General features: G+C 69.3%; 84 protein-coding genes, 3 tRNA genes and 2 pseudogenes. 51 read left to right on the top strand and 38 right to left on the bottom strand.

Annotated elements, in window-relative coordinates; translation table 11 throughout:
* Together L6E10_RS04990 and L6E10_RS04985 are read left to right on the top strand one after the other, a co-directional pair.
* Positions 1-1,678, top strand: a 1,678-nt coding sequence (locus L6E10_RS04990; protein ID WP_236217216.1) for a DUF2339 domain-containing protein, incomplete at its 5' end; no start/stop codon positions are given.
* Between the two features lie 226 nt (positions 1,679-1,904).
* The gene (locus L6E10_RS04985; protein WP_236217214.1) at positions 1,905-2,879 is read left to right on the top strand and encodes a hypothetical protein; all 975 of its coding nucleotides are present in this window, start codon (positions 1,905-1,907) and stop codon (positions 2,877-2,879) included.
* Here the strand turns inward: L6E10_RS04985 and L6E10_RS04980 are convergent.
* Complete coding sequence (locus L6E10_RS04980; protein WP_236217212.1) at positions 2,810-4,933, bottom strand: MMPL family transporter; 2,124 nt, start codon at positions 4,931-4,933, stop codon at positions 2,810-2,812. The genes L6E10_RS04985 and L6E10_RS04980 overlap by 70 nt on opposite strands.
* Positions 4,934-5,047: 114 nt before the next feature.
* On the opposite strand from L6E10_RS04980, the gene L6E10_RS04975 reads away from it, so the two are divergent.
* Both L6E10_RS04975 and L6E10_RS04970 read left to right on the top strand, forming a co-directional pair.
* Positions 5,048-5,770 (top strand): TetR/AcrR family transcriptional regulator, encoded by a 723-nt coding sequence (locus tag L6E10_RS04975; RefSeq protein WP_236217210.1) that lies wholly within the window; start codon positions 5,048-5,050, stop codon positions 5,768-5,770.
* A gap of 36 nt (positions 5,771-5,806) precedes the next feature.
* Complete coding sequence (locus L6E10_RS04970; protein ID WP_236217208.1) at positions 5,807-6,532, top strand: hypothetical protein; 726 nt, start codon at positions 5,807-5,809, stop codon at positions 6,530-6,532.
* A 21-nt stretch (positions 6,533-6,553) separates the two neighbouring features.
* Here L6E10_RS04970 and leuS read toward each other — a convergent pair whose 3' ends face one another.
* Positions 6,554-9,331: a leucine--tRNA ligase gene (gene leuS / locus L6E10_RS04965; RefSeq protein ID WP_236217206.1), complete on the bottom strand. Its 2,778-nt coding sequence runs from the start codon at positions 9,329-9,331 to the stop codon at positions 6,554-6,556.
* 249 nt (positions 9,332-9,580) lie between these two features.
* Between leuS and L6E10_RS04960 the strand changes: the two genes are divergently transcribed.
* On the top strand, positions 9,581-9,985 hold the full coding sequence (locus L6E10_RS04960; RefSeq protein WP_236217204.1) for an SdpI family protein: 405 nt from the start codon (positions 9,581-9,583) through the stop codon (positions 9,983-9,985).
* A 29-nt stretch (positions 9,986-10,014) separates the two neighbouring features.
* Here L6E10_RS04960 and L6E10_RS04955 read toward each other — a convergent pair whose 3' ends face one another.
* Positions 10,015-10,587 (bottom strand): YqgE/AlgH family protein, encoded by a 573-nt coding sequence (locus L6E10_RS04955; RefSeq protein ID WP_236217202.1) that lies wholly within the window; start codon positions 10,585-10,587, stop codon positions 10,015-10,017.
* Between the two features lie 236 nt (positions 10,588-10,823).
* On the opposite strand from L6E10_RS04955, the gene L6E10_RS04950 reads away from it, so the two are divergent.
* Entirely contained in the window at positions 10,824-12,164 is a 1,341-nt protein-coding gene (locus tag L6E10_RS04950; protein WP_236217200.1) for an MFS transporter, read from the top strand.
* Here L6E10_RS04950 and L6E10_RS41145 read toward each other — a convergent pair.
* Both L6E10_RS41145 and L6E10_RS04945 read right to left on the bottom strand, forming a co-directional pair.
* Positions 12,093-12,347: a LuxR C-terminal-related transcriptional regulator gene (locus tag L6E10_RS41145; RefSeq protein WP_374235875.1), complete on the bottom strand. Its 255-nt coding sequence runs from the start codon at positions 12,345-12,347 to the stop codon at positions 12,093-12,095. The genes L6E10_RS04950 and L6E10_RS41145 overlap by 72 nt on opposite strands.
* Before the next feature lie 85 nt (positions 12,348-12,432).
* Positions 12,433-13,878, bottom strand: a complete 1,446-nt coding sequence (locus L6E10_RS04945) for a CCA tRNA nucleotidyltransferase (RefSeq protein ID WP_236217198.1) — start codon at positions 13,876-13,878, stop codon at positions 12,433-12,435.
* 42 nt (positions 13,879-13,920) lie between these two features.
* Here L6E10_RS04945 and L6E10_RS04940 point away from each other — a divergent pair, with 42 nt between their 5' ends.
* From L6E10_RS04940 to L6E10_RS04900, 9 genes are all read left to right on the top strand, one after another.
* Complete coding sequence (locus tag L6E10_RS04940) at positions 13,921-14,439, top strand: NUDIX hydrolase (RefSeq protein WP_236217196.1); 519 nt, start codon at positions 13,921-13,923, stop codon at positions 14,437-14,439.
* Entirely contained in the window at positions 14,436-16,736 is a 2,301-nt protein-coding gene (locus L6E10_RS04935) for a DUF6049 family protein (RefSeq protein ID WP_236217194.1), read from the top strand. The genes L6E10_RS04940 and L6E10_RS04935 overlap by 4 nt, the downstream gene beginning before the upstream one ends.
* Positions 16,733-18,382: a murein biosynthesis integral membrane protein MurJ gene (gene murJ / locus L6E10_RS04930; RefSeq protein WP_236217192.1), complete on the top strand. Its 1,650-nt coding sequence runs from the start codon at positions 16,733-16,735 to the stop codon at positions 18,380-18,382. The genes L6E10_RS04935 and murJ overlap by 4 nt, the downstream gene beginning before the upstream one ends.
* Positions 18,383-18,419: 37 nt before the next feature.
* The gene (locus tag L6E10_RS04925) at positions 18,420-19,937 is read left to right on the top strand and encodes a protein kinase family protein (protein WP_236217191.1); all 1,518 of its coding nucleotides are present in this window, start codon (positions 18,420-18,422) and stop codon (positions 19,935-19,937) included.
* Positions 19,938-20,004: 67 nt separating this feature from the next.
* Positions 20,005-20,622, top strand: coding sequence for an RNA polymerase sigma factor SigM (sigM, locus tag L6E10_RS04920; RefSeq protein WP_090101895.1), 618 nt, complete (start codon positions 20,005-20,007; stop codon positions 20,620-20,622).
* Positions 20,619-21,368 carry a hypothetical protein gene (locus L6E10_RS04915; RefSeq protein ID WP_236217189.1) on the top strand — a complete coding sequence of 250 codons (750 nt, stop codon included), beginning with the start codon at positions 20,619-20,621 and terminating at the stop codon, positions 21,366-21,368. Before sigM ends, L6E10_RS04915 begins: the two co-directional genes overlap by 4 nt.
* A 77-nt stretch (positions 21,369-21,445) precedes the next feature.
* Positions 21,446-22,426, top strand: a complete 981-nt coding sequence (gene trxB, locus L6E10_RS04910) for a thioredoxin-disulfide reductase (protein ID WP_236217187.1) — start codon at positions 21,446-21,448, stop codon at positions 22,424-22,426.
* A gap of 34 nt (positions 22,427-22,460) precedes the next feature.
* Positions 22,461-22,790: a thioredoxin gene (gene trxA / locus L6E10_RS04905; RefSeq protein ID WP_090101891.1), complete on the top strand. Its 330-nt coding sequence runs from the start codon at positions 22,461-22,463 to the stop codon at positions 22,788-22,790.
* 219 nt (positions 22,791-23,009) lie between these two features.
* Positions 23,010-24,149: an N-acetylmuramoyl-L-alanine amidase gene (locus L6E10_RS04900; protein WP_236217185.1), complete on the top strand. Its 1,140-nt coding sequence runs from the start codon at positions 23,010-23,012 to the stop codon at positions 24,147-24,149.
* Positions 24,150-24,201: 52 nt separating this feature from the next.
* Here L6E10_RS04900 and L6E10_RS04895 read toward each other — a convergent pair whose 3' ends face one another.
* Positions 24,202-24,834 (bottom strand): GNAT family N-acetyltransferase, encoded by a 633-nt coding sequence (locus tag L6E10_RS04895; protein ID WP_236217183.1) that lies wholly within the window; start codon positions 24,832-24,834, stop codon positions 24,202-24,204.
* A gap of 134 nt (positions 24,835-24,968) precedes the next feature.
* Between L6E10_RS04895 and L6E10_RS04890 the strand changes: the two genes are divergently transcribed.
* Entirely contained in the window at positions 24,969-26,285 is a 1,317-nt protein-coding gene (locus L6E10_RS04890; RefSeq protein WP_236217181.1) for a PLP-dependent aminotransferase family protein, read from the top strand.
* Between the two features lie 16 nt (positions 26,286-26,301).
* Entirely contained in the window at positions 26,302-27,246 is a 945-nt protein-coding gene (locus L6E10_RS04885) for a D-alanine--D-alanine ligase (RefSeq protein ID WP_236217179.1), read from the top strand.
* Between the two features lie 88 nt (positions 27,247-27,334).
* On the opposite strand, the gene L6E10_RS04880 is transcribed toward L6E10_RS04885, so the two are convergent.
* The 3 genes from L6E10_RS04880 to rsmG form a co-directional block, all read right to left on the bottom strand.
* Positions 27,335-28,306, bottom strand: coding sequence for a ParB/RepB/Spo0J family partition protein (locus L6E10_RS04880; protein WP_236217177.1), 972 nt, complete (start codon positions 28,304-28,306; stop codon positions 27,335-27,337).
* Positions 28,303-29,178 carry a ParA family protein gene (locus L6E10_RS04875; protein WP_236217175.1) on the bottom strand — a complete coding sequence of 292 codons (876 nt, stop codon included), beginning with the start codon at positions 29,176-29,178 and terminating at the stop codon, positions 28,303-28,305. Before L6E10_RS04875 ends, L6E10_RS04880 begins: the two co-directional genes overlap by 4 nt.
* A gap of 95 nt (positions 29,179-29,273) precedes the next feature.
* On the bottom strand, positions 29,274-29,921 hold the full coding sequence (rsmG, locus tag L6E10_RS04870; protein ID WP_236217228.1) for a 16S rRNA (guanine(527)-N(7))-methyltransferase RsmG: 648 nt from the start codon (positions 29,919-29,921) through the stop codon (positions 29,274-29,276).
* A 209-nt stretch (positions 29,922-30,130) separates the two neighbouring features.
* Here rsmG and L6E10_RS40185 point away from each other — a divergent pair, with 209 nt between their 5' ends.
* Complete coding sequence (locus tag L6E10_RS40185; RefSeq protein ID WP_275676099.1) at positions 30,131-30,580, top strand: hypothetical protein; 450 nt, start codon at positions 30,131-30,133, stop codon at positions 30,578-30,580.
* A 135-nt stretch (positions 30,581-30,715) separates the two neighbouring features.
* On the opposite strand, the gene L6E10_RS04860 is transcribed toward L6E10_RS40185, so the two are convergent.
* The 5 genes from L6E10_RS04860 to rpmH all read right to left on the bottom strand — a co-directional run bounded on the left by L6E10_RS04860 (position 30,716) and on the right by rpmH (position 33,123).
* Complete coding sequence (locus tag L6E10_RS04860) at positions 30,716-31,285, bottom strand: R3H domain-containing nucleic acid-binding protein (RefSeq protein ID WP_236217173.1); 570 nt, start codon at positions 31,283-31,285, stop codon at positions 30,716-30,718.
* A gap of 29 nt (positions 31,286-31,314) precedes the next feature.
* Complete coding sequence (gene yidC, locus L6E10_RS04855) at positions 31,315-32,352, bottom strand: membrane protein insertase YidC (RefSeq protein WP_236217171.1); 1,038 nt, start codon at positions 32,350-32,352, stop codon at positions 31,315-31,317.
* Positions 32,353-32,357: 5 nt separating this feature from the next.
* On the bottom strand, positions 32,358-32,615 hold the full coding sequence (yidD, locus tag L6E10_RS04850; protein WP_030480223.1) for a membrane protein insertion efficiency factor YidD: 258 nt from the start codon (positions 32,613-32,615) through the stop codon (positions 32,358-32,360).
* Complete coding sequence (gene rnpA, locus L6E10_RS04845; protein ID WP_374235882.1) at positions 32,612-32,905, bottom strand: ribonuclease P protein component; 294 nt, start codon at positions 32,903-32,905, stop codon at positions 32,612-32,614. Before rnpA ends, yidD begins: the two co-directional genes overlap by 4 nt.
* 74 nt (positions 32,906-32,979) lie before the next feature.
* On the bottom strand, positions 32,980-33,123 hold the full coding sequence (rpmH, locus tag L6E10_RS04840; protein ID WP_030465619.1) for a 50S ribosomal protein L34: 144 nt from the start codon (positions 33,121-33,123) through the stop codon (positions 32,980-32,982).
* A gap of 347 nt (positions 33,124-33,470) precedes the next feature.
* Here rpmH and dnaA point away from each other — a divergent pair, with 347 nt between their 5' ends.
* The 11 genes and pseudogenes from dnaA to L6E10_RS04785 all read left to right on the top strand — a co-directional run bounded on the left by dnaA (position 33,471) and on the right by L6E10_RS04785 (position 47,329).
* Positions 33,471-35,078 carry a chromosomal replication initiator protein DnaA gene (gene dnaA / locus L6E10_RS04835; protein WP_236217169.1) on the top strand — a complete coding sequence of 536 codons (1,608 nt, stop codon included), beginning with the start codon at positions 33,471-33,473 and terminating at the stop codon, positions 35,076-35,078.
* Between the two features lie 798 nt (positions 35,079-35,876).
* Entirely contained in the window at positions 35,877-37,001 is a 1,125-nt protein-coding gene (gene dnaN, locus L6E10_RS04830; RefSeq protein ID WP_236217167.1) for a DNA polymerase III subunit beta, read from the top strand.
* 43 nt (positions 37,002-37,044) lie between these two features.
* The gene (gnd, locus tag L6E10_RS04825; protein WP_308102663.1) at positions 37,045-37,959 is read left to right on the top strand and encodes a phosphogluconate dehydrogenase (NAD(+)-dependent, decarboxylating); all 915 of its coding nucleotides are present in this window, start codon (positions 37,045-37,047) and stop codon (positions 37,957-37,959) included.
* 3 nt (positions 37,960-37,962) lie between these two features.
* Positions 37,963-39,069, top strand: a complete 1,107-nt coding sequence (recF, locus tag L6E10_RS04820) for a DNA replication/repair protein RecF (RefSeq protein WP_236217165.1) — start codon at positions 37,963-37,965, stop codon at positions 39,067-39,069.
* 118 nt (positions 39,070-39,187) lie between these two features.
* Positions 39,188-39,721: a DciA family protein gene (locus tag L6E10_RS04815; RefSeq protein ID WP_236217163.1), complete on the top strand. Its 534-nt coding sequence runs from the start codon at positions 39,188-39,190 to the stop codon at positions 39,719-39,721.
* 227 nt (positions 39,722-39,948) lie between these two features.
* Positions 39,949-41,919 (top strand): DNA topoisomerase (ATP-hydrolyzing) subunit B, encoded by a 1,971-nt coding sequence (gene gyrB / locus L6E10_RS04810; RefSeq protein ID WP_236217161.1) that lies wholly within the window; start codon positions 39,949-39,951, stop codon positions 41,917-41,919.
* A gap of 54 nt (positions 41,920-41,973) precedes the next feature.
* The gene (gyrA, locus tag L6E10_RS04805) at positions 41,974-45,786 is read left to right on the top strand and encodes an intein-containing DNA gyrase subunit A (protein WP_236217159.1); all 3,813 of its coding nucleotides are present in this window, start codon (positions 41,974-41,976) and stop codon (positions 45,784-45,786) included.
* Positions 45,787-46,087: 301 nt separating this feature from the next.
* Positions 46,088-46,759 carry a DUF3566 domain-containing protein gene (locus L6E10_RS40675; RefSeq protein ID WP_236217224.1) on the top strand — a complete coding sequence of 224 codons (672 nt, stop codon included), beginning with the start codon at positions 46,088-46,090 and terminating at the stop codon, positions 46,757-46,759.
* Positions 46,760-46,833: 74 nt separating this feature from the next.
* Positions 46,834-46,907 (top strand) — tRNA-Ile (locus tag L6E10_RS04795).
* 184 nt (positions 46,908-47,091) lie between these two features.
* Positions 47,092-47,211: pseudogene (locus L6E10_RS04790) on the top strand (DLW-39 family protein); the annotation flags it as partial.
* Between the two features lie 45 nt (positions 47,212-47,256).
* A tRNA-Ala gene (locus tag L6E10_RS04785) sits at positions 47,257-47,329 on the top strand.
* Positions 47,330-47,391: 62 nt separating this feature from the next.
* Here L6E10_RS04785 and L6E10_RS04780 read toward each other — a convergent pair.
* Positions 47,392-47,787 carry a DoxX family protein gene (locus tag L6E10_RS04780; RefSeq protein ID WP_236217157.1) on the bottom strand — a complete coding sequence of 132 codons (396 nt, stop codon included), beginning with the start codon at positions 47,785-47,787 and terminating at the stop codon, positions 47,392-47,394.
* A 109-nt stretch (positions 47,788-47,896) separates the two neighbouring features.
* Here L6E10_RS04780 and L6E10_RS04775 point away from each other — a divergent pair, with 109 nt between their 5' ends.
* Complete coding sequence (locus L6E10_RS04775) at positions 47,897-48,430, top strand: DUF2020 domain-containing protein (RefSeq protein WP_236217222.1); 534 nt, start codon at positions 47,897-47,899, stop codon at positions 48,428-48,430.
* Positions 48,431-48,443: 13 nt separating this feature from the next.
* Here the strand turns inward: L6E10_RS04775 and L6E10_RS04770 are convergent, their stop codons facing one another.
* Complete coding sequence (locus tag L6E10_RS04770) at positions 48,444-49,010, bottom strand: hypothetical protein (RefSeq protein WP_236217155.1); 567 nt, start codon at positions 49,008-49,010, stop codon at positions 48,444-48,446.
* A gap of 94 nt (positions 49,011-49,104) precedes the next feature.
* Between L6E10_RS04770 and L6E10_RS04765 the strand changes: the two genes are divergently transcribed.
* Positions 49,105-49,653: a peptidylprolyl isomerase gene (locus L6E10_RS04765; RefSeq protein ID WP_090101867.1), complete on the top strand. Its 549-nt coding sequence runs from the start codon at positions 49,105-49,107 to the stop codon at positions 49,651-49,653.
* The gene (locus L6E10_RS40670) at positions 49,650-50,567 is read left to right on the top strand and encodes a rhomboid family intramembrane serine protease (protein WP_236217153.1); all 918 of its coding nucleotides are present in this window, start codon (positions 49,650-49,652) and stop codon (positions 50,565-50,567) included. The genes L6E10_RS04765 and L6E10_RS40670 overlap by 4 nt, the downstream gene beginning before the upstream one ends.
* 7 nt (positions 50,568-50,574) lie before the next feature.
* Here L6E10_RS40670 and L6E10_RS04755 read toward each other — a convergent pair whose 3' ends face one another.
* On the bottom strand, positions 50,575-50,970 hold the full coding sequence (locus L6E10_RS04755) for a PH domain-containing protein (protein WP_236217151.1): 396 nt from the start codon (positions 50,968-50,970) through the stop codon (positions 50,575-50,577).
* Between the two features lie 232 nt (positions 50,971-51,202).
* Positions 51,203-51,469 carry a cell division protein CrgA gene (gene crgA / locus L6E10_RS04750; RefSeq protein ID WP_090101865.1) on the bottom strand — a complete coding sequence of 89 codons (267 nt, stop codon included), beginning with the start codon at positions 51,467-51,469 and terminating at the stop codon, positions 51,203-51,205.
* Positions 51,470-51,679: 210 nt separating this feature from the next.
* On the opposite strand from crgA, the gene L6E10_RS04745 reads away from it, so the two are divergent.
* Together L6E10_RS04745 and L6E10_RS04740 are read left to right on the top strand one after the other, a co-directional pair.
* Entirely contained in the window at positions 51,680-52,828 is a 1,149-nt protein-coding gene (locus tag L6E10_RS04745; RefSeq protein ID WP_236217149.1) for a class E sortase, read from the top strand.
* Positions 52,828-52,983: a hypothetical protein gene (locus tag L6E10_RS04740; protein WP_167978244.1), complete on the top strand. Its 156-nt coding sequence runs from the start codon at positions 52,828-52,830 to the stop codon at positions 52,981-52,983. The genes L6E10_RS04745 and L6E10_RS04740 overlap by 1 nt, the downstream gene beginning before the upstream one ends.
* Before the next feature lie 91 nt (positions 52,984-53,074).
* On the opposite strand, the gene L6E10_RS04735 is transcribed toward L6E10_RS04740, so the two are convergent.
* Positions 53,075-54,418, bottom strand: coding sequence for an FAD-dependent oxidoreductase (locus L6E10_RS04735; protein WP_236217146.1), 1,344 nt, complete (start codon positions 54,416-54,418; stop codon positions 53,075-53,077).
* A gap of 77 nt (positions 54,419-54,495) precedes the next feature.
* Here L6E10_RS04735 and L6E10_RS04730 point away from each other — a divergent pair, with 77 nt between their 5' ends.
* On the top strand, positions 54,496-55,137 hold the full coding sequence (locus tag L6E10_RS04730) for an aminodeoxychorismate/anthranilate synthase component II (protein WP_236217144.1): 642 nt from the start codon (positions 54,496-54,498) through the stop codon (positions 55,135-55,137).
* Positions 55,138-55,189: 52 nt separating this feature from the next.
* Here the strand turns inward: L6E10_RS04730 and pknB are convergent, their stop codons facing one another.
* Genes pknB through L6E10_RS04695 form a run of 7 tightly spaced genes read right to left on the bottom strand, consistent with a single transcriptional unit; the run spans position 55,190 to position 64,838 of the window.
* Positions 55,190-57,193 (bottom strand): Stk1 family PASTA domain-containing Ser/Thr kinase, encoded by a 2,004-nt coding sequence (pknB, locus tag L6E10_RS04725; protein ID WP_236217142.1) that lies wholly within the window; start codon positions 57,191-57,193, stop codon positions 55,190-55,192.
* Between the two features lie 55 nt (positions 57,194-57,248).
* A complete protein-coding gene (locus tag L6E10_RS04720; protein WP_236217141.1) occupies positions 57,249-58,730 on the bottom strand; it encodes a serine/threonine-protein kinase in 1,482 nt (493 codons plus the stop codon).
* Positions 58,730-60,202 carry a penicillin-binding protein 2 gene (locus L6E10_RS04715; RefSeq protein ID WP_236217139.1) on the bottom strand — a complete coding sequence of 491 codons (1,473 nt, stop codon included), beginning with the start codon at positions 60,200-60,202 and terminating at the stop codon, positions 58,730-58,732. The genes L6E10_RS04720 and L6E10_RS04715 overlap by 1 nt, the downstream gene beginning before the upstream one ends.
* Complete coding sequence (locus L6E10_RS04710; RefSeq protein WP_236217137.1) at positions 60,199-61,671, bottom strand: FtsW/RodA/SpoVE family cell cycle protein; 1,473 nt, start codon at positions 61,669-61,671, stop codon at positions 60,199-60,201. Before L6E10_RS04710 ends, L6E10_RS04715 begins: the two co-directional genes overlap by 4 nt.
* 3 nt (positions 61,672-61,674) lie before the next feature.
* Positions 61,675-63,096: a PP2C family serine/threonine-protein phosphatase gene (locus L6E10_RS04705; RefSeq protein WP_236217135.1), complete on the bottom strand. Its 1,422-nt coding sequence runs from the start codon at positions 63,094-63,096 to the stop codon at positions 61,675-61,677.
* Positions 63,093-63,554 (bottom strand): FHA domain-containing protein, encoded by a 462-nt coding sequence (locus L6E10_RS04700; protein WP_030480247.1) that lies wholly within the window; start codon positions 63,552-63,554, stop codon positions 63,093-63,095. The genes L6E10_RS04705 and L6E10_RS04700 overlap by 4 nt, the downstream gene beginning before the upstream one ends.
* Before the next feature lie 51 nt (positions 63,555-63,605).
* Positions 63,606-64,838 carry a DUF3662 and FHA domain-containing protein gene (locus L6E10_RS04695; protein ID WP_236217133.1) on the bottom strand — a complete coding sequence of 411 codons (1,233 nt, stop codon included), beginning with the start codon at positions 64,836-64,838 and terminating at the stop codon, positions 63,606-63,608.
* 117 nt (positions 64,839-64,955) lie between these two features.
* On the opposite strand from L6E10_RS04695, the gene L6E10_RS04690 reads away from it, so the two are divergent.
* The 4 genes from L6E10_RS04690 (at position 64,956) to L6E10_RS04675 (ending at position 67,575) form a co-directional block, all read left to right on the top strand.
* Positions 64,956-65,038 (top strand) — tRNA-Leu (locus tag L6E10_RS04690).
* Positions 65,039-65,162: 124 nt separating this feature from the next.
* Positions 65,163-65,939: an NADP-dependent oxidoreductase gene (locus L6E10_RS04685; protein WP_236217131.1), complete on the top strand. Its 777-nt coding sequence runs from the start codon at positions 65,163-65,165 to the stop codon at positions 65,937-65,939.
* 315 nt (positions 65,940-66,254) lie between these two features.
* Complete coding sequence (locus tag L6E10_RS04680; RefSeq protein WP_236217129.1) at positions 66,255-66,872, top strand: hypothetical protein; 618 nt, start codon at positions 66,255-66,257, stop codon at positions 66,870-66,872.
* Between the two features lie 46 nt (positions 66,873-66,918).
* On the top strand, positions 66,919-67,575 hold the full coding sequence (locus tag L6E10_RS04675) for an NAD(P)H-binding protein (RefSeq protein WP_236217127.1): 657 nt from the start codon (positions 66,919-66,921) through the stop codon (positions 67,573-67,575).
* A gap of 476 nt (positions 67,576-68,051) precedes the next feature.
* On the opposite strand, the gene L6E10_RS04670 is transcribed toward L6E10_RS04675, so the two are convergent.
* The gene (locus L6E10_RS04670; protein ID WP_236217125.1) at positions 68,052-69,335 is read right to left on the bottom strand and encodes a D-arabinono-1,4-lactone oxidase; all 1,284 of its coding nucleotides are present in this window, start codon (positions 69,333-69,335) and stop codon (positions 68,052-68,054) included.
* 86 nt (positions 69,336-69,421) lie between these two features.
* Between L6E10_RS04670 and L6E10_RS04665 the strand changes: the two genes are divergently transcribed.
* The gene (locus L6E10_RS04665; protein WP_236217123.1) at positions 69,422-70,603 is read left to right on the top strand and encodes an amino acid deaminase/aldolase; all 1,182 of its coding nucleotides are present in this window, start codon (positions 69,422-69,424) and stop codon (positions 70,601-70,603) included.
* Here the strand turns inward: L6E10_RS04665 and L6E10_RS04660 are convergent.
* Entirely contained in the window at positions 70,600-71,244 is a 645-nt protein-coding gene (locus L6E10_RS04660) for a TetR family transcriptional regulator (RefSeq protein ID WP_374235842.1), read from the bottom strand. The genes L6E10_RS04665 and L6E10_RS04660 overlap by 4 nt on opposite strands.
* A gap of 82 nt (positions 71,245-71,326) precedes the next feature.
* On the opposite strand from L6E10_RS04660, the gene L6E10_RS04655 reads away from it, so the two are divergent.
* The 5 genes and pseudogenes from L6E10_RS04655 (at position 71,327) to L6E10_RS04635 (ending at position 75,856) form a co-directional block, all read left to right on the top strand.
* Positions 71,327-72,574 (top strand): GH1 family beta-glucosidase, encoded by a 1,248-nt coding sequence (locus tag L6E10_RS04655; protein ID WP_236217119.1) that lies wholly within the window; start codon positions 71,327-71,329, stop codon positions 72,572-72,574.
* A gap of 40 nt (positions 72,575-72,614) precedes the next feature.
* Entirely contained in the window at positions 72,615-73,775 is a 1,161-nt protein-coding gene (locus L6E10_RS04650; protein ID WP_236217220.1) for an MFS transporter, read from the top strand.
* Positions 73,775-74,554 (top strand): SDR family oxidoreductase, encoded by a 780-nt coding sequence (locus L6E10_RS04645; RefSeq protein ID WP_236217117.1) that lies wholly within the window; start codon positions 73,775-73,777, stop codon positions 74,552-74,554. The genes L6E10_RS04650 and L6E10_RS04645 overlap by 1 nt, the downstream gene beginning before the upstream one ends.
* A 41-nt stretch (positions 74,555-74,595) precedes the next feature.
* Positions 74,596-74,841, top strand: a complete 246-nt coding sequence (locus L6E10_RS04640) for a three-helix bundle dimerization domain-containing protein (RefSeq protein WP_236217115.1) — start codon at positions 74,596-74,598, stop codon at positions 74,839-74,841.
* A 107-nt stretch (positions 74,842-74,948) separates the two neighbouring features.
* Positions 74,949-75,856, top strand: a pseudogene (locus L6E10_RS04635) (IS5 family transposase).
* A gap of 291 nt (positions 75,857-76,147) precedes the next feature.
* On the opposite strand, the gene L6E10_RS04630 reads toward L6E10_RS04635, so the two are convergent.
* A complete protein-coding gene (locus tag L6E10_RS04630; RefSeq protein ID WP_030480258.1) occupies positions 76,148-76,507 on the bottom strand; it encodes a hypothetical protein in 360 nt (119 codons plus the stop codon).
* Positions 76,508-76,520: 13 nt separating this feature from the next.
* A complete protein-coding gene (locus L6E10_RS04625) occupies positions 76,521-76,811 on the bottom strand; it encodes a hypothetical protein (RefSeq protein ID WP_374235836.1) in 291 nt (96 codons plus the stop codon).
* Between the two features lie 191 nt (positions 76,812-77,002).
* On the opposite strand from L6E10_RS04625, the gene L6E10_RS04620 reads away from it, so the two are divergent.
* Positions 77,003-78,385, top strand: a complete 1,383-nt coding sequence (locus L6E10_RS04620; protein ID WP_236217113.1) for a helix-turn-helix transcriptional regulator — start codon at positions 77,003-77,005, stop codon at positions 78,383-78,385.
* Positions 78,386-78,534: 149 nt separating this feature from the next.
* Entirely contained in the window at positions 78,535-78,816 is a 282-nt protein-coding gene (locus tag L6E10_RS04615) for a hypothetical protein (RefSeq protein WP_090101956.1), read from the top strand.
* 90 nt (positions 78,817-78,906) lie between these two features.
* On the opposite strand, the gene L6E10_RS04610 is transcribed toward L6E10_RS04615, so the two are convergent.
* A complete protein-coding gene (locus L6E10_RS04610) occupies positions 78,907-79,626 on the bottom strand; it encodes an SDR family oxidoreductase (RefSeq protein WP_236217218.1) in 720 nt (239 codons plus the stop codon).
* A gap of 88 nt (positions 79,627-79,714) precedes the next feature.
* Between L6E10_RS04610 and L6E10_RS04605 the strand changes: the two genes are divergently transcribed.
* Positions 79,715-80,548, top strand: a complete 834-nt coding sequence (locus tag L6E10_RS04605) for a LysR family transcriptional regulator (RefSeq protein ID WP_236217111.1) — start codon at positions 79,715-79,717, stop codon at positions 80,546-80,548.
* Here L6E10_RS04605 and L6E10_RS04600 read toward each other — a convergent pair.
* Genes L6E10_RS04600 through L6E10_RS04585 form a run of 4 tightly spaced genes read right to left on the bottom strand, consistent with a single transcriptional unit; the run spans position 80,541 to position 83,385 of the window.
* On the bottom strand, positions 80,541-81,560 hold the full coding sequence (locus L6E10_RS04600; RefSeq protein ID WP_236217109.1) for a copper resistance D family protein: 1,020 nt from the start codon (positions 81,558-81,560) through the stop codon (positions 80,541-80,543). The two genes, L6E10_RS04605 and L6E10_RS04600, sit on opposite strands and share 8 nt — an antisense overlap.
* Positions 81,557-82,084: a copper resistance CopC family protein gene (locus L6E10_RS04595; RefSeq protein ID WP_236217107.1), complete on the bottom strand. Its 528-nt coding sequence runs from the start codon at positions 82,082-82,084 to the stop codon at positions 81,557-81,559. The genes L6E10_RS04600 and L6E10_RS04595 overlap by 4 nt, the downstream gene beginning before the upstream one ends.
* Complete coding sequence (locus tag L6E10_RS04590; RefSeq protein ID WP_236217105.1) at positions 82,081-82,818, bottom strand: YcnI family protein; 738 nt, start codon at positions 82,816-82,818, stop codon at positions 82,081-82,083. Before L6E10_RS04590 ends, L6E10_RS04595 begins: the two co-directional genes overlap by 4 nt.
* A gap of 51 nt (positions 82,819-82,869) precedes the next feature.
* Complete coding sequence (locus L6E10_RS04585; protein WP_236217103.1) at positions 82,870-83,385, bottom strand: hypothetical protein; 516 nt, start codon at positions 83,383-83,385, stop codon at positions 82,870-82,872.
* A gap of 59 nt (positions 83,386-83,444) precedes the next feature.
* On the opposite strand from L6E10_RS04585, the gene L6E10_RS04580 reads away from it, so the two are divergent.
* Positions 83,445-85,115, top strand: coding sequence for a BCCT family transporter (locus tag L6E10_RS04580; protein ID WP_236217101.1), 1,671 nt, complete (start codon positions 83,445-83,447; stop codon positions 85,113-85,115).
* On the opposite strand, the gene L6E10_RS04575 is transcribed toward L6E10_RS04580, so the two are convergent.
* On the bottom strand, positions 85,093-85,527 hold the full coding sequence (locus L6E10_RS04575) for a DUF6474 family protein (RefSeq protein WP_236217099.1): 435 nt from the start codon (positions 85,525-85,527) through the stop codon (positions 85,093-85,095). The two genes, L6E10_RS04580 and L6E10_RS04575, sit on opposite strands and share 23 nt — an antisense overlap.
* A gap of 83 nt (positions 85,528-85,610) precedes the next feature.
* On the opposite strand from L6E10_RS04575, the gene L6E10_RS04570 reads away from it, so the two are divergent.
* On the top strand, positions 85,611-87,254 hold the full coding sequence (locus L6E10_RS04570) for a TM0106 family RecB-like putative nuclease (RefSeq protein ID WP_236217097.1): 1,644 nt from the start codon (positions 85,611-85,613) through the stop codon (positions 87,252-87,254).
* Here L6E10_RS04570 and L6E10_RS04565 read toward each other — a convergent pair.
* Positions 87,251-88,009, bottom strand: coding sequence for an SDR family NAD(P)-dependent oxidoreductase (locus L6E10_RS04565; RefSeq protein ID WP_236217095.1), 759 nt, complete (start codon positions 88,007-88,009; stop codon positions 87,251-87,253). The genes L6E10_RS04570 and L6E10_RS04565 overlap by 4 nt on opposite strands.
* 335 nt (positions 88,010-88,344) lie before the next feature.
* Here L6E10_RS04565 and L6E10_RS04560 point away from each other — a divergent pair, with 335 nt between their 5' ends.
* Positions 88,345-90,126 carry a gamma-glutamyltransferase family protein gene (locus tag L6E10_RS04560; RefSeq protein ID WP_236217093.1) on the top strand — a complete coding sequence of 594 codons (1,782 nt, stop codon included), beginning with the start codon at positions 88,345-88,347 and terminating at the stop codon, positions 90,124-90,126.
* A gap of 85 nt (positions 90,127-90,211) precedes the next feature.
* On the opposite strand, the gene L6E10_RS04555 is transcribed toward L6E10_RS04560, so the two are convergent.
* Positions 90,212-90,544, bottom strand: coding sequence for a hypothetical protein (locus tag L6E10_RS04555; RefSeq protein ID WP_236217091.1), 333 nt, complete (start codon positions 90,542-90,544; stop codon positions 90,212-90,214).
* Positions 90,545-90,871 lie beyond the last annotated feature (327 nt).

Raw genomic sequence — 90,871 nt, 5'->3', positions numbered from 1 at the left:
GCTGCCGCCGCCTCCCGGCGCCCAGTTCCCGCCGCCCGGCCAGGCGCAGTGGCCGCACCCGCGGCAGCAGCCGTGGCCCACGCCGCCCCGCGAGACGCTGTTCGAGAAGCTCGGCAAGGACGGCGCCGGCGCGAAGCTGCTGGCCTGGGTCGGTGGCGCGATCACCGTGCTCGGCTTCGTCCTGCTGCTGGTCCTCGCGATCCAGCGCGGCTGGCTCGGCCCGATGCCGCGCGTCGTCGGCGGCGCCGTGCTCAGCGGCGCGCTCGTCGGCATCGGCGTGTGGCTGCACCGCAACCCCGCCAACCGCACCGGCGCGATGGCGCTCGCGTTCACCGGTTTCGCAGGTCTCTACCTGGACGTGATCGCCGCTACGAGCCTCTACGGCTACCTGCCCGACGGCGCGGGCCTGGTCGTCGGCCTGGGTGTCGCCGCGGCGGGTGTCGTGCTCGCGCTGCGCTGGAACTCGCAAGCGCTCGCCGTCACCGTCGTCGCAGCGTGCGCCCTGTGCTCGCCGATTTTGACCGAGGGCTTCTCGGTGCTGCTGGTCGCCTTCCTGCTGGTGCTGAAGCTGGCCAGCACGCCCGTGCAGATCCAGCGCAACTGGCCGGGGCTCGCGATCGCCGGCGGCTTCCCCCCGATCATCGCCTCGCTGCTCGCCACCGCGAACGCCATCCCGCGCTCCTACGAGTGGACCGTGGTCGGCGCCGCGGCGGCCACGACCGTCGTCGGCGTCCTGGTCGCGCTCCTCACGATCCGCAAGCGCCCGGACGACGTGGTCGCGATCTCGCTCGTCGCCGGTTCGCCGCTGGCCGCGATGTTCGCGGCGACCCTGCTGGCGGCCCCGGTCGACTCGGTGCTGGTCGGCGCCGTCGCCGCGGTGCTGCTGGCGATCTGGATGGTTCCGGACCTGCCGCGCGCGTTCACGACGGCGGCCGGTGCGACGGGCATGCTCGCGTTGTTCCAGACCACGGTGATCGCGCTCGACGGCAACGTCCGCACGGCGATCGTGCTGGCCGAGGCGGTGCTGCTGGCGTTCCTCGCGGCGCGGCTCGACCGGAAGTTCGCGCTGGTCGGCTCGATCGCGTTCGGCTTCGTCGGGTTCCTCATGACGATCGTGCAGGCCGTGCCGCTCACGTGGCTGGTCGAGGAGCCCCGCTTCTTCAACACCGTCGGGCAGGGCGAGTACGCGGCCGGCCTGCTCACCGCGCTGGTGCTCGGCGTGTTCGCGGCCGCCGTGCCGTGGGCCGCGCTGAAGATGCAGGTGCTGCGCGAGCCGGCGCGCCACCCGCTCCCGTGGGTCCTCGCCGGACTGGTGCTGCTCTACGGCGCGGCGGGTGCGGTGCTCTGCGCGGCGCTGCTCGTGTCGCCGGACGAGACGGGCTTCCTGTTCGGGCACTCGGTGGTCACGGTGTCCTGGACGATCGCCGCGCTGTTCTTGCTGGTCAAGGGCATCAACAACAAGGCGCTGCGGATCTCCGGCCTCATCCTCGTCGCCGCCGCTGTCGTGAAGCTGGTGCTGTTCGACCTCTCCGCGCTCGACGGGATCGCCCGCGTGCTGGCGTTCCTCGGCGCCGGTCTGGTCCTGCTCACCGCCGGTGCCCGTTACGCCAAACTGGTGGCTTCGGCGAGCAATCCTGGGTCATATGAATCCAAACCAGTGGGTCCGCACTCTTACTGAGTGACGACCGTGGCCCGCTCCGCCGTCGCGGGCCACGGTCGTACTACGTCCAGGGATAGATCCCCCTCGACCGAGTGACGCAAGTGGATCGAAAGCACCCGGAAGTGTTCCCATCGGCCGTATGGCAAAGCCACGCCTCGTGGCCGCGGTTCTAGCGCTCTCAGCGGCCTTCGCGGCGATGGGTGTTCACCAAGGGCACGAGTACACGACCACTTCCTCCGCATCGGTGGCACCGCTTGCATACGTGGTGGGCAGGACCGGTCTCGTGCAGGTCGTCGACACCCTCAGCGGTGCCGTTCTGGCGCAGGCCGACACCGGGGGCCGCGCGACGGGTCTCGCCGTGTCGCCAGACGGACGGCGCCTCTACGTGGTCAACGGCTGGACAGGGGCGATCACCGCGGTCGACCCGGTGACGGGACTGGTCCTCGACCGGATCTTCGCCCAGGTCCAGCTCTCGCACGCGGTGATGCGCCCGGACGGCGGGCGGCTGTACGTCTCGGGCAGCGGCGGTGTCGCGGTGGTGGACCCGGCGGACTTCCGGCTGGTCGCGGTGATCAAGGTGGGCGGGCAGCCGCAGGGCCTCGCCGCCCACCCGGACAACAAGGTCCTCTACGTCGCGAACTCGCAGGACGGCACGGTCGGCGTGGTCGACACGGCGACGGCGTCGCAGACGGCCGTGGTGCGGGTCGGCGGGCTGCCGCAGCACCTCGCGCTCTCCCCGGACGGCAGGCGCCTCTACGTGAGCAGCCTGCACCTCGGCGGCTCCACGCCCGGCACGCTGTCGGTGATCGACACGACCACGAACCGGGTCGTCGGCTCGGCGGCCGTCGGCAGGGGAGCGGGCAGCATCGCCGTCACCCCGGACGGCGCCACGGTGTACCTCACGCTGCCGAAGGAGCGCTCGGTCCTGGTGGTCGACGCGGCGAGCACGACCGTGCGCGAACGTTTGCCCATCGACTCGCCGAGCGTCGCCATCGCACCGGGTGACGCGCGGGTCTTCCTCGCGACCGGCACGACGGCGACGGTGCTGGACAGCACGAACGCGGTCCTGGCGACCTACTCGATGAGGCCGCGGGAGCTGGAGGCGAGGCCGCGCCGGTTCGACGCGGCCCTGGTCGCCGTCGCGCCCGCTCAGCCGACGGCGACGGGCTTGCGCACCTCGTCGTCGAGGTCGTCGTCCCGGTCCACCGGCTCGTCGTGAAGCGCGAGGCGTTCCTGGATCCGCTTGAGCGGGCCGGGTGACCACCACGCGGCGTTGCCGAGCAGCTTGAGCACGGCCGGCACGAGCAGCATCCGGACGACGGTGGCGTCGAGCGCCAGCGCGAGGATCATGCCGACGCCGACGAACCGCATCATCGCGACCTGCGAGAACGCGAACGCGCCGGTCACCACGATCAGCAGCAGCGCGGCCGAGGTGATCACGCGGCCGGTCTTGGCGAGGCCGGTCGTCACCGCCTCCTCGGTCGTCGCGCCCTGGCTGCGGGCCTCGACCATCCGGGAGAGCAGGAAGACCTCGTAGTCCGTCGACAGGCCGAACACGATGGCCGCCATCAGCACCACGATGCCGGACTCGAGCGGCCCCGGCGTGACGCCGAGCAGGCCGGCGCCGTGGCCGTTCTGGAACACCCAGACCAGCACGCCGAAGGTCGCCGACAGCGACAACGCGCTCATGACCACGGCCTTGACCGGCAGCACGACCGAACCGAACGCCAGGAACATCAAGATCAGCGTCGCGCCGACCAGCAGCGCGATCATCAGCGGCAGGCCGTCCGCGATGGCGTCGAGCGAGTCGCTGACCGTGGCGGTGTTGCCGCCGACCAGCACCTCGGCGCCGGCGGGCGGTTCCAGTGCCCGGACGTCCTCGAGCGCCTGCTTGGACTGCTCGCTCAGCGCGTCGCCCTCCAGCCCGGCGGACGCGGCCGTGACGCCCTTGTCCGAACCGGTCGGCTGGACGTCGCCGATGCCGGGGACGTCGGCCACCTCGCCGAGGAAGCCCTGCACCGCGGCCTGGTCGCCACCCTTGACGACGATCTTGAAGCCGGTGGCGGACAGCGCCGAGAAGTTCTGGTTGATGTTCTCGGTGGCCACGCGCACGGCGTTGCCCTCGGGCAGCACCTTCTCGGTGACCTGGCCGAACTGCACGTTCAGGAACGGCGAGCCGAGCGCGACGAGCACACCGATGATCGGCAGGGCGATCAGCACGGGACGCTTCATGACCGCGCCGCTGAGCTTGCGCCAGCCGCGTTCGCTCGGCTCCTTCTTGCGCCACGGCATGGCGAGCTTGTCGACCCGCTTGCCGAGGACGCCCAGCAGCGCGGGCAGCAACGTGATCGAGACCAGCGCCGCGATCGCGACCGAGGCCACGCCGCCGTACGCGAGGGACTTCAGGAAGCCGTGCGGGAAGAGCAGCAGCCCGGCCAGCGCGATGACCAGCAGCGTCGCGCTGAACACGACGGTGCGGCCGGCGGACGCGACCGTGCGGCCCACCGCCTGTTCGGTCGTGCGGCCCTGGGCGAGCTCTTCGCGGAACCGGCCGACCATGAACAGGCCGTAGTCGATCGCCATGCCCAGGCCGAGCAGCGACGCGACGTTGACCGCGAACGAGTTGACCTCGGCGAACAGCGCGATGCCGTGCAGCACGCCGAGCGCGCCCATGATCGCGAGACCACCGACGACGACCGGCAGGCTGGCCGCGACCAGACCGCCGAAGATGACCACGAGCAGGAGCAGGACCAGCGGCAGCGAGAACATCTCCGCGCGCGTCAGGTCCTCCTGCGACATGTCGTTGATGGCCTTCTGGGTCGGCACGAGCCCACCGACCTGCTGGGTGAAGCCGTCGATCGGGAGCTGCTTCTCGACGTCCTCGAACTGCTTGATCTGCTCGTTCGAGTCACCGCTGCTCAGCGTGATGGCGACCAGCGCCTGCCGCTTGTCGTCCGACGGCACCGGCCCGACGGTCTTGAGGACGTCGTCCTTCGGGAAACCGCTGATGTGGTCGGCGATCTTCTTGAGCTCGATCGGGTTCGCGAAATCGCCGCGATAAATGACGATCACATCACCGTTCTGCCGCCCGAACGCCTCCTCGGCTACCTTGTCGGCCCGCGCCGCCTCACTGGAAGGAGCCTCGTACCCACCCTGGCTGAGCTTGTCGAACACGCCGATGCCCCACACACCGCCGACGACCGCGAGCAGCACGGTCGCGATCAACACCACCCACCGGCGGCGATATGCGGTAGCGCCCCACTTCGCGAACATCGACGACGGCCTCCTGGGTTACCGTTCTGCGAATCCCGAGAAACTCTTGTAAACACCGTTCACCGAAAACCGTACGGGGCCGTGGACAGGGTCTACAACCCGATGGAGTGACATATGACCGAGGCCACTCGCCGAGAACGACTCCGCGCCGAGACCGAGCGTGAGATTCGGCAGGCGGCCCGCGCCCTATTGGTGGAGAGCGGCCGCGACGCGGTTACCCTGCGTGCGATTGCACGCAAACTCGGCATCACCGCCCCCGCGCTCTACCGCTACTACGACTCGCACGACGCACTGCTGCGTCAGCTCTGCGACGACATCTGCGCCGACATGGCCACGGCCCTCCACACGGACCTGGCAGCGGAGACGTCAGGGCAGGTCGGGTGCAAGGTGAGAACCGTCTGCCACGCCTTCCGCCGCTGGGCACTGGTCCACCCGCAGGAGTTCGCGCTGGTCTTCGCCTCCCCGCGCGACCCGCTGGGCGCCGACCAGTTCGGCTCGGTGTTCCTGCAGCTAGCCGGGCCGCTGATCGCGTCCAACCAGACGGCGGACCACGCGGAGGAGGAGGTACCCGCGGTGCTGCACGAGGACCTGGTGAGGTTCCAGCAGGTGCTGCGGGACGCGGTGGCCGAGCACGGCGTGACGCTGGCCGACGAGGTCCTGAACCTGGGCAAGATCTACCACGTCGTGCAGTCGTGGGTGCGGCTCTACGGGCACGTGGCGCTGGAGGTGTTCGGGCGGTTCCCGTTCGCGGTGAGCAACCCGGAGCCGATGTTCGACAGCATGCTCGACCAGATGTTGACGGACATCGGGTTCGAGGAGGACTCGGCGGTGCGCTGATGTAGCGCCGGCCGGGCGTTCGGCGACATACGACCCGTGGTCGACGCCAACAACTCCGCGGTTCCCGCCGAACTGCCCGCCGCTCCCGAAGAACCGGTCTCGTCGGGTGGCCCCGGCCAGGCAGTCCTCGACCTGCTGGACAAGGCCATCGGACTGCAGACACCGCTGGTGCGCAAGAACATCGCCCGCGCACGCCAGCGCAACCCGGAGGCCACCCCGGCGGAGGTCATCGGCACGCTGGAGAAGATGTACGTCAGTGCTCTGACCAGCTCGGGCGCCGCGGTCGGGGGAGCTGCGGCCGCGCCCGGCGTCGGCACCGGGATCTCGCTGGCGCTGTCAGCGGGTGAGGCGCTCTCCTCGCTCGAGCTGAGCGCCCTGTACGTTCTCTCGCTCGCCGAGATCCACGGAGTCCCGCTCGACGAGGTCGAACGCCGCCGGACCCTCGTGCTGGGAGTCCTGCTCGGCGAGTCGAGCTCCAAGACCATCGGCAAGGTCGCCGAGCGCACCGGTCAACACTGGGCCCGCCAGCTGGTCAGCGCGGTTCCCGCGAAGACGTTGACGCAGATCAACAAGGTCCTGGGCAGGAACTTCATCACCAAGTACGGCACCAAGCAGGGGATCGTCGTGCTCGGCAGGGCGGTCCCGTTCGGCATCGGCGCGCTGATCGGCGGCGCCGCCAACGCCACCATGGCCGCTCTCGCCGTCAAAACCGCCCGGCGTGCCTTCGGCCCGGCTCCGGAGGAGTGGCCGGCGCAGCCGTAGCCGCGCCGACCCCTCCCGGTGCTACAGAACGATGTTCACCAGGCGGCCGGGGACGACGATGACCTTGCGCGGTTCGCCGCCGGCGACCAGCTCGGCGATCTTGTCCTCGGCCAGTGCCGCGGCCTTGATCTCGTCCTGCGACGCGGACGCCGACACGACGACCCGCGAGCGGACCTTGCCGTTGACCTGGATCGGGTACTCGACGGTGTCCTCGACCAGGTACTTCTCGTCGGCGGCGGGGAACGGGCCGTGGGCCAGCGTGCCCTCGTTGCCCAGCTTCGCCCACAGCTCCTCGGCCACGTGCGGGGCCTGCGGGGCCAGCATCAGGACCAGGGGCTCGGCCAGCGCGCGGGGCGTGCCGCCGGGGTAGTGCTTGGTGACGTAGTTGTTCAGCTCGATCAGCTTCGCGCCCGCCGTGTTGTAGCGCAGGTTCGCGTAGTCGTCGTGCACGCCGGCGATCGTCTTGTGCAGCAGGCGCAGCGCTTCGACCGAGGGCTCTTCGGAGGTCACGCGCAGGGAGCCGTCGGTCTCGTCGACCAGGTTGCGCCACAGGCGCTGCAGGAAGCGTTGTGCGCCGACGACGTCCTTGGTGGCCCACGGGCGTGACACGTCCATGGGGCCCATGGACATCTCGTAGAACCGGAAGGTGTCGGCGCCGTACCGCTCGCACATCTCGTCGGGCGTGACGACGTTCTTCAGGCTCTTGCCCATCTTCCCGTACTCGCGGTGCACCACTTCGCCGTTGTACAGGTACTTGCCGTCCGCCTCGACGACCTCGTCTGCGGGCACGGGGGTGCCCCGGTCGTCGCGGTACGCGTACGCCTGGATGTAGCCCTGGTTGAACAGGCGGCGGTACGGCTCGTCGCCGGTCAGGTGGCCCAGGTCGAACAGGACCTTCTGCCAGAAGCGCGAGTACAGCAGGTGCAGGACGGCGTGCTCGACGCCACCGATGTACAGGTCGACGCCGCCGGGGTCGGTCGGGCCGTGCTCGGCCGTGCGCGGGCCCAGCCAGTACTTCTCGTTCTCCGGGTTGACGAACCGCTCGGTCTCGACCGGGTCGACGTAGCGCAGCTGGTACCAGCACGAACCCGCCCAGTTCGGCATGGTGTTCGTGTCGCGGCGGTAGGTCTTCGGGCCGTCGCCCAGGTCCAGCTCGACCGTCGTCCAGTCCGTGGCGCGCGACAGCGGCGGCGACGGCTCGGTGTCCGCGTCCTCCGGGTCGAAGGTGCGCGGCGAGTAGTCGTCGACGTCGGGCAGCTCGATCGGCAGCATCGACTCGGGCAGCGCGATCGCGGTGCCGTTCTCGTCGTAGACGACCGGGAACGGTTCGCCCCAGTAGCGCTGGCGGCTGAACAGCCAGTCGCGCAGCTTGAACTGGACGGTGCCGTGGCCGTGGCCGTTCTCCTCCAGCCACCCGATGATCGTCTTCTTGGCGTCGTCGATCGCCATGCCGTCCAGGAACCCGCTGTTGATGGCGGGCCCGTCACCGGTGTACGCCTCGCCCTCGAAGCCCTCGGACGGCTGCACGGTGCGGACGATGGGCAGGTCGAACTTCTTCGCGAAGTCCCAGTCGCGCTGGTCCTGGCCGGGGACGGCCATGATCGCGCCGGTGCCGTAGCCCATCAGCACGTAGTCGGCGATGTAGACGGGGATTTCCTTGCCGTTCACCGGGTTCGTGGCGTACGCCCCGATGAAGACGCCGGTCTTCTCCTTGTTCTCCTGACGGTCCAGTTCGGACTTCAGGGACGCTGCGCGCCGGTACGCGGCGATGTCTGCCACGCGATCGGGCGCCGCAATCTGGTCGACCAGTTCGTGTTCCGGTGCCAGGACCATGTAGGTCGCGCCGAACAGCGTGTCCGGCCGGGTCGTGAAGACCTCAATGTTCTCGCTTCCCACCGCAAATCGGACTCGGGCGCCGTGCGAGCGCCCGATCCAGTTGCGCTGCATGGCTTTGACCTTGTCGGGCCAGTCCAGCCGGTCCAGGTCGTCGATCAGCCGGTCCGAGTACGCGGTGATGCGCATCATCCACTGGCGCAGGTTCTTCCTGAACACGGGGAAGTTGCCACGTTCACTGCGACCGTCCGCGGTGACCTCTTCGTTCGCCAGCACAGTACCCAGTCCGGGACACCAGTTGACGGGCGCCTCCGACATGTAGGCCAGGCGGAAATCGCCCAAGATCCTTTGCTGGTCGGCAAAAGACAGCTCAGACCACGTGTGGCCGCCCGGGACGTCCCGCTCGCCAGACTCGAACTGCGAGATCAGCTCGGCGATCGGACGGGCGCGCTTCGCGTCCGCGTCGTACCAGGAGTTGAAGATCTGCAGGAAGATCCACTGGGTCCACTTGTAGTACTCGGGGTCGATCGTCGAGATGCGGCGGCGCTCGTCGTGGCCCAGCCCCAGCCTGCGGATCTGGCGCAGGTAGGTGTTGATGTTGTCTTCGGTGGTCTTGCGCGGGTGCTGGCCGGTCTGCACCGCGTACTGCTCGGCGGGCAGGCCGAACGCGTCGAAACCCATGGTGTGCAGCACGTTGCGGCCGTTCATGCGGTGGTACCGCGCGAACACGTCCGTGCCGATGAAGCCCAGCGGGTGGCCGACGTGCAGGCCGGCGCCGCTCGGGTAGGGGAACATGTCCTGCACGAACAGCTTGTCCGCGGGCACGTCACCCTGGAGCGCCCCGACGGGGTTGGGCGCGTGGTAGGTGCCGTGGTCCTCCCAGTACTGCTGCCACCGCTGCTCGATCTGGTTCGCCAGTTCGGCGGTGTAGCGGAAGGCGGGGATCTCCGCCGCGTCCGTGCTCATCTCAACGTCCCTCTCACATCGATCCTGCCCCTGACATGACGAAACCCCCCAGCCCAGACGGGCATGGAGGGTGGCCGCGCCGACCGTCTTCCGATCAGGTCGTCGCGGCTAGATAAGGAGCAGGCGGGCCGTGCTCATGCCGTCAACGGTATCAGCGCAGCGCAAGCACGATGAACCGGGCGGTGGCCTGAGGCACACCCGGGTGGGGTGAGGTCGTGGCGGACCCGGGCCCCGGCTTACCCTCAGGGGGTGAACATCGTGCTGTCGGTCGTCCTGGGTGTGCTCGGCGTCGCTCTCGGCGCGGTCGGTCTGCTGGGTCTGCAGGGCAAGCTGCGCCGCAACCGCTTCGTCGGCGTGCGCACGGCCGCCGCGCTGCGCGACGAGGAGACGTTCGCACTGGCCAACCGCGTCGCCGGCGTTCCCAACGTCGCCGCGGGCGTGGTGGCGATCGTGTCGGGTGCCATGGCGTTCGTCATGGCGGACCTGGCCATTACCGCCGGGGTCATCGGGCTGGTGGGTGCGCTCACGATCGCGTTCGCCGGCGGGATCGTCGGAAGCCGCGCGGCCGAGGCGCTGCCGGAGCCGGTCAAGCCCAAGGGCTGCGGTGGCTGCGCCTGCGGTGGCGGCGGTTGCTCGCCCCTGGCCGGGCTGTAGTCCCACGTTTCACGTGAATCAGTCCTGACTCAGTTCTCGCGGACGTCCTTCGGGTACGTCGACAGCAGTGCCAGCGGCATGCCCTGGCGGCGCAGCACGCGGCCCCACAGGTCGACGTTCGCGCCCACGAGCACGTCATCGGCCAGTCCGGTCACGACGATCCAGTCGCCGCGCTCGATCTCACCCTCGAGCTGCCCCTCGCCCCAGCCGCTGTAGCCCGCGAACACCCGCAGGCCGCGCACCAGCGGCATCAGGTCGTCCGGCTCGGCGTCGAGGTCGACCAGCGCCACCGGGCCCTGCACGGCGACCAGGCCCTCGACGGTGGCGGGGTCGGTGCCGGCCTTCAGGGCGGCGAGGCACAGCGCCGTCTTCTGCTCCACCGGTCCGCCGATGTAGATGCACCGCGGCTTCGTGACGTGCGAACCCCACGGCGGCAGCACGTCGTGCACAGCCACCTCGGACGGACGGTTCAGCACCACCCCGAGGGACCCCTCGGGGCGTTGATCGATGACGTAGACGACGGTGCGCTTGAAGTTCGGGTCGTTCAGGCTCGGAGCGGCAACCAACAGGGAGCCTGGCTCGACTTCGGCATCGGGACGCACGTCACCATGAAATCACTCGTGATCGCCGGAACAACTCAGGCCCGCGTCCCGTTAGACTGAGGTGTCGGATGTCTTTGTGTCCCCCGGGCTCAACAGACAACCGCCTTCGCGGAATACCGTTCGGCTGGAGCCGCGTAGTGCATCGCGCCGTGAGGCGACCTGGCATCCGATCCAGGGGAGCCGGACCGTGAGGTCCGGCTTTCGTGGTTTCACCCCAACGCGCATACAGTGCAAGTGTGACAACGCTTGCGGTGGATAAGCACCACTGGGGATCACGCCGGCTCCTCGGCATCCCCGCCTACCGCAGGCTCCTCGCCACCCGGCTCGCCTCGCAGTGGGGTGACGGGCTCTTCCAGGCCGGGCTCGCCGGTGCCGTGCTCTTCAACCCCGAGCGGCAGGCCGACCCCGCGGCGATCGCGGCCGGGTTCGCGGTGCTGCTGCTGCCGTACTCGCTGATCGGGCCCTTCACCGGGGCGCTGCTCGACAGGTGGGACCGCAAGAAGGTCATCGTCGTGGCCAACGTCACGAGGGCCGTGTTCGTGCTGCTCACGGCGGCGGCGGTCAGCGCGGGGCTGAGCGGCCTCCCCCTCTACGTCTCCGCGCTCGTGGTCATGGGCATAGGGCGGTTCGTCGGCTCCGGGCTGAGCGCCTCGTTGCCGCACGTCGTCGACGAGGACCACCTGGTCGAGGCGAACGCGCTGGCCACGACGGCCGGAGCGGTCATGGCCGTGATCGGCGCCGCCAGCGCCATCGGGTTCCGCACGCTGCTCGGCGCGGGGGACGGCGGTTCGGCGTGGACCACGAGCATCGCCGTGGCCGGGTTGCTGCTCAGCGCGTTCATCGCCAGCCGGTTCAAGGCGGGCGTGCTCGGGCCGGACGAGGTCGACGAGCCGCACAACGCGGTCACGGCCGTCGCCCGCGGTCTGCTGGACGGCGCGAAGGCGACCTGGCGCACGCCGAGCGTCACGGCCGGGCTGGCCGCGTTGCTCGCGCACCGGGCGGCGTTCGGCATCAGCCTCATGATCACGCTGCTGCTGATGCGCTACACCCTGGAAGACGTCGGCATCCTCAAGGCCGGCATCGGCGGGCTCGGCGAGGTCGCGGTGGCGGGCGGCGCCGGTGTGCTGCTCGCCGGGGTCCTGACCGACCGGATCGTCGACAGGTTCGGCGTCAAGCGCACGATCTGCGGCGCGTTGCTGCTCACGTCCGCCGCCCAGGTCGGGCTCGGGCTGCCGATGACGCTCGTGACCGTCCTGCTGGCCAGCTTCGTCATCATCTTCGCTGGTCAGGTCGTCAAGCTCTGCGTGGACACCGCGGTGCAGCACGACGTCGGCGACGAGGTGCGCGGGCGCGTGTTCGCGCTCTACGACACCCTCTTCAACATTGCGCAGGTCACCGCGGTGTCGATCACGGCGACGGTGGTCCCCCTGGACGGGCGCTCGCCCGCCCTCATCCTCGTCGCCGCTAGCCTCTACCTGGTCGGACTGGGCGCCTACCTGCTGCTGTCAGCGCGGAAACGGCAGGTGCAACATGCCGGCCTCGTGCGCGAAGACGACAGCAGCCACTCGATCGGGTAGACCGAGGCGCTGGAGGATGTCCGCGACCTCGTCCACCACCCTCTGCAGGCCGAGGCCGAGCACGCGTGCGATCTCGTGGTCGGCGTGACCCCGGGCGAGGCACCTCAGCACGGCCCGCTGGTCATCGGTCAGCACGTCCAGGTCATACACCGCCGGACCTGCGAAAAGTCCTCGTGAAGACATCTGCACCACCCCCATGCGCTCCCTGACGCACTACTCATGGTGCATCCCCGCGCTGACAGTTCGCTAACGCGGGGATTTCATCCGTTCACGATGAGTTACGGGTGGGAGGGGTGATCCCCTGCTCACGGGCCCAGTCGAGCAGGGCGGCCTCGGCTTCGTCGCGGTCCAGCGGCCCGCGGTCGAGGCGGAGCTCCTTGAGGTACTTCCACGCGGCACCGACCTCGCGGCCCGGCGGCAGGCCGAGCAGCTTCATGATCTCGTTGCCGTCGAGGTCCGGGCGCACGCGCGCGAGGTCCTCCTCGGCCGCGATGTGCGCGATTCGCTCTTCGAGAGAGTCGTACGTCCGGCGCAGCAGGTTCGCCTTGCGCTTGTTCCGCGTCGTGCAGTCGGCACGGACGAGCTTGTGCAACCGCGTCAGCAGGTCACCGGCGTCCGTGACGTACCGGCGCACCGCCGAGTCGGTCCACTCGCCGTTGCCGTAGCCGTGGAAGCGCAGGTGGAGGTAGACGAGCTTGGCGACGTCCTCGGTGATCTCCTTCGAGTACCGCAACGCCCGCAAACGCTTGCGGACCATCTTCGCGCCCACGACCTCGTGGTGGTGGAACGAGACGCCGCCGCCGGGCTCGAACCTGCGGGTCGGCGGCTTGCCGATGTCGTGCAGCAACGCGGCGATCCGCAGCACCAGATCGGGTGACTGATCATCATCTTCGAGATCGATCGCTTGCTCGAGGACAACCAGGGAGTGGTCGAAGACGTCCTTGTGCTGATGATGTTCGTCGATTTCCAGCTTCATGGCCGTGAGCTCGGGCAGCACGACGTCGGCCAGCCCGGTCTCGACCATGAGCTCGATGCCGCGGCGCGGGTAGGCGCCGCACAGGAGCTTCGAGAGCTCCACCTGCACGCGCTCCGGCGTGATGCGGGTGAGCTGGCCTGCCATCGACCGCATCGCCTCGACCACCCTCGGCGCCGCCGTGAAGCCGAGCTGGGAGACGAACCTGGCCGCGCGCAGCATGCGCAGCGGGTCGTCGCCGAACGACTCCTGCGGGGTCGCCGGCGTGTCCAGCACGCCGTCACGGGCCGCCTGGAGGCCACCGGTCGGGTCCACGAACTCGCGGGCCGCGATGTCGAACGCCATCGCGTTGACCGTGAAGTCGCGCCGGAGGAGGTCGCCGTCGATCGAGTCGCCGAACGTGACCTCGGGGTTGCGGGTCACGCCGTCGTAGACGTCCGCGCGGAACGTCGTGATCTCGATGATCTCGCCCTTCTTGGACGCCCCGACCGTGCCGAACGCGATGCCGGTGTCCCACTGCGCGTCCGCCCAGCCGCTCAGCAGCCGCTGGATCTCGGCCGGACGCGCGTCCGTGGTGAAGTCGAAGTCGTTCGTCGGGCGTTCCAGCACGGCGTCGCGCACACTTCCACCCACGAGGTAGAGGCGCTTGCCGCCGGCGGTGAACCGAGCGGCGAGCTCAGCGACGACTGGTGTGATGGTGGGCTGTTCCACCACCGCATTCTGCTGGAGCGATCGAGACACGGGAAACCAGCGTACTTAAGGTTCGTAAGTACGATCGGCCGTATGCCCTCGTCAGCAGCGCGATCCGGAGGAAGCCCCCAGCCGGGGCGCCGGAAGAGGCGACGGGGCAGGCGGCTCAGGACGGTCGACGAGACGTCGGCGGGTGGCCTGGTGCTCGACGGCGAGCAGCGGGCCGCGGTGATCGGCAGACTTGACCGGCGGGGCCGGTTGCTGTGGTCTTTGCCCAAAGGTCACATCGAGGCCGGTGAGACCGCGGAGCAGACCGCGGTGCGCGAGGTCGCCGAGGAGACCGGTATTCATAGCAGGGTGCTGCGCCCGTTGGGGTCGATCGACTACTGGTTCGTCGCGGACGACCGCCGGGTGCACAAGACGGTTCACCACTTCCTCCTCGAAGCGACGGGGGGAGAGCTTTCCGACGAAGACGTGGAGGTCACCGAGGTGGCGTGGGTGCCACTCGGCGAACTGGACGAGCGACTCGCGTACGCCGACGAGCGCCGCCTGGTCCGCCGAGCCGCCGAACTGCTCTCCGACCGCTGCCGGAACGGGGCGGAGTCGGCGTGAGCCTGAGGAAGTTCGTCTGCACAGCCGCTGTCGCCGCCTTCCTGGTGATCACAGCGCCGCCCGCGGGCGCCGTCGAGCAGTCGCAACCGGACGGGATCGACGCGCTGCCGTTCATGCCGGAGCCCGCCACCCAGGTGTGGGCGACGAGATCGCTCTCCGCCCAGCCCGGCCAGCCGCAGCCGCAGTTCCTGCGGCTCGACATCGACCAGCTCACGCCCCGGTTCGTCACCGGCGACTCCCCGGCGACCGTCAAGATCACCGGCAAGATCGTCAACGTCGGCGACCGCAAGGTCTCCGACATCGTGCTGCGCCTGGAGCGCGGCGAGCCGCTCGAGTCCGAGGACGACCTGCGCAAGGCGTTGCGGGAGCCCGCGGCCGCCGAGGCGGTGCAGCCCAAGTTCACCCAGATCGCCCCCGAGCTCGAGTCCGGTCAGCAGAAGGACTTCGCGCTCGAGGTGCCGCTGCGGGGCACGGAGCCGACGTCGCTCGAGGTCGAGCGACCGGGCATCTACCCGATCCTCGCGAACGTCAACGGCAGGCCGGACTACGGCGGCCAGGCGCGGCTCGCGGCGCTGTCGACGCTGCTGCCCGTGCTCGGGGTGCCCGGTGGCGAGACCAAGGGCAAGCCGGGCGCCGGAGCCAAGGTCACGGTCCTGTGGCCGATCGCGGACCGCCCCCGGCTGGTCCGGCTCGGTGGTGAGGGCCGGTCCGAGCTGGTCGACGACGAGCTCGCCGCGTCGCTCTCGGTCAACGGCCGGCTGTACGGCCTGTTGCAGGCCTACGAGCAGGCCATCGCGTCGATGAGCACCGCGATGTGCGTGGCCATCGACCCGGACCTGCTGCGCACCGTCCAGGCGATGAGCACCGGGTACACGGTGCGCGGCGGCGCTGAGGGCAAGGGCAGGGTCGAGGCCAAGCTGTGGCTCGACCGGCTCAAGCTCGCCGTCACCGGCCGCTGCGTCCTGGCCCTGCCGTACGCCGACGCCGACCTCGTGGCGCTCAACAGGGCGAAGCTCAGCACGATGCGCGCGCTCGCGGTGAGCGACGGCCCCAAGCTCATCCAGGACGTCCTGTCCGTGCGGCCGCTGCCGAACCTGGCGTGGCCCGAGGACGGCGTGCTGGACCAGTCGACGTTCGACGAGCTGGTCACGCCGCTGCCGGACAGGCCCGACACGGGCGTGAAGTCGCTGCTGCTCGACCCGACCGGTCTCGCGGACGCCCCGGGAACGGCCCCCGTGGGCATCGGCGGCAAGAACCCGGTGACCGCGGTGAAGATCGACTCGATGGTCTCGGACGCCCTGCAGGGCAGCGACTCCCGGCCGCGCACGCTGTCCGGCGTCGCCGCACCGGTCGAGAGCCAGCCGGTGTCGGTGCAGAACGCGCTCGCCGTCCTGGTGTTCCGCGCCGGGTGGCAGGGCGACGGCCGCAACGTGCTGGTCGCACCGCCGCGCCGCTGGCACGCGCCGCTGGCGGAGATGACCGAGTTCCTGACCGCCGCGCAGAAGCTGCTGGCCGGTGGCTACGCGACCCAGACCGGGCTCGAGGAGCTCACCACGGCCACGCCGTCGGTGACCACCGCCAAGGTGGCGTACCCGCCGGAGGCCGGTGCGCGGGAGATCTCGCCGGTCATCACGAACTCCGTGACGAACCAGAGCGTGGAGCTCAACGGCCTGGTCGCGGCCATGCAGCAGGAGGACAGCGCCCACGCGTCACCGGCCGACCTGGCCGGCCCGCTGTGGCTCGGCCTGCTGCGCGTGATGTCCGGCGCCTGGCGGCAGAACGAGGAGGGCGCGCGGTCCGCGGCCGTCATCAGCCAGGGCGAGATCGACGCGCTGACCGGCATGGTCGGCGTGACGCAGCCCAACAGCCCGATCCTGCTCGGCTCCGGCGACAGCCCGATCCCGGTCACCATCACCAACAAGCTCGACGTCCGCGTGACCGTGCGGATCAACCTCGCCGACACCCCCGGCATCCGCAAGCTCGACCTCGCCGACCAGGTGCTCCCCGCCCGCGGCGAGCGCGTCGTGCGGGTCCCGGTCGAGGTGCTGCGCTCCGGCCGGTTCCCGGTCACCGTCCGGCTGACCACTCCGGAGGGCGTCCCGCTGGGGGACACTGTCAAGCTGGAGGTGTCGTCGTCCGCCTACGGCACCATCACGGTGATCGTCACCGTGATCGCCGGGATCGCGCTCGTCCTGCTCTCGGGACGGCGCATCTACAAGCGGGTCCGTGCTCGCAACGGCGAGAACGGCGGCGCACCGTCCATCGAGAACGTCACACCGGAGAAGTCGAGCGCGTGAGCGAGACAGCCACGACCACCGAACCAGAACAGCACAAGCAGGCACCGTCGGTCGCCAGGGCCAGCGGCTCGATGGCGATCGCGACGATCGTCAGCCGAGCCACCGGCCTGCTGTCGAAGGTGCTGCTGATCGCGGTGATCGGCGCCGAGACGCTCGGCGACTCGTACCAGGCGGCGTCGACGCTGCCGACCATGATCAACGAGCTGCTCCTCGGCGGCGTGCTGACCAGCGTGGCGATCCCGCTGCTGGTCCGCGCCGAGAAGGAGGACGGCGACGGCGGCGAGTCGTACGCCCAGTGGCTCATCTCCATGGGCACGCTGATCCTCGGCGTCGGCACGGTCGTGGCCATGGCCTGCGCGCCGCTGCTCACGAAGATCTACATCTCCGACTCGGAGAACGCGAACCCCGAGCTCGTCACGGCGTTCGCCTACCTGGTCCTGCCGGGCATCGTCTTCTACGGCCTGACGGCGCTGCTCAGCGCCGTGCTGAACGCACGGCACGTGTTCGGCATCCCGACCTGGGCGCCGGTGCTCAACAACGTCGTCGTGATCGTCGTGCTGGGCGTCTACGCGATGCTGCCGGGGGAGATCACGCTCAACCCGGTCCGCATGACCGACACGCACCTGCTGGTGCTCGGTCTCGGCACCGCGCTCGGCGTGCTGGTGCAGGCGTCGGTGCTGTTCCCGGCGCTGAAGAAGACCGGCTTCAAGTTCAAGTGGCGGTTCGGCTGGGACTCGCGCCTGTCGGAGTTCGGCAGCCTGGCGTTCTGGGTGCTGCTCTACGTCGGTCTCGGCCTGGCCAGCATGACCGTGCTGACGAAGGTCGCGACCAGCGCCGCCGGCACGCTGACCGCGTTCAACTACCAGTGGCTGATCGCGCAGGTGCCCTACGGCGTCCTCGGCGTCTCGCTGCTGACGGCGCTGATGCCGAAGATGAGCCGGGCGGCCGCGCACGACGACAACGAGTCGATCGTCCGCGACCTGCTGTTCGGCAACCGCATGTCGGCGATCCTGCTGATGCCGTTCAGCGCGCTGATGACGGCCTCCGGCCTCGCGATCGGTCTCGCCGTCTTCGCACTGGGCGCCTCGGGCGTCACCGGTGGCACGAGGATCGGTCTCGCGCTCGCGCTCTCGGCGTTCGGACTGGTGCCGTACGCGATCACGCTGCTGCAGCTGCGGGTCTTCTACGCGATGAAGGACGCCCGCACGCCGACGGTCATCCAGGCGATGATCGTCGCGGTGCGCATCGGGCTGCTGTTCCTCTTCCGCGAGGTGGCCGCGCCCGGCGACGCCGAGCAGCTCGCCGTCGGTGTGTCGCTCGCCATGTCGCTGAGCTTCGTCTTCGGCGCCGTCGTCGGCCAGGTGTGGCTGCGGATCCGCCTCGGCCGGCTGCGCACCGGCTTCACGATCTGGACCGTCTGCCTCACCGTCGTGGCCTCGTCGCTCGCGTTCGGTGTCGCGAAGGGGCTGAACTGGCTGGTGCAGGACCTGGTCGGCTTCTCGAGCGTGATCGCGTCGAGCTGGGTCGAGGTCGCTCTGGTGACGCTGGTCGGCCTGCCGCTCTCGTACGGCCTGCTGGCGGCGTTCCGGGTGCCCGAGATGCAGCCGGCGATCGCCAAGATCAACCGTTTGGTGCGGCGCCGATGACTCCAGGCCGTGACCGCCTTCCCGTAACCTGGTCTCCGTGAGTAGCGGAGTCCACGCCGCCCTGGTCCCCGGCGGTGTCATCGGCAACGGCCGCTACCGGCTGCTCGCGAAATCGGGAGCAGACGCCCGGTCCAACGCGGAGCTGTGGCGTGCCAGGGACGGTCAGCTCAACCGGGACGTGGCACTGACGGTCCTGCTGGGCGACCTGGCGAACAACGAGGCCGCGGCCCGAGCGCGCCGGACGGTCGAGCGGGCGATGCACGCGTCGTCGTTCACGCACCCCGGTGTGTCGAGGGTGATCGACGTGCTGACGCCCGGCACCGGCATCCGCCCGGACGAGGGCATCCTCGGCATGGTCGTCGCCGAGTGGACTCAGGGCACCGACCTGGTGGACCTCATCGCGGAGGGCCCGCTGCCGGCGGGCGCCGCGACCCGCCTGCTCGAACCGCTGGGCGCCGCCATCGAGGGCGCGCACCACGCCGGCCTCGTGCTGGGCGCCGACCACCCGCAGCGCATCCGGGTCACCTCGGACGGCCGCCTGCGCCTCGCGTTCCCCGGCCCGCGGCCGGACGCGATCGCGCGCGACGACGTCAAGGGTCTCGGCGCGATCCTGTACCTGCTGCTCACCGGCCGGTGGGCGCTGCCGGGCGGCCCCCAGGGCGTGCCGGTGGCCCCGACCGGGCCGGACGGCTCCGTGGTCGCGCCGAACGCGCTGCACCCGTACCTGCCGCACGACCTGTCGTCCGTGGCGGTGCGGTCGCTGGAGGACACGTCGGTCGGCGGCATCCGCACGTCCGCGGCGATCCTCCAGGTCCTCGACCAGATCGCGGCCGAGGAGGCCCAGACCGCGCTCATCCCGCCCGTGTCGTCGGCACGCGATGACGACGACCAGGTCGTGTGGACGACACAGCGGCCGAGGCAGGACAAGCAGCAGAAGAAGAAGCTGTGGATCAGCGTCGGCGTGCTCGCCGTCGCCACGCTCACCGTGATCGTGTGGCTGAGCGTGCAGATCGTCGGGTTCTTCAGCGACGAGCCGTCCAAGGGCGGCGGCCCGACCGTGGTGATCAACCAGCCGGGGTCGAACGGCCAGTCCGCGCCCGTGCCGGCGCCCGCCGGACCGGTCCAGCCCGGCCAGATCGGCGTCTACGACGTCACGAACCAGGCGGACAACGCGAACCAGGCGAGCAGGGCCGTCGACAACAACCCGGGCACGTTCTGGCGGACCGACAACTACTTCCAGCCCTTCCCGACGCTGAAGCCGGGCATCGGGCTGATGGCGTCGTTCGCCGAGCCGGTGAAGCTGGCCTCGATCACGATCACCTCGCCCAGCAAGGGCACGAAGGTCGAGATCCGGGTGGCGTCCGCGCTGGACTCGCCGCTCGAGGAGACCAAGGTCATCGGCGTCGCGGACCTGTCCGACGGGCAGACGCAGATCCAGCTGAACGACCACGAGCCGACCGGGCACGTCCTGGTCTGGATCACGCAGCTGACGAGCTCCGGCGGCGGCAAGAACCAGTCCGAGATCCACGAGGTCCTCTACACGCGAGCCCAGTAGGACTACGCAGGCGCTTTGAGCAGACCTGTCCGGGTGATCCGTGATCACCGCCGCTAAAGTCCTCCCCGTGACCGCCGCAGCCAGCTCGGACGCCGATCTCATCTCGGCCCACGCCGCAGGTGACCCCTACGCGTTCTCGGAGCTGGTCAAACGGCACCGCGACCGGATGTGGGCGGTGGCGCTGCGCACGCTGCGCGACCCCGAGGAGGCCGCGGACGCGCTGCAGGAGGCGTTCATCTCGGCCTTCCGGGCGGCGGCGTCGTTCCGCGCCGAGTCACAGGTCACCACCTGGCTTCACCGGATCGTGGTGAACGCGTGCCTCGACCGGATGAGACGCCGACAAACAAGACCGACAGTGCCGCTGCCCGAGGCCGGCCCCGGCGAGCCCGTCGCCCCCCGTGACGCGATGAGCGACCGCGAGACCAGCCTCATGGTGCAGCAGGCGCTGATGGAGCTGCCGGAGGAGCAGCGGGCGCCCATCGTGCTCGTCGACGTCGAGGGCTATTCCGTCGCCGAGACGGCGCGGCTGCTGGGCATCGCGGAAGGCACGGTCAAGAGCCGGTGCGCGCGGGGTCGCGCCAAGCTCGCCAAAGTTCTCGGGCACCTCAGGAACCGAATCGCAGATGCGAACGTCCCAGCTGACGGTGTGAATGTGCAAGAGCAACGTCAGTGGGAGGGTCGATGACCGGCATGGAGCGCGTGCCGATGGGTCCGCCGTGGTCTGTCGACCTCATCGCGGACCTGCACGCGGGCGTGCTGCCCCCTGAGGTCGCCGCACAGCTGCGCCCGAGGGTCGAGGCGGACGCGGAGGCCCGGGAGATCCTCCAGGCGCTGGACGCGACGCTGGCGGACCTGCGGGCGCTGCCCCCGATCCCGATGCCCGACCACGTGGCCGCGCGGATCGACGCCGCGCTGGCGGCCGAGGCCCGTCCCGGCATCGCCCCGGTGGTCTCGCTGAACGACGCCCGCAAGCGCCGCAACCGCAGGCTGGGGATGGGTGGCGCCGGTGTGCTGGTCGCCGCCGCGGCCGCGTTCGGCATCGTCCTGGCCGTGTCGCCGGGAGCCCAGCAGAACTCGAACGACAGCGCGCAGCCACCGGCGGCGACGTCGTCGTCCGCCCCGGCCCAGGCCCCTCCTCTGGCGCTCAAGCGCGACGAGCTGGGTTCCGCGGTGGGCGAGGTGCTCAAGGCCCAGAACTACGGGCCGCTGGAGACCTCGGACCGCCTCGCCGGCTGCTTGAAGGGCGGCGGCATCACCAGCTCGGGCAACCCGCTCGGCATCAGTCCGATCAACCTGGAGGGCAGGGACGCCGTGATGGCGATCCTGCCGGCCGGTCTCGGACAGTACCGGCTGGTCGTGCTGGACCCGGACACCTGCGGACCGGACAAGCCGCAGGGCGTTCTGGCCGACACCACGATCAAGGCGAGGTAGTCGCTCACGTCACGGAATTAGCTGCACCTACGATCCGTTGAGCGAGTCAGACGACGAGATCGAGGAGTTGCAGAGCCGTGAGCGTGCGCAACGTGATCATCATTGGATCGGGACCTGCGGGCTACACCGCGGCGGTCTACGCGGCACGCGCGCAGCTGGAACCCCTGGTCTTCGAGGGTTCGCAGTACGGCGGCGCCCTCATGACGACCACCGAGGTCGAGAACTACCCCGGCTTCCGCGACGGCATCATGGGCCCCGAGCTCATGGAGCAGATGCGCGAGCAGGCCATGCGCTTCGGCGCCGAGCTGCGCGCCGAGGACGTCGAGTCCGTCGAGCTGACCGGCCCGGTGAAGAAGGTCGTCGCGAACGGCGTCACCTACGAGGCCAAGGCCGTCATCCTCGCGATGGGCGCCGCCGCCAGGTACCTGAACATCCCCGGTGAGCAGGAACTGCTCGGCCGCGGCGTGTCGGCCTGCGCGACGTGCGACGGCTTCTTCTTCCGCGACCACGACATCGCCGTGGTCGGCGGCGGCGACACGGCGATGGAGGAGGCGACGTTCCTCACCCGCTTCGCCAAGTCCGTGACGGTCATCCACCGCCGCGAGGAGTTCCGCGCCTCGAAGGTCATGCTGGAGCGCGCCCGCGCCAACGACAAGATCAAGTGGCAGCTCAACACGCAGGTCACCGACGTCCTCGGTGACGGCACCGTGTCCTCCATCAAGGTCAGGGACACCCAGACCGGCGCCGAGTCCGAGCTGCCCGTCACCGGCTTCTTCCTCGCGATCGGCCACGACCCGCGCTCGGCGCTGGTGAAGGGCCAGGTCGACCTGGACGAAGAGGGTTACGTCCTCACCAAGGGGAAGACCTCCTACACGAACCTCGACGGCGTGTTCGCCGCTGGCGACCTGGTCGACCACGAATACCGCCAGGCGATCACCGCCGCCGGCTCCGGCTGCAGCGCGGCGATCGACGCGGAGCGGTGGCTCGCCGAGCACGGCACCGAGCAGGCCGAGATCGCCGCCGAGGCCGTCGGTGGCGGCTACGGCAAGAGCAACTGAAGTTCCTTCTGCGAGACCTCTTAGGGAGAGCAACATGGCAGGCGCCACCGTCACGGTGACCGACAAGTCGTTCGCGGACGACGTGCTGACCAGCGAGAAGCCCGTGCTGGTCGACTTCTGGGCGACCTGGTGCGGCCCGTGCAAGATGGTTGCGCCGGTGCTGGAGGAGATCGCGGCCGAGCACGGCGAGAAGCTCACCGTCGCCAAGGTCGACATCGACGCCAACCCGTCGATCGCCCGCGACTACCAGATCATGTCCGTCCCGACGCTGATCCTGTTCCAGGGCGGCCGTCCGGTGAAGCAGATCGTCGGCGCGAAGCCCAAGGCGGCGCTGCTGAACGACCTCCAGGACGTCCTGGCCTGACGAAGAAGTTGCACGGGCTGAGAAGTCCGCTGCAACGCGCAACGTGACCCGCCCGTCTACCGATAAGACGGGCGGGTCACGTTCGTTCTCGGTGCCGAGCCGGTCGTCTCGGTGCGACTGTGAGCAGCCCTGCATCGATCACTGAACGCAGCAGGGCACAATGGGGACTTCCCAACTGACGCGCCGACCAGTATCGGCGCCCTAGTCGAGCGAGGGTGCATGCAGCTGCTCCGCCGCGGGGACGTCGGAAGTGATGTTGCCGAGATCCGGTCGACCCTGACCGGCCTCGGAATGCTTCCGCCGGCCGACCCACAGGCGCCGCCGGTGTTCGACCAGCAGGTCGAGCACGCCGTGCGCGCCTTCCAGCAGCAGCGGGGGCTGATCATCGACGGCATCGTCGGCCCGGCGACCTACCGCGCGCTGCGTGACGCGACGTTCCGGTTGGGGGACCGGCCGCTCGCGTACCTGATGTCGCAGCCGACCACCGGCGACGACGTGCTGACGTTGCAGGAACGCCTGCTGGAGCTCGGCTACGACGCCGGTCGCGCGAACGGCGTGTTCGGCCAGCAGACCGAGCAGGCGCTGAGGAACTTCCAGCGCGACTACGGCCTGATCGTGGACGGCATGTGCGGCCCGGACACCGTGCGCGCGCTGCGCCAGCTCCAGCCGAAGGTCCGCGGTGGTCGTCCCGTTCTGCTGCGCGAGCAGGAGCGGGTCCGCAGCGCCGGTTCGCGCCTGTCGGGCAAGCGGATCGTCATCGACCCCGGCCACGGCGGCCAGGACCGCGGTGTCGTCGTGAACGGCGTGTCCGAGGCCGACCTCATGCTGGACCTGGCCCGCCGCCTCGAGGGCAAGATGGCCGCCACCGGCATGGAGGCGCTGCTCACGCGCGGTCCGGACAACTGCCCGGACGAGGCGGAGCGCGCCAGGTTCGCCAACGAGGCGGGGGCCGACCTGATCCTGTCGCTGCACACCGACGGCAACTCGTCGCCGCACGCGCAGGGCGTGGCGACGTTCCACTACGGCACGGGCAACGGCACGTCGTCCACGGTCGGCGAGGCGCTGGCCGGGTTCATCCAGCGCGAGGTCACGGCCCGCACGACGATGTCGAACTGCGGTTCGCACCCGAAGTCGTGGGACCTGCTGCGGCTCACCCGCTGCACGGCCGTCCGCGTCGAGGTCGGCTACCTGACGAACGCCGAGGACCGCGCTCGCCTGGCGACGCCCGGTTTCCGCGACATCGTGGCCGAGGGCATCCTCGTGGCCGTGAAGCGCCTGTACCTGCTCGGCAAGGACGACCAGCCGACGGGCACGTTCACGTTCAACGACCTGCTGCGCTACGAGATGTCGAAGAGCTGATCTGACGAAAAAGGGCCCCTCGCTTCCGGCGAGGGGCCCTTTTTCGTCGGTCCTAGACCGGGCGGAAGCTCGGTTCCGCCGTGGAGACGGTGACGCTGTTGAGGAGGCGCTCCAGCGCGGCCTCGACGTCTTCCTTCCAGGTGATGGAGCTGCGGAGCTCCATGCGCAACCGGGGCCAGCGCGGGTGCGGCCGCACGGTCTTGAAGCCGACGCTCGTGAGGAAGTCGGCCGGCGTGACGCAACTGGGCCCTTCGTCGTCCGGGCGCATGTCACCGAACGCCTCGATGGCCTTCACGCCACGACGCGTCAGATCCTTCGCCACGGCCTGCACGAGCACTCGCGCGAGTCCTCCCCCTCGGAACTCCGGGAGGACGTCCAGCGACGTCATGAGGACCGCGTCCGGGCTCACCGGGGACGTGGGGAAGGCGGAGCTGCGCGGAACAGCGGCCGGTGGTGCGTAGAAGACCGAACCGGCGGGAATGCCGTCGCAGTAGATGAGACGGCCGCACGAACCCCATTCGAGCAGGACGCTGGAGACCCAGGCTTCCTTCTCGAATTCGGTGTCGCCGTATTCCTCGGCCTGCTCTCGCAGGTGAGGAGCCAGCTCCCAGAAAACGCACGTCCTGCTGTGCTTGGAGAGATGCTCCAGGTTGTCCAGCGTGACGCCCACGACGCGACGGGACACCCCAACCTCCACCCGTTAACACACACAGTGAACCCTTACGAGGGTAGGCGAATGTGACGGAAGCCGGAAGGCGCGTGCCCTGAACGGGACGACGGTTACACTCGCTCGGGACATTTCCCATTCAGGAGTCCCCCATGACTGTGCCCGGACAGCCCGCGAAGCAGGGCCCCAGAAGCCTTGACCCCCACCTCCGCCGCTACGCAGCGCGCACGGCAGGGATGACGGCATCGGAGATCCGGGCACTCTTCGCGGTGGCGTCCCGCCCCGAGGTCGTGTCGCTGGCCGGTGGCATGCCGCACCTGGCCGCGCTGCCCCTGGAGTCGCTGTCCGCGGAGATCGGTCAGCTGGTGGCGTCCGAGGGCCTGGTGGCCCTGCAGTACGGCTCGGCGCACGGTGTCCCGCTGCTGCGCGAGCAGATCTGCGACGTCATGGCCCTGGAGGGCATCAACGGCCACCCGGACGACGTGGTGGTGACCGTCGGCTCTCAGATGGGCCTCGACATGGTCACCCGGATCTTCTGCGACCCCGGTGACGTGGTGATCGCCGAGGGTCCCTCCTACGTCGGCGCTCTCGGGTCGTTCACCGCCTACCAGGCCCAGGTCGTCCACGTCGCCATGGACGCGGACGGGCTCGTGCCGTCGTTGCTGCGCGAGGCCCTGGAGGCCTGCAAGCGCGCCGGGCAGCGGGTCAAGTTCCTCTACACGATCCCGAACTTCCACAACCCGGCCGGCGTGACGCTGGCGGTGTCCCGGCGGGCCGAGGTCCTGGAGATCTGCCGGTCCTACGGCGTGCTGGTGGTCGAGGACAACCCGTACGGGTTGCTCGGGTTCGACGGCCAGACGTACCCGGCGCTGCGGTCGATGGACCCCGACAACGTGGTGTACCTCGGGTCGTTCTCGAAGACGTTCGCGGCCGGCCTGCGGGTCGGCTGGGTGCTGGCGCCGCACGCCGTCCGGGAGAAGCTGGTGCTGGCCGCCGAGTCGGCCACGCTGTGCCCGCCGACGCTCAACCAGATGATCGTGTCCCGGTACCTGTCGACGCAGGACTGGAAGGGTCAGATCAAGACCTACCGCGAGGCGTACCGGGAACGGCGCGACGCGGCGATCTCGGCTCTCGAGCAGCACATGCCGCAAGGTTCCACGTGGAACATCCCCGATGGCGGCTTCTACGTCTGGGTGACGGTGCCGGAGGGCATCGACACCAAGGCGATGCTGCCCCGGGCCGTGACGGCACGTGTGGCGTACGCGTCCGGCACCGGCTTCTACGCGGACGGGTTCGGCTCCCGCCAGTTGCGGATCTCGTACTGCTACCCGACGCCGGAGCGCATCCGCGAGGGCGTCCGCAGGCTGGCGAACGTCATCGAGGAAGAGATGCAGCTGGCCGCGACCTTCGGGGCGACGCCGGGCCGCCGGCTGTCCGGTCCGCAGACCCCGTCGCCTGACACCGCCTGATCCTTGGAGTTGTGCTGTGGCTGACCGCATGGTCGCTGTGCTGTCCGGTGGGCTCTCCCACGAACGCGAGGTCTCGATCCGCTCCGGCCGCCGCCTGTCGGCCGCCCTGCGGTCGGTGGGCCTGACGGTGGAGGAGTGGGACGCCGACGCCTCGTTGCTGAACCGCCTGCGGTCGAACCGCCCGGACGCCGTCGTCGTCGCCCTGCACGGCGGCGAGGGCGAGAACGGGTCGGTGCAGGCGATCCTCGAGATGTTCGGGGTGCCGTACGTCGGGACGGACTCGCGGGCGTGCCGGAGGGCGTGGGACAAGCCGACCGCCAAGGCCGAGCTGGCCCGTGCCGGGCTGGCGACGCCGGAGTGGGTCGTGCTGCCGCACGCGACGTTCCGGGAGCTCGGCGCCAAGCCGGTGCTCGACGCGATGGTGTCGACGCTCGGACTGCCGCTGATGCTGAAGCCGGACCAGGGTGGCTCGGCTCTGGGCGCCCAGGTCGTCCGGGACGCCGCGGAGCTGCCGCCGGCGATGGTCGGGTGCCTGGCGTACGGCGACACCGTGCTGGCCGAGCAGTTCATCTCCGGGGTGGAGGTGGCGGTCGCCGTCGTCGACGGTCCCGAGGGTCCGTACGCGCTGCCCGCCGTCGAGATCGTTCCGGAGACGGGGGTCTACGACTACACCGCTCGGTACACCGCGGGGCTGACCGACTTCCACGCGCCGGCGCGGCTGGACGCGGCGTCGGCCAAGGCGGTGGGGGAGCTCGCGGTGGCGGCTCATCGGTTGCTCGGACTGCGGGACGTCTCGCGGACCGACGCGATCGTGGCCGAGGACGGGACTGTCCACTTCCTCGAAGTGAACGTGTCGCCCGGGCTGACCGAGACGTCGCTTCTGCCGATGGCCGTCGAGGCGGCGGGGCAGTCCCTGGGCGAGATCTACGCCGGTTTGGTCGAGCGAGCGGTCGCTCGCTGACGTCTTCTCATAGGTGACGCCCCGTATCCGATTGGATGCGGGGCGTCATCGTCACCGTGACATAAGGCCCGTGGGTGATCCTATGGGCCTACTCCGATGTCCGAATTGCCGTGTTCGGGCTGATCATGCCGACGATGCGTTCAAGATCGTCAACTGACCCGAATTCGACGACGATCCGGCCCTTCCGCTGCCCGAGTTCGACCTTCACGCGGGTGTCGAAGTTGTCGGAGAGGCGCTCGGCGAGCTCCTGCAGACCGGGCGCGTGCATCTGCTTGCGCGGGGCGGCCTTCTCCTTCTTCGGCCTCTCGTTCTTGGCGATCGTCACCGCTTCCTCGGTCGCGCGGACCGACATGCCCTCGGCGACGATCCGGGCCGCGAGGTCTTCCTGCGCGCCGGCGTCGTCGAGACCGAGCAGCGCCCGCGCGTGCCCGGCGCTCAGCACGCCCGCCGCGACCCGTCGCTGGACGGGGAGGGGGAGCTTCAGCAGCCGGATGGTGTTCGTGACGACGGGGCGGCTGCGACCGATGCGGTCCGCCAGTTCCTCGTGCGTGACGCCGAACTCCTCCAACAGCTGCTGGTACGCCGCCGCCTCTTCGAGCGGGTTGAGCTGGACGCGGTGGATGTTCTCCAGCAACGCGTCGCGCAGCATCACGTCGTCGGCGGTCTGCCGCACGATCGCCGGGATCGTCTTGAGCCCGGCCTGCTGCGTGGCACGCCACCGGCGCTCGCCCATGACGAGCTCGTACGTGTCCGCGGTCAGCTCCCGGACCACGATCGGCTGCATGAGCCCGAACTCCTTGATGGAGAACGAGAGCTCGTTGATCGCGTCCGGGTCGAACACCTGGCGCGGCTGCTTGGGGTTGGTCCGGATCGCGGTGACCGCGATCTCCCGGTACACCGCACCCGCGACCTCACCGACCGGCTGCGGCGGCGCGGTCTTGGTGGCCCCGTTGCCGACGGCCGCGGCGGGCCGGATCGTGCTGGGCGCACCGGCCGGCGGCCCCTGGGGGATGAGCGCGGCCAGGCCGCGCCCGAGTCCGCCCCTGCGCTGTTCCGTCATGCGCCCTGCCTCCTGGCCCCGCGGATCGCGATCTCCTTCGCGGCGTCGAGGTAGCTCATCGATCCGCGCGAGCCCGGGTCGTACGTCAGCACCGTCTGGCCGAATCCCGGCGCCTCGGAGACCTTCACGCTGCGCGGGATCACGGTCCTGAGGGCGACGTCGCCGAAGTGGCCGCGCACCTCACTGGTCACCTGGTCCGCGAGCTTGGTGCGGCCGTCGTACATCGTGAGGAGGATCGTCGAGATGCCGAGGTCCGGGTTCAGGTGCTGCTGCACCAGCTCGATGTTGCGCAGCAGCTGGCTCAGACCCTCCAGCGCGTAGTACTCGCACTGGATCGGGATCAGCACCTCCTGAGCGGCGACCATCGCGTTGACGGTCAGCAGCCCGAGGCTCGGCGGGCAGTCGATGAAGACGTAGTCGGGCTGCAGCTGGTCGAGCGCCTCAGGGGAGAGCGCCTCCTTCAGCCGCGCCTCGCGGGACACCATCGAGACGAGCTCGATCTCGGCGCCGGCGAGGTCGATCGTCGCGGGAACGCAGTAGAGGTTCGGCGACGTGGGGCTGACCTGAGCCGCCTCGGCGATCGAGATCTCACCGATCAGCACCTCGTAGACCGACGGCGTGCCGCTGCGGTGCTCGACGGAGAGCGCCGTGCTGGCGTTGCCCTGCGGGTCGAGGTCGATCACGAGCGTCTTGAGCCCGTGGATCGCGAGCGCCGCGGCGAGGTTCACCGTGCTGGTCGTCTTGCCGACGCCACCCTTCTGGTTGGCGACGGTGATCACCCGGCGATGGGCAGGGCGGGGGAGCAGTGACTCGTCGGGGTGCAGCACATTTGCCGCACGAGCCGCCTCTTCTGCAATCGGGGTCCACACCACGGCGCTGTCATCTCCGTTGTTGGTCGGCTTGGCTTTGGTTTGAGAAGGCGCGGTTTCACGTGGAACACCCGCGGAATGGAACTCCGGGTACACGCTCACCGATCCCTCCTGGTCTGGCGTTCGACGATCAGCACCGTCGTCGGCACCTCGAGAACGTTCGCTCCGACCGCGACGACCGAGAGGTTGGCGCCACCGGCCTTGAGCACCGCGGCACCGTCGCGTTCGAGCTCTTCCTGCGCACGCTCGCCCTTGAGCGCGACCATCCGCCCGCCGCCCTTGAGGAGCGGCAGGCACCACTTCGCGAGCTTCTCCAGCGGAGCCACCGCACGAGCCGTCACCGAGTCGCAGTTCAGCAGCTGCTTGCGGACCGGCCCCTCCTCGGCGCGGCCCCGCAGGACCGTCACGTTGTCGAGCTGGAGGCGTTCCTTCACTTCCTCGAGCCACGCGATGCGGCGCGCCATCGGCTCGAGCAACGTGATCCTGAGGTCCGGTCGCGCGATCGCCAGCGGCACACCCGGCAGCCCGGCGCCTGACCCCACGTCGACCACGCGCTCGTTCTTCCCGAACAGCTCCTCGATCACCGCCGAGTTGAGCACGTGACGATCCCAAATCTTGTCGACCTCGCGGGGACCGATGAGTCCACGCTCGACGCCGTGCTCCTCCAGGAGCCTGACGAACTCGGCGGCACGATCGACGTGCTCACCGAAGACGAGCTTCGCGTTGTCGGGCAACTCCCCGGCCATGTTCTCCGTCCGTGAGCGTTTCACGTGAAACCACGCGGCGGCGGAGTCCCGGCGGCCGGTGGAAAAGCTGGCGAATGCCAGGGCACCATCATGACGGATCAACCGTGCGCTCCGCCAAATCCTGAGCGTCGTTTCACGTGAAACTTGGGGGAAAGTTGCTTCCGAAGATCTACACGGTGGCGCGACCGGGTCCGGGCACCGTCTCGACGATGTCCCACCCGGCCGGCGGGACGCTCCTGGAGAGCAAACTCCGCGGTCTGCGACAGCTCGGCGTGGATGTCCTCGTGTCGGCCCAGACGGACGCCGAACGGGTCGAGTGCGATCTGGTGGACCAGGCGCGCACGGCCGCCACGGTCGGCCTGGAGTTCATCTGCTTCCCGATCGACGACATGACGGTGCCGGACGTGAGGTCGGCGGTCGAGGCGGTCCGCCCCCTGCACGCGCGGTACCGGGCCGGGGCGCACGTGGTGTTCCACTGCTGGGCGGGGATCGGGCGGTCTTCGTTGCTGGCCGGGTTGCTGCTGGGGATGGACGGGGTGGAGCCGGGGGAGGCGTGGAGGTTGATCTCGGCGGCCCGCGGCTTCCGGGTGCCGGACACGGGGGAGCAGGAGGAGTGGCTCGCCGGGTGGTGGGCGAGCCGGTTTCACGTGGAACAGTGAGTCGGGGGATCGGGTCGATGCGTTCACGGTCCGGCGACAGCGCCGCACCCGCTCTGCCCGTACTCGGGTTCCGGAGACAGCAAACGGCCCCTGGCTCCAACCGGAACCAGGGGCCGTTCGTCGACCAGGAAGCCGCTACGGCTTCGGGAAGATGATGACCCGGCGCTGCGGCTCCTCACCCTCGCTCTCGCTGTGCACACCCGAGACGGCGGCGACGGCGTCGTGGACGACCTTGCGTTCGAACGGGGTCATCGGGTGCAGGCGAGCACGCTCGCCCGAAGCCGCGACCTTCTCCGCGGTGGAGCGGCCCAGCTCGGCCAGCTCGGCGCGACGGCCGGCACGCCACTGGGCGATGTCCAGCATCAGGCGGGAGCGGACGCCCGTCTCCTGCTGGACGGCCAGGCGGGTCAGCTCCTGCAGCGACTCGAGGACGTTGCCCCGGGGGCCCACCAGCTTGGCGAGGTCCTCGCCGCCGTCGATGCTCACGATGGCCCGGCCGCTTTCGACGTCCAGGTCGATGTCACCGTCGTAGTCGAGCAGGTCCAGCAGGCGCTCGAGGTAGTCGCCCGCGATGTCGCCTTCCTGGACGAGCAGGTCCTCGGTCTTGCTCTGCGACTGCGGCTGGGCCGCGGTGTCGGCCTCAGTCGTGGCCTCGGCCGACGACGACGCCTCCACGTCGTCGGTCGCCTGCAAGGTCTCCGACACGATGTCTCCTCTCCGGGCAACGCCCGAAATCAGCGGCGCTTCTTGCTGCCCGGCTTCTTGCTGGTGGATCGGCCTGGGGTCAGACCGGGAATCTCGGTGTTGGCACTGCCGTTCGCGGCGTCCGAGGCGGGCTTGGCAGCGGGCTTCGCGCCACTGGGGCCGGCGGTCGGCATGCGCTTGGCGCCGTTCGCGGGCTTGGCTCCCGGAGCCGGCTTCTTCGGGTTGACCGGCTTCACGCCCGGCTTGGGGGCGAGGGCCTGGCGGGTCTCGACGACCGCGGCCTTCTTCTGCTCTTCCTCGGCGTCGATGCGCTTGTAGACGAAGTGCTGCTGGCCGAGGGTCCACGCGTTGTTGGACAGCCAGTACAGCAGGATCGCGACGGGGAAGAAGAAGCCACCGACGAGGACACCCAGCGGGAAGATCCAGAGCGTCAGCTTGTTCATGATGGCCGTCTGCGGGTTGTCCAGCGCGGCCTGGTTCTGACGGGCGACCGAGTGGCGGGCCGTGAAGTGGGTCGCGATGGACGCCACGATCATCAGCGGCACCGACACGAGGATGACGTTCAGGCGCTCGGTGCCGAACTGCGCGAGCTGGTCGGACGGCATCGTGATGAACGTCGAGAGGTTCGTGCCGAAGAGCTTGGCGTTGACGAACGAGTCGACGCCCTGCTTGTCGAAGAAGTAGACCTCGCCCCAGCCGGGCTTGAACGAGCGCAGCACGTGGAACAGGCCGATGAACACCGGGATCTGCACCAGCATCGGCAGGCAGCCGCCGAGCGGGTTGACGCCGTGCTCGGACTGCAGCTTCTGCATCTCCTGCGCCTGGCGCTGGCGGTCGTTCGGGTACTTCTTCTTGATCTTCTGCATCTCCGGGGCGAACTCCTGCATCCGCCGCATGGAGCGCACCTGGCCGACGAACGGCTTGAAGAGGATGGCGCGGAGGGTGAAGACCAGGAAGATCACGGCCAGCGCCCAGGCGAACCCGCTCGCCTCACCGAAGACCTTGCCGAACACCCAGTGCCAACACCACAAGATGAAGGACACCGGGTAGTAGATGAAGTTGAGCACGGGAGCTACTCCTCGGTGGATACGTCGGGGACCTGCCGCCTCGGCGGAACGGGGTCCAGGCCTCCAGGGTGCCAGGGTCCGCAGCGCAGCAACCGGCGGATGGTCAGCCAGGTTCCTCGCAGTGCGCCGTGGACTGTCAGGGCTTCCACCGCGTACGCGCTGCAACTCGGGTAGAAGCGGCAGGTCGGCGGCAGCAGCGGCGAGATGAACTTCCGGTAGAAGTGCACCGGCAGCAACGCCACCTTCGCGGGCAACGTGGTCATCGCAGCACCTTGCGCAGGGCAGAAGTGAAATCGGCGGCGAGTTCCGAACTCGACGCCTCGGCTGCTGGGGCCAACGCCCTGACCACGACGAGAGTTCCCGGCGGCATCTCCGCCAGCACGGGACGCACCACGTGGCGCAGGCGTCGATAGACACGGTGGCGCACCACCGAGTTGCCAACTGCCTTGCTCACGACGAAGCCCACCTTGGACGAATCCAAGGTGGGCACGTCGGGCTTCAAGACGTGGACGACCAACCGGGGTCGTCCGGCGCGGCGGCCTCGGCGGACCACCAGGCCGAAGTCCTGGCTGCGGGTGAGCCGGGCGGCCGGTGGGAGCACGACGACGCTGCGCTTACCAGCCGCTGTCAGGCGGACAGAGTGGCACGGCCCTTGCTGCGGCGCGCGGCCAGAATGGCGCGGCCGGCGCGGGTCCGCATGCGCAGCCGGAAGCCGTGCGTCTTCGCGCGGCGGCGGTTGTTGGGCTGGAAGGTGCGCTTACCCTTGCTCACGGTCGGTCTCCCGGTGCTTCACTGCTGACAAAGCCTTGTGGTTGTCCCCGATGGCAGTGGACGTAGGCGCGCGAAAGGCGCCCGTCGCAAGCGGGAGACTCGTACGAGGGTACGCATGCCCGGGTGCGGCGACCAAATCGGGGTGGGCGACGCCACGTCTTGTGAGGCGTGCCGGGCCTTGTTACCGTTCGTCCTTCGCGCGTGCCGGGCCGGCGTGGGAGCCGCCGACGAACCGGCACCACAACGCACCTTTTAGTGCACAGTTGTGGATAACTCTGTGGATACCTCTATTCTCCGTGTCCACATGTGGAGTCTTGGGCTCCGGCGGAGGGGAGGGGAGCGCGGAGGTGTCGAACCAGCAGGTCGATCTTGGTCTCGTGTGGGCCGAGGTGGTGCAGGAACTCGCCACGAGCCACCTGTCCCCCCAGCAACGCGCGTGGATGAGGGTCACCCGCCCGATCGGTTTGCTGGACGGAACGGCACTGCTCGCGGCTCCCAGCGACTTCGCGAAGGAGGCGATCGAGCGCGCGCTGCGCGACCCGATCACCGCCGCGCTGTCCCGCAGGCTCGGCCGCTCGGTCTCGCTCGCGGTGAAGGTCGACTCGCCGGAACCGGTGAGCCCCGTCGTGAGCCCGCCGACCACCCCGATCCCCGTCCACGCGCTCCAGGCGGCCCAGGTCGCCCAGCCCGTGGCACCGGTCGGCCCGTCACTCCCCGGCGGCGACACGCCCGGCCCCGTGATCATGGACGACGGGACCACCGCCGACGGCCCTGAAGAAGAGGTGGACGAGGCCGGCGACGCACTCGCCGCCGTCACCGAGATCTGGCCGACCTTCAACACCGCGAACACGGCGGCCGCCACGACGCCCAACGCGAACCTCCCGTACACGCGGCCCGCGAACCCGTCGCCGTCGCAGACGCGCCTGAACGAGAAGTACAACTTCGACACGTTCGTCATCGGCGCCTCGAACCGGTTCGCGCACGCCGCGGCCGTCGCGGTGGCCGAAGCGCCGGCCCGTGCGTACAACCCGCTCTTCATCTGGGGTGAGAGCGGCCTCGGCAAGACCCACCTGCTGCACGCCGTCGGGCACTACGCCCAGCGGCTGTTCCCCGGCATGCGCGTGCGGTACGTGTCGACCGAGGAGTTCACCAACGACTTCATCAACTCGCTGCGCGACGACCGCAAGGTCGCCTTCCAGCGCCGCTACCGGGACATCGACGTGCTGCTCGTCGACGACATCCAGTTCCTGGAGGGCAAGGAAGGCACGCAGGAGGAGTTCTTCCACACGTTCAACACGCTCCACAACACGAACAAGCAGATCGTGGTGTCGAGCGACCGGCCGCCCAAGCGGCTGGAGACGCTGGAGGACCGCCTGCGCACGCGGTTCGAGTGGGGCCTGATCACGGACATCCAGCCGCCCGAGCTGGAGACCCGCATCGCCATCCTCCGCAAGAAGGCGGCGCAGGACCGGCTCGCGGCCCCGGCCGACGTGCTGGAGTTCATCGCCTCCCGGATAGAGCGGAACATCCGCGAGCTCGAGGGCGCGCTCATCCGCGTCACGGCGTTCGCGTCGCTCAACCGCCAGCCGGTCGACATCCAGCTCGCCGAGATCGTGCTGCGCGACCTGATCCCGGACTCGCACGCGCCGGAGATCACCGCGCCGACGATCATGGCGGTCACCGCCGAGTTCTTCGGCGTCTCGATCGACGACCTGTGCGGCCCCGGCAAGACGAAGGCCCTCGCCCAGGCGCGGCAGATCTCCATGTACCTGTGCCGCGAGCTGACGGACCTGTCGCTGCCGAAGATCGGCCAGACGTTCGGCGGCCGCGACCACACGACGGTCATGCACGCGGACAAGAAGATCCGCAAGGAGATGGCCGAGCGCCGGCGGATCTACGACCAGGTCCAGGAGCTCACGTCGCGGATCAAGCAGCGCGCCCGCCACGCTCCCTGACCCACCCGGGTGGCAGCCAAGGGGTCCTCCACGACGGAGGGCCCCTTTTTCGTGTCCGAGCGCCGGTCCACCGGACCGGCGCTCGGCGGACCGCTCCGCCCGCGGACGGCACCGGCCGGCGCGACCGCGAGCACCCGGGGACGCGGACGTGATCCGGCGGCGAGCACCTGGGGGCGAGCACCCGGGGGCGAGCTACGCGAAGCGATGGGGATGCATAAGTACGTGCGGCCCCAACCACCACCACGCGCGACGCACGTACCCGGGTAGTGGAGGGGTCCACAGCCGCCCGGCGGGGCTTTCTGTTCACCCCCGGCACTCGAAGGGGTGGGGACAACTGGAAAAACTTGAGACGCGGGCCACGATCCGGCCACGGAAGCCTGTTGAACACCCGGGTACAACTGGCCCGCACCCGGGGACGCACCCGGGGACAACTGTGGACGATCTGTGGATCGCGACCTGTGCACAACTGGTTGTCCCCGGGTGCACCGATCTGTCCCCGGGTGCCATCCCCCCTTAGTCCACATGGTGGGGGACACCTTGACCTGCGCGTTCAACACCAGTCCACACAATCCACAGCCCTTACTGTTACTGCTGTTGGTTCTCTTCTAGGAAGATCTTCAAAAGCAAAACAGCGTGGACAGCTCCCGGGGATCGATGCCCGAACCCCGAAGTGACGGGAGGGGCCGGGACGCTCTAACGTGGTTGCTCCGCACCTCGGGTTGCCGAGGCGAGGCTCCCTGACCCCCACTGGCACGTTGTCGTGGATGGGCTTGTCGACTGTCGAGGAAAGGACGCCTCATGAAGATCCGCGTCGAACGCGACGGCCTGGCCGACGCTGTCGCCTGGGTCGCTCGCAGCCTTCCGTCCCGTCCACCGGTCCCCGTGCTGGGCGGCGTGCTGCTCGACGCGGAGTCGGACGACTCGCTGACGGTCTCCGGGTTCGACTACGAGGTCTCCGCCCAGGTCGGCGTCCCGGCCACGATCGCCGACGGCGGCCGCGCCCTGGTCTCCGGGCGTCTGCTCGCCGACATCACCAAGGCGCTGCCCAACCACCCCGTCGAGATCTCGGTCGACGGCTCCCGCATGATGATCAGCTGTGGCAGCGCCCGGTTCAGCCTCCCGACGATGCCGGTCGAGGACTACCCGGCCCTGCCGTCCATGCCGCAGCTGATCGGTGAGCTCCCCGGCGAGATCTTCGGCGAGGCCGTGAGCCAGGTCGCCGTCGCGGCCGGCAAGGACGACACGCTCCCGATGCTGACCGGCGTCCGCGTCGAGATCGGCGAGGGCAAGCTGACGCTCGTCGCCACCGACCGCTTCCGCCTCGCGATGCGCGAGTTCCCGTGGGAGCCCGACGCGTCCGTGGGCGACGTCGCGGTGCTCGTCCCCGCCCGCACGCTCGGCGACGCGGCCAAGACGCTCGGCTCGTCCGGCAGCAAGGTCGAGATGTCGCTCGCGGCGAACGACGGGCTGCTCGGCCTGTCCGGCTCCGGCAAGCGCACCACCACGCGCCTGCTCGACGCCGACTTCCCGAAGTACCGCCAGCTGCTCCCGTCCGAGCACTCGGCCGCGGCGATCATCGACATCGACGCGCTGCAGCAGGCGATCAAGCGCGTGTCGCTCGTCGCCGAGCGCGGCACCCAGGTCCGCCTCGAGTTCGTGGACGGCGGCCTGCGCCTGTCCGCCGGCGGCGACGACGAGGGGTCGGCCGAGGAAGAGCTCCCGGTCGAGTACACGGGCGACGCGGTCACCATCGCGTTCAACCCGGGCTACCTGCTCGACGGACTCGGTGCCGTCCGCACGCAGAAAGTCCACTTGTCCTTCACCACACCGAGCCGACCGGCGCTGCTCAAGCCGGTGGACGAGGATGGGAACGTGGCGCCGGGCTACCTGTACCTGCTCATGCCCGTTCGCCTTCCCGGCTGAGAAAACCCTTACCGGGTACCAGAAGAACGTAGGGGAGAACACCGTGCAGCTCGGACTCGTCGGCCTCGGCAAGATGGGTTTCAACATGCGCGAGCGGGTGCGCCGGGCCGGTCACGAGGTGATCGGCTACGACCGCAACCCGGAGGTCAGCGACTCGGAGTCGTTGGCGGACATGGTGGCCAAGCTCGAAGCGCCGCGCGTGGTGTGGGTGATGGTGCCGGCAGGCGACATCACCAGGAACACGGTGAAGGAGCTGTCCGAGCTCCTGTCGCCCGGTGACCTCGTCATCGACGGCGGCAACTCCAAGTTCACCGACGACCGCGTCCACGCGGACCTGTTGGCGGAGAAGGAGATCGGTTACGTCGACGCCGGTGTGTCCGGTGGCGTGTGGGGTCTCGAGAACGGCTACGCGCTGATGGTGGGTGGCGACGCCGCCCACGTCGAGCAGGCGATGCCGATCTTCGACGCGCTGCGTCCGGAGGGGCCGCGCGAGGAAGGCTTCGCGCACGCGGGCAAGGTCGGCGCCGGCCACTACTCGAAGATGGTCCACAACGGCATCGAGTACGGCTTGATGCAGGCGTACGCCGAGGGCTTCGAGCTGCTCGACAAGACCGACGTCGTCGACAACGTGCCCGCGGTGATCTCGGCGTGGCAGCGCGGCACCGTCGTGCGGTCGTGGCTGCTCGACCTGCTGGTGCGCGCGCTCCAGTCCGACCCGGAGCTCGACGACCTGCGCGGGTACGTCGAGGACTCCGGCGAGGGCCGGTGGACCGTCGAGGAGGGCATCAACAACGCGGTGCCGCTGCCGGTGATCTCCGCCGCGCTCTTCGCCCGGTTCACCTCCCGGCAGGAGGACTCGCCGGCGATGCGCGCGGTCGCCGCGCTGCGCAACCAGTTCGGCGGTCACTCGGTGCACCTCGCCGGTCCGTCGTCCGGCGGCGGCAGCACCCAGGGCTAGCGAGTGCACGTCAGACATCTCCAGGTCAGCGACTTCCGGTCGTGGAAGCTCGCCGACCTGGAGCTCGACCCCGGCGCCTCGGTGCTGGTCGGGCGCAACGGCCAGGGCAAGACCAACCTGGTCGAGGCGATCGGGTACGTGGCGACGCTCGGTTCCCACCGGGTGGCGAGCGACGCCCCGCTGATCCGGCACGGCGCCCAGCGCGCCGTGGTGCGGGCGGCCGTGGTCAACGACGACCGCGAGCTGCTCGTCGAGCTCGAGATCACGGCGGGCAAGGCGAACCGGGCGCGGATCAACCGCGGTCCGGTGCCGCGTCCGCGGGACGTGCTGGGAATTCTGCGCACCGTGCTGTTCGCACCGGAAGACCTCTCTCTCGTGAAGGGCGATCCGAGCGATCGGCGGAGGTTCCTCGACGAGATGCTCGTGCTGCGCGCACCGCGCTATGCCGGTGTTCGCAGCGACTACGACCGTGTCCTGAAGCAACGCAGCGCGTTGTTGAAGACGGTGAAGCACTCCCGGTCGGCGGACCTGTCCACGCTCGACGTGTGGGACGGGCACCTCGCCCAGCACGGCGCGGAGCTCCTGGCCGCGCGGTTGAAGCTGGTCCGCGACATGGCGGACCACGTGACCTCGGCGTACGCGGAGGTCGCCCCGGAGTCGCGTCCGGCGCTCATCTCGTACCGGTCGAGCGTCGGCGACCTGCCGGAGGACAGGGAGAGCATCGAGGACCTCCTGCTGGCCGAGCTCGACCGGGTGCGGCGGCAGGAGATCGAACGCGGTGTCTGCCTCGTCGGTCCCCACCGGGACGACCTGGACCTGACGCTCGGGGAACTGCCCGCGAAGGGCTACGCCAGTCACGGGGAGTCGTGGTCGTTCGCCCTCGCGCTGCGGCTGGGCGGCTACGAGCTGATGCGTGTCGACGGCATCGAACCGGTGCTCGTGCTGGACGATGTCTTCGCGGAGCTCGACCGGGGCCGCCGCCGGCAGCTGGCGAAGGTCGCGGCCGCCGCCGAGCAGGTGCTGATCACCGCGGCGGTGGCGGAGGACGTTCCGGACGAGTTGAGCGGCGCCCGTTACGAGGTGCACGGCGGGGAGGTGCGGCGTGTCTGACTCGAAGGCTGGCTCCGGGGGTTCTCAGCCCCCACATGTAGCTCGATCGGGTGTGTCCGCCCACACATCTGGGGACAAGTCTGTGGATGGTGTGGATAACTCCGTCACAAATCCGGACTTGTCCACAGGTTCATTCACACCTGAGGGTGAGCCTCTGCGCGGTTCTGACCTCGCGCGCGCCGCTCTGGAGGCGGCGAAGGCCAGCGCCAAGGCCCGCGGACGGGTGCCCGGGAGCAAGTCGAAGGGCCGCCCGGTCCACCGCAGCCGGCGGCGCTGGTCCGGTCCCGGACCGGACGACCGCGACCCCCAGCCGCTCGGGCGGATCGCGTCGAGGCTCGCCGCCGACCGGGGCTGGGTCGAGCAGCTCCAGGGTGGCCAGGTCTTCGGTCGTTGGGCAAAATTGGTGGGAGAGGACGTCGCCGAGCACGCGAAACCGATCGCGCTCAGTGACGGGGAACTGACGGTCCAGGCGTCGTCGACGGCATGGGCCACCCAGCTGCGCCTGCTGCAGCGCGACCTGCTCAAGCGGATCGCCGCGGGCGTCGGCAACGGCGTCGTGAAGAGGCTCAAGATCAAGGGCCCGGACGCCCCGAACTGGCGACACGGCCCCAGGCACGTTCCTGGGCGCGGTCCGCGTGACACCTACGGGTGAGGTCCCGTCCGGGGCTCAGCGGCCGTTCTGCGGCTCAATGAGCGTTCACCTGGGGATTTGAACCCCCGTTTCAGCCGTCCGGACCCGTCTCGGGCTTGATGAGGCGCTCTGTGACCGGTTCAAAGGTGTCCTTGGCCCCTTTCTGTCGGGGTGTCCCGGTAGAATCACGGGGAGCGTCACCCATCACCGTGCGGCTCTGCCCGCATCAGCGAGGAGACTCCAGGCCCGTGTCAGCTAAGAAGAATGAGTACGGCGCGTCCTCGATCACCGTCCTCGAGGGTCTCGAGGCAGTGCGCAAGAGGCCGGGCATGTACATCGGCTCGACCGGCGAGCGCGGTCTGCACCACCTGGTCCAGGAGGTCGTGGACAACTCGGTCGACGAGGCCATGGCCGGCTACGCGACGACGGTCGACGTCACCCTGCTGGCCAACGGCGGCGTCCGGGTGATCGACGACGGCCGCGGCATCCCCATCGACGTCCACCCCGTCGAGGGCAGGCCCACCGTCGAGGTCGTGCTCACCGTGCTGCACGCGGGCGGCAAGTTCGACAGCGACTCCTACGCGGTGTCCGGCGGTCTGCACGGTGTCGGCATCTCCGTGGTGAACGCGCTGTCCACCGCCGTCGAGGTGGAGATCAAGCGCCAGGGGTACGTCTGGACCCAGCGCTACGAGAACTCGAAGCCCGCGCACGAGCTGCGCCAGGGCGAGCCGACCGACGAGACGGGCACGACCGTCACGTTCTGGGCGGACCCCGACATCTTCGAGACGACCGAGTACAACGTCGAGACGATCGCGCGCCGCCTGCAGGAGATGGCGTTCCTCAACAAGGGCATCACCATCGTCCTGCGCGACGAGCGGGTCTCGGAGGAGGACGAGGAAGCCGACGCCGAGGGCCACAAGGCCGCGGTGAAGGAACGCGTCTACCACTACCCGGGTGGCCTGGAGGACTTCGTCCGCCACATCAACCACACCCGCGAGGCCGTGCACCAGAAGGTCATCGGCTTCGAGGCGCAGGGCGAGGACCTGCAGGTCGAGGTCGCGATGCAGTGGAACACGGGCTACACGCCGTCGGTCTACACGTTCGCGAACACGATCAACACGCACGAGGGCGGCACCCACGAGGAAGGCTTCCGCGCCGCGCTGACCCGAGTGGTCAACGAGTACGCGCGCGAGAAGAAGGTCCTCAAGGAGAAGGACGCGAACCTCACCGGTGACGACATCCGCGAGGGTCTCGCGGCGATCATCTCGGTGAAGCTCAAGGAGCCCCAGTTCGAGGGCCAGACGAAGACCAAGCTGGGTAACAGCGAGGCCAAGTCGTTCGTGCAGAAGTCGACGAACGAGCACCTGGCCGACTGGTTCGAGCGCCACCCCAACGAGGCGAAGACGATCGTCACGAAGGCGGTCTCCTCGGCGCAGGCCCGCATCGCCGCCCGCAAGGCCCGCGAGCTGGTCCGCCGCAAGGGCGCCCTCGACATCGGCGGCCTGCCGGGCAAGCTGAAGGACTGCCGCTCGACCGAGCCGGAGCGCTGCGAGCTCTACATCGTCGAGGGCGACTCCGCCGGTGGCTCCGCCAAGGAGGGGCGCGACTCGATGTACCAGGCGATCCTGCCGATCCGCGGCAAGATCATCAACGTCGAGAAGGCCCGCATCGACCGCGTCCTCAAGAACACCGAGGTCCAGTCGCTGATCACGGCGCTGGGCACCGGCATCCACGACGAGTTCGACCTGTCGAAGCTGCGCTACCACAAGATCGTGCTGATGGCCGACGCCGACGTCGACGGCCAGCACATCCGCACCCTGCTGCTCACGCTGCTGTTCCGCTTCATGCAGCCGCTCATCGAGCACAACCACGTCTACCTCGCGCAGCCGCCGCTCTACAAGATCAAGTGGCAGCGCGCGGAGCCGGAGTACGTCTACTCCGACCGCGAGCGCGACGCCGTGATCAAGGCGGGCACGGAGGCCGGCAAGAAGCTCGGCAAGGACGACAACATCCAGCGGTACAAGGGTCTCGGTGAGATGAACGCCGAGGAGCTGTGGGAGACCACGATGGACCCGGCCAACCGGATCCTGCGGCAGGTCACCATGGACGACGCGGCCACCGCCGACGAGCTGTTCAGCGTGCTCATGGGTGAGGACGTCGAGGCACGCCGTTCGTTCATCACCCGCAACGCCAAGAGCATCAAGTTCCTGGACATCTAGTCCGGTCTTGGTTTCTGGGCATCCTGGCGTTCCTGGCGAGAAGGAAAGAGAACAGTGACCGAGACGACTCTGCCCCCGGAGCACGACCGCATCGAGCCGGTCGAGATCCAGCAGGAGATGCAGAACTCGTACATCAACTACGCGATGTCCGTCATCGTGGGTCGTGCGCTGCCGGACGTGCGTGACGGGCTGAAGCCCGTGCACGTCCGCGTTCTGTACTCGATGTTCGACTCCGGCTTCCGTCCCGACCGCGGCTTCAACAAGTGCGCGCGCGTCGTCGGCGACGTGATGGGCAACTACCACCCGCACGGCGACTCGGCGATCTACGACGCGTTGGTGCGTCTCGCCCAGCCGTGGGCGCTGCGCTACCCGTTGATCCAGGGCCAGGGCAACTTCGGCTCGCCGGGCAACGACCCCGCCGCCGCCATGCGGTACTGCGTGGTTCCGGAAACCCGGATCAAGCTGGCCGATGGCGGCACCGTGCGGATCGGCGACATCGTGCCGAACGTCCAGCCGAACAGCGACAACCCGATCGACCTCAAGGTGCTCGACCGCAACGGTGACCCGGTGCGTGCCGACATGCTGTTCCACTCGGGTGAGCACCCGACGCTGAAGCTGCGCACCAGGAACGGCTTCGAGCTCACCGGTACGCGCAACCACCCGGTGCTCTGCCTGGTCAACGTGCTCGGCGTGCCGACGCTGCTGTGGAAGCTGCTGGAGGAGATCCAGCCCGGCGACCGCGTGGTCCTGCAGCGAACCCAGCAGGAACTCGGCACGACCACGGTCGTGAGGGAGTACGCCGCAGGGATCCTCGCCGGCGGCTTCGTGAGCGAAGGCTTCGCCTCCGAGAACCGCGCGGGCTTCAACAACACGGACAAGTCGTACTTCGACCACGTCCTGAACTCGTACGACCTGGTCGTCGGTGGTCCCCGCTACGTCGCTTCGCGTGTCATCAACTCCGGCTCGCTGCTGCACGAACTGGACGTCCAAGACCTCGCAGCCCTGCGACGCAGCCCGCTCGCGGAGATCATCGGTCAGCGGAGTGCGGACAAGCGCGTGCCGGAGTTCGTCTGGAACGGCGGTCACACGGTCAAGCGGGCGTTCCTGAGCTCGCTGTTCACCGGTGACGGTTCTACTTCCGCGTTGCCGCGCAACACGGTGCAAATCTCGTACTCGACCCGCAGCGCCCAGCTCGCGCGTGAGGTCCAGCAGTTGTTGCTGGAGTTCGGCGTCGTCAGCACGCAGGTCAGCTACGACGACGGCGAGATCAAGGTCGTCATCACCAACCGCCGCGACGCGAGGCTGTTCTCGCGGCGCGTCGGGTTCTTCGGAGCGAAGCAGGACAAGCTGGCCGCGATCCTCGACGCGGTCCCGGTCGGCAGCCGGGCGATGAGCAGCGACCACGTCCCGTTCGTCGGTGAGTACGTCCGAGCCCACGGCGCGGACCGGTGGACCGAGCAGGACTGGCTGCGGCGGCACAACGTCGACCGGATCGAGCGGTGGGAGAACAGCCGCGACGAGATCGCCGAGCGGATCACGAACCGCGAGGTGCTCGACGTGGTGGAGCCGCTGGTGGACGGCCGGTTCTACTACGCTGAGGTCGCTTCGGTGACCGACTCGGGTGTGCAGCCGGTGTTCAGCATCCGCGTCGACACGGACGACCACGCGTTCATCACGGACGGATTCGTCAGCCACAACACGGAATGCCGGCTCTCCCCGCTGGCCATGCACATGCTGGCCGACATCGAGGAAGAGACCGTCGACTTCCGCGACAACTACGACGGCCGCATCCAGGAGCCGGTCGTCCTCCCGTCGCGCATCCCGAACCTGCTCATCAACGGCAGCTCGGGCATCGCGGTCGGCATGGCGACCAACATCCCGCCGCACAACCTCCGCGAGGTCGCGGACGCGGTGGTGTGGGCGCTCGACAACCACGAGGCCTCCGACGAGGAGACCCTCGAGGCGATGATCGCCAGGATCAAGGGCCCGGACTTCCCGACGTACGGCCAGATCCTCGGCACGTCCGGCATCGAGGACGCGTACCGCACCGGCCGCGGCTCGGTCCGCATGCGCGCCGTCGTCGAGATGGACGAGGACGCCAAGGGCCGCACGATCCTGGTCGTCACCGAGCTGCCGTACCAGGTCAACCCGGACAACCTCGTCGAGAACATCGCCGCCCTGGTGCGCGACGCGAAGCTCACCGGCATCGCGAACATCGCCGACGAGTCGAACCGCCGCATCGGCATGCGCATCGTGATCACGCTCAAGCGCGACGCGGTGGCCAAGGTCGTGCTGAACAACCTCTACAAGCACACCCAGTTGCAGTACTCGTTCGGCGTGAACATGCTGGCGCTGGTCGACGGCGTGCCGCGCACCCTGCGGATCGACCAGATGATCCGCCACTACGTGAAGCACCAGATCGAGGTCATCCAGCGGCGGACCAGGTTCCGCCTGCGCAAGGCCGAAGAGCGCGCGCACATCTTGCGCGGCTTGGTGAAGGCGCTCGACCAGCTCGACGCCGTCATCGCGTTGATCCGCCGGTCCGAGACGCCGGACGTCGCGCGCACCGGCCTGATGGAGCTCCTCGAGGTCGACGAGATCCAGGCCAACGCGATCCTGGAGATGCAGCTCCGCCGCCTGGCCGCCCTCGAGCGCCAGAAGATCATCGACCAGCTGGCCGAGATCGAGCTGGAGATCGCGGACCTCAAGGACATCCTCGAGAAGCCGGAGCGGCAACGCAAGATCGTCCGCGACGAGCTCACGGCGATCGTGGACAAGTTCGGCGACGACCGCCGCACGAAGATCATCCCGTTCGACGGCGACGTGTCCATGGAGGACCTGATCGCGGTCGAGGACGTGGTCGTCACGATCACGCGCACCGGCTACGCGAAGCGCACCAAGACCGACCTCTACCGGGCGCAGAAGCGCGGCGGCAAGGGAGTGCAGGGCGCGCAGCTCAAGCAGGACGACATCGTCGCGCACTTCTTCGTGTGCTCGACGCACGACTGGATCCTGTTCTTCACGAACAAGGGCCGTGTGTACCGCACGAAGGCATACGAGCTGCCCGAGGCGAACCGCAACGCCCGCGGCCAGCACGTCGCGAACCTCCTCGCGTTCCAGCCGGACGAGGAGATCGCACAGGTCATCCAGATCAAGAACTACGGGGTGTCGCCGTACCTCGTGCTCGCCACCCGGAAGGGTCTGGTGAAGAAGTCAAAGCTCTCCGACTTCGATTCCAACCGATCGGGTGGACTTATCGGTATCAACCTCCGTGAGGACGACGAGCTGGTCGGAGCCGTGCTGTGCTCAGCTGATGACGACCTGCTCATGGTGTCCGCGGACGGCCAGTCGATCCGCTTCCACGCCACCGACGACGTCCTCCGCCCGATGGGGCGCGCGACGTCGGGCGTGCAGGGCATGCGTTTCAACGCCGACGACGAGCTCCTTTCGGTCGGTGTCGTCCAAGAGGGTCTGTTCGTTTTGGTCGCGACCGACGGGGGGTACTCGAAGCGAACTCCGATCGAGGACTACCCGGTCCAAGGCCGGGGCGGCAAGGGTGTGCTGACCATTCAGCACGACCGCCGACGTGGCAGGCTGGTGGGCGCGCTGATCGTCGACGTCGACGACGAGCTCTACGCCATCACCTCGAGCGGCGGGGTCATCCGGACCCGTGCCGAGCAGGTGCGCAAGGCTGGACGGCAGACGAAGGGCGTGCGGCTGATGAACCTCGGTGAGAGCACCACTTTGATCGCGGTCGCACGCAACGCGGACGAGCCCAGCGACGTCGTTACTGACGAGACGTCTGCCGCGGAGGGCTCTGCCGCCGACGCCGGCCAGGCAGCCACCCCCACCGACTCGGCTGAGTAGTCGGAACCGCTAGCGAGAGGTCAAGGACAAGCTCGTGACTCCACCCGAGAACCGCGAAGGTCGGGACGCGGACAAGACCGCGGTGATCACCAAGCCGACTCCCCAGGGTTCTGCTCAGAAGCAGGCGGAGAAGGCTGACTCGGCCGCGTCGGCGGCATCCGGTTCCTCGGGTGGAACCGCGCAGGACAAGACAAAGCCCGTGTCGGCGGAGAAGGTGACCGAGGCCAAGACGGCCGAGGGCGTCGCTCCCGCCGCGCAGGAGAAGCCGACGGCCGAGGACAAGACGGTCTCGGCCGACCCGGTGGCTCCCGCCGCGGACGAGCCGGTCGTCGTCTCGACCCCGCCGCCCTGGCAGCGGGTGACGAACGACACGGAAGCCACCCAGCGCGACACCGCCGAGACGCACGTCGCTCCGGGCGCACCCCCGGTGCCGTCCTCCGAGCCGGCGCCGGCGTTCCCGTCGACCGACCCGGACACGGTCAAGGTGCAGAAGCCCGTGGTCACGGGCTCGGCCGTGCCGGTGGGCCTGGGCAGCAGCCGCACGTCGGTGAACATGGGCACCGGCGGTGCCCGCCCCGCGGCGTCCACCCCGTCGGCCCGCCGCCCCGGCCGCGGCCCGCGTCGCGCCTCGCTGCAGGTGAAGCGCGTCGACCCGTGGTCGGTGCTCAAGCTCGCCCTGGTGCTGGGTGTCGCGCTGTTCTTCGTCTGGCTCGTGGCGGTCGGCGTGCTCTACGGCGTCCTGCACGGCATGGGCGTCTGGGACAAGATCAACAGCACCGCGAACGACCTGCTCCAGGCCAACGAGCCGGGGGAGCCGCTGATCAGCGCGGGCCGCGTGTTCGGCGTCTCGGCGATCATCGGCGCGGTGAACATCGTGCTGTTCACCGCCCTCGCGACCGTCGGCGCGTTCGTCTACAACGTGTCCGCGGACCTGGCCGGTGGCTTGGAGTTGACGCTCTCCGAGCGTGAATGACCCCCGATTTGGGAGCGGCGAGGACGATCCTGTAAGGTTCTCCTCGTCGCCCCGAGAGGGTGACAGTTGATCGAGGGCCTATAGCTCAGGCGGTTAGAGCGCTTCACTGATAATGAAGAGGTCGGAGGTTCAAGTCCTCCTAGGCCCACTCGATTCGGTGCCTTTAGATGTCGACGTCAATCGTCGAACTCATCCCGAATCATCGTCTTTTTCTCTGAGGGCCAAGCCCCCAGACCCCCTGCCGGGGGCAAACCCCCGGACCCCCATCATGATCGCTCGGAATCCTGTAGCGTAGTGGGGTCGTGCGCCAGCAGTCTTGGGAGGGATTCGAAGTGGCTAAGAAGATCATCGCACTCGTCGTGGTCGCCGGTGCGGTTCTGTTCTTCGTCAAGCGCAGCCGTTCGGCCAAGGCCGACGCGGACCTGTGGCGCGAGGCCACCGCTCCCACCGACTGATCTCGGTCTCGCTCTGACGGACGGCGTGCCGTCCTCAGGCTCGGGGACGTAGCTCAATTGGCAGAGCACCGCCTTTGCAAGGCGGGGGTTAGGGGTTCGATTCCCCTCGTCTCCACACGTTTTCACACTGAAGCCCTGTTCGCGCCGCAGCGAACAGGGCTTCAGCGCATTCACGGCTCAGGCGTTCGCCAGCGACTTCCTCGACGACCTGGAGCGCAGCTGGTCGATGCTCCAAGCGCCGGCGCCCGTGAACACCAGCAGCAGGAACGCCCACGAGTAGATCGCCGCGAGCTCGCCGCCGTTCTGGATCGGCAGCAGGGCCTTCGGCTGGTGCACCACGAAGTAGGCGTAGGCCATGGCGCCGGAACTGATCAACGCCGCCCAACGCGTCCACAGTCCGATGAGGACCAGACCACCGGCGATCAGCTCGATGAGCATGACCGGGCCGCCGGGCCAGGACAGCAGCTCGGTTCCCTTCTGGACCTTCTGCACCCCGTGGAACACGAAGAGCAGACCGATGATGATGCGGAACAGCGCCAGGGCGTGCTCTCGTCGTGACTCCAGGAACTCCATGACGGGGGTCCTTCCGGGGCGCGGGTTGAGGGGTCAGGGCACAAAAGGTATGGACCAATTACAGTGTCCCGTCCGAGGCGCTTCCGGCGTCTGGTTGACTGTTGCCCCTATGAAACGAGCACTGTTGCTGCCCCTGCTCGGCGCGCTCGCGGCATGCGGTCCCGATGTCGCCCAGAACGTGCCGGCGCCGACGACCCAGACCCAGCAGGTCACCACCACGACCAGCGCTGCTCCGACAGTGCCGCCCGCGCCCCAGCCCGCGAGCGACGGCACCTGCCCGTACCTCGCGACCGCCTTCGTGGCGGAAGCGAACGGGCAGCGCGTACCGAAGGTGAAACTGTCAACGGACGAACCTCACCCGGCGTGCTTCTTCTACGCCACGGCAACCGAGATCCAGTTGACCGTGCGCGTGTACGTGGGGGATGAGCGCGTTGCGAAGATGATCGTGAACGAGGCGGCGCCGGACGGTTCACAGCCCGCGAGTTCACCCACCGGATGGGCCGGGGGATACGTGAACAACAACAGCGGCGTCGTCTACGCCGTGGCGAAGAGCGACGCCGCTGTGGTCGTCACGAGCAACCAGAAGCAGTCGATCAAGGCTCGCCGGATCGCGGAAGAGGCGATCAAAGGGCTGAAGCTCTGACTGCGCCCGGGGGTTACTTGACGGGTTCCTTCTGGGCGGGCACCTGTCCGTTGAGGACCGGCTCCGCGTGCGGGACCTGGTCCTCCTCGTGCAGCTGCACCTCCTGCGGCCGGCGCGTCATCGCGACGTAGCCCGCCGCGGCCGCCGCGATCAGGAGACCCAGCACCCACGGCCAGCGGCGGCGCTTCGGTGCGTCGGCACCGAGTTGGGCCGCGGCCTTGCGGATCTCCTTGGCGCGCACCTTCGCGTCCTTGCGCGCCTGCTTCGCTGCCTTCTTCACTTCCTTGCGCACGACCTCGGCCCTGCTCATGAGGTCGGCGCGAGTCTGAGCGCTCTTCTTGGCGAGGCGCTTGCGAGAGCGACGCGTCTGCTTCTCCCAGTCCTCAGCCTTGCCCATGAGCGTGTCGGCCCGCTCCACGAGTGCGCCGCGAACGTGATCAGCCGTGATGCCGCGCTCGGCGAGCTTGACCTCAGCGGCGTGACCAGCGCGAACGACACCCTGACGCGCGGCCTTCAGACCGGTGCCGACAGCCTTGCCAACGTTCTCGCCGGCACGGGTCATGACGTCCACCTCGTCCATTCTGTGCTCCACACGTTGTCGTCCGGTGATGGCGTAGAGGTACCCCATCGTGCCCGTTTCTGAACATCGGCGCCTGTGATGGCACGATGGAGTGGTGGCTGACAGCAATGAATCCTTCGTCGGGACCAAGGTGACGGCGACCCTGCACACCACGCAGGGCGACATCCGCATCAACCTGTTCCCCGACCACGCCCCCAAGACGGTGGCGAACTTCGTCGGGCTCGCCGAGGGCACCAAGGACTACACCGAGGCGAACGCGAGCGGCACCAAGTCGGGTCCGTTCTACGACGGCACCCTGTTCCACCGCGTCATCGCGGGCTTCATGCTCCAGACCGGTGACCCCACGGGCACCGGCCGCGGTGGCCCCGGCTACCGCTTCGCGGACGAGTTCAACTCCGAACTGCAGTTCAACAAGCCGTACCTGCTCGCGATGGCGAACGCCGGGCCCAACACCAACGGCTCGCAGTTCTTCATCACCGTGGCGCCGACGACGTGGCTGAACTTCAAGCACACGATCTTCGGTGAGGTGGCCGACCAGCAGTCGCGCGACGTCGTCGACGCGATCGGCAACACGACGACCGGCGCGGGCGACCGTCCGGTCAACGACATCAAGATCGAGCGGATCACGATCGAACGCGCGTGAGCAACGCATCCGTGCCACCGGAGGGGCCGATCGGAGCGCAGCCGGAAACCCCGGTCTGCGCACGTCATTCCGATCGGCCCACCCGGCTGCGCTGCACCAGGTGCGACCGTCCGGCCTGCCCGGAGTGCCTGCGCGACGCCTCCGTCGGCATGCAGTGCGTCGACTGCGTGAACGAGGGCGCCCGTTCGGTCCGCCAGGCCCGCACGTCCGCGGGCGCGGTGGTCTCGACCGGCCGGCCGGTCATCACGCAGGTGATGATCGCGCTCAACGTCCTCGCGTACGTGGTCACGGTCGTCCAGTCCGGCAGCCCGATGAACAACTCCCGCTCGGAGCTGTTCACGGCGACGTCGATGATCCCGGAGGTGACCGCCAACGGTGAGTGGTGGCGCATCCTGACGTCGGGCTTCATGCACTTCGGCCTGATCCACCTCGCGCTCAACATGGCGGCGCTCTTCGTGGTGGGTCCCATCGTCGAGCAGGAGCTGGGCAAACTGCGGTACAGCGCCGTGTACCTGCTGTCGCTGCTCGGCGGCAGTGCGGCGGCGTTCTACTTCGGCACCATCTGCCAGCAGCTCGCCGGTGCGTCCGGTGCGGTGTTCGGCCTGATGGGCGCGCTGCTGATCGTGTTCAAGCGCCAGAAGCGGGACATCTCGACGATCCTCGTGGTCGTCGGCATCAACCTGGTGTCGAACCTCTTCACCAACGCCTCGCTGCTCGGGCACCTCGGCGGGTTCGTCATCGGCGGCCTGCTGACGCTCGCGATGGTCAGGGCACCGCGGCAGAACCGCAACGCGTACCAGACCGGTGCCGTCGTGGCGGCCGTGGTGTTGCTCGGCGTGATGTTCGCGCTGCGTGCCACCGAACTCGACACGACCGCCGAAATCGTCCTCGAGTACGCCAGGACGTGCCGCTAGAGGCGATTCACGGGCGCAATGCGTGCAGCACCCCCGCCACTTCTTCGGGGTCGGCGCCGAGGTCCAGTCTCGTGAGGACGACGAGGCGGTCGTCGGCGTCGAGTTCCAGCGTCTGCTGTTCCTTGCCGAGCCGGCGGGTGGTCTGCAGCTTCACCTTCACCTCGTGCCACGGCAGCACCGTGGTGCTCGCGAACCCGCGCACGGCGAGCCCGTTCGCGTCCGCCGTGAGCCTCGGCCGGGCGATGGAGGCGAACGCCGCGAGGTATGCGACCAGCAGCGTTGCCAGTCCGATGAGCAGACGGCCCGCGTTGTCGTCAGCGAGGAAGGTCGCGACGGCGAGGCCGAGGGCCGCCACCCACGCGACGACGACCAGCGGGGCTGGAGTGGACCAGGTGCGAGTCACATGTCGAGTGTGCCGCATGAAATGTGGACAACCGAACGGGTCCGCATGAGGGGAAACCGTCGCTTGTGCAATTTGGTGCAAAGTTGTCCACAGGACTTGTCCCCAATGGGGATGACTTACAGCCGTGTGCTTCGGTGACGCTCAGGTGAACCAGGTGAACACGCCCCGAACAAAAATCGGCCCGGACGTGTGACGTCCGGGCCGACCCTACGAACAGTGACGTGGCCTGCGGCTAGCGCCAGCGCATCGTCATGAGCAGACCGATGATCATCAGCGCGAAGCCGATGGCGAAGTTCCACGCGCCCAGCTCGAGCATGAACGGGATCTTCTCGGCCGCGATGTAGTTCACGACCAACCACGCGAGGCCGAGCAGCATGAAGCCGAGCATCACGGCGACGTAGACCGGGTGAGACGGCCCCGCTGCCTTGACCTTGACCGGCGTGCGGCGGTCAGTGGGTGCGGTGTAGACCGCCTTCTTCCGGACCTTGGACTTGGGCATGCTGTCCTCGCCTGACGTGGATATCCGTGAGTGACGCTAGTTTACGTGCACTACTCGGGAGACACGTTAACGTAGCGGCGGTGGTGAGCGAACCACCTTGCAGACGCAGTTGTTTTCAGTTCACAGTCCGCGCGGAGGTTTCAGGTGAACTCGGGACCGCAGCAGCCGCCTCCCCGGCGCCCTGCACCCCGTCGCGATGACCTGCGGCACGTGCGGCCCACCCCGCTGCCGCCACCGGAAGCAACCCAGTTCACCAGCGCTTTCTCCGGAAACCTGCCGCCGAACGCCCCGCCGCCGCACCGCCAGGGTCCCCCGCTGGGCACGCCCGCTCGCGCAATGCCGCAGCCCGGCCGCCCGCAGCCCGGTCCACCTCCCGGAATGCCGCCCAGGGGCATGCCCCCGCGGCCGATGCCGCCCCGTCCCCGCCCGGTCGAGCCACCCACCGAGGTGATCCCGCGCGTCGAGGACGACTACGACGACGAGTACTACGACGATGACGAGTACTACGACGACGAGCCGCAGGCCGAAAACGCCCTGCCGCCGGACAGCCTCGCCCGCAAGACGGTGCGCGGCATCGGCGAAGGCCTCATCACGCTGGGCCTCGTCGTGCTCCTGTTCGTCGTCTACGAGGTCTACGTGACCGACCTGCTCTCCGCGGAGAAGCAGCAGGACGCCACCGCCGCGCTCGACTCCGAGTGGAGCTCGAACGTCGTCACGCCGCCCCCGGCCGACCCGAACCGCCAGTCGAAGCTGAACCTCATCGAGGGCAAGGCCTTCGCAAAGATGTACATCCCGGTCTTCGGCAACGACTGGAAGTTCTCCGTGGTCGAGGGCACCACCGACAAGCACCTCGAGATCGGCCCCGGCCACTACAAGGACACCGCCCAGCCGGGCGAGGCGGGCAACTTCGCCATCGCCGGCCACCGCGTGGGCAAGGGCGCGCCGTTCAACGACCTCGACCTGCTCCAGTCGTGCAACTCGATCGTCGTGCAGACCCAGACCCAGTGGTTCGTCTACCGGGTGCTCCCCATGCGCGACGAGGTCGCCGGCTGGGCGAACAACCCGAAGTCGAAGGAAGCCGCCTGCGCCGGCGTCGCCCCGCTGGCCACCACCCTCGGCGACGCCTACGCCAAAACCGTCGGCCAGGAGATCGTCGCCCCGACCCAGGGCGAGGTCATCGCCCCGGTCCCGCACCAGGTGGGCACCACCGTCCCCGCGGACAAGCAGGCCCGCCTGCTCACCCTGACCACTTGCCACCCGCGCTTCTCCGACAAGCAGCGGCTGATCGTGCACGCCATCGAGACCAAGAGCTATCCGGTGGCCGACGGCTTCGTGCCGCCCGAGATGACGGAGGGCTGATGTACGGCTGGATCTGGCGCCACCTGCCGGGCCCGCTGTTCCTGCGGGTGATCGAGGCCGTCGTGCTGGTCGCCGGCATCGTCGCGCTGCTGATGTTCGTCGTCTTCCCGTGGGCGGAGCCGAAGCTGCCGTTCAACAACGTCACGACCGAGTGAGCTGCTCCTCGGCTTGCTGCGGTGAAACCGCCACCGCGCACACGTGCGATGGCGGCTCCATCGAGGAACGGCGTTCAGCCGTTCGAGCGGCTCAGCCGTTCGAGATCGCGGTCATCTCCTCGCGCGAGACGACCTTCACGCGTTCACGGCCGTGAGCCGCACCGAGCGCGATCTCGTGCGCGTCGAGCCGGCCCCAGCCCTCGTTCGTCACGAACGGCACGCCGCGCTGCTCGAGGAACTCGACCACCGCGGACGGGGAGGGCGACGAGGCGGGCGGCAGGCTCGCGGCGTCGTCCAGGAGGCTGGTGATGGTCTCCAGGGCGTCGCCCTTGGTGTGGCCGATGAGGCCGATCGGGCCCCGCTTGATCCAGCCGGTCGTGTAGATGCCGGGCATGGGCACCTCGTCGAGGTCCAGCACGCGGCCGGCGAGGTGGGGGATCGTGCCCGACACGTGGTCGAACGGGATGTCGGGCAGGTGCGTCGAGAGGTAGCCGACGGCGCGGTACACGGCCTGGACGTCCCAGTCGGTGAAGACGCCGGTGCCGCGGACGTTGCCGTCGCCGGTCAGCTCCTGGGTCTCCGTGCGCAGGCCCGTGACGCAGGAGTCGCCGAGCACCTCGACCGGGGCCTCGAGGAAGTGCAGGTGCAGGCGGCGGGGGCGGTTGCCGACGTCGCGGATCGCCCACTCCTGCAGCGTCTTCACGATCATCTCGACCTGCTTGTTGGTCCTGATCGCGTGCATCGAGGCCTCGTCGAACTCGATGCCCTCGGCGTGGACGATCACCTCGACGTTCGGAGAGTGGTCGAGCTCGCGCAGTTCCAGCGGCGTGAACTTCGCCTGGGCCGGGCCGCGGCGGCCGAAGACGTGCACGTCGGTGACGGGGGAGGCGGCGAGGCCCTCGTAGACGTTCGCCGGGATCTCGGTCACGAGGAGCTCGTCGGCGGTCTTGGCCAGCACGCGGGCGACGTCCAGGGCGACGTTGCCCACGCCGAGCACCGCGACCGACTTCGCGGTCAGCGGCCAGGTGCGGGGGACGTCGGGGTGGCCGTCGTACCAGGACACGAAGTCCGCGGCGCCGAAACTGCCGGGCAGGTCGATGCCGGGGATGTCGAGCTCGCGGTCCGAGGAGGCGCCGGTCGAGAAGATGACGGCGTCGTAGAACTGGCGGAGGTCGTCGAGCTTGATGTCGACGCCGTACTCGACGTTGCCGAAGAAGCGGACCGACGGGCGGTCGAGCACCTTCTGCAGCGCGCCCACGATGCCCTTGATGCGCGGGTGGTCGGGTGCGACGCCGTAGCGGACGAGGCCGTACGGCGCCGGGAGCTTCTCGAACAGGTCGATCTGCGCGTCCACATCTGACTTGGTCAGGATGTCGGCGGCGTACACGCCTGCGGGGCCGGCGCCGACGATCGCGACGCGCAAGGGGCGACTCATGACACCTATTTTAGGGAAGCCTAACCTGTCAGAAGACGAGAGCTAACTCACTCGACGCGACCGACTAGGCTCTCTCCATGCGCGTGCTCGTGGTCGACAACTACGACAGCTTCGTCTACAACCTCGTCCAGTACCTGGCCCAGCTGGGTGCGGAGTGCGTCGTGCGGCGCAACGACGAGGTGGACCTCGACGAGATCGACGACGTCGACGGTGTGCTCGTCAGCCCCGGTCCCGGGACACCGGAGCGCGCGGGCGCGAGCGTCGACGTCATCAAGAAGTGCGCCGGCACCGGCAAGCCGGTCTTCGGCGTCTGCCTCGGCCACCAGGCGATCGGCGTGGTCTGGGGCGGCACGGTCGACCGCGCCCCCGAGCTGCTGCACGGCAAGACGAGCATCGTCTTCCACGAGGGCCAGGGCGTTCTCGCCGGAGTGCCGCAGCCGTTCATCGCGACGCGCTACCACTCGCTCACGGTGCTGCCCGAGACGATCCCCGCCGAGTTCGAGGTCACCGGCAAGACCGAGACCGGCATCGTGATGGCCATGCGTCACCGGGAGCTCCCCGTCGAGGGCGTGCAGTTCCACCCCGAGTCGGTGCTCACCGACGGCGGCCACCGGATGCTCGCCAACTGGCTGAAGGTCTGCGGCTTCGAGGTGCCGGAGGCCACGGTCGCCCAGCTCGAGAACGGCATGCGCACGCTCGCCGCGGCCGCCCGCCGGTGAAGCGAAGGGGCGGCTCCCCCGGAGGGAAGCCGCCCCACAGCTCGCAGCTCGTCTAGCTCGTCACGATCCCGAACTTGCCGACGGTGATCGTCACCGTCGCGCCCTTGGTGATCGTGGTGCCCCTGGCCGGGTTCTGCGCCACGACCTTCTTGGTCTGGGTCGGGTCGCCGACCTGCTGCTCCTGGACGTTGAGGTTCCCGTTCCAGCCCAGCTGCTTCAGCTTCGCGTCGGCTTCCCGCTCGCTGAGGCCCGTGAGGTCCGGCATCTCGATCTGGTTGCCCTTCGAGACCCGCAGCGTCACCGTCGTGCCCTTGTCGACCTTCGCGTTGCCCTGCGGCGTCTGCGAGAGGACCGTGCCCTCGGGCTTGGAGCTGTCGACCGGCTCGATGACGACCTTGAAGCCCGAGCCCTCCAGCGTCTGGCGGGCGTCGTTCTGGTCGTCACCGACCACGTTCGGCACGTTCTGCCTGTCCGGCGCCTTTCCGAGCTGGATGGTGATGGTGCCGCCCTTCTTGAGCTTCAAGCCCACCGCGGGGTTCTGCTGCGCGACCTTGCCGGCCTTGGCCGGGTCGTCGACCTCGACGGTCTGGTCGCTCTGCTGCAGCTTGAAGCCGTTCGGGTCCTTGTCCAGGACCGCCTGGGCGTCCTGCGGGGTCTTGCCCGTCAGGTCGGGGACGGTGCCCTCACCGGGAGGCGCACCGACGGCGATCGTGACCTGGCCACCCTTTTGCACCTGCGTGCCCTCGGGCGGGTTCACGCTGACGACCTTGTTGATCTGGTCGGCGGTGCACTTCGCGGGCGTGCCGGCGGGACCGGGCTCGCAGGCGACGTCCTCCTGGACCGCGACGAGGCCGGCCTTGGTGATCTTCTCCTTGGCCTCCAACGGGCTCAGGCCGACGATCGACGGGACCGAGGCCTTCTCCGCCGGCTCGGCGCCGTTGTCCATCACGCTCGCGGTGATCCACGCGGCGAGGCCGAGCACGGCCGCGCAGAGGATCACCACCAGCGTGACCATGATGGCCTTCTTGCGCTTCGCGCGACGCTCTTCCTCTTCGTCGGCGAGCGGGTCGTAGCTGTCGTCCGGCTCCGACTTCAGCGCCGCCGGGCGGTGCCTGCCGCCGCCACCGGACATCACCTGCGTGCGAGAAGTGCGCGCCTGCTCGTTCATCACGGCGGTGCGGTCCTCGGCCGTCATCACGGCCGGCGCGGACGGGCGCTGGCCCGACAGCACGCGCACCAGGTCGGCGCGCATCTCCGCGGCCGACTGGTAGCGGTTCGCCGGGCCCTTCGACATCGCCTTCAGCACGATCGCGTCGAGCTGCGGCGACACCTTCGGGTTCAGCTGCGACGGAGCCTTCGGGTCCTCCCGGACGTGCTGGTACGCGACCGCCACGGGCGAGTCGCCGGTGAACGGCGGCTCGCCGGTCAGCAGCTCGAACAGCACGCAGCCGGCGGCGTAGACGTCGGAACGGGCGTCGACGGACTCGCCGCGCGCCTGCTCCGGCGACAGGTACTGGGCCGTGCCGATGACCGCGGCGGTCTGCGTGACCGCGGCCTGACCATCGTGCAGCGCCCTCGCGATGCCGAAGTCCATCACCTTCACGGCGCCGGACTTGGTGATCATCACGTTCGCCGGCTTCACGTCGCGGTGGACGATGCCGTGCCGGTGGCTGAAGTCGAGCGCGGCCGAGACGTCGGCCATGACCTCCATCGCGCGCTTGCCGGACAGCGGGCCCTGCGTCTTCACCATGTCGCGCAGCGTCCGGCCGTCGACGAACTCCATCACGATGTACGGCAGCGGGCCGTACTCGGTCTGCGTCTCACCGGTGTCGTAGACGGCGACGATGGCGGGGTGGTTCAGGGCCGCCGAGTTCTGCGCCTCGCGGCGGAATCGTTCCTGGAACTGGGCGTCACGGGCGAGGTCGGCTCGTAGCACCTTGATCGCCACGTCTCTGCCGAGGCGGACGTCCCGCCCCTTGTGGACCTCGGACATGCCGCCGTACCCGAGGGTCTCACCCAGTTCGTAGCGGTTTGAGAGCAGTCGCGGAGTGCTCATCGGTGCTTCGTCCCGCTCCTCGTCGACGGTGTTCCCAAGTCGGTTCTGGTCTTGCTCATGGCGCGCACGTCACCTTCACCTGCGAGCCCGCCGGCACCTCGCCTGTCGGCGCGATGGCGGTGACCCGGCACTTCTTCAGGTCCCCCGGCGACGTGCCCTGGGCGCTCAGCACTTGGGGCTCCAGGCCGTGGTCGACCAGTTCGGTCCTGACCTCGTCGCCGGAACGACCGATGTAGTCGTCCTCGTCGATCCGCTTCGGCGCGGTGCCCGGTATGCGGTCGGCGGAGTCCGGCTTCGCCTGCCCGTTCGCCGGCGGGTTCTGGTTCGCCGAGGTGGAGGTGGTCGGACGGCCACCCTGACCACTGGCATCGGTCGACCCCAGCGTCAGCTTCCACACGAGGACCACGCCGAGCACCACCAGCACGGTCGCCAGAAGAGCGACCATAGCCCAGACGACGGACCGGTTCCTCCCCGGTGGTGTCGGCATCGGGGTGAACGTTCCGGTCTGGTGCACCGGTTGCATGCCCGTCTGGTGCGCCGCCGGCTGCATCGCCGGATGGGTGCCGGGACGGCTCTGGTGGTGTTGTTGCTGCTGCATCTGCGGTGGTACCGGAAGCGGTTGCGACACCTGAGGAGGCGGTGGCTGCTGCACGACCTGCTGGGGGATCGGCGGCATCGTGAAGCCGGACGGCGTCGGCAGCGGCTGGCCCACCCGCACGGCGCTCACCGCCGCGGCGAACTCGCCGCCGGTCCGGTAGCGCTGCCTCGGGTCTTTCACCAGCGTCGCCTCGATCAACGCGCGCGCACCCGGCGGCACGTCCGGCGGCAACGGCGGCGCGATGTCGCGGATGTGCATCATCGCGACCGTCACCGCGTTGTCCGAGAGGAACGGCCGGTGCCCGGCGAGGCACTCGTAGCCGCACACCGCCAGGGAGTAGACGTCGCTCGCCGGCTCGGCCTCGCCACCGAGGGCCTGCTCGGGAGCGATGTAGTGCGCGGTGCCCATCACCATGCCGGACCGCGTCACGGGGGCCGCGTCCACGGCCTTCGCGATGCCGAAGTCGGTGATCTTCACCTTGCCGGAGGGGGTCACCATGATGTTGCCGGGCTTCACGTCGCGGTGCACCAGCCCGCGTTCGTGCGCCGCCTGCAACGCGTTCCCGGTCTGCTCCAGCAGGTCGAGCGTCACGTCGGCGGCCAGCCGGCCGCGGGAGATGATCGTCGCGAGCGGCTCGCCCTCGACCAGCTCCATCACGAGGTAGGCGGTGTCCTCGGGCCCGTCGGTGACGGACGCCGTCTCGCCGTAGTCGTGCACCGACGCGATGCCGGGGTGGTTGAGCGACGCGGTCATCCGCGCCTCGGTGCGGAAGCGGTGCAGGAACTCCGGGTCGCCGGAGAGCTCGGCCTTGAGGACCTTGACGGCCACCCGCCGGTCGAGCCGCTCGTCCGCGCCTTCCCAGACCTCGCCCATGCCACCGACCGCTATCCGCCTGGTGAGGCGGTAGCGGTCGGCGAGGAGCTGGCCCGTGGTCAGCATCAGCGGCCTGCCAGGTACGCGTTCATCACGGCGCGGCCGATGGGAGCGGCGACCTTGCCACCGGTGGCGCCCAGGCCGCGGTCGCCACCGTCCTCCACGATCACCGCGATCGCGATCTCCGGCTTCTGCGCCGGCGCGAAACCGATGTACCAGGCGTGCGGGTTGTTCTTCGTGACGTCGGCGCCGTGCTCGGCGGTACCCGTCTTCGACGCCACCTGGACGTTCTGCAGCCGGCCCTCGCCGCCCGTGTTGATCTCCGACTGGATCATCATGTCGCGCAGCGCGGCCGCGTTGGCCGTGCTCATCGCGGTGTCGACCTCGTCGGGCTCGGTGTCGTCGATCGACTTCAGGTCCGGGCCCAGGATCTTCGACACCAGGTACGGCTGCATGCGCTTGCCGCCGTTGGCGATCGTCGCCGCCACCACCGCGTTCTCCAGCGGCGTGATCTGCACGTCGCGCTGACCGATGCCGGTCTGGTAGAGCGCGGCCTCGTCCGGGATCGGCCCGAGCGTCGAGGTCTCGACCACCAGCGGGATCTCGAGGTCGGGGTCGTTGAAGCCGAACTTCTCCGCCTGGCGGCGCAGCTTGTTCGCGCCGACCTGGCTCGCCATCTCACCGAACGCCGTGTTGCACGACTTGGCGAGGGCGGTCTCCATCGACACCGTCTCGCCGGGGCCGCACGGGGTGCCGTTGAAGTTCGGCAGCGGGGTGGTGCTGCCCGGCAGCGTGATCGAGCCCTTGGCGGTGTACTGCGAGTCCTTGGTCTTGCCGTCGGCGAGCGCCGCGGCCGCGACGACCACCTTCAGCGTCGAGCCGGCCGGGTAGAGGGCCTGCGTCGCGCGGTTGACCAGCGGGTCGTTCGCGTCCTTGGCCGTGAACTGCTTCCAGGCGGCCGCCTGCGCGTTCACGTCGTGGCTCGCGAGCAGGTTCGGGTCGTAGGACGGCGTGCTCGCCATCGCGAGGATCTCACCGGTGTCCGGCTTGATCGCGACGACCGAGCCGGTGAAGCCCTTCGCCGTCAGCTGGTCGTACGCGGTCTGCTGCACCTTGGCGTTCAGGGTGAGCTGCACGTTGCCGCCGACCGGGTCGCGACCGGTGATCAACGCGGAGACGCGGCGCGCGAACAGCCGGTCGTCCGAGCCGTTGAGCAGGTCGTTCTCGGCGCGCTCCATGCCGGAGGTGCCGTAGGTGACCGACAGGTACCCCGTGACGGGTGCGTAGACCGGGCCCGCGTTGTAGGTGCGCAGGTACCGCAGGCGGTCGGTCGTCTCCTTGACGTCCGCGATCACCGTGCCGTCGGCGACCGTGATCAGACCGCGCTTGCGGGCGTACTCGTCGAGCAGCACCCGGCGGTTGTAGGCGTTCTTGCGCCACTCGTCGGCGTTGATGACCTGGACCCACGTGGCGTTGCCCAGCAGCAGCAGGATCATCACCATCATGGCCATGCCGACGCGGCGGAGCGGTGTGTTCATTTGGGACGCTCCACCATCACAGTGTGCTGATCGGCGATGGCCGGTTGCTGCGGTTTCGGCTTCGGAGCCCGCTGCGGGGCCCGCGCCGCCGCGGAGATCCGCAGCAGCAACGCCACCAGGATGTAGTTCGCGAGCAGCGACGAACCACCCTTGGACAGGAACGGTGCGGTGATGCCCGTCATCGGGATCAGCTTGGTGACACCGCCGACGACGATGAACACCTGGAAGCAGACCGCGAACGCGAGACCGCCGCCGAGCAGCTTGCCGAAGCTGTCGCGCACGGCGATGGCGCTGCGCAGGCCGCGCAACGCGAAGATCATGTAGACCAGCAGCAGCGCCGCGAAGCCGATGAACCCGAGCTCCTCGCCGATCACGGCAGTGATGAAGTCGGTGTTCGCCTCGGGGATCATCTCCGGGCGGCCGGCGCCCAGGCCGGCACCACCGATGCCGCCGGTCGCGAGCCCGAACAGCGACTGCGAGATCTGGTAACCGCCGCCGACGAGCTCGTAGCGCGAGATCGGGTCCTGCCAGTTCGCCACGCGCTGCTGGACATGCCCGAACAGCTTCCACGCGACGACCGCGCCGCCGGAGAACAGGCCGAGGCCGAGCACGACCCACGCCGCGCGTTCGGTGGCGACGTAGAGCAGCACGAGCACGATGCCGAAGAACAGCAGTGAGGAGCCGAGGTCCTTCTGCAGCACCATGACCGCGACCGTGACGCCCCAGGCCGCGAACAGCGGACCGAGGTCGCGGGCGCGCGGCAGGTCCATGCCGAGGAACCGGCGGCCCGCCACGGTGAAGAGGTCCCGCTTCGACACCAGGAAAGCGGCGAAGAAGACCATCAGCAGGATCTTGGCGAACTCACCGGGCTGGATCGACAACGGGCCGATGCGCAGCCAGATCTTCGCGCCGTTGATCTCCGGGGCGATGAAGCCCGGCAGCACACCGGGCAGCATCAGCGCGACGAGGCCGGCGAGGCCGAACGTGTAGCCGAACCGCGCGAGCGTGCGGTGGTCGGTGAGGAACTTCAGCGTCGCCGCGAACAGCAACAACCCGATGGCGGTCCAGATGACCTGCTTGAACGCCATCGGATCCCACGTCGAGCCGTCCGGGAAGACGGTGCCCTCCATGGCGAGGTCGATCCGGTGGATGACCACCAGGCCGAGCCCGTTGAGCAACGCGACGCACGGCAGGATCACCGGGTCGGCGTACGGCGCCCACCGGCGCACGGCGAGGTGGGCACAGGCGAAGAGACCGAGGTACGCGAGACCGAGGTAGAGGATCCTCAGGCTCAGCGAGCGCTCCTGGTTCAGTTCGACCAGGATCAACGCCAGCGTCACGAGGCCGGCGGCGAACGACAGCATGACCAGCTCGGTGCCGCGCCGCGTCGGCGCTCGCAGTCCTGGCGACGTGCTCGTCGCCACCGACGCACCTGCTGAGCCTTCCCCGGTGGGGACGGGCGAGCCCATCAGCTACGGACCCTCCCGGCATTCCACACCCGGCTTCTGCTGGGAGGGGGTGAGCGAAGGCTCGGTGGAACCGGTCTCCGGGTTCGCCGAACCGTTGGCGGGCGCGTTCGAGGTGCTGCTGCCCGGCGTGCTGGACGAGGTGGTCGGCGTCGTGGGGGTGCTCGACGTCGACGACGTGTCCTTGCACAGCGGCAGCATGTGCTCGGTGCGCAGCAACCGGACCGCGGCGCGGGCGCCGTCCAGGCCGTTGTCGCTGCGGATGCCCGCGGTGATGGTCTTGCGGCCGGCTTCCTGCAGGTCGTTCAGCGTGATCGGGGTGCAGCCCGTGGAGCCGGGCGGGCACGAGTCCTCGACCTTGGACGAGAGCTTGAAGCCGAGCACCGAGCCGTTGAGACCGCGGAAGATCGCGACCTGGCCGTCCGCGGTGGCGCCGACGTAGTACTGGGTGTTGAGCCACAGCTTGCCGCCGACCGCGACGACCGCGGCGAGCAGGAGCAGCACGAAGATGATCGCGAACGCCTTGAGGGCGTTGCGCTTCTTGCGCTTCGGGTCCTGCGGGGGAGGAGGCGGTGCCTCCATGCGCTGGGGCACGGGCGGGCGCTGCTGCGTGAGCGTCGCCGCCCGCGAGGCCGCCGAGTCCGGAGGGGTGTTGTGCTCTTCGCTGCCGTCGCCCGCCGCGCCGCCGACGATCGGGTAGTCGTCGCCGAAGTCGACGTCCTCGACGTCCGCCACGATCACCGTGACGTTGTCGGGACCGCCGCCCTTGAGCGCGAGCTCGATCATCCGGTCCGCGCAGGCCTGCGGGTCGGGGATGCGGATCGCCTCGTCGAGCGTCTCCAGGCTCACGACGCCGGACAGGCCGTCCGAGCAGAGCAGGAACCGGTCGCCGGCACGCGCCTCGCGCACCGTGAGGCTGGGCTCGAAGTCGTGCCCCGTGAGGGCGCGCAGCAGCAGCGAGCGCTGCGGGTGCGTGGCCGCCTCGTCCGGGGTGATCCGGCCCTCGTCGATCAACGACTGGACGAACGTGTCGTCGTGCGTGATCTGCGCGAAAGAACCCTCCCTCAGGAGGTACGCGCGCGAGTCGCCGATGTGCACGAGCCCGAGGCGGTTGCCCGCGAACAGGATGGCCGTGAGCGTGGTGCCCATGCCCTCCAGGTCCGGGTCGCTCGTCACGAGCTCGGAGATGGCGCCGTTGCCACTCGCGACCGCGTCGCGCAGCTTGCCGAGGAGGTCGTCGCCGGGCTCGTCGTCGTCGACGTGGGCCAGCGAGGCGATGACCACCTTGCTCGCGACCTCACCGGCGGCGTGGCCACCCATGCCGTCGGCTACTGCGAGCAGGCGAGGACCCGCGTACACGGAGTCCTGGTTGTTGGAACGAACCAGGCCCCTGTCGCTGCGGGCCGCGTATCGAAGAACCAAGGTCATGAGCGCAGCTCGATCACCGTTTTGCCAATGCGGATCGGGGTGCCGAGAGGTACGCGCAGGGGTGCGGTGACCTTGGCTCGGTCCAGGTAGGTGCCGTTCGTGGAGCCGAGGTCCTCCACGTACCAGTCGGTACCGCGCATGGACAGCCTCGCGTGCCTGGTCGACGCGAAGTCGTCGTCCAGGACGAGAGTGGAGTCGTCAGCGCGGCCGATCAGGATCGGCCTGCCGTCGAGCGAGATGCGGGTGCCGGTCAGCGCCCCGTGGGTGACCACGAGTTGCCGAGGCGCCTTGCTCCCCCTCGCCGACTTCTCGGACCTCCGGAATCCGGGCAGACCTGACGCCCGGAGCCCTGAGGCTGCGTAGAGATCAGAGCGGACCACACGTAGGGCGGCCAGCACAAAAAGCCAGAGGAGCACGAGAAAGCCCGCTCTGGTCAGCTGCATCACCAGCTCTTGCACCGGTTGTAACCGCTCCTGCCTTGAGTTGCATGCCGACGCCCGTGCCGACCACTAGCCCGCGGTGCGGAAGACCAGTGACGAGTGGCCGATGCGGACGACGTCGCCTTCCGCGAGTTGCCAAGTCTGCACTGGCGTGCCGTTCACCGTGGTGCCGTTGGTCGAACCGAGATCCGCGAGCATCGCATTCTGCCCGTCCCACGAGATTTCCAGGTGGCGCCTGGAGACACCCGTGTCCGGGAGGCGGAAGTCGGCCTCCTGCCCACGTCCTACGACGTTTCCACCCTGCTTGAGGTTGTACGTCCGGTTGGATCCGTCGTCGAGGTGCAGCGTCGCGTTGAGCTGGCGGTTCGCGCCCTGGGTCGCCGGCGGGGCGTATCCGCCCTGGTTGTAGCCCTGGTCGTAGCCACCGGGCTGGCCGTAGCCCTGCTGCTGGCCGTAGCCCTGGTCGTAGCCGCCCTGCTGGCCGTAACCCTGGTCGTAGCCGCCCTGCTGGCCGCCGCCGTAGCCCTGGTCGTAGCCACCGGGCTGGCCGTAGCCCTGCTGCTGGCCGTAACCCTGGTCGTACCCGCCGCCGCCCTGCTGGCCGCCGCCGTAGCCCTGGTCGTAGCCCTGCTGCTGGCCGTAACCCTGGTCGTAGCCCTGCGGGGCGCCGCCGTAGCCGCCGCCCTGCTGGCCGTAGCCCTGGTCGTAGCCGCCTTGCTGGCCGTAGCCCTGGTCGTAGCCCTGCTGGCCGTAACCCTGCTGCTGGCCGTAGCCCTGCTGGTCGTAGCCCTGCTGGCCGTAGCCGCCCTGACCATAAGGGTCCTGGGCGGGCTGGCCCTGTCCTTGTCCGTAGCCGGGTGGCTGGCTCATGGATCGGTCTCCTGCGGTGCGAGGTGGTGCTGACCGTCGGCTGGCCGCTTTCACGTCGGGGTCGACGGACGAGCTGGTTCGGAACTGTCCGGTGTGCAGCGCCTCGGAGCGCTCCAGGGAGACTACGACGTCACCATAGGTATCCCATCCGGACTCGGCCAGGTGCTCTCGCAGGCCCTCTGCGAGGAGCTGTGTGATGCGTAGTTCATCCTGCTCATCGCCCGCAAGACGTTCGTGGTCCTGGGCTCCGAGCAGCACTGTGTAGTGGTTGGGGGCTAGCAGTCTGCCACCCGCGAGCTCGCGGATGTTGCTGTCACCCTCCCGTTGCAGCGCCTGTGCCACCTCTTGGGGCACGACGTTGCCGCCGAACACCCGCGCGAAGGTGTTGCCGACGAGACCTTCGAGCTTGCGCTCGAAGCGTTGCAGGCCCATGTCGACTCCTTCCGCGCGGACGGGCTCCCGCACCGATCGTATCCGGGTGCGACGACGCCTACAGGGGGCGATTAGGAACCTGGTTTGGACGCGTGCTAGTGTTCTCAACGTCTCCAGGGGCAAGTGGCGGAATGGCAGACGCGCACGGTTCAGGTCCGTGTGTCCGAAAGGACGTGGGGGTTCAACTCCCCCCTTGCCCATCGAAAGACAGAGGGAACCCCTCTCGCGGAATCGCGAGGGGGGTTCTTTCGTTGATCGGCAGTATCGGATTCCTTGATCCAACAGGTGATGTCTGTCACTCGTTCGGGGGCCAGCATGTGGGCGATGGCGGCAGCGGACTTCGGCGCGGAGCTGGAGCTGGTGGAGGTCCCGGAGCCCCAGGCGGGGCCCGGTGAGCTGAAGGTCCGGTTGCTCGCGGCGAGCGTCAACCCGTTCGACCGCAAAGTCGTCGACGGGATGCTGCGGAGTTCCGCGCCCCATGTGTTCCCGTTGGTTCCCGGAACTGATGGTGCGGGTGAGGTAGTCGGTTCCGGGGAGAGGATTTTCGGCACGTTCTTCCGCCGTCCCGTCGGCGGCGGAACATACGCCGAGTACGTCACAGTTCCGGCCACCAACGCGTTGGCTTCCGTGCCCGAGGACATGGATCCCGCCGTCGCCGCCGCATTGCCGACGGCGGGAATGACCGCACTCCAGTTGGTCGAGGCGCTGGGACCCGCGGAATCGGTGCTGATCGTCGGTGCTTCCGGAGGCGTCGGGTCGTTCGCCACCCAGATCGCCCGTGCGGCCGGCAAGCGCGTCATCCCGGTCGGCCGCGGCGACTCGCTCGTCGAAGCTGACGCCCTGATCGACCTCGTGAGCGCCGACCGTTCGTCGTTCGAGGCGAACGCGCGCTACGCGCCGTTGGCGTTCAACACGAACTACGTCTCCGCTGACCCGGCGCAGAACTTCAGCATGAAGGGCACGAAGGAAGCGTTGGAGCGGCTCGCGTCGATGGTGCAGGCCGGTGAGCTGCGGGTACCGATCGCCCGCCGCTTGCCGCTGCGCGGGGCTGTCGACGTTTTCGCAGGTCACGGGCCCGGCAAGACCGTGATCATCATGTAGGTGGTCGTTCTGGCGCGGTGAACGGTCGGCGGACGGCGACCGCTCACCGATCGGCGGTTTCGCGCCCCACGCCTGGCGCACCCACTCTGATCAGGTCTTTCGGTGCGGCCATTCGGGTCGACGTCACCCAGACGGCAGCATCGTAGGACCGAACTCGCCACACCGTTCTTCGACCGGTCACCGACCGCTCGGCGCCGTCGATCGCAGGGGGTGCGCTGACCTGGGGGCGGGCCGTGCGCTTCCTGCTAATCCTTATCCAGAGCACGAGTCGAAACGCGGCGGATCGCCCGCCGCGGGTGACGAGGAGGCACTGGCGTGAGCAGCACCCCAGCAAGGATCGCGGCCCTCGACAGCTCGAACGGTCTGTCGACGACCCCGGTCCCGGTTCCGGAACTGCCCGCGTCCGTCGAGGAGTTGGCAGCCGCCGCGGCGATCCGCCTCGGCTGGCACGGAGTCGTTCTCCCCGAGATGGTCCTCATGGGCCGCAAGGTCGTCGTGGTGGCCGAGCTCCTGGCCGACGCCCACGCCGAGCGCGTGTGCGTGGGCGCCGCTCCCGAGGCCGACAAGACCACCGTCTCCACCTGGGTGTGGCCGGAGATGGAAGGCCGCGTCCCGCCGGCCGCCGTCCGCATCGTCGGCGTCCTGGCCGTCGCCCGCCACTGGCGCACCGCCCTCGCCTCCGCGGTTCCCTTCGCCCGCTACGGCAACGCCGCGGTCGTCCTCCCCGAGTCGGTCGCCTTCTCGCACGACTACCTCGCGAACTGCCTGCCCCGCGTCCGCCGCTACGGCGTCTCGGTCCTGCTGGCCGACGACGAGAAGGACCTCTCGGTCGACGTGTCCGGCCGCCAGGAGAGCGTCCCCGCCGAGGACACCGCCATCACCCGCTGGGTCAACGAGCTCGTCTACGAGCAGGTGCTCGCCACCGCGTCCTGATCGCGCGCGTCGTGCCGGGCGCCGCACACTGATCTACGGTCGGGACATGCGAGTAGTCATAGCCGGCGGACACGGGCAGATCGCGCTGCTCCTCGAGCAGCAGCTGGCCACCCGTGGACACGCCGCCACCGCGCTGGTCCGCAATCCCGATCACTTCGGTGACGTGCAGGAAGCCGGAGCCGTTCCGGTGTTGTGCGACCTGGAGTCCGCCGACCTCGACTCGGTCGCCTCGTATTTGAACGGCGCTGACGCGGCTGTGTTCGCCGCCGGCGCGGGTGCCGGATCCGGCGCCGCCCGCAAGGACACCGTGGACTACGGGGCCGCCGCCCTCTTCGCCTCCGCCGCCGTGGAGGCCGGGGTGCGGCGGTTCGTCCAGGTGTCGTCGGTGGGCATCGAGGCCGCCGACTCGCCCGATGTGGATCCCGAGTTCGCCGTGTACCTGAAGGCCAAGAAGATGGCCGAAGAGGATCTTCGCGGCCGGGACCTCGACTGGACGATCCTCCGGCCGGGGCGGTTGGTGGACGGGCCCGGGACCGGGCTGGTGACCCTTGCGGCGCCTCGGTTGCCCCGCGGGTCGGTTGCCCGGGCCGATGTCGCTGCTGTGCTGGTGGAGTTGCTGGGGGCTCCCGGGACCTTCGGGAAGACCCTCGAGCTGGTCGAGGGCGAGACGCCCGTGGGTGAAGCGGTTCGCGCTGTCCTCTGATCTTGTCGATCTTGTCGGTGGTGCTGGGTAGGTTGTGTTGCGAGGGGTCCTGAGGGTGGGGGGACGCCTGCGTTAGCTTGCGGTTTCGCTGGTGGCGGGCTTCTGCGGGTGGTCGCTTTGCGGGCGGCCTGTTGCCTTGCGTTGTTCCCCTGGGGGCTCTGCCCCCAGACCCCCGGCAATCTGATCAGGGGCCCGCGCTTCGAGCGGGTTGATGGCACGCCTGTTTGTCGGGCGGCTGCCGGTTGCGTTGGTGGTTGCGTTGGCGGTGGGGTCCCGTCACCAGTCGCACCAGGAGCGGGCCACACCTGAGGGGTGGGGTCAAATCGACGAAGAGCGTGTCGATTTGACCCCACCCCTCAGGTGCAGCAGGAGCTGTGGCGCGACTCGTGACGGGACCCCACCGCCGGGAGCGCTTGCTCGGGAAGGCGTTCTTACGGCTCGCCTTCGGCATCGCGTGCGGGCTGGCGCCTTCGTGGTCAGGTGCCCAGCACGCGGTCCAGGTACTGGTTGGTGAAGGTGCGGCCTGGGTCCACCTCGTCGCGCACCCGCAGGAAGTCGTCGAAGTGCGGGTAGAGCGGGCGTAGTTCGGTCGCGGTCAGGTCGTGCATCTTGCCCCAGTGCGGGCGGCCTCCTACTGACGCGGCGATGCTCGCGTACGCGTCGAAGAAAGCCTTGTACTGCATGCCGAGTGCTTGGTGCATCGAGATGTACGCGGTGTCTCGGCCGTTGGCCGTCGAGAGCCAGATGTCGTCTGCCTGGGCTACGCGCACCTCGCACGGGACGATCAGGTGGTCGCGGTCGCCCAGTTTGCCGGCCACCGCGCGGAGTTCCGCGATGACGTCCATCAGGGTTTCGCGGGGGATCGAGAACTCGGTTTCCACGAAGCGGACTCGGCGCGGGGTCACGAAGACGTTGTGCGAGTAGTCCGAATAGGACCGTTCGGAGATCAGGGAGCCGCAGACCTCGTTGAGGCGCTTGGTGTAGCGCGGGAACCTGCGTGCCACCTTGGTCACGGCGCCGAACGCCGCGTTCTCCATCACCTCGTACTCCCAGGTCTGGCGGAGCTTCGAGAGCGGGCGGGCCGGTTCGGTGATCCTGTTGTTGCGCTTGAGGATCACGCGGTCGGAGTGGGTGAACCAGTGGAACTCGACGTGGTCCTCCACGGCGCAGAGGTCGTCGAACTGCTCGAGCACCGCGTCCAGGCGGCCGGGGGACTCCGACGCCCGCAGGACGAACGACGGTACGCAGCGCAGGGTCAGAGTGCTGATGATGCCCAGTGCGCCGAGGCCCACGCGGGCCGCGTTGAAGAGGTCCGGGCGTTCGGTTCGGGAGCAGGCGGCGACCGAGCCGTCGGCCAGGACGAGTTCGAGGGACTCGACGGCGGTGGCTAGGACGCCGAGTCTGGCACCGGTGCCGTGGGTCGAGGTGGAGATCGCGCCGGCGACGGTTTGGGCGTCGATGTCGCCGAGGTTCGGCATGGCCAGGCCGAGGCGGTGGAGGTCCGCGTTCAACGACCACAGGGGAGTGCCCGAACGGACCGTGACCAGGCCGGTTTCCGCGTCCGCGCGGACGATGCCGGTCCAGCGGTCGAGGTCGAGCGCCGTTTCGGGGGCCACGGCGATGTCGTTGAACGAGTGGCCGCTTCCCCGCGCGCGGACGCGCGAACCCGAGAGGACCGCCTCGGCGATCTCGTCCGTGCTGGCGGGGTGGACGACGCGCGTTGGCGTGCACGAAGCAGTTCTAGCCCAGTTCGTCCACACGCGAACCTCCACGAGAGAGTGTGACCTGCGGGTAACGTAAGTGAAAGCCCTTCACGTTTCAAGGGTGGAGGACGTACCGTCAGGACATGCGCAGAACTCGACTCGACGCCGCGACGAAGGACCTGGATCCTCCGTTCGCGATCGTCGACCTGGACGCCTTCGACCACAACGCGGCGGACCTCGCCCGTCGCGCTGCCGGTCATCCGATCCGGGTGGCGAGCAAGTCGGTTCGCGTGCGCGACCTGGTGTGCCGGGCGCTCGAACGACCCGGTTACGCCGGGGTCATGTGCTACTCGCTGGCCGAGGCGTTGTGGTTGTCGGAGCAGAACGTCAGCGACGACCTGCTGGTCGCCTACCCGACGGCCGACCGGGCCGCCCTGCAGAAGCTCGCCGCCAACGAGACGGCGCGGCAGCGCGTGACGATCATGGTCGACTCGGTGGAGCACCTCGACTTCGTGGACGCCGCAGTCGGGCCGCACGCCGACATCCGGGTGTGCCTGGAGCTCGACGTGTCGTGGCGGCCGTTGCCGGGTGTCCACATCGGCCCGCGGCGGTCGTCGGTCCACACGCCGCAGCAGGCGAGGGCGCTCGCCGCGAAGATCGTGCGCCGCACCGGGTTCCAGCTCGTCGGGGTCATGGCCTACGAGGGGCAGATCGCCGGGCTGGGGGACAAGCCGCCCGGTCAGCCGTTCCGGGCGATCGGGATCCGGTTCATCCAGGCGAGGTCCGGGCCGGAGCTGGTCGAACGGCGGACCGCCGTGATCCGCGCGGTGCGGCAGGTCGCCGACCTCGAGTTCGTCAACGGCGGCGGCACCGGCAGTCTGGAGCTGACCGGGTCCGACCCGTCGGTCACCGAGCTCGCGGCGGGCAGCGGCCTGTTCGGGCCGACGTTGTTCGACGCCTACCAGGCGTTCAAGCCGCAGCCCGCCGCGCTCTTCGCGTTGCCGGTGGTGCGCAAGCCGACCAAGCGGGTCGCCACGCTCTTCGCCGGCGGCTACATCGCGTCCGGCACGCCCACGCCCGACCGCCAGCCCTCGCCGTACCTGCCGGAGGGGCTCAAAACGCTCGGGCTCGAGGGCGCCGGTGAGGTGCAGACGCCGGTCACCGGCAGGGCGGCGGAACAGCTGCGGATCGGCGACCGCGTCTGGATGCGGCACGCCAAGGCGGGCGAGCTGTTCGAGCGGTTCGACGAGGTGCACCTGGTGCGCGGTGACCGCATCGAGCGCACCGTGCCCACGTACCGCGGCGAGCGCCGCAACTTCGGCTAGGCGGGCAGGCGTGATGACAGGTAGCCCTTGACCAGCGCCTTCGCCTCGGCCAAGATCGCGGGGTCGCCGACGGGGTTGTTGCGGAAGGCCATCTTCAGCACGGCGTCGGCGGCCTCGACGGCGATCGCGATCGGCAGGCCGACCTCGCCCATCGGGATGCCGAACTTGCCCGAGATCAGCTCCGAGATCTTGTCCGAGATGACGGCGTTGTTGTCGCGCCGGTCGTCGAGCAGGCGCATGTCCACGACGTCACCGAAGTGCAGCTTCCCGAACGCGGGAATCTCGCGGTGCATCGTCACGTACACGTCGAACACCGTGTCCACGGCGTCCCACCAGTGCTCGAGCGTCGCCTGCTCGAGCCGTTCGGTGATGCCCTGGGAGAACTTGTCGACGTTGCGCAGCGTCAGCGCCTGCACGACGGCTCTCTTGTCCGGGAAGAACTGGTAGAGCGAACCGACCGCGACGCCCGCCCTCTCCGCGATCAACGTCGTGGTGACGCCGTCGTAGCCCACCTCGTCGATCAAGGTCGCGCACGCCTCGAGCATTCGCTCGACTCTCTTGGCGCTGCGCTGCTGGACGGGCTGACGGCGAAGCGGGGTGGTGCTCGTCACGGCGACTCCCAGTAGTTCGGGTACTTCCATCTTGCCTGTTGTGCGGCTCTTTCACTTCCCCGAAGCCGTCAACACGCCTACGATCCGAACAAGTTTCACATTTGGAGGATCGATGAGCGGCTTCCTGTGGGGAGTGTCGACGTCCGCGTTCCAGATCGAGGGCGCGTTCGACGCCGGCGGTCGAGGCCCCTCCGTGTGGGACGCGTTCACCCCGGTGCACGAGAACCAGAACGCTTCCGTTGCATGCGACCACTACCACCGGTGGCGCGAAGACGTGGCGCTGATGACCCAGCTCGGCGTCAACGCGTACCGCTTCTCCATCGCGTGGCCGCGCGTCCAGCCCTCCGGCAAGGGACCCGTCAACGCCGAGGGACTCGACTTCTACGACCGCCTGGTCGACGCCCTCGTCGACGCCGGCATCGCACCGGTGGTGACGTTGTACCACTGGGACACGCCGCTGGAGCTCGAAGCGGAGGGTGGCTGGCTCAACCGGGACGTCGCCGACCGGTTCGCCGACTACACGGCGCTGGTCGCGGACCGGCTCGCCGACCGCGTGAAGCTGTGGATCCCGATCAACGAACCCGCGATGGTGACGTTGCAGGGCTATGCGATCGGTGAACACGCACCAGGCAAGACGCTGCTCTTCGACGCGTTGCCGACCGCCCACCACCTGAACCTCGCCCACGGCCGTGCGGTCCAAGTGCTCCGTTCGTACGACGCGCAAGCGGTTGGCACGGCGAACAACCACACGCCGGCCTGGCCCGCTACGCCGAACGACGCAGCGGCCGCCGAGGCCTACAGCGAGATCCACAACTGGCTCTACGCCGACCCGGTGCTGTCGGGCCGATATCCGGACGCAGTCGCCGATCTCCTGCCCGTCGCCGGAGATGACTTGGCCACGATCCACCAGCCGCTCGACTTCTACGGGGTCAACTACTACAACCCCACCCGGCTGAGGGCGCCGTCCGAGGGCAACCCGCTGCCGTTCGAGCTGGTGGAGATCGACGAGTACCCGCGCACCGGGTTCGGCTGGCCGATCGTGCCGTCCGGGCTGAGCGAGATGATCGCCCAGCTGCGCGAACGCCACCCGTCGCTGCCGCCGGTGCACGTCACCGAGAGCGGTTGCAGCTTCCCGGAAGACCTCCACGACGCCGAGCGGATCTCCTACCTGGACGGGCACCTCAAGGCCGCTCGGGAGGCGGGCGTCAGCGGGTACTTCGTGTGGTCGCTGCTCGACAACTTCGAGTGGGAGGCCGGGTACTCGCAGCGGTTCGGCCTGGTCCACGTCGACTACGAGACGCAGGTCCGCACGCCGCGCGACTCGTTCCACTGGTACCGCGAGGTGATCAGCGGTGGGTGAGGCGCTCGCCGAACCGGTGGTCCCGGTCAGAAGAGGCTGGATGGCCTGGCTCTTCGCGGCGAACCTGGGGCTGTGGCTCGCGATCTACGCGCCCATCCAGGTCCTGCTGCCGCAGCAGGCCGAGCTGCTGGACAAGGCGAACAAGGAGCTGGTGTTCGGCATCGTCACCGGTGTCGGCGCCCTGGTGTCGTTGCTGGTCGTGCCGCTGATCGGGTTCCTGTCCGACCGCACGACCTCGCGGTTCGGTCGTCGTCATCCGTGGACGCTGGCCGGCGCTGCTGTCGGTGCCGCCGGTCTTGCCGTTCTCGCCAACGCGCCGTCGGTGTTCGTCATGACCGTGGGCTGGTGCCTGGTGCAGGCGGGGATCGGCGGCATGCTCGCCGCGCTGACCTCCGCGGTGCCGGACCGCGTGCCCGTCGTGCAGCGGGCGCAGGTCGGCGGGCTCATCGGCATCAGCCAGATGCTCGGCACGGTGCTGGGCGCGGTCGTCGTGACGTTGCTGGTCAGCGGACTGACCGCGGGCTATCTGGCGTGTGCTGCCATCGTGGTCGTGGGAGCGCTCTTCTTCGTCTGGCGCACGCCGGACACGCAGCTCGTCGCCAAGCCGGTCAACCCGACGTTCTGGATCTCCCCGCGCGAGCACCCCGACTTCGCCTGGGCCTGGCTCGGCCACCTCATGATCAACCTCGGCAACGCGTTCGGGACGCTCTACCTCCTCTTCTTCCTGGGCGACGTCGTCCACCACCCGTCGCCGGAAGACGGTCTGCTGGTGCTGATGGCGCTCTACGGGGTTGCGCTCGCCGCAGGAGCAGTGCTGTTCGGCGCACGGAGTGATCGTTCCGGGCGCCGGAAGCCGTACGTGTACCTGGCGGCCGTGGTGATGGCGGTTGCCGCGTTGTTGTTGGTCGTCTGGCCCACCTGGACGAGCGCTTTGATCGCCGCGCCGCTGCTCGGCGTCGGCTTCGGCACGTACTGGGCGGTCGCGATCGCGCTGCTGACCCAGGTGCTGCCGGCGGCGTCCGACCGGGCCAAGGACCTCGGTGTGCTGAACGTCGCCAACGCGCTGCCGCAGGTCATCGCCCCTTTGCTGACCGCGGCGATCCTGGCCGGCCTGGGTGGCTACCGCGGTCTTTTCGCGATGTCGGCGCTGGCGACGGCGCTGGCGGCGGTGTTGATGAGTCGAGTGCGATCGGTGGTCTGATGCAGGTCGAGGGCAAGCGGGTCCTGGTCACGGGAGCGTCCCAGGGGATCGGCGCGGAGGCCGCGTTCCGGTTCGCCGCGCACGGCGCCCATGTCCACCTTGTGGCCCGCAGCGCTGAGCTGCTGGATCAGCAGGTCGAGCGGATCGCGGAGTTCGGCGGCTCGGCGACCGCCCATCCGGCTGATCTGGCGGACGCCGCGCAGATCCGTGCACTCGCCAAGGACGTTCCGGTCCCGGACGTGCTCGTCAACAACGCGGGTGCCGGTCGCTGGCTGTTCCTGGACGACACGCCGGCCGACGAGCTGCAGACCATGACCGCCGTGCCGTACCTGGCGGCGTTGCTCCTGACCAGGGAGTACCTGGGTGCCATGCGGTCTCGTGGCTCCGGCTGGATCGTCAACGTGAACTCGCCGGTGTCACGCCTGCCGATCCCCGGCTGCGTGGGCTACCAGTCGTCGCGGTGGGCGCTGCGCGGTCTCACGGCGTCGCTGCGCCTTGACCTGCGGGGGACCGGCGTCGGGATCAGCGAGGTCGTGCCGGGCAAGGTGTCGAGCGAGTACTTCACGAACAACCCCGGCGTGGAGGAGCGGTTCCCGGCGATCGCCAGGATGATCCCGACGGTCACGCCCGCGCGGTGCGCGAAGGCGATCGTCGACGCGGTGGAGAAGGAGCGCGGCGAGCACCTCTTCCCGTGGCAGCTCAAGGCGTTCGAGATCTCGGGACGGCTGTTCCCCGGCCTGGTCTCGTACCTCGCGTGGAAGACGGGTACGCACCGCTGAGAACGGGAACTCCCCGGCCACGGCAACCGAGGGAGGACACCATGACCGGAACGATCGACGGCCACCGGGTGCGCGACCCGCGCGGCCTGCACGCCGACGCCGAGGACCAGGTGCGCCAGGCGGTTTCCGAGGTGCGGCGCCGCGTCGGTGACCAGTACGACGACCAGGCCGTTCAGCGCGCCGTGCGCGAGGCCTACGACGAGATCGCCGACAACGCGAAGATCGAGTCCTTCTTGCCGGTCCTCGTCGCGCGGGCGGCCGAGGAGAAGCTCGGAGGACGGGGCTAGGCCGTGTTTCAAAGGTGAGGTGATCGGCGGCGTGTCGGTGCCGGAACGTGGCGAGGTCTCCGGTAAGTGGGTTAGCGACCAAGCAAACCTGCAGTACCGGAGACCTCGTGGCCAGCGTAGCGGCAGCGGGGCGGGCCGATCTGACCGACGCGCAGTGGGCGGTGTTGCAGCCGCTGTTGCCCGTCGGGCGTAAACCAGGGCGCCCGCCGAAGTGGAGCAAACGACAGTTGATCGACGGCATCCGGTGGCGGGTGCGCGTCGGTGCCCCGTGGCGTGACATTCCGCCCGAGTACGGGCCCTGGCAGACCGTGTACGGGTTGTTCCGCCGCTGGCAGCGGGCGGGGGTCTGGCAGGCGATTCTGACGACGTTGCAGGCCCGTGCCGATGCCGATGGGTTGATCGTGTGGGACGTGTCGGTGGATTCCACCGTCATGCGGGCGCACCAGCACGCCGCCGGAGCGCGGAAAAGGGGGATCTGCAGGTCGAACCGCCCGACACCCCGGCCGGCGGAACCGAGCCTGACGATCACGGACTGGGCCGATCGCGCGGCGGCTGGACCAGCAAGCTGCACTTGGCCTGCGAGCAGGGCCGCAGGCCGTTGTCGCTGCTGATCACCGCCGGGCAACGGGGCGACAGCCCGCAGTTCATGCCGGTGATCAAGCAGATCTCGGTGCCGCGCTTGGGGTCCGGTCGCGCCAGAACCCGTCCAGACCGGGTTCTGGCGGACAAGGCCTACAGCTCCAAAGCCAACCGTGCCTATCTGCGGCAGCGAAAGATCAAGGCGACCATCGACCAGCCCCGTGACCAGGCCGCCCACCGCAGGGCCAAAGGCTCCGCAGGCGGGCGGCCACCGGCGATCGACCGGCACATCTACAAGCAGCGCCACGCCGTCGAGTGCGGCATCAACCTGCTCAAGCAACACCGGGCCGTGGCCACCCGCTACGACAAACTCGCCACCCGCTACCAGGCCACCGTCCATGTTGCGGCCATCAACATCTGGCTACGCCACATCTAAAACACGGCCTAGTCGCGTTCGCGGGCTCCGGCCCGGCCCCCGCGCAGTCGTGGAAACGGCCCCTGCCTGCGCGGGAGGTGCAGACAGGGGCCGGGTTTGGTGACCGCGGACCGGCGACGGTCGGGGAGGGAAGGTGCACGTCGCCGGCCCGCGGGAATCTGTGGAGTCGGGTGAGCTGACCGGGGTCCGCGATGTAGCGGTCGGGGGTTCGCACATCGCGGACCACCGGTCAGTAGGCGGTTTGCAGACCTGGTCGTGTCGGGGGGACGCCAGGTCGGTCGCAAACGCCCGTTAGTGGGCTCGAGCCACCGCGCGGCGGGACCGGGTGACAGGAGGGGTCACCGGGGCCTCGCGCAGGTGGCGAGCCGGGCGCGGGGCGAGTCCGCCCGCGACCAGGTGTTCGTACGCGGCGCGCCACACCGAGCAAGGTGACTTCTGCTGGCGCCAGCGGCCGGAGCACTCGGGGCAGTTGCCCTTCTCGTCCGGCTCGTGCGCCGCCAGCAGAGCACGCCATCCCTCGGTCAGCCGAGGGAGCTCGGATCGGGCCACCGACAGCAGGGACGGGGCGTCAGCGCGGCTCGCCAGCTCCGTGAGCAGGTCGAGGCGTTCCCACACAGCGTTGCGAAGAACCTGTCCGAGGATCGCGTCCATCGAAACGTCACCGTCACCTTTCCGCCTGGTCGGCGGCTTCGCGTAGCGCAGCCCTGAGCTGTACGAGCTGGTCGTGGGACAAGACTGCCGTCTCACCGGGAGGGCCTACCAGGACCACTTGGCCCTGAACCACCTTCACGGTGAGCTGGCGGTCCCGGTCGACCACGTCGCCGCAGCTGATCTGCCACGTCCGACGCTGCCCGGTCGTGCCGCGCCATGTGGAGTCGGTGTCACCCGTCTCCACAATGGAGGTGGAGTACGAGGAGGAGCTGTCCACTATCAGGTCGTTCCTCTCCGTGCTCACTCGCTTACCGGGATCCAGATTGCGATGATTCATGCCGGAACGGGACGTCACAGCGCTGACCGGTGGGACTCTTACGGTGAGCGGTAAGCGGTGTTCGGCAGGGCCGATCAGCCCCGCCGAAGAGGACTTCTCGGGCTCGGGGACCTGCCCCTAGTCTGCCGATGACGCCCAACGGACTGTGAGGGTGCGCGATGAACACCATGAGTTCCCAGGGCTCTCCGATTCCCACCGAGGTGTGGGACCACCCGGAGATGCGGGACGCGCTGGCGCGACGGGAGATCAGCTCGGTTTACCGGCTGCTCCGGCGGCACGGTGTGTCCCAGCGCCAGATCGCGGCGCTCACTGGTCAGTCGCAGTCCGAGGTCTCGGAGATCCTCAAGGGACGCCAGGTGATGGCGTACGACGTCCTGACGAGGATCGCCGTGGGTCTGGGTGTCCCACGTGGATACATGGGTCTCGCCTATGACGAGACAACGGCAGTGAGGGTGGCCGCAGCCGCGGACTCACCCCATCCTGAGGAGGAAGAGTCGGTGAAGCGTCGGAAGTTCCTCGCGCACGCCGCCGCCGTGACAGTCGGCGCGGCCGTGTTCGGAGCGGACTCCGGGTCGTGGGTTTCCCACCCCACACAGACTCCGGCTCCGGGACGCATCGGCATGACCGATGTGCGCCAGGTCGAAGCGGCGACGCGGGCTCTGCGTGCCCTCGATTACCAGTACGGCGGCGGCTCGTGCCGTGACGCCGTGGTCGCCCAGCTGTCCTGGGGGCAGCAGATGCTCGGCGCCAGCTCCACGGACATCGTCCGCCAGCGGCTCTTCGTCGCCCTGGCCGACCTGCACAACCTCGCCGGCTGGACGTCGTTCGACACGGGCCTGATGGACTCGGCCCGCAACCACTTCGGCCAGGCGCTCGACCTCGCGAAGCAGGGCGACAACGAGGCCCTGATGGCGAACATCCTGTACCGCATGGGCCGCGTCTACCTGCACCAGAACGCCCCCGACGACGCGCTCAAGGTGTTCCAGCTGGGTCAGCTGGCCGCGCAGAACTCCGGGTCCGAACTCGCGGTGGGCATCCTCTGTGCGAACGAGGCCTGGGCCTACGCGAAGATGGGCTCCGACGAGCAGGCGCTCAAGCTGCTCGGCCGCGCGCGCGACGAGTTCTCCCGCGCCGACGTCGCCGAAGCCCCCGCCTGGGCCAGGTTCTTCAACGAGGTCGACCTCTCGTCGATGATCGGCACGGTGCACACGGAGCTGGCCCAGTCGGTGGACGCCAAGTACGCGCGGACCGCGATCCCCTACCTGTCCAAGGCGATCAACAGCTTCGGCGACGACATGGCCCGCAGCCGGTCGTTCAACCTGACCTCGATGTCGATCAACCACCTCATCCAGGGCGACATCGACCACGGCGCCAAGGTCGGCGGCCAGGCGGTCGACCTGTCCGAGGGCCTGAAGTCGGTGCGCACGAAGCAGCGCATGGAGCCGCTGCGCCAGGAGGCCGAGAAGCGCCGCAACAACCCCGAAGCCCGCGAGCTGGCCGAGCGCGTCGCGCGCTTCACCGGCACCGACACGGCGGCCTGAGCCATCTCGTTTGGATCTGTAGCACCACTTTTGGATGGCGTGGGACACGAACCGGTAACGCCAGGACCTTCGCGCGCGAAAGCAGCATCGACGGGCGGGAATTCCACGCCCGGGGTGCGGCAGGTCGGGCGGAGGACGAGGTGCGGCGCGTGAGCATTACCCGGAGGTGGCGTTCCAGGAGAGCGCTGCGGTCCGCGCAGTTGCTCGACGAGGTGGTGGACACCCAGCTGCCACTGCTCGCGGGGTTCGACGAGGAGCGACGGCGCCGATCCGCCGACTACCTCGCCGAGCTCGTGGCGCTGGCGCAGGACTACCGCTACTACGCCAACGGCTGGATCGACAGCCGGGAGCTGGACCGCCGCGGTCAGCGGACGATGAACCGGCTGGCGCGGATGCGCGAGGAATCTTCGGCCCGACTGATCACCGATTAGTCCTTTCGTGGGCAGCTCGCCGCGTTGATCGGACCACTCACCGAGTCCAGCCGACTTGGTGGATGTTTCACGTTGAACATCCGGCCGGCCTCACCAGGGCACGGTCCCGGCGTCGTCGAACAGGCCGCCGGTCGGACCGTCCTCGGCCAGCGTCGCCAGCCTGATGGCGGCCTTGGCGCCGTTCGCGGGGGTCTCGGTCCCCTGGTGGCCGTTGAGATCGGTCGCCACGTAACCGGGGCAGACCCCGTTGACCTTCATCCCGGTGAGCTCCTTGGCGTACTGGACCGTGACCGCGTTCAGGAACGTCTTCGTCGGCGTGTAGCTCCCGTCGGCGTCGCCGAGTTCCACACCGGGTGTCGTCTGCAGGGTCAGCGACGACAGGTGGCTCGACTGGTTGACGATCCGCGGGTGGGTGGACCGCTCCAGCAGCGGCAGCAGCGCGTTGGTGACCCGGACGACGCCGATCACGTTCGTTTCCAGCACCTCCCGCAGGCCGTCCGGGGTGACGACCGACGGCTTCGAGTGCCACGCCCCGGCGATCCCCGCGTTGTTGACCAGCACGTCGAGCCGCCCGAACCGTTCCTCCAGCAACGACGCGGCCGAGGTGACGCTCTCGTCGTCGGTTACGTCCAACGGCACGAAGAACGCATCTGCGCCGTTCGCTCGCAGTTGCGCTACCGCTTCCTCGCCGCGCTGACGGTCACGTGCCCCGACCCCGACGCTCATCCCGAGCGCGCCGAGGCCCGCCGCGATCTCGTACCCGATGCCCTTGTTCGCGCCGGTGACCAGCGCAATCGTCTTCTCGACCATGACTTCGATCATGGTCGGAGGGGCGTTCGAGACCAACACCGCTTCGGTGGCGCAGCGATACCCGCCCGGTATGGATACCGTGGACGGCGTGGAGACCAGGGAGCTCCGGTACTTCGTCGCGGTCGCGGAAGAGCTGCACTTCGGTCGCGCCGCCGAACGCCTCGGCATCGCCCAGCCGCCGCTTTCGCGCACGATCGCCCAGCTCGAACACCGGCTCGGGGTCGCGTTGCTGACCCGCACCAGCCGCAGGGTCTCGCTCACGAACGCCGGCGAGGTGCTCCTGGCCGAGAGCAGGGCGATCCTGGGCGCGCTCGCGGCGGCCGAACGACGAACCCGCGGTGCCGCCGAGGAGAGGCCCTCGCTGGTGCTGGCCTCCAAGGCGGGGGGCACGGGCGAGGTGCTGGCGAAGCTGCTCGACGCGTACGCGGCCGAGCCCGGCGCCGTTCCCGTCGAGGTCCTGCTGTGCGAGTCCAACACGCACCTCGCGCTGCTCGACGGACGCGCTGACGTGGCGTTGCTGCACGAGCCCTACGAGCCGACCACAGGCCTCGACGTGGAGGTGCTCCACACCGAGGACCAGGTCGTGGTCATGTCGTCGGCGCACCCGCTCGCGGCCCGGCCGGGGCTGCGGCAGGCCGACGTCGAGGCCCTGCCGGAGCTCGCGCGGTGGCCCGCCCAGGACGGCACCTACCCGGACGGTTCCGGCGTCGAGGTGCGCAACCTGACCCAGTTGTTCCAGCTGGTCGAGCTGGGCCGGGCGGTCGCCGTGCTGCCCGAGGCCTACCGCACGAGACTGGCCGAAGGGGTGGCCGCGGTGCCGGTGGTCGACGCGCAGAAGGTGACGACGGTGATCGCGTGGCCACCGCACGCCCGGTCGCGCGCTCTCGCCGACCTGGTCAGGGTGGCGATGGGGGTCAGCTGACGGGCGCGCGGCTCAGCACCACCGCGAGGCCGAACGCGACACCCATGATCGTCACCTCGAGGACCGCCCACTGCACGATCGCGGTGACCTTGTGCTGGGAGATCTTCGGCAGCAGCCGCCACCGGATGTGCGCGCCGAGCACGGCGATCAGCACCGCGCAGACCGCCTTGCCGAGGAAGAGCACCCCGTAGCCGGTGGTGAACATCGAGCGCGGGAACGGCACGACCGGGTTGAGGACCAGTTCGAGGAGCCCGTTGAACAGGCCCGTCACCGTGACCACGACGAGGCTGATCGTCGCGATCTTCGAGAACCTCGGCAGCGCGATCGCCAGCAGGCCCTTGCGGTGGGCGACCAGCGCCATCAGCGCTCCGAGCCCGCCGGTCCACGCCGCGGCGCCCAGCACGTGCAGCTCCATGGAGACCATCGAGTAGTCGTGGTACTTCCAGTTGGAGGCGTGCCCGGTCACCGGGATCGGCAGCAGGCCGAACATCGAGACGAGGATGCGCAGCTCCGCGGGCACGGACTCCCCGCTGCGCACGGCCATGACACCGAAGACCAGGTAGACGAACGCGCAGGTCGCGCTGAAGAGCAGGCCCTTGCCGGCGCCCACGGTCGCGATGTAGTCGACGGCGTTGCCGATGCTGACGGTGCTGCCCGGCCGCAGCTCGGCGGCCTGCAGCGCGATGGCCGTCAGCGCGGTGACCACCCAGACGGCGGCGGCGACGACCGCGGCCGGCCGGGCGATCCGCATGACGGGTTCGGTGTGCGTGGGCCGGTCGAAGCCGAGCAGCTTCGGCAGGATCGACAGCCCGACGACGACTGTCGCCGAGACGTCGAGCAGCACCCGCGTGACCGGCAGGCCGTACCGGACCGCCGCCCCGGCGTCGACGACCCCGGCCACCACGACGGGTGGTGCCAGCACGAGGCCGAGCGCGATGCCCGCGAGCGCGCCGGACACCAGTCCGGCGAGCACGCGGTAGTGGGTGGGGGCGCCGGTCCGGACGTCGCTCATGCCTTCGCGCCCCCGCCGCGCAGCGCGAAGAACACGCCGCCGCCGAGCAGCACCACGGCGCCGACGATCCACACCCAGATCGGCAGGCCGTCACCCGAACCGCCGCCGGACGCGGAGTCCGGGTTCGCGGGGGTGGTGGGCGTGCCCGTGCCGTCCTTGGTCAGCGTGAACGTCAGCTCACCGGACACCGGGTGGCCGTCGGCGGAGAGGATCCGGTAGCCGATCCTGTACTGCCCGGCCTTGCCGAGGGCGTTGACCTTCGCGGACACGGCCGTGTCCTTGATCGTCGGGTCGCCGGGGGCCTCGTAGTGGCCCCCGTTCGCGTCGACGACGGTGATCGTGTTGACCCCCGCGCCGCCCTGCACGTCCTGGTCGAATGTCAGCGTGACGGTCGACGGACCGACCTCCAGCGAGGTCTTGTCCTTCGGGTCGCTGCCGATCAACGCGTTGTGCGCCGCCGCGGGGGCGGCCGTGCCGAGCACGGCCGCGCCGGCGAACAGGAACGCGATCAGCGCTCGCTTCATGCCTTGCGCCTCGAACGCAGGATCGCGCCGACGCCGAAGCCGAGGCCGAGCGCACCGACGGCCAGACCGGCGCCACCGAGGTAGCGGGCGGTCTTGTCGGAACCGGCGGCGGACGCCTCGTGCGTGTCACCACCGGTGTTGGCGGCCGGGGTCGTGCCGTGGCCGCCGTGGCCGTCGTCGCCTGCCTTCTTCGGGGCGAGCTTCAGCGCGGGCGCCGGGTGCTCCGGCTCCTTGCCGTCGGCACCGGGGGCCTGCGACCAGTCGACGACCTCGCCGTTCTCGTAGGTCTGCTTGGTCGGCAGGAGCAGCGTGTCCTTGCCCTCCGGGAGCGTGCCGAGCGCGACGAAGAACTCCTGGTACTCGTTGACGCCGATCTTCGTGGCGCCCTCCGCGGTCCAGGTGATCGAGGTGAACGCCTCGGTGATCTCCTTGCCGGCGACGGTCACGGGCTTGTCGAGCTTGCCCTTCACGACCTCGGCCTTCCAGCCGGGCATCGGCTTGGTGCGCACCGACGTGAGCGGCGTGTCCTGCGGCAGCGTCACCTCGATCTTGGTGGTGCCGGCGTTGTCCCGCTCGTTCGGGACGCGGAACGCGAAGGTCGCGCGGCCGCCCTGGGTGAACTCCGCGGGCTGGGCGCTGACGTGCGCCGACGCGATGGTGGGGGTGCCGAGGACGGCGAGTCCGGCAACGGCGAGGACGGCGAGCGTGCGCACGCCGAATCGATTTGTCGACATGAAGTTGTGGCTCCTGATCGCCAAGAGGTTCGGTGGAGGGATTGCGGATGATCAGGAGCCACAGGGCGGGCCGCGCCGCCGATTCGCACGGACAATGTCCAGGTAGTGCGCGTTCTGGACGTACGGCGTGCTGGTGAACGTCCGCGCCGGCGTCGCGACCGGCAGCGGCGTGAGCCTGCGGGGGATCAGGCGGGTGACGGCGGCGAACAGCCTGAACAGGGCGTTCTCGGCGTGGAAGAGCAGCAGGCCGGTCAGCGTCGCGGCCACGAGGTGCGCCGCGAACATGTGCCAGGTCAGCGTGTTGTTGTGCTCGTGGGTGACCCAGGTGAGCAGCAGGTGCTGCGCGAGCTGGGCCGTGCCGAGCCCGGCGATGACCGAGAGCTTCCCGGTGCGCCTGTCGGCGAGCGAGGCCGCCGCGAACGCGATCAGCGCCACCAGCGGAAGCGCGTGGACGAACTCCGTCAGCTCGCCGCCGCCCAGCCCGTGGGCGGTGATCGTGAGTGCCGCGGACGTCGACGCGAGCGCGGCACCACGCAGGGTGCGCAACTCGCTCGTCCGTGTACTCACGAGGATTGAGGGTAATCGGAGGAGTTTGGACAGGTCCACGAGCGGGTAATCGGGGCCGCATGACCGTTCAATGCGACAGGCCGGGCCGTACCGACCGGGTTGTGTTCGGCGTTGCCGCAGGTCTCACGCTTGCGTTCGTGACCTGGGGAATCATCGGCACCGAGAGTTTGGCGTCCGCGTCGAAGACCGCGCTGGGATGGATCATCCAGCATCTGGGATGGGCGTTCGTGCTCTCCGCCACCGGCTTCGTCGTCTTCGCCCTGTGGCTCGCGTTCAGCCGTTACGGCAAGATCCCGCTCGGCAGGGACGACGAGAAGCCCGAGTTCAAGACCGTGTCCTGGGTCGCGATGATGTTCAGCGCCGGCATGGGCATCGGCCTCATGTTCTACGGCGTCAACGAGCCGCTCACCCACTTCGTGAAGCCGCCGCCCGGCACCGACGGGGACCCGTTGGAGACCGCGATGGCGACCACGCTGTTCCACTGGACGCTGCACCCGTGGGCGATCTACGCGATCGTCGGCATCGCCATCGCGTACAGCAGCTTCCGCCGCGGCCGGTCCTCGCTGATCAGCTCCGCCTTCGCGCCCCTGCTGGGACGCCGTGCCGCGTCCGGCTGGGGCCGTGCCATCGACGTCATGGCGATCTTCGCGACGTTGTTCGGCTCGGCGGCGTCGCTGGGCCTGGGGGCGCTGCAGATCGGGTCCGGCCTGGAGGCCGCCGGCTGGGGAGGTCAGGTCGGCAAGGGCGTGCTGGTCGCGATCATCGCCGTGCTGACGATGGCGTTCGTCGCCTCCGCGGTCTCGGGCGTCGCGAAGGGCATCCAGTGGCTGTCGAACACCAACATGGTGCTGGCCGTGGTGCTGGCGCTGTTCCTGTTCGTCGTCGGGCCGACCGTGTTCATCCTGAACCTGCTGCCCACCGCCCTCGGTGACTACTTCCGCGAGCTCGCGACGATGGCGGGCCGCACCGCCGCCTCCGGTGGCGACGCGACCGAGACGTGGCTGTCCGGCTGGACGATCTTCTACTGGGCGTGGTGGATCTCGTGGACGCCGTTCGTCGGCATGTTCATCGCGCGGATCTCGCGCGGCCGCACCATCAAGCAGTTCGTGTCGGGTGTGATCCTGGTGCCGTCCGCGGTGTCGCTCGTGTGGTTCGCGATCCTCGGCGGGACGGCGATCTTCGAGCAGCGCAGTGGTGTCGACCTCGCCGGCCAGTCCTCGCCGGAGTCGCAGCTGTTCTCGCTGCTCGGCCAGTTCCCGCTGGCCACCGTCTCGGGGATCGTGGTGATGGTCCTCGTGGCGATCTTCTTCGTGTCCGGCGCGGACGCGGCGTCGATCGTCATGGGCACGCTCTCGCAGCAGGGCACGATCCAGCCCAAGAAGCCCGTGGTGATCTTCTGGGGCGTGACCACCGGTGCCGTCGCGGCGGTGATGCTGCTGGTCGGCGGGTCCAACGCGCTGACCGGTCTGCAGAACCTGACGATCATCGCGGCGCTGCCGTTCATGGTCGTGATGATCGGGCTGTGCGTGTCCCTCGCGAAGGACCTGCGCTCCGACCCGATGATCCGGCGCGAGGAGCGCGTCGCCGAGGTCATGGAGGAGGTCACCGCGCACCTCGACCCCGGTCAGGTGGTCGAGGAGGCGGCGATCAAGGCCGTGGCCGAGGTGACCGGGAAGACCCCGGACGTCTCACCGAAGGCCCCGGACGTCAGCGCACGTTCAAACGCCTGAGCAGTTCCTGCTCGAGCATCTCCAGATCCGTCCCGACGGCCCGGTGCGCAGCCTTGCGCCGGGCCGCCGGCATGCGTTCGGAAGCCCGCACCGCGGCGAGCAACTGCGCCAGTCGTGCCTCGGTCTTCGACACCCACTCGGAATCGGAAGTCCGCAGACTCTCGAGCGAGTCCGAGAAGCCGACGATCCGCGCGTGCAACCGGGCGCCGTACCCCGAGTACTTCCCGACGTCGGCGACGTCGATGCCGAGCCTGCGCGCCCGGTAGCGGTCGTACTGCTCGCTCAGGACCCCGGCTCCGCGGGCGATGACCGGGGCCAGCACCGGAATGAGCGCGGGAGCCACCACCTTCGCGACACCGACCAGGTTCTTCGCCCGGCTGGGCGTGAAGCCCGCCTTCGCTTTGCGCGCCATTCGGGTACTCCTCCTCCGTCACGTGGAACTTACTGTGCAGGTTGCCGACACATCTCCGCGACGCGCGACATACCCTGCATCCTGTGACTTCCCAGGTGCAGCTAGACGCCGGCGTGGTCACTCGTTGTCGGCGGCGGGTGCACCTCGAAAACGATCCGGAAATGCGCGACGCCCCCAAGGCGGCGCTGGATCCGGCTTCGGAACAACGGAAAGCGGACGCGACGAACCACCGTCGCGCGGTGGCGGACGCGCTCGGGCGGATCGTCGGCTCGAACCTCTTCGAGGTGCCGAACGGGCCCGAGGTGCGCAGCGCGGACCGGGAACGCGTGACGCTCGCCGCGATGGAGATGGGCGCGCCGTACATCTGGGGCGCCGCGCTGCCCCGTGACGCGCGCGGCGGTCGCCGTGGCGGGATCGACCTGCTGGTCAAGGACGCCACGGGGTACGTGCCGGTCCTGGTGGTGCGGCACAAGATCACCGACCCCGGCCAGGGCGCGAAGACCAGCCCGCTGTCGATGCCGTTGCCCGGTGGCAGCCGCACCGACCCGCACCGCAAGGTGCGCCCGCAGCCCCGCGACCAGCTCAGGCTCGCCCACGCCCAGCGGCAGCTGCAGGCGGCCGGGTACGCGAGGTCCGGACGCGCCACCGGTGGCGTGATCGGCATGGACGCCGACGTCGTGCTGTGGCACGACCTGGAAGCGCCGACGTGGCCGGGCGGCCGCACCGCGCTGTCGGAGTACGACGCGCGGTTCAGCGACCGGCTCGCCGTGGCCCTGGCCGCCGCGAACTCCAGGGAGCCGCTGGCCAGGCCGTCGCGGATCGTCGACTGCAAGACGTGCCCGTGGTGGCCGACGTGCGACAGCGATCTCAAGCGGGGCAGGGACGTCAGCCTCGTCGTGCGCGGCGAGGACGCCGTGGCGCTGCGGAAGATCGGTCTGTCCACTGTGGACAAACTGGCCGAGCTCGACCCGTCGGCGGAAGGCCCGGTCCAGCTCGTCGGCATGCCGTTCGGCGACGCCGTGGTGCTGGCGAGGGCGTGGCTGCGCGACCTGACGCTGGTGCGCCGCGTGCCCGAGATGAACGTGCCGCGCGCGGACGTCGAGGTCGACGTCGACATGGAGAGCTTCGGCGACCTCGGCGCGTACATGTGGGGCTGCCTGCTGTCCGGGAAGGACATCGACGAGGAGCACGGCTACCGCGCGTTCGTCACGTGGGAAGCCCTGCCGTGCGACGACGAGGCGCGCTCGTTCGCCGAGTTCTGGACCTGGCTGACCGGGATCCGCCTGCGGGCCAAGGCGCGCGGGCTGTCGTTCCGCGCCTACTGCTACAACGAGCTCGCGGAGAACCGCTGGCTGCTGGCGTCGGCGGAGAGGTTCGCGGGCAAGCCCGGCATCCCGACGATCGCGCAGGTCAAGGAGTTCATCAACTCCGACTCGTGGGTCGACCTCTTCGGGATCGTCCGCGAGCAGTTCCTGTGCGCGCACGGCAAGGGCCTGAAGATCATCGCACCGGTCGCGGGCTTCCGGTGGCGCGACCCGGAGGCCGGCGGCGAGAACTCGATGCGCTGGTACCGGGCCGCGGTCGGGCTGAACGGCGACGAGCTCGACGTCGAGCAGCGCCGGCGGTTGCTGGAGTACAACGAGGACGACGTCCGGGCCACCCACCGCCTGCGCGAGTGGATGACCTCGGACGCGATGTCCCGCCTGCCGTACGCAGGAGACCTCTAGCGGGGCGCCATGCGGAGAGCGCCGTCCATGCGGATGACCTCTCCGTTCAGGTAGTCGTGCTCGATGATCGACAGCGCGAGCTGCGCGTACTCGGCGGGCTGCGCCAGGCGCTTCGGGAACGGGACGCCGGCGGCGAGGCCCGCGCGGAACTCGTCGGAGACCGTGGCCAGCATCGGGGTGTCGACGATGCCCGGCGCGATCGTCAGCACGCGGATGCCGACGCTGCTGAGGTCGCGGGCGGCCGGGAGGGTCATGCCGACGACGCCACCCTTGGACGAGGCGTAGGCGACCTGGCCGATCTGGCCGTCGAACGCGGCGATCGAGGCGGTGTTGATGATGACGCCGCGGGCGCCGTGCTCGAGCTCCTCGGTCTTGCCCATCGCGGCGGCGGCGAGGCGCAGCACGTTGAACGTGCCGATCAGGTTGACCTCGATGATCTTGCGGTACAGGTCGAGGTCGTGCGGGCCGGTCTTGCCGACCGTGCGGGACGACGGGCCGATGCCCGCGCAGTTCACCGTGATGCGCAGCGGGACACCGGAGCCCGCCGCGGTGTCGACGGCGGCCTGGACCTCTTCGCCCGAGGTCACGTCGGCGGCCAGGTAGGTGACGTTCTCGACCGTCTCGGCCTTCTCGACGGCGCTCGGCAGGTCGAGCGCGAACACCTGCGCTCCCCGCGCCGCCAGCGCACGTGCGGTCGCGCCACCGAGACCGGACGCGCCACCGGTGACGATGGCCGCGGTACCCGAGATCTCCATGCCTTCACCCTCCTCGAAGCGAACTGCTCGCGAGGAGGTTAACGCTCGTTACCTGGACTTCAACGGTCGGTCCAGTGGAGCAGCGCCACGAGGGGCACCGCCGCCAGGAGCGCGAGGCCGATGAAGATCGTGGCGATCATGAGAATTCCCATGCCTAGAACTGTGCCGTTCGACCGTGTTCGAAACATCGCCCGCGCCGGTAGACCTCTGGGAGGAGATCCGTGACGGTCGGCTACGACCAAAGTCGCACCCGTCCCTGAGGGTGCTCCGTTCGGGTCTGGGGCATGCGTCACTTGGAGTCACGAAATATAGTTAGCCCCGCGTACCTTTATGGGGTGTTCACCACCCGCCCCGAACTCGTCGGCACCTTCGGCATGGTCGCCTCCACCCACTGGCTGGCCTCGGCTTCGGCGATGGCCGTGCTCGAGGACGGCGGCAACGCCTTCGACGCCGCCGTGACCGCAGGATTCGTGCTCCAGGTCGTGGAACCGCACCTCAACGGCCCCGGCGGAGAGGTGCCGATCCTCTTCTCGGCGGCCGGAGCGGCCCCGCGCGTGCTCTGCGGGCAGGGCGTGGCGCCGGCCGGTGCGACGATCGAGCACTACACCGGCCTGGGCCTGTCGCTGGTGCCCGGCAGCGGTCTGCTGGCCGCCACCGTGCCGGGCGCGTGGGACGGCTGGCTGACTCTGCTGCGTGACCACGGCACCAAGACGTTGCGCGAGGTGCTGGACCGCGCGATCGGCTACGCCCGCGACGGCTTCCCGCTCGTCGAACGCGCCGTGCACACCATCGGGCTGGTCTCCGGCCTCTTCACCGAGCACTGGCCGACCTCGGCCGCGCAGTGGATGCCGGGTGGCGTCCTGCCCGCGCCCGGCGGCCGGTTCCGCAACCCGGCGCTCGCCGACACCTGGGAGTGGCTGCTCGCCGCCGCCGAGGCCGCCGGAGCCGACCGCGAGGCGCAGATCGAGGCCGCGCGCCGGGCGTGGTCGCAGGGGTTCGTGGCCGCGCAGGTCGACGAGTTCTGCCGCTCCTCCTTCCGCGACGACTCCGGCCGCGACCACGCCGGGGTGCTGACCGGTGCCGACATGGCGTCGTGGGAGGCGTCGTACGAGGACGCGCTCATCGTCGACTTCGACGAGTGGTCGCTCGTGAAGGCCGGCGCGTGGACGCAGGGACCCGCCCTGGCGCAGCAGCTGCGGCTGCTGGAGGGGTACGACCTGTCCTATGTGGACGGCAAGCCCACCGCCGAGACCGTGCACCTGGCCGTGGAGGCCGCCAAGCTCGCGTTCGCCGACCGCGAGGCCTGGTACGGCGACGTTCCCGACGTGCCGCTGGAGACGCTGGTCTCCCGCGCCTACGCCACCGAACGCCGGGCGCTGATCTCCGACACCGCGTCCCTCGAGCTGCGCCCCGGCTCGCCCGACGGCCGGGAACCGCTGCTGCCGCAGCACGTCGTGAGCGGTCCGTCGTTCACGGTCTCCGACCCGACCGGCGCGATCGGGGAGCCCACCGTGGCCCGCTCCGGCGTCACGCGAGGCGACACGGTGCACGTCGACGTCGTGGACCGCTGGGGCAACATGGTCTCCGCGACGCCGTCCGGCGGCTGGCTGCAGTCCTCGCCGACGATCCCGTCGCTCGGCTTCTGCCTGGGCAGCCGCGCCCAGATGTTCTGGCTGGACGAGGGCCTGCCGAACTCGCTGGCGCCGGGCAAGCGCCCGCGGATCACCCTGTCCCCGTCGATGGCGCTGCGCGACGGCCGCCCCGCGCTGGCGTTCGGCACGCCCGGCGGCGACCAGCAGGACCAGTGGCAGCTCGGCTTCTGGCTCGCGCACCGGGCGGGCCTGAACCTGCAGGAGGCGATCGACTCGCCGATGTGGCACTCGAACGCGTTCCCGAGCTCGTTCTACCCGCGTGCCTGGACGCCGGGAGAGCTCGTCATCGAGTCCCGTGCCGGCGCGGACGTCCTGGCTGCGTTGCGAGAGCGTGGCCACCAGGTCGTGGACGCCGGCGAGTGGACCCTCGGCCGGATGTCGGCTGTGTCGAGGGACGCCTCCGACGGACTTCTGCGCGCCGGCGCGAATCCACGCGGCGCGCAGGGGTATGCGGCAGGCCGTTAGACACCGCGCTTGCGAAAAGAGGAACGGCGCCCGATTCGAGGGGGAGGGAATCGGGCGCCGCTCCGGTCAGGAAGCGCCGGTCAGATCAGATGTCGACGTGCGCGAGGCCGTTCAGCGGCTTCCCCGGCTCGCTGAGACCGAGCAACGTCGAGGCGGGCACGCTGTCGACGTTCTCGACGATCGCGGCCACGTCCGGCTGCTGCCCGTTGATCGCCTGGATCTTGCCGTCGACGGCGGACGTGTCGACCTTCGCGAGGTCGCCGATCGCCGCGACGTCGCCCAGCTGTCCACCGAGGTCGGGCTGCGTGTGCGCGGTGGCGTCCGCGATGTCGGCGTGTGCGGTCCCACCCAGGCCGAGCAGGACGGCGGTGCTGCCGAGGGCGACAGCGGCCCCCGCGACGGTCTTCCTGAGGTTCATGGGCGCGAAGGTGTCGTGTTCTGACCCTCTACATCAAGCTCCGTAACTCGGGCGAGGGAAGTTTTTCATCCTTTGGTGTGGCCAGGACACGGGTAACGCGGTCTTCGGAAAATGCGATGGCCGCCGCGCCGGACGCGCTACCGAACGTCACCGTTCCGGTCGTAGTGAACACAGCCCCGGAAACGGGCAGCACGAATCAGCGCCACAAAGCGCGGCGGCCTCGAAACGAGCGGGCTAGGTGTACTGACCTGTGAGGTTGGGAACGCGGCTGGCGGGTGGCTGGCCTTTGAGTGCGGTGTGACCGCGGTGGTGATTGTAGGTGTGGAG

The sequence above is a fragment of the Lentzea sp. CC55 genome (assembly GCF_021056325.1).
In the GTDB taxonomy this organism is placed as follows: domain Bacteria; phylum Actinomycetota; class Actinomycetes; order Mycobacteriales; family Pseudonocardiaceae; genus Lentzea; species Lentzea jiangxiensis.
This window is presented reverse-complemented; position numbering and strand designations above follow the sequence as displayed.

Coding starts and splice junctions, on each gene's coding strand:
- L6E10_RS04980 (WP_236217212.1), bottom strand. CDS start 4,933: ATGTTCGCGAAGTGGGGCGCTACCGCATATCGCCGCCGGTGGGTGGTG.
- L6E10_RS04975 (WP_236217210.1), top strand. CDS start 5,048: ATGACCGAGGCCACTCGCCGAGAACGACTCCGCGCCGAGACCGAGCGT.
- leuS (WP_236217206.1), bottom strand. CDS start 9,331: ATGAGCACGGACGCGGCGGAGATCCCCGCCTTCCGCTACACCGCCGAA.
- L6E10_RS41145 (WP_374235875.1), bottom strand. CDS start 12,347: ATGTCTTCACGAGGACTTTTCGCAGGTCCGGCGGTGTATGACCTGGAC.
- L6E10_RS04940 (WP_236217196.1), top strand. CDS start 13,921: ATGCCCTCGTCAGCAGCGCGATCCGGAGGAAGCCCCCAGCCGGGGCGC.
- L6E10_RS04915 (WP_236217189.1), top strand. CDS start 20,619: ATGACCGGCATGGAGCGCGTGCCGATGGGTCCGCCGTGGTCTGTCGAC.
- trxA (WP_090101891.1), top strand. CDS start 22,461: ATGGCAGGCGCCACCGTCACGGTGACCGACAAGTCGTTCGCGGACGAC.
- L6E10_RS04900 (WP_236217185.1), top strand. CDS start 23,010: ATGCAGCTGCTCCGCCGCGGGGACGTCGGAAGTGATGTTGCCGAGATC.
- L6E10_RS04890 (WP_236217181.1), top strand. CDS start 24,969: ATGACTGTGCCCGGACAGCCCGCGAAGCAGGGCCCCAGAAGCCTTGAC.
- L6E10_RS04880 (WP_236217177.1), bottom strand. CDS start 28,306: ATGACGGAACAGCGCAGGGGCGGACTCGGGCGCGGCCTGGCCGCGCTC.
- rsmG (WP_236217228.1), bottom strand. CDS start 29,921: ATGGCCGGGGAGTTGCCCGACAACGCGAAGCTCGTCTTCGGTGAGCAC.
- L6E10_RS40185 (WP_275676099.1), top strand. CDS start 30,131: ATGTCCCACCCGGCCGGCGGGACGCTCCTGGAGAGCAAACTCCGCGGT.
- yidD (WP_030480223.1), bottom strand. CDS start 32,615: ATGACCACGTTGCCCGCGAAGGTGGCGTTGCTGCCGGTGCACTTCTAC.
- dnaN (WP_236217167.1), top strand. CDS start 35,877: ATGAAGATCCGCGTCGAACGCGACGGCCTGGCCGACGCTGTCGCCTGG.
- L6E10_RS04780 (WP_236217157.1), bottom strand. CDS start 47,787: ATGGAGTTCCTGGAGTCACGACGAGAGCACGCCCTGGCGCTGTTCCGC.
- L6E10_RS04775 (WP_236217222.1), top strand. CDS start 47,897: ATGAAACGAGCACTGTTGCTGCCCCTGCTCGGCGCGCTCGCGGCATGC.
- L6E10_RS04770 (WP_236217155.1), bottom strand. CDS start 49,010: ATGGACGAGGTGGACGTCATGACCCGTGCCGGCGAGAACGTTGGCAAG.
- crgA (WP_090101865.1), bottom strand. CDS start 51,469: ATGCCCAAGTCCAAGGTCCGGAAGAAGGCGGTCTACACCGCACCCACT.
- L6E10_RS04740 (WP_167978244.1), top strand. CDS start 52,828: ATGTACGGCTGGATCTGGCGCCACCTGCCGGGCCCGCTGTTCCTGCGG.
- L6E10_RS04735 (WP_236217146.1), bottom strand. CDS start 54,418: ATGAGTCGCCCCTTGCGCGTCGCGATCGTCGGCGCCGGCCCCGCAGGC.
- L6E10_RS04730 (WP_236217144.1), top strand. CDS start 54,496: ATGCGCGTGCTCGTGGTCGACAACTACGACAGCTTCGTCTACAACCTC.
- pknB (WP_236217142.1), bottom strand. CDS start 57,193: ATGAGCACTCCGCGACTGCTCTCAAACCGCTACGAACTGGGTGAGACC.
- L6E10_RS04720 (WP_236217141.1), bottom strand. CDS start 58,730: ATGCTGACCACGGGCCAGCTCCTCGCCGACCGCTACCGCCTCACCAGG.
- L6E10_RS04715 (WP_236217139.1), bottom strand. CDS start 60,202: ATGAACACACCGCTCCGCCGCGTCGGCATGGCCATGATGGTGATGATC.
- L6E10_RS04710 (WP_236217137.1), bottom strand. CDS start 61,671: ATGGGCTCGCCCGTCCCCACCGGGGAAGGCTCAGCAGGTGCGTCGGTG.
- L6E10_RS04705 (WP_236217135.1), bottom strand. CDS start 63,096: ATGACCTTGGTTCTTCGATACGCGGCCCGCAGCGACAGGGGCCTGGTT.
- L6E10_RS04695 (WP_236217133.1), bottom strand. CDS start 64,838: ATGGGCCTGCAACGCTTCGAGCGCAAGCTCGAAGGTCTCGTCGGCAAC.
- L6E10_RS04685 (WP_236217131.1), top strand. CDS start 65,163: ATGGCGGCAGCGGACTTCGGCGCGGAGCTGGAGCTGGTGGAGGTCCCG.
- L6E10_RS04675 (WP_236217127.1), top strand. CDS start 66,919: ATGCGAGTAGTCATAGCCGGCGGACACGGGCAGATCGCGCTGCTCCTC.
- L6E10_RS04665 (WP_236217123.1), top strand. CDS start 69,422: ATGCGCAGAACTCGACTCGACGCCGCGACGAAGGACCTGGATCCTCCG.
- L6E10_RS04660 (WP_374235842.1), bottom strand. CDS start 71,244: ATGGAAGTACCCGAACTACTGGGAGTCGCCGTGACGAGCACCACCCCG.
- L6E10_RS04655 (WP_236217119.1), top strand. CDS start 71,327: ATGAGCGGCTTCCTGTGGGGAGTGTCGACGTCCGCGTTCCAGATCGAG.
- L6E10_RS04650 (WP_236217220.1), top strand. CDS start 72,615: ATGGCCTGGCTCTTCGCGGCGAACCTGGGGCTGTGGCTCGCGATCTAC.
- L6E10_RS04645 (WP_236217117.1), top strand. CDS start 73,775: ATGCAGGTCGAGGGCAAGCGGGTCCTGGTCACGGGAGCGTCCCAGGGG.
- L6E10_RS04640 (WP_236217115.1), top strand. CDS start 74,596: ATGACCGGAACGATCGACGGCCACCGGGTGCGCGACCCGCGCGGCCTG.
- L6E10_RS04630 (WP_030480258.1), bottom strand. CDS start 76,507: ATGGACGCGATCCTCGGACAGGTTCTTCGCAACGCTGTGTGGGAACGC.
- L6E10_RS04620 (WP_236217113.1), top strand. CDS start 77,003: ATGAACACCATGAGTTCCCAGGGCTCTCCGATTCCCACCGAGGTGTGG.
- L6E10_RS04610 (WP_236217218.1), bottom strand. CDS start 79,626: ATGGTCGAGAAGACGATTGCGCTGGTCACCGGCGCGAACAAGGGCATC.
- L6E10_RS04600 (WP_236217109.1), bottom strand. CDS start 81,560: ATGAGCGACGTCCGGACCGGCGCCCCCACCCACTACCGCGTGCTCGCC.
- L6E10_RS04595 (WP_236217107.1), bottom strand. CDS start 82,084: ATGAAGCGAGCGCTGATCGCGTTCCTGTTCGCCGGCGCGGCCGTGCTC.
- L6E10_RS04590 (WP_236217105.1), bottom strand. CDS start 82,818: ATGTCGACAAATCGATTCGGCGTGCGCACGCTCGCCGTCCTCGCCGTT.
- L6E10_RS04580 (WP_236217101.1), top strand. CDS start 83,445: ATGACCGTTCAATGCGACAGGCCGGGCCGTACCGACCGGGTTGTGTTC.
- L6E10_RS04575 (WP_236217099.1), bottom strand. CDS start 85,527: ATGGCGCGCAAAGCGAAGGCGGGCTTCACGCCCAGCCGGGCGAAGAAC.
- L6E10_RS04565 (WP_236217095.1), bottom strand. CDS start 88,009: ATGGAGATCTCGGGTACCGCGGCCATCGTCACCGGTGGCGCGTCCGGT.
- L6E10_RS04555 (WP_236217091.1), bottom strand. CDS start 90,544: ATGAACCTCAGGAAGACCGTCGCGGGGGCCGCTGTCGCCCTCGGCAGC.